This window comes from Gilliamella sp. B14384G12 (genome assembly GCF_016101825.1).
Classification (GTDB): domain Bacteria; phylum Pseudomonadota; class Gammaproteobacteria; order Enterobacterales; family Orbaceae; genus Gilliamella; species Gilliamella apicola_N.
In genome coordinates this window covers 1-115,343 of the sequence record NZ_JACFPU010000001.1, presented here as the reverse complement: position 1 = coordinate 115,343, position 115,343 = coordinate 1, and the positions used below count along the sequence as shown (strand labels likewise).

At 34.5% G+C, this 115,343-nt stretch carries 90 protein-coding genes, 6 tRNA genes, 1 other RNA gene and 2 pseudogenes; 40 read left to right on the top strand and 59 right to left on the bottom strand.

Features of this window, described 5'->3' with window-relative positions; all coding sequences use genetic code 11:
• Positions 1 to 61: 61 nt before the first annotated feature.
• The gene (locus tag H3S73_RS00485) at positions 62 to 742 is read right to left on the bottom strand and encodes an HD domain-containing protein (protein ID WP_198235887.1); all 681 of its coding nucleotides are present in this window, start codon (positions 740 to 742) and stop codon (positions 62 to 64) included.
• Positions 743 to 1,116: 374 nt separating this feature from the next.
• Here H3S73_RS00485 and mprF point away from each other — a divergent pair, with 374 nt between their 5' ends.
• Positions 1,117 to 3,717, top strand: coding sequence for a bifunctional lysylphosphatidylglycerol flippase/synthetase MprF (gene mprF / locus H3S73_RS00480; RefSeq protein WP_198235888.1), 2,601 nt, complete (start codon positions 1,117 to 1,119; stop codon positions 3,715 to 3,717).
• Between the two features lie 4 nt (positions 3,718 to 3,721).
• Positions 3,722 to 5,002, top strand: a complete 1,281-nt coding sequence (locus H3S73_RS00475; protein WP_198235889.1) for a virulence factor family protein — start codon at positions 3,722 to 3,724, stop codon at positions 5,000 to 5,002.
• Positions 5,003 to 5,060: 58 nt separating this feature from the next.
• Here H3S73_RS00475 and H3S73_RS00470 read toward each other — a convergent pair whose 3' ends face one another.
• Together H3S73_RS00470 and H3S73_RS00465 are read right to left on the bottom strand one after the other, a co-directional pair.
• Positions 5,061 to 5,957 (bottom strand): DMT family transporter, encoded by an 897-nt coding sequence (locus tag H3S73_RS00470; RefSeq protein WP_198235890.1) that lies wholly within the window; start codon positions 5,955 to 5,957, stop codon positions 5,061 to 5,063.
• Positions 5,958 to 6,590: 633 nt separating this feature from the next.
• Positions 6,591 to 7,583 (bottom strand): LacI family DNA-binding transcriptional regulator, encoded by a 993-nt coding sequence (locus H3S73_RS00465; protein ID WP_198226746.1) that lies wholly within the window; start codon positions 7,581 to 7,583, stop codon positions 6,591 to 6,593.
• Positions 7,584 to 7,867: 284 nt separating this feature from the next.
• On the opposite strand from H3S73_RS00465, the gene H3S73_RS00460 reads away from it, so the two are divergent.
• The 7 genes from H3S73_RS00460 (at position 7,868) to H3S73_RS00430 (ending at position 15,313) form a co-directional block, all read left to right on the top strand.
• Entirely contained in the window at positions 7,868 to 9,271 is a 1,404-nt protein-coding gene (locus H3S73_RS00460; protein ID WP_198235891.1) for a hypothetical protein, read from the top strand.
• 143 nt (positions 9,272 to 9,414) lie between these two features.
• Positions 9,415 to 10,806, top strand: coding sequence for an MFS transporter (locus H3S73_RS00455; protein WP_086351332.1), 1,392 nt, complete (start codon positions 9,415 to 9,417; stop codon positions 10,804 to 10,806).
• A 293-nt stretch (positions 10,807 to 11,099) separates the two neighbouring features.
• Positions 11,100 to 11,464, top strand: a transfer-messenger RNA (tmRNA) gene (gene ssrA, locus H3S73_RS00450).
• Between the two features lie 208 nt (positions 11,465 to 11,672).
• Positions 11,673 to 12,047: an integrase arm-type DNA-binding domain-containing protein gene (locus H3S73_RS00445; protein ID WP_198248887.1), complete on the top strand. Its 375-nt coding sequence runs from the start codon at positions 11,673 to 11,675 to the stop codon at positions 12,045 to 12,047.
• 424 nt (positions 12,048 to 12,471) lie between these two features.
• A complete protein-coding gene (locus tag H3S73_RS00440; RefSeq protein ID WP_198235893.1) occupies positions 12,472 to 13,110 on the top strand; it encodes a GNAT family N-acetyltransferase in 639 nt (212 codons plus the stop codon).
• Between the two features lie 716 nt (positions 13,111 to 13,826).
• Complete coding sequence (locus tag H3S73_RS00435; protein WP_198235894.1) at positions 13,827 to 14,087, top strand: hypothetical protein; 261 nt, start codon at positions 13,827 to 13,829, stop codon at positions 14,085 to 14,087.
• A 1,022-nt stretch (positions 14,088 to 15,109) separates the two neighbouring features.
• Complete coding sequence (locus H3S73_RS00430; protein WP_198235895.1) at positions 15,110 to 15,313, top strand: hypothetical protein; 204 nt, start codon at positions 15,110 to 15,112, stop codon at positions 15,311 to 15,313.
• A gap of 481 nt (positions 15,314 to 15,794) precedes the next feature.
• Here H3S73_RS00430 and H3S73_RS00425 read toward each other — a convergent pair whose 3' ends face one another.
• From H3S73_RS00425 to H3S73_RS00415, 3 genes are all read right to left on the bottom strand, one after another.
• A complete protein-coding gene (locus H3S73_RS00425; RefSeq protein ID WP_198235896.1) occupies positions 15,795 to 18,506 on the bottom strand; it encodes an AAA domain-containing protein in 2,712 nt (903 codons plus the stop codon).
• Positions 18,507 to 18,562: 56 nt separating this feature from the next.
• Positions 18,563 to 19,381: a haloacid dehalogenase-like hydrolase gene (locus H3S73_RS00420; RefSeq protein ID WP_370528782.1), complete on the bottom strand. Its 819-nt coding sequence runs from the start codon at positions 19,379 to 19,381 to the stop codon at positions 18,563 to 18,565.
• 96 nt (positions 19,382 to 19,477) lie between these two features.
• On the bottom strand, positions 19,478 to 19,777 hold the full coding sequence (locus H3S73_RS00415) for a hypothetical protein (RefSeq protein WP_198235898.1): 300 nt from the start codon (positions 19,775 to 19,777) through the stop codon (positions 19,478 to 19,480).
• A gap of 735 nt (positions 19,778 to 20,512) precedes the next feature.
• Here H3S73_RS00415 and H3S73_RS00410 point away from each other — a divergent pair.
• Positions 20,513 to 20,944 (top strand): pyridoxamine 5'-phosphate oxidase family protein, encoded by a 432-nt coding sequence (locus H3S73_RS00410; RefSeq protein WP_198229110.1) that lies wholly within the window; start codon positions 20,513 to 20,515, stop codon positions 20,942 to 20,944.
• Between the two features lie 383 nt (positions 20,945 to 21,327).
• Here the strand turns inward: H3S73_RS00410 and H3S73_RS00405 are convergent, their stop codons facing one another.
• The 5 genes from H3S73_RS00405 to H3S73_RS00385 all read right to left on the bottom strand — a co-directional run bounded on the left by H3S73_RS00405 (position 21,328) and on the right by H3S73_RS00385 (position 29,569).
• A complete protein-coding gene (locus tag H3S73_RS00405) occupies positions 21,328 to 25,368 on the bottom strand; it encodes an NACHT domain-containing NTPase (RefSeq protein ID WP_198229111.1) in 4,041 nt (1,346 codons plus the stop codon).
• A gap of 58 nt (positions 25,369 to 25,426) precedes the next feature.
• Complete coding sequence (locus H3S73_RS00400; protein ID WP_198235899.1) at positions 25,427 to 26,335, bottom strand: DUF5655 domain-containing protein; 909 nt, start codon at positions 26,333 to 26,335, stop codon at positions 25,427 to 25,429.
• Between the two features lie 1,021 nt (positions 26,336 to 27,356).
• Entirely contained in the window at positions 27,357 to 28,091 is a 735-nt protein-coding gene (locus H3S73_RS00395) for a carbonic anhydrase (RefSeq protein WP_198228652.1), read from the bottom strand.
• 395 nt (positions 28,092 to 28,486) lie between these two features.
• On the bottom strand, positions 28,487 to 29,215 hold the full coding sequence (locus H3S73_RS00390; RefSeq protein WP_198228653.1) for an outer membrane protein: 729 nt from the start codon (positions 29,213 to 29,215) through the stop codon (positions 28,487 to 28,489).
• Between the two features lie 278 nt (positions 29,216 to 29,493).
• Positions 29,494 to 29,569: transfer RNA gene (locus tag H3S73_RS00385), tRNA-Asn, on the bottom strand.
• A gap of 146 nt (positions 29,570 to 29,715) precedes the next feature.
• Between H3S73_RS00385 and H3S73_RS00380 the strand changes: the two genes are divergently transcribed.
• Positions 29,716 to 30,291: a TIGR00730 family Rossman fold protein gene (locus H3S73_RS00380; RefSeq protein ID WP_198235900.1), complete on the top strand. Its 576-nt coding sequence runs from the start codon at positions 29,716 to 29,718 to the stop codon at positions 30,289 to 30,291.
• A gap of 55 nt (positions 30,292 to 30,346) precedes the next feature.
• Here the strand turns inward: H3S73_RS00380 and fruA are convergent, their stop codons facing one another.
• The 11 genes from fruA to glnA all read right to left on the bottom strand — a co-directional run bounded on the left by fruA (position 30,347) and on the right by glnA (position 43,380).
• Positions 30,347 to 32,044 carry a PTS fructose transporter subunit IIBC gene (gene fruA / locus H3S73_RS00375; RefSeq protein ID WP_198235901.1) on the bottom strand — a complete coding sequence of 566 codons (1,698 nt, stop codon included), beginning with the start codon at positions 32,042 to 32,044 and terminating at the stop codon, positions 30,347 to 30,349.
• Between the two features lie 8 nt (positions 32,045 to 32,052).
• On the bottom strand, positions 32,053 to 32,988 hold the full coding sequence (gene fruK / locus H3S73_RS00370) for a 1-phosphofructokinase (RefSeq protein ID WP_086327083.1): 936 nt from the start codon (positions 32,986 to 32,988) through the stop codon (positions 32,053 to 32,055).
• Positions 32,988 to 34,187 carry a fused PTS fructose transporter subunit IIA/HPr protein gene (gene fruB, locus H3S73_RS00365; protein WP_198235902.1) on the bottom strand — a complete coding sequence of 400 codons (1,200 nt, stop codon included), beginning with the start codon at positions 34,185 to 34,187 and terminating at the stop codon, positions 32,988 to 32,990. The genes fruK and fruB overlap by 1 nt, the downstream gene beginning before the upstream one ends.
• Before the next feature lie 209 nt (positions 34,188 to 34,396).
• On the bottom strand, positions 34,397 to 35,428 hold the full coding sequence (gene cra / locus H3S73_RS00360) for a catabolite repressor/activator (protein ID WP_198235903.1): 1,032 nt from the start codon (positions 35,426 to 35,428) through the stop codon (positions 34,397 to 34,399).
• A 122-nt stretch (positions 35,429 to 35,550) separates the two neighbouring features.
• Positions 35,551 to 36,306: an ABC transporter ATP-binding protein gene (locus tag H3S73_RS00355; RefSeq protein WP_065602458.1), complete on the bottom strand. Its 756-nt coding sequence runs from the start codon at positions 36,304 to 36,306 to the stop codon at positions 35,551 to 35,553.
• A complete protein-coding gene (locus H3S73_RS00350; RefSeq protein ID WP_198228659.1) occupies positions 36,303 to 37,274 on the bottom strand; it encodes an iron chelate uptake ABC transporter family permease subunit in 972 nt (323 codons plus the stop codon). The genes H3S73_RS00355 and H3S73_RS00350 overlap by 4 nt, the downstream gene beginning before the upstream one ends.
• Positions 37,264 to 38,223, bottom strand: coding sequence for an ABC transporter permease (locus H3S73_RS00345; protein ID WP_198228660.1), 960 nt, complete (start codon positions 38,221 to 38,223; stop codon positions 37,264 to 37,266). Before H3S73_RS00345 ends, H3S73_RS00350 begins: the two co-directional genes overlap by 11 nt.
• 7 nt (positions 38,224 to 38,230) lie before the next feature.
• Positions 38,231 to 39,187 carry a siderophore ABC transporter substrate-binding protein gene (locus H3S73_RS00340; protein WP_198235904.1) on the bottom strand — a complete coding sequence of 319 codons (957 nt, stop codon included), beginning with the start codon at positions 39,185 to 39,187 and terminating at the stop codon, positions 38,231 to 38,233.
• Positions 39,188 to 39,399: 212 nt separating this feature from the next.
• The gene (gene glnG / locus H3S73_RS00335; RefSeq protein WP_198235905.1) at positions 39,400 to 40,839 is read right to left on the bottom strand and encodes a nitrogen regulation protein NR(I); all 1,440 of its coding nucleotides are present in this window, start codon (positions 40,837 to 40,839) and stop codon (positions 39,400 to 39,402) included.
• An 11-nt stretch (positions 40,840 to 40,850) separates the two neighbouring features.
• Complete coding sequence (glnL, locus tag H3S73_RS00330) at positions 40,851 to 41,900, bottom strand: nitrogen regulation protein NR(II) (RefSeq protein WP_039126637.1); 1,050 nt, start codon at positions 41,898 to 41,900, stop codon at positions 40,851 to 40,853.
• A gap of 70 nt (positions 41,901 to 41,970) precedes the next feature.
• Positions 41,971 to 43,380 (bottom strand): glutamate--ammonia ligase, encoded by a 1,410-nt coding sequence (gene glnA / locus H3S73_RS00325; protein ID WP_065738486.1) that lies wholly within the window; start codon positions 43,378 to 43,380, stop codon positions 41,971 to 41,973.
• A gap of 582 nt (positions 43,381 to 43,962) precedes the next feature.
• Here glnA and H3S73_RS00320 point away from each other — a divergent pair.
• From H3S73_RS00320 to gpsA, 3 genes are read left to right on the top strand one after another with little or no spacing between them, the layout of a single operon-like run.
• On the top strand, positions 43,963 to 44,403 hold the full coding sequence (locus tag H3S73_RS00320) for a rhodanese-like domain-containing protein (protein ID WP_039126642.1): 441 nt from the start codon (positions 43,963 to 43,965) through the stop codon (positions 44,401 to 44,403).
• A gap of 25 nt (positions 44,404 to 44,428) precedes the next feature.
• A complete protein-coding gene (secB, locus tag H3S73_RS00315; protein ID WP_039126645.1) occupies positions 44,429 to 44,902 on the top strand; it encodes a protein-export chaperone SecB in 474 nt (157 codons plus the stop codon).
• A gap of 37 nt (positions 44,903 to 44,939) precedes the next feature.
• Entirely contained in the window at positions 44,940 to 45,953 is a 1,014-nt protein-coding gene (gene gpsA, locus H3S73_RS00310; RefSeq protein ID WP_232352897.1) for an NAD(P)H-dependent glycerol-3-phosphate dehydrogenase, read from the top strand.
• 61 nt (positions 45,954 to 46,014) lie between these two features.
• On the opposite strand, the gene H3S73_RS00305 is transcribed toward gpsA, so the two are convergent.
• Complete coding sequence (locus H3S73_RS00305) at positions 46,015 to 46,989, bottom strand: hypothetical protein (protein ID WP_198235906.1); 975 nt, start codon at positions 46,987 to 46,989, stop codon at positions 46,015 to 46,017.
• Between the two features lie 197 nt (positions 46,990 to 47,186).
• Between H3S73_RS00305 and aas the strand changes: the two genes are divergently transcribed.
• From aas to H3S73_RS00240, 14 genes and pseudogenes are all read left to right on the top strand, one after another.
• Complete coding sequence (aas, locus tag H3S73_RS00300; protein WP_198235907.1) at positions 47,187 to 49,328, top strand: bifunctional acyl-ACP--phospholipid O-acyltransferase/long-chain-fatty-acid--ACP ligase; 2,142 nt, start codon at positions 47,187 to 47,189, stop codon at positions 49,326 to 49,328.
• A gap of 14 nt (positions 49,329 to 49,342) precedes the next feature.
• Entirely contained in the window at positions 49,343 to 50,530 is a 1,188-nt protein-coding gene (gene lplT, locus H3S73_RS00295; RefSeq protein WP_198235908.1) for a lysophospholipid transporter LplT, read from the top strand.
• A complete protein-coding gene (gene murQ / locus H3S73_RS00290) occupies positions 50,517 to 51,428 on the top strand; it encodes an N-acetylmuramic acid 6-phosphate etherase (protein WP_232352896.1) in 912 nt (303 codons plus the stop codon). The genes lplT and murQ overlap by 14 nt, the downstream gene beginning before the upstream one ends.
• A gap of 195 nt (positions 51,429 to 51,623) precedes the next feature.
• Complete coding sequence (locus H3S73_RS00285; RefSeq protein ID WP_198235909.1) at positions 51,624 to 53,375, top strand: carboxylesterase family protein; 1,752 nt, start codon at positions 51,624 to 51,626, stop codon at positions 53,373 to 53,375.
• Between the two features lie 523 nt (positions 53,376 to 53,898).
• Positions 53,899 to 54,279: pseudogene (locus tag H3S73_RS13945) on the top strand (PTS sugar transporter subunit IIA); the annotation flags it as partial.
• Positions 54,280 to 54,330: 51 nt separating this feature from the next.
• Positions 54,331 to 54,873, top strand: a pseudogene (locus tag H3S73_RS13940) (PTS system mannose/fructose/N-acetylgalactosamine-transporter subunit IIB); the annotation flags it as partial.
• Between the two features lie 23 nt (positions 54,874 to 54,896).
• Complete coding sequence (locus H3S73_RS00275) at positions 54,897 to 55,697, top strand: PTS mannose/fructose/sorbose transporter subunit IIC (protein WP_039126669.1); 801 nt, start codon at positions 54,897 to 54,899, stop codon at positions 55,695 to 55,697.
• Between the two features lie 16 nt (positions 55,698 to 55,713).
• Positions 55,714 to 56,625 carry a PTS system mannose/fructose/sorbose family transporter subunit IID gene (locus H3S73_RS00270; protein WP_198228669.1) on the top strand — a complete coding sequence of 304 codons (912 nt, stop codon included), beginning with the start codon at positions 55,714 to 55,716 and terminating at the stop codon, positions 56,623 to 56,625.
• Between the two features lie 166 nt (positions 56,626 to 56,791).
• On the top strand, positions 56,792 to 57,169 hold the full coding sequence (locus tag H3S73_RS00265; RefSeq protein ID WP_039126675.1) for a DUF956 family protein: 378 nt from the start codon (positions 56,792 to 56,794) through the stop codon (positions 57,167 to 57,169).
• A 189-nt stretch (positions 57,170 to 57,358) separates the two neighbouring features.
• Positions 57,359 to 57,607, top strand: coding sequence for a 30S ribosomal protein S16 (rpsP, locus tag H3S73_RS00260; protein ID WP_039126678.1), 249 nt, complete (start codon positions 57,359 to 57,361; stop codon positions 57,605 to 57,607).
• A 23-nt stretch (positions 57,608 to 57,630) separates the two neighbouring features.
• On the top strand, positions 57,631 to 58,161 hold the full coding sequence (gene rimM / locus H3S73_RS00255) for a ribosome maturation factor RimM (RefSeq protein WP_039126681.1): 531 nt from the start codon (positions 57,631 to 57,633) through the stop codon (positions 58,159 to 58,161).
• Between the two features lie 16 nt (positions 58,162 to 58,177).
• A complete protein-coding gene (gene trmD, locus H3S73_RS00250; RefSeq protein WP_039126684.1) occupies positions 58,178 to 58,930 on the top strand; it encodes a tRNA (guanosine(37)-N1)-methyltransferase TrmD in 753 nt (250 codons plus the stop codon).
• A gap of 31 nt (positions 58,931 to 58,961) precedes the next feature.
• Complete coding sequence (gene rplS / locus H3S73_RS00245) at positions 58,962 to 59,312, top strand: 50S ribosomal protein L19 (protein ID WP_025314641.1); 351 nt, start codon at positions 58,962 to 58,964, stop codon at positions 59,310 to 59,312.
• Between the two features lie 156 nt (positions 59,313 to 59,468).
• Positions 59,469 to 60,071 carry a MarC family protein gene (locus H3S73_RS00240; protein ID WP_198235911.1) on the top strand — a complete coding sequence of 201 codons (603 nt, stop codon included), beginning with the start codon at positions 59,469 to 59,471 and terminating at the stop codon, positions 60,069 to 60,071.
• Between the two features lie 119 nt (positions 60,072 to 60,190).
• On the opposite strand, the gene H3S73_RS00235 is transcribed toward H3S73_RS00240, so the two are convergent.
• Genes H3S73_RS00235 through lysA form a run of 4 tightly spaced genes read right to left on the bottom strand, consistent with a single transcriptional unit; the run spans position 60,191 to position 65,631 of the window.
• Entirely contained in the window at positions 60,191 to 61,585 is a 1,395-nt protein-coding gene (locus H3S73_RS00235) for an amino acid permease (protein WP_198235912.1), read from the bottom strand.
• A gap of 56 nt (positions 61,586 to 61,641) precedes the next feature.
• Positions 61,642 to 62,748: an alanine/ornithine racemase family PLP-dependent enzyme gene (locus H3S73_RS00230; protein WP_039126693.1), complete on the bottom strand. Its 1,107-nt coding sequence runs from the start codon at positions 62,746 to 62,748 to the stop codon at positions 61,642 to 61,644.
• A 19-nt stretch (positions 62,749 to 62,767) separates the two neighbouring features.
• The gene (locus tag H3S73_RS00225) at positions 62,768 to 64,180 is read right to left on the bottom strand and encodes an APC family permease (RefSeq protein WP_039126697.1); all 1,413 of its coding nucleotides are present in this window, start codon (positions 64,178 to 64,180) and stop codon (positions 62,768 to 62,770) included.
• A 53-nt stretch (positions 64,181 to 64,233) separates the two neighbouring features.
• A complete protein-coding gene (gene lysA, locus H3S73_RS00220) occupies positions 64,234 to 65,631 on the bottom strand; it encodes a diaminopimelate decarboxylase (RefSeq protein ID WP_086326357.1) in 1,398 nt (465 codons plus the stop codon).
• Positions 65,632 to 65,893: 262 nt separating this feature from the next.
• On the opposite strand from lysA, the gene H3S73_RS00215 reads away from it, so the two are divergent.
• On the top strand, positions 65,894 to 67,333 hold the full coding sequence (locus H3S73_RS00215) for a sigma 54-interacting transcriptional regulator (RefSeq protein ID WP_086326356.1): 1,440 nt from the start codon (positions 65,894 to 65,896) through the stop codon (positions 67,331 to 67,333).
• Between the two features lie 6 nt (positions 67,334 to 67,339).
• On the opposite strand, the gene H3S73_RS00210 is transcribed toward H3S73_RS00215, so the two are convergent.
• Complete coding sequence (locus H3S73_RS00210; protein WP_198235913.1) at positions 67,340 to 68,521, bottom strand: NAD(P)/FAD-dependent oxidoreductase; 1,182 nt, start codon at positions 68,519 to 68,521, stop codon at positions 67,340 to 67,342.
• A gap of 400 nt (positions 68,522 to 68,921) precedes the next feature.
• On the opposite strand from H3S73_RS00210, the gene gltB reads away from it, so the two are divergent.
• Entirely contained in the window at positions 68,922 to 73,379 is a 4,458-nt protein-coding gene (gltB, locus tag H3S73_RS00205) for a glutamate synthase large subunit (RefSeq protein ID WP_198235914.1), read from the top strand.
• A 12-nt stretch (positions 73,380 to 73,391) separates the two neighbouring features.
• On the top strand, positions 73,392 to 74,804 hold the full coding sequence (locus tag H3S73_RS00200; protein ID WP_198235915.1) for an FAD-dependent oxidoreductase: 1,413 nt from the start codon (positions 73,392 to 73,394) through the stop codon (positions 74,802 to 74,804).
• 108 nt (positions 74,805 to 74,912) lie between these two features.
• Here H3S73_RS00200 and H3S73_RS00195 read toward each other — a convergent pair whose 3' ends face one another.
• From H3S73_RS00195 to mazG, 4 genes are all read right to left on the bottom strand, one after another.
• On the bottom strand, positions 74,913 to 75,443 hold the full coding sequence (locus H3S73_RS00195) for a hypothetical protein (protein ID WP_198235916.1): 531 nt from the start codon (positions 75,441 to 75,443) through the stop codon (positions 74,913 to 74,915).
• A gap of 11 nt (positions 75,444 to 75,454) precedes the next feature.
• Positions 75,455 to 76,147: a glutathione S-transferase gene (locus H3S73_RS00190; RefSeq protein ID WP_086326257.1), complete on the bottom strand. Its 693-nt coding sequence runs from the start codon at positions 76,145 to 76,147 to the stop codon at positions 75,455 to 75,457.
• Between the two features lie 94 nt (positions 76,148 to 76,241).
• Positions 76,242 to 76,682 (bottom strand): hypothetical protein, encoded by a 441-nt coding sequence (locus H3S73_RS00185; RefSeq protein ID WP_086308743.1) that lies wholly within the window; start codon positions 76,680 to 76,682, stop codon positions 76,242 to 76,244.
• Between the two features lie 6 nt (positions 76,683 to 76,688).
• Entirely contained in the window at positions 76,689 to 77,477 is a 789-nt protein-coding gene (gene mazG / locus H3S73_RS00180; protein WP_086326258.1) for a nucleoside triphosphate pyrophosphohydrolase, read from the bottom strand.
• A gap of 231 nt (positions 77,478 to 77,708) precedes the next feature.
• On the opposite strand from mazG, the gene H3S73_RS00175 reads away from it, so the two are divergent.
• Positions 77,709 to 79,712 carry an OPT family oligopeptide transporter gene (locus H3S73_RS00175; RefSeq protein ID WP_144091262.1) on the top strand — a complete coding sequence of 668 codons (2,004 nt, stop codon included), beginning with the start codon at positions 77,709 to 77,711 and terminating at the stop codon, positions 79,710 to 79,712.
• A 47-nt stretch (positions 79,713 to 79,759) separates the two neighbouring features.
• Here the strand turns inward: H3S73_RS00175 and H3S73_RS00170 are convergent, their stop codons facing one another.
• The 6 genes from H3S73_RS00170 to H3S73_RS00145 all read right to left on the bottom strand — a co-directional run bounded on the left by H3S73_RS00170 (position 79,760) and on the right by H3S73_RS00145 (position 86,788).
• Positions 79,760 to 80,908: a glycerate kinase gene (locus H3S73_RS00170; protein WP_198235917.1), complete on the bottom strand. Its 1,149-nt coding sequence runs from the start codon at positions 80,906 to 80,908 to the stop codon at positions 79,760 to 79,762.
• Between the two features lie 62 nt (positions 80,909 to 80,970).
• Positions 80,971 to 81,873: a 2-hydroxy-3-oxopropionate reductase gene (garR, locus tag H3S73_RS00165; RefSeq protein WP_256925578.1), complete on the bottom strand. Its 903-nt coding sequence runs from the start codon at positions 81,871 to 81,873 to the stop codon at positions 80,971 to 80,973.
• 14 nt (positions 81,874 to 81,887) lie between these two features.
• Positions 81,888 to 82,658: a 2-dehydro-3-deoxyglucarate aldolase gene (gene garL, locus H3S73_RS00160; RefSeq protein ID WP_086326262.1), complete on the bottom strand. Its 771-nt coding sequence runs from the start codon at positions 82,656 to 82,658 to the stop codon at positions 81,888 to 81,890.
• 48 nt (positions 82,659 to 82,706) lie between these two features.
• A complete protein-coding gene (gudD, locus tag H3S73_RS00155; RefSeq protein WP_198235918.1) occupies positions 82,707 to 84,041 on the bottom strand; it encodes a glucarate dehydratase in 1,335 nt (444 codons plus the stop codon).
• A gap of 39 nt (positions 84,042 to 84,080) precedes the next feature.
• Entirely contained in the window at positions 84,081 to 85,418 is a 1,338-nt protein-coding gene (locus H3S73_RS00150; protein WP_198235919.1) for an enolase C-terminal domain-like protein, read from the bottom strand.
• Positions 85,419 to 85,456: 38 nt separating this feature from the next.
• Positions 85,457 to 86,788 carry an MFS transporter gene (locus H3S73_RS00145; protein ID WP_198228680.1) on the bottom strand — a complete coding sequence of 444 codons (1,332 nt, stop codon included), beginning with the start codon at positions 86,786 to 86,788 and terminating at the stop codon, positions 85,457 to 85,459.
• Between the two features lie 452 nt (positions 86,789 to 87,240).
• Between H3S73_RS00145 and garD the strand changes: the two genes are divergently transcribed.
• Positions 87,241 to 88,779 carry a galactarate dehydratase gene (gene garD, locus H3S73_RS00140; RefSeq protein WP_370528783.1) on the top strand — a complete coding sequence of 513 codons (1,539 nt, stop codon included), beginning with the start codon at positions 87,241 to 87,243 and terminating at the stop codon, positions 88,777 to 88,779.
• Between the two features lie 88 nt (positions 88,780 to 88,867).
• Here garD and H3S73_RS00135 read toward each other — a convergent pair whose 3' ends face one another.
• Entirely contained in the window at positions 88,868 to 90,028 is a 1,161-nt protein-coding gene (locus tag H3S73_RS00135) for a sugar diacid recognition domain-containing protein (protein WP_198228693.1), read from the bottom strand.
• 90 nt (positions 90,029 to 90,118) lie between these two features.
• Here H3S73_RS00135 and H3S73_RS00130 point away from each other — a divergent pair, with 90 nt between their 5' ends.
• Positions 90,119 to 92,062 (top strand): ABC transporter ATP-binding protein, encoded by a 1,944-nt coding sequence (locus H3S73_RS00130; RefSeq protein WP_198235921.1) that lies wholly within the window; start codon positions 90,119 to 90,121, stop codon positions 92,060 to 92,062.
• 120 nt (positions 92,063 to 92,182) lie between these two features.
• Here the strand turns inward: H3S73_RS00130 and nusG are convergent, their stop codons facing one another.
• From nusG to H3S73_RS13825, 11 genes are all read right to left on the bottom strand, one after another.
• On the bottom strand, positions 92,183 to 92,728 hold the full coding sequence (gene nusG, locus H3S73_RS00125; protein WP_065602493.1) for a transcription termination/antitermination protein NusG: 546 nt from the start codon (positions 92,726 to 92,728) through the stop codon (positions 92,183 to 92,185).
• Between the two features lies 1 nt (position 92,729).
• The gene (gene secE / locus H3S73_RS00120) at positions 92,730 to 93,131 is read right to left on the bottom strand and encodes a preprotein translocase subunit SecE (RefSeq protein ID WP_065738454.1); all 402 of its coding nucleotides are present in this window, start codon (positions 93,129 to 93,131) and stop codon (positions 92,730 to 92,732) included.
• 134 nt (positions 93,132 to 93,265) lie between these two features.
• Entirely contained in the window at positions 93,266 to 94,450 is a 1,185-nt protein-coding gene (gene tuf / locus H3S73_RS00115; protein ID WP_065737967.1) for an elongation factor Tu, read from the bottom strand.
• Between the two features lie 184 nt (positions 94,451 to 94,634).
• Positions 94,635 to 94,710, bottom strand: a tRNA-Thr gene (locus tag H3S73_RS00110).
• Between the two features lie 3 nt (positions 94,711 to 94,713).
• Positions 94,714 to 94,788 (bottom strand) — tRNA-Gly (locus H3S73_RS00105).
• A 56-nt stretch (positions 94,789 to 94,844) separates the two neighbouring features.
• A tRNA-Tyr gene (locus H3S73_RS00100) sits at positions 94,845 to 94,929 on the bottom strand.
• A 33-nt stretch (positions 94,930 to 94,962) separates the two neighbouring features.
• Positions 94,963 to 95,038: transfer RNA gene (locus tag H3S73_RS00095), tRNA-Thr, on the bottom strand.
• 153 nt (positions 95,039 to 95,191) lie between these two features.
• The gene (adhE, locus tag H3S73_RS00090; protein ID WP_198228683.1) at positions 95,192 to 97,888 is read right to left on the bottom strand and encodes a bifunctional acetaldehyde-CoA/alcohol dehydrogenase; all 2,697 of its coding nucleotides are present in this window, start codon (positions 97,886 to 97,888) and stop codon (positions 95,192 to 95,194) included.
• 313 nt (positions 97,889 to 98,201) lie between these two features.
• Positions 98,202 to 99,005, bottom strand: a complete 804-nt coding sequence (tcdA, locus tag H3S73_RS00085) for a tRNA cyclic N6-threonylcarbamoyladenosine(37) synthase TcdA (RefSeq protein WP_198228684.1) — start codon at positions 99,003 to 99,005, stop codon at positions 98,202 to 98,204.
• Between the two features lie 278 nt (positions 99,006 to 99,283).
• Positions 99,284 to 99,847 (bottom strand): hypothetical protein, encoded by a 564-nt coding sequence (locus H3S73_RS00080; RefSeq protein WP_198228685.1) that lies wholly within the window; start codon positions 99,845 to 99,847, stop codon positions 99,284 to 99,286.
• Between the two features lie 552 nt (positions 99,848 to 100,399).
• Positions 100,400 to 100,531: a hypothetical protein gene (locus H3S73_RS13825; RefSeq protein ID WP_255519601.1), complete on the bottom strand. Its 132-nt coding sequence runs from the start codon at positions 100,529 to 100,531 to the stop codon at positions 100,400 to 100,402.
• Positions 100,532 to 100,607: 76 nt separating this feature from the next.
• On the opposite strand from H3S73_RS13825, the gene H3S73_RS00075 reads away from it, so the two are divergent.
• Together H3S73_RS00075 and dhaL are read left to right on the top strand one after the other, a co-directional pair.
• A complete protein-coding gene (locus H3S73_RS00075) occupies positions 100,608 to 101,612 on the top strand; it encodes a dihydroxyacetone kinase subunit DhaK (RefSeq protein ID WP_198235922.1) in 1,005 nt (334 codons plus the stop codon).
• A gap of 1 nt (position 101,613) precedes the next feature.
• Entirely contained in the window at positions 101,614 to 102,243 is a 630-nt protein-coding gene (gene dhaL / locus H3S73_RS00070) for a dihydroxyacetone kinase subunit DhaL (RefSeq protein ID WP_198235923.1), read from the top strand.
• A 204-nt stretch (positions 102,244 to 102,447) separates the two neighbouring features.
• Here dhaL and H3S73_RS00065 read toward each other — a convergent pair whose 3' ends face one another.
• From H3S73_RS00065 to H3S73_RS00035, 7 genes are all read right to left on the bottom strand, one after another.
• Positions 102,448 to 103,110: a class II aldolase/adducin family protein gene (locus H3S73_RS00065; protein ID WP_025314608.1), complete on the bottom strand. Its 663-nt coding sequence runs from the start codon at positions 103,108 to 103,110 to the stop codon at positions 102,448 to 102,450.
• Positions 103,111 to 103,138: 28 nt separating this feature from the next.
• On the bottom strand, positions 103,139 to 105,202 hold the full coding sequence (locus H3S73_RS00060; protein ID WP_198235924.1) for a BglG family transcription antiterminator: 2,064 nt from the start codon (positions 105,200 to 105,202) through the stop codon (positions 103,139 to 103,141).
• Positions 105,203 to 105,295: 93 nt separating this feature from the next.
• Positions 105,296 to 106,678, bottom strand: a complete 1,383-nt coding sequence (locus H3S73_RS00055; protein ID WP_144093422.1) for a PTS galactitol transporter subunit IIC — start codon at positions 106,676 to 106,678, stop codon at positions 105,296 to 105,298.
• 9 nt (positions 106,679 to 106,687) lie between these two features.
• Complete coding sequence (locus H3S73_RS00050) at positions 106,688 to 106,966, bottom strand: PTS sugar transporter subunit IIB (RefSeq protein ID WP_039129500.1); 279 nt, start codon at positions 106,964 to 106,966, stop codon at positions 106,688 to 106,690.
• A 9-nt stretch (positions 106,967 to 106,975) separates the two neighbouring features.
• Positions 106,976 to 107,452, bottom strand: coding sequence for a PTS sugar transporter subunit IIA (locus H3S73_RS00045; protein ID WP_198228689.1), 477 nt, complete (start codon positions 107,450 to 107,452; stop codon positions 106,976 to 106,978).
• Positions 107,453 to 107,762: 310 nt separating this feature from the next.
• Positions 107,763 to 109,118 carry a PFL family protein gene (locus H3S73_RS00040; RefSeq protein WP_144093426.1) on the bottom strand — a complete coding sequence of 452 codons (1,356 nt, stop codon included), beginning with the start codon at positions 109,116 to 109,118 and terminating at the stop codon, positions 107,763 to 107,765.
• Positions 109,119 to 109,155: 37 nt separating this feature from the next.
• Positions 109,156 to 109,425 (bottom strand): ACT domain-containing protein, encoded by a 270-nt coding sequence (locus H3S73_RS00035; protein WP_065738442.1) that lies wholly within the window; start codon positions 109,423 to 109,425, stop codon positions 109,156 to 109,158.
• A gap of 145 nt (positions 109,426 to 109,570) precedes the next feature.
• Here H3S73_RS00035 and H3S73_RS00030 point away from each other — a divergent pair, with 145 nt between their 5' ends.
• Positions 109,571 to 110,785: a pyridoxal phosphate-dependent aminotransferase gene (locus H3S73_RS00030; protein ID WP_198228690.1), complete on the top strand. Its 1,215-nt coding sequence runs from the start codon at positions 109,571 to 109,573 to the stop codon at positions 110,783 to 110,785.
• Positions 110,786 to 111,160: 375 nt separating this feature from the next.
• Here H3S73_RS00030 and H3S73_RS00025 read toward each other — a convergent pair whose 3' ends face one another.
• The gene (locus H3S73_RS00025) at positions 111,161 to 111,916 is read right to left on the bottom strand and encodes a M48 family metalloprotease (protein WP_198229126.1); all 756 of its coding nucleotides are present in this window, start codon (positions 111,914 to 111,916) and stop codon (positions 111,161 to 111,163) included.
• Between the two features lie 186 nt (positions 111,917 to 112,102).
• Here H3S73_RS00025 and queA point away from each other — a divergent pair, with 186 nt between their 5' ends.
• A complete protein-coding gene (gene queA, locus H3S73_RS00020; protein ID WP_198235925.1) occupies positions 112,103 to 113,146 on the top strand; it encodes a tRNA preQ1(34) S-adenosylmethionine ribosyltransferase-isomerase QueA in 1,044 nt (347 codons plus the stop codon).
• Positions 113,147 to 113,235: 89 nt separating this feature from the next.
• On the opposite strand, the gene H3S73_RS00015 is transcribed toward queA, so the two are convergent.
• The gene (locus H3S73_RS00015) at positions 113,236 to 113,919 is read right to left on the bottom strand and encodes a M48 family metalloprotease (protein ID WP_198235926.1); all 684 of its coding nucleotides are present in this window, start codon (positions 113,917 to 113,919) and stop codon (positions 113,236 to 113,238) included.
• Positions 113,920 to 114,053: 134 nt separating this feature from the next.
• Here H3S73_RS00015 and tgt point away from each other — a divergent pair, with 134 nt between their 5' ends.
• Positions 114,054 to 115,202 carry a tRNA guanosine(34) transglycosylase Tgt gene (gene tgt, locus H3S73_RS00010; protein WP_198235927.1) on the top strand — a complete coding sequence of 383 codons (1,149 nt, stop codon included), beginning with the start codon at positions 114,054 to 114,056 and terminating at the stop codon, positions 115,200 to 115,202.
• Between the two features lie 60 nt (positions 115,203 to 115,262).
• Positions 115,263 to 115,339, top strand: a tRNA-Pro gene (locus H3S73_RS00005).
• Positions 115,340 to 115,343: the final 4 nt, after the last annotated feature.

Below are 115,343 nucleotides of genomic sequence, written 5' to 3'. Positions count from 1 at the left end.
AAAAAGGGTAATCAATTATAACGTTAAAGCCATTGCTACCAATCAATTGACCATAGTAAGATTAATCTTTACCTTGCCACTCGTTTTCAAATTGTTTAACAAATTCAACTAACAAATTATGTCTCGATATAGCCAGTTTTTTGGCCTTTTCTGTGTTCATCATATCTTTAAGTAGAAACAGTTTTTCATAGAAATGATTAATTACAGTATTGGGTAGTTTATAATTTTCTTCATTGATAACCGTTCTTGGTAAAATAGTTGGATCGTGCATAATATTATGTTTATTACCTCCATAATAAAACGTTCGTCCAATCCCTATTGCTCCAATAGCATCTAAGCGATCAGCATCTTGTACAATTTGCCCTTCTAACGATAATGTTTTTTTACCAGTTAGATTTTTTCGGTAAGACATATTTTCAATAATATCGAATATCATTTTTATATCATCACTTAAAATGTTAAGTGAATTGAGATAATGATATAATTCATTTGTCGCTTCATTGACATCATTAATAACTTTTTCATCAATGACATCATGCAAATAAGCACTTAAAATTACGATAAAGGCATTAGCTTTTGGTTCGCAAGGTAAAATTTTTTTTGCTAATCCAACTACGCGCTCAATATGTGCCATGTCATGACCTGAAAAATCATTAGCAAGCTTTTGCTTAACATAAATTCTTATTTTTTCAATAATCTGATATTGTTCTTGTGTTAATTCAATTGGTTGGTCTGTGCTCATTTAATTTATAATTATCCATTTAATTAATGTGAAAATAGCAATTTAAAAATTTTGGTAAAGATTTTGCTAAACCTAAATTAAATAGATTACCACAATTAGATGGCTATTAATTTAATTAAGCTTGAAAATATTAAGTTACTAGATAATTCATTATTCTTTGATTTGTGTTTAACAATAATCATTAATTCGATTCCATTAATCTGAGTCTTTAGCCTATTCATTATTCAATAAATAGACAATCTTTGTAAAAAAAATTCTAATGATTAATATTTTTTTTAAATTTCCTTTAGTTTCTCACGATTGTTTTCATTAGTTTGCAACGGTAGAATGCGCCAATCTGAAATCCTATTGAAGCACGTATTGGAGTTGCTCACGTGAAAATATTAGCGCGTAAAGTTCTACCTTGGCAATTGATAGAATACTTCACTCGCTATCGTCAATTTATAACGTTACTGTTTGGCTTATCCATCTTCTTTATTGCACTTATTTTATGCTGGCATCTACTTAAAGATATTAATCTATGCGATTTAAAAAATGCGGCTGACACACTTTCAATTAAAGCTATTTTATTTGCTTGTTTATCTGCTATAGGCAGTTATTTGATGCTTATTGGTTACGAATGGTCTGCAACACGATACGCAGGTGTAAAATTAAAGCCATCGGTTATAACGCTTGGTGGTATTTGTGCTTCAGCCATTGGCAATGCGATCGGTTTATCAGCATTATCTGGTGGTGCAATTCGCTGCCGATTATATTTCAAACAAGGATTAACAACTATTGACGTAGCCAGAATGTCGATATTTGTTACGTTATCATTAGGGTTTACCCTACCCATGCTGGCCACGCTAGCGGCCTTAATGAATACTAAAAATACTATGCTGGCATTGCATTTATCAAAAAACTGGATATGGTTAATTTCGAGTGGCATAATTTGCCTTTATGTCGCCATGCTAATCTTTTTATATTGCAATCGATTAGATACAAAACCGAATAAAGACACTCAATTATTCCAACTATTTCACTGGTCGATACGTTTACCTAATTTACGCCTTGCATCTTACCAATTTGTAATTACTTTAATTGATACTGTTTTAGCAGGAGCCATTCTCTACTTTTTATTACCAGTACAACCCCATTTTACTACCTTTATTATGATCTATATTTTGGCTTTAGTTGCTGGAGTGCTAAGCCATATTCCTGGCGGTGTAGGGGTATTTGAAGCAGTAATGTTGGCTGCATTTTCATCTAAAATTGGAGTTGCGTCGTTAACTGTTGCGTTAATTATTTATCGTATTATTTATATTTTAATACCACTTTTTATAGCGAGCTTTCTACTTTTAATAAATGAAAGCAAGCACCTTTTTACTATGCCTGAAGTTAAAGAAACAGAAACCGGTATTGCAGCTATTATTATGGCTGCTGCTGTATTTTTTGCGGGTGTAGTAATGATGTTTTCAAGTGTTCTTCCCGGTTTTAATCACTACTTAGTCAATACATTTATTCCCAATAAAATAATTAATACTGCTCATCTAGTCGCGAGTTTAATCGGCGTTTTATGTTTACTCTTGGCAGTGGGTCTACGCCGAAGACTTTATTCGGCTTGGGGTGCTTCGGTCATTTTATTGTTTTTAGGTAGCATCTGCTCACTTTTACGGGGCTTACATTGGATAGAAGCGGGTACTTTATTAACGATTGCGATGTTATTAATCTATTTTAGACACGCTTTTTATCGTAAAAGTCGATTAAATGTATTACCTTTTCCGATAAAATCCTTTGCCGTCTGTTTTTGCTTAATTGCGGTTCTTGTATGGTTAATATTATTTATTTATCAAGATGTACCTTACAACCATTCATTATGGTGGCAATTTGAATTAGATACCCGAGTACCGCGTGCATTAAGAGCAACCTTGGGTAGTTTTATTTTATTAATTTTTATTATGCTCTATTGGCTATTTCATCCTGCTTTGCCAATTTTAAATAGTCCAAAACGCGAAGAGTTAATCAAAGCTCATCAAATTATTTTAGATTCAGATCAGCCAGAAGGCGGACTCGCCATGACTGGCGATAAATCACTGTTATTCAATGAATCACACACTGCTTTCATTATGTATACTAAACGTGGCAGAAGCATGGTAGCACTGTATGATCCAATTGGCGATAATACTAAACGCGCTGATTTAATTTGGACTTTTCGAGATTTATGTGATGCCCATCATCTTCGCCCAGTTTTTTATCAAATTAAAGCCGCCAATTTACCTTTTTATATGGATATTGGTTTACGAACCATAAAATTAGGCGAAGAGGCTTTAGTTGATTTAGAAGAGTTTAATCTTTCATCTAAAGGGTATAAAGATCTTCGTTATACATGGAACAGATGCCAACGCGACGGACTTAGTCTTGAATTTTATGCGCCAGGTTCTGCGCCACTAGATGAATTAAAAGTCATATCCGATACGTGGCTAAAAAACAAACACTCCAAAGAAAAACAATTTTCATTGGGATCTTTTTCAAAGCCATATTTAGATAATTTCACTATTGCTACTATCAAATTTGAAGGTCGCATTATTGCTTTTGTCAATTTACTTGAAACAAATCAACATTACTCAGCTAGCATCGATCTAATGAGGTTTGCTCAAAATATTCCTAAACTAACCATGGAATTTTTAATGATTGGTTTAATACTGCATTATAAAGAAAAAGGATTTAAATACTTTAGTTTAGGTATGGTACCTCTATCAGGCATGCAAAGAAGACGTGGAGCCCCATTAATTCAAAGGCTAGGTGCGTTAGTATTTAGGCTCGGTGGTCGGTTTTATAATTTTCAAGGATTACGTCGTTTTAAAGACAAATTTGCAACTCATTGGGAACCGCGTTATATGGCTGTTCCTGCAGGACTTGATCCATTTGTTGCTTTAATTGATACCACTATGCTGATCTCGGGTGGATTAACTGGCTTAAAAAAGAAAAAGAACTGATCTTATGAAAAATTTCATACGCTATTTTTTGTTATTAATTTTCATATTACTGATTATCTTGTTTGTGTTTATTGGCGGGTATTATATAAAAAATAGTGGCAGTGCAACTGTAAAAACCGTCACCATAAATAATGATTTTTCAGTAATATTAGCTAACCCCAAAAATTCAGCAGAAGCAGCTGCGATTATTGTTGCTACGCAAAAAGATTTTTTTACTGAACAACAATTATTAGATTTATCTGAAAAGATGGGTGCTAAATTGGTTCAATTTGAATTAAAACCTCAGGCAAATTGTGATGAACAACAAAATCGTTTTAATCAAGCAACGGAAATATTAAATGAGCATAAATTTGTAGTTGCAGGTATGGAAGAAGGCGCAGCTTTTGCTTACCGTTGGCTCTCTAAACAACAAGATGATAACGCTAAAGCATTATCAATTGAGTTCACTTTAGATCATAAAGATTGTGAGGCACCTTTACCAGATCAAGCTACACATGGAACATGGCGAGTTATTTGGAACAATCCCCCTGATGAACAAGTTGCGATTTTTCCTCGCCAACAAAAACAAATTAAAGTAACGACTGAAATTGGTGAATATCAAGCATCACCAACCGAGCTTTTAAGTTCACATTTATCATCCGTTTTATTTGATGAGCATAAACAATTACCAGTCATTGAGTTACCCGCGAAAAACAAACAACAACATCCTAAAAGCGTAACTTTTTATTATTCGGGTGATGGTGGATGGCGAGATTTAGATAAAGTTTCAGCTGAATATATGGCTTCACATGGTTACTCAGTGGTTGGTGTCGATGCATTAAAACTGTTTTGGCAACATCGCTCGGTTGAACGTAGTGCTAAAGATTTAACTTATTTAATGCAACAGTATCGTGAAAAGTGGGGAACAACTAAGTTTATATTAGCTGGCTATTCGTTCGGTGGTGATATTTTACCTGCACTATACAATCGTTTATCTAAAGAAGATCAAAATAGTATCCAAGCTTTAATCATGATAGCTTTTTCCAAAGACGCTAATTTTGAAATAGAAGTTAGCGGGTGGCTTGGGCAATCTGGTGATGAAATGAAAACCGCACCTGAGGTTGCGCAGATCCCAGAAAAGAAATTATTTTGTATCTATGGAGAAGAAGAAAAAGAGGATACTGGCTGCCTACAGTCAGAGATGAAAGGTGAGGCTTTTAAATTACCAGGTGGCCATCATTTTGATGAAAATTATGAGCACTTAGGACAAATTATTATGCAAGCAATTGATAAACGTATGCAATAAATGTAGCGCTTTTGGTAATATTTTTTAAATCAAAGCATTAATAAAACATGCTAGCATATTAATGTTTTTTAAGTTTAATTTTACCTTCGGACAATAGCACACCACCAAGTGTAAATAATGTACCAATTGCCGCAATCCACGTAAAAGGTTCATCTAAAATTAAAACCGCATTAATGATTGTCAAAATTGGTACCAAATAAAGATAGATACTAATTTTTACCGCACCGACTAATTTCACCGCATAGTTCCAAGAGGCAAAACAGATAGCTGATGCACCAACACCTAAGAATAAGGTATTGATTAAGTTTATTGGTTGCTCAAATCGATAAAAATTCCATTCAAAATCAAATAAATATAGCGCTGGCAACATAAGCATTAGGCCGTAAAAAAAGAATCTTCGCGTCAGCAAAATAATATTGTAACCATAATTACTACTTCGTTTGGTTAAAATTGAATAGCATGCCCAAAATAGACAAGCAAATACCGCCAGTAAATCGCCTAGTGGATTAACGGATAATACAAATTTTCCATTTAAGGTAATTAACACAATACCAATCATCGAAAATAGACAACCGATATAAAAGCTTTTATCTGGTTTTTCAGTTTTCAGAAAGAAGAACGCCAATATTGCGGTAACTACCGGTGATAATGTGGTAATCACCCCAACATTTGAAGCTGTGGTATACGTTAGAGCAATATTTTCACAGAGAAAATAACATGTTACTCCACAAAATCCAGCACCAAGGAACATTAACTCTTGTTTAATCCCCTGCCAAGCAAAAAAACGAGGAGCTAAGATCCATAATGTTATATAACCAAGGCTAAATCGAAAAAATAGTATTTCGATAGGTTTATAGTCTATTAATAATATTTTGGTAGAAATAAATGTAGTACTCCACAAAAACACGGTCATTAATGCAATTAAATGTCCTTGTGTCCTTTTTGACAATGACATAAAAAATCTCTCTACTCACTTATTAGTATTTAAACAACATGCATTATTTTATTATTTTGTTACCAGACTAAACACGCTAAATAAATTGTGAATAGGCAAAAAGGTTTGATAATAATAAAAATGACACTATTTTATTAGAAAGTTAAAAATCACTGGATATTAACTTACTGCTGATCATTGTTCAATAAGTTTTGATATATCAATTATTTTCATGAATGATATGACGATATAAAACGATGCGAATGTAGAAAGATGAGTTAGAACTGACTAAAGTCTTAGATAAAAAAAATCCACTCGAATATTCGAGTGGAGGGCAAAAAATGAAAAAACGTAATCTGCTAATATAGACAAACTAAATCATAAAAAGTTCAATTTAAATTGAAATATTTTTGATATTTTTATAAAAAAATATTTAATGTATTGATTAATAATAATTTAATATTTTAACTTTTTTTGAATTTAAGCATTTATTATTCTATTTAGCATTTTTAAATTATTTTTAACTCATTACCAAATACTAAGAAACTCATACTATTACACAGTATTCTCAAAATCACTTTTCTGAACTTGATTATGACTAATTTAATTTTGAGTCTTTAATGACAAAATAGCATTTTTCTTTTAATAAAACTTTTATAACAGGTTATTTTCATTCTGGCCTTGATACAAAGTTATTGGTAAGTTAGTTATACTGTGATATGGTTCGCCGTTAATCATGGCGAGCAATACAGAAACCGCATTTTGTGCAATTTGCGCAATCGGTTGACGAATCGTAGTCAAAAATGGCATATGCTGCAAAGTTAATTCAGCACCATCAAATCCAACAACTTTTAATTGATTAGATAAAGACAATTTGCAGTCTCTGGCAGCATTAATAGTGGCAATTGCTGATGAATCGTCGGCTAAAACTCCATCAATATGTTGGGACTGTAAACGGTCCTTAATCAATTGATACTTTTCCCGATAACTAATTGAAAAATCCATATCAAGAGTAATTGGTTTAATTCCTGCGAGTTTAATACTATCTTTATAAGCTTGATACCGTTTATTGGCATCCATATCGACTTGTTTGTCATTTGTAATAGAACCAATATAAAGAATATCTTTACAACCTTGATTGATTAGATGTTGACTGGCCAGATAACCACCAGCATAGTTATCACATGAAATAACCGGTATTGTTTCATTAATTTTGCGATCAATGGAAACGATATTCAGATCAGGTATTAGGTAATCAGCTAAATTTTCATTCATAGAGTTTACAATTACCCCTTCAACCTGATGACGTCTTAACATAGTTAAAAAATTCTTTTCCTCCTCTTGGTTATGATGGCTATTGCAAATTAATATTTTGTAACCTTTTCGAGATAATATTCTTTCTAAGTAGCTGATTAATTCCATTTGAAAGGGGTTAGTTAAACTTGGAAAAATTAAACCAATCAAATTACTTTTATTATTCGATAATGAACGTGCTAATTCATTAGGGTAGTAACCCAACGTTTCCATCGCATCTTGAACTCGCTGTCGAGTTGTTGCACTAATGTACCCACGATTGTTTAATACTCTTGATACAGTGGTTGCGGAAACCCCTGCCAACTTAGCAACATCATCTCTGCTTAATTTCATAATCATCCTTTAATTAAAATTTATATTATATCCACATAATTATAATGCTTTTTGCTATGGCGTAAATCATTGTAATTGAATTGATTTACATCTTGGTCTTCATCTTTTTTAGTGATATTCATCACAAAACTACCCTCTAATAAGTGATGTCTCTCACAAAATTATCATTTTAACTATGGTCTCGGTTGACATATGAACGCGGTTGACATGAAATGAACTAAAAATTATTAAAGTCAATGACAACGTAATGTCATTTATCCATGTTAAAAAAGAAGGAGTAAAAAATGCAAAAATTACATTATCAACCAAAGGGGTACTGGGTTGGCGATATAATGCCATTTGGTAAGGATGGTACTTTTTATCTTTATGATCAACGTGATAATCGAAATCCATGCCCATTTGGAGAACCATTCGGTTGGTCACTTGCGACTACAACTGATTTTGTTAATTACCAAAATCTTGGTGATTCAATAAAAAAAGGTGGTGAACAAGATGTCGATCAGTTTATTTATGCCGGTTGTGTGTTTGAGGCAGAAGGTAAAGGACATGCTTTTTATACTGGTTACAACCGTAATTGGGAAAAAGAAGGAAAAACATCACAAGTCTTATTACATGCTTGGAGTGATGATTTTAAAACATGGCATAAATCCTCTGAACTCATAACCTTAACACCTCAAGCTGGTTATGATATTAGTGATTGGCGCGATCCTTGGGTAATTTGGAACGATGAAAAACAAGAGTACCTATTAATTTTAGGTGCAAGATTGCAAGGTCCTAAAACTGAACAATCAGGCCGAGTTGTTGCTTTCACTTCGAAAGATTTAAAAAATTGGCAATTCCAAGGTGATTTTTGGGTGGCAGGTAAATATACCATGATTGAAATGCCTGACTTATTTAAAATCGGTAATTGGTGGTATTTGGTTTATACCGAATACAGTGATCAAAGTAAAACACGCTACGTGATGAGCCAATCTTTAGAAGGTCCATGGATTACACCTGCTGACGATGCGTTTGATGGTAGAGCTTACTATGCAGCAAGAACTGCGTTTGATGGTAAACGTCGTATTCTTTTTGGCTGGGTACCAACAAAAGAAGATAACGATGATTTGAAAAATTTCCAATGGGCAGGTACTTTTGTTCCTCATGAAGTTTATCAAAAACCCGATCATACTTTAGGAGTGAAAGTCGTTGATAGTTTATGGAACTGTTTTACTCATCCTAAAAAAATTGATAATTTTTCGATTAATTCACCTTTCGCACGTCAAGAACAATTATTAATTGAAAATACAGGCAAAACATTCCGTTTTTCAACGACAGTGAAATTCAGTAAAGGTACTCGTGATTTTTCAATACGTTTAATGAAAGATAAACAAACTGGGGAATCCTATGACTTTATTTTTTCACTTGTCGATAACCGATTAACTTTTGATAAAACCCCTTGTTATCCTTGGTATCGTGTAATGAATAAAGGTTTAGAGCGCCCTATTCATCTTGAAGCTGATCGCGAATATGACATACAGATCATTGCTGATGATACGCTATTTACTTTGTACATTGATGGCACTGCACTTAATGTCCGAGGTTATGATCAATTAGGGAGTGGATTAGCAATTGCTGTCAGTGATGGAACATTAAGTTGTAAAAACAATACTTTTTCAAATGAAGGATGTTTTCCAGAAAAATGGTAATAGTGCTTATCAGACCGTTTAACTAGCAAGTTAGATGATCATCATTATCAAGGCTTTCGTCATTGAATAGGCTAAAAGCCTTGGTTTAGATAGGCGACTATCACCAGTAATCTGAACTTGGAAACTTCTCTGGAGATATCATAATGAACACAACAGTAACGGATAATAATGGTCAAATGCCTGACCATGACATCTCATTTAAAGAAAAACTTGCCTATGGATTAGGAGATTTTGCAACAGGGTTCTCGGGTGTTACCGTTGGAACTTTCGCACTTTACTACTATACCGATATTGTGGGAGTTTCAGCAACTTTATTAGGTGCAGTGCTACTATTTTCACGTGTTTTTGATGCTGTAATTAATGTGGTTATGGGCTATATTGTTGATAGAACTAAAAGTAAACATGGTAAAGCTCGGGCATGGATTTTATGGTCAACCATTCCATTTGGTCTATCATTGATAATGGTATTTAGTGCACCAGAAAATTGGAGTGAATTTGCATTATTAATTTTTGCCGGCATTACGCTCAACATACATTGGATTATTTATACCTCAAGTAATATACCTTATGGTACGCTTGCTGCATTAATGACTCAAAATTCTTACCAACGTAGTCGCTTGAATACATATCGTATGCTTTGCTATTTTGCTAGCATGCTAATTATTCCTTATATTACCTTACCTTTGGTCAATTTTTTTGGTGGAGGTGAACGTGGTTGGCAGTTCACTATGATAATTTACGCCGCAATTTTAATCATTACGTTCTTCTATACTTTTTTTAATACTAAAGAACGTATTAAACCAATTAACCAATTTAATTACAATGCACCATCAATTGGTGTTTCATTAAAAACCCTTCTTGCTAATAAATATTGGGTAACTATGTTTTTTACCATGCTAGTAAGTTTTAGTATCCTAGGACTTATCAATGGCGTTGGAGTTTACTATGCAAAATACCTATTAGCCGATAGTCAACTTATTGGTTTAATCAATATGGCTTTTGCTTTACCGTTAGTTGTTGTATTGATGTGTTCAGCTTATATTCTAAAAATCATGAGCCGATTAACATTTATCATTGTCGGTATGGCCACAATTATCTTAGGAAGCACCATCATGGCCGTTGCCCCTCAAGATACGAATGTTGCAATAATAGGAACAATATTACGTGGTGCTGGTTTTGCGCCAATTATGGGAAATGCGTATTCCATGTTAGCCAACACAATAGATTATGGTGAATGGAAATTTGGTATTAGAAATGATGGATTAGTCTATAGTGGCGGAAGTTTCAGTGCCATATTAGGAAGTGGTATCGCTTCCGGAGGCATTGGTTGGGTATTAGGTATGGCGGGCTACATTGCTACCGATGATGTTGCAAATCAACCAGAAAGCGTACTAACGACCCTACAAATATTATTTATTTATTCGCCTTTAATCTTAAGTGCTATCACCATTATATTATTGCGCTTTTATACTTTAGAAAAAATTTATCCTGACATTATCAAAGAACTAGCGCAAAGAACGCACAACGTCTATTAATCTACCGAAACGAGGGATGGATATCTTCATGATTATTCCCTCGCTACCATCAAATAACAACTTATATGAATAACTGCTTCAACACAAACTAAAGTTTTAATATCACTATATGTCAGAGTATTAGGAGTTAAATACTGATATAAAATCGCAAGAAAGATACAATTGATAATATTACTACTTTGAAAGACGAAAAAACAATAAGAACAGGATTAATCACAAGGCAAGTTAACTTGTATTACATCTTGAATTCACATATAATGCCCTGATATTGTATTAAGTTACATATCACAATTGGGGCTGATTCTGGATTCGACGGGATTTGCGAAACCCAAGGTGCATGCCGAGGTGCGGTAGGCCTCGTAAATAAACCGCAAAAAAATAGTCGCAAACGACGAAAACTACGCACTAGCAGCTTAATAACCTGCATAGAGCCTTCTCTCCCTAGCCTCCGCTCGTAGGACGGGGATCAAGAGGAGTCAAACCCAAACGAGATCGTGTGGAAGCCTTGCTTGGGGCGGAAGCATTAAATTTAATCAAGCTAGTTTATCAGTGGCGTGTTTGTCCGCAGCGGGTAAGCAAAACTCAAAGACAAACTACGCATGTAGTACCAAGGATGTAGAGATTTCGGACGCGGGTTCAACTCCCGCCAGCTCCACCAATTCACTATTCAGTAACATTCTTTTAAATCCTTTAAAACATATCAAAATCAATAAACACAAGGCTTAAAGCCTATTTTATTATTCATTAAGCATCAGTAAGATACATTTACAACCAGAATTTTTAGGACTATATTAAGGACTACATAAACATAATAAAATAATTTCATAGTCCCATAAGAGTAAAGTATGCCTAAAAAAGTAATTCCAATGACTGATACACAAATAAAGAATGCCAAGCCACAAAGTAAAGATTATCCTATTTATGATGGAAATGGTTTGCTTTTACTTATTAAGTCAACAGGTACAAAAATATGGCAATTTAGATATTACCGACCTATAACTAATAATAGAACTACTGTAAGCTTTGGAAGTTATCCAGAAGTTTCGCTACAACAAGCGCGAAAACAACGGGACGAAGCACGCGAATTAATTAAACAAGGTATAGATCCTCAAGAACATAAGGCGGAACTAGGACAGCGCAAGCAAGACGAAATAACCAGTACATTTAAAAAAGTAGCTACTGACTGGTTTAAAGTTAAGAGTAGTAAAGGATTAACTGAAATTACATTAAAAGGTATTTAGAACTTATTAGAGTTACATATTTTTCCTTACATCGGTAATAGTTCCATCTTCAAATTAAAGGCAAAGGACTTCATCAAAATTATGGAGCCATTAAGAGCAAATGGCAAATTATAAACGATTAAAAGGCTTTGCCAACGCATTAATGAAATTATGTTTTATGCTTCGAATACAGGCTTAATTGAGGCTAACCCAGCCGTCAAGATTAAAGATGCATTTGAAAGCCCAACAAAAGGACAATTGCCAAAAAACTAAAAAAATCGGGTTAGCGCTGGAATGAACGTGTACGGGTGATTTTTAGGATGCTTCGCTATGAACTTTTGCCCTCTCCTTACAGATATAAAGGTTTTCTTTGTAGTGGTTTAATAATTCCAGACACCAAATAAGGTAGTAAAATAACATTATCAAAATGAGGAGAACCATGATAATGAACCGTCGAAGTTACACAACAGAATTTAAACGAGATGCAGCAGCTCTGGTCGTTGAGCAGGGATACAGTACAACGGAAGCCAGCCTTGTCAATGTTGGCGATAATGAAGTGCAAAGTCTTGCTAGAGCAAATCATAATGAAAATAGGAAACAATTTGAGTATTCTGCATCTAAAATCGAAGTAAAGCCATATTCTTCACTCTATGCCTCTGAAATATGCGATTTGTTTCATTCGACTATTCATGCTATTGATACCGATATTTATAGCAAAGCAGAGCAAGAAGCATGGTGCCCAACACCACCAGATTATCAGATGTGGTTAAAACGTTTAGATAACACTCAGCCTTGGATGGCTATCTTTGGCTCACGCCTTGCGGGGTTTATTGAACTTAAAGATGATGGTTACATAGACTGTTTTTACGTGCATCCTGACTTTCAAAAGCGTGGTATAGCTAGAAAACTCTATGACCATGTGCTTGACTTGGCGCACCAGAAAAAGCTTTCACAATTGAGTGTAGATGCTTCAAAAGTGGCCATGCCAATTTTCAAAAAATGGGGGTTTAAAATAAAGCGGACTAACAAAATATACAGAAAAAATCAGATACTGATAAATTACCATATGTATAAATTACTTTGATGTTTATTGAGACCTTTGTACTGTAAAGCTTCACTCAACTAAATTCCTAACCGTGCTTTTTTGAGGCATTTGGGCTTATATTTAGACCTAACTAATTATAAAAAAGTTACTGTTTATCGCCACTTCCTTGTTTTAGGCACAACTTTCCTGCTGTATATTAGCACTTGAATGTTGTATTTGATTGTTGAATGCAATGCATAAATTACGATAATTTTCCAATGTTGGCATTGAGTGAATAGGAAATTGTTTTTTGTTTATGCTTCAGTAGGTTTGTATGGCGATAATAATTTGCAGTCAGAAAAAGTATAATCAAGTTCACCATCCCACCTAACCCCTGATTAATGTTCAAATTTACGATTTGCTTCGGTATGATGTAAGCAAAGCTTCGCTATTTTGAGAGCAATCTTGTAAACACAATTTTATTGATTAAAAATTACGATCAGTCTCGCAAGAATAATCCCAGCCCAATAGGATAACATATTGAATATTCATCAACAAAAATCGTTGCGCATTGTCTGTTAGCGCTTTAACTAAAATGGAATTAGTGCTATATTTTTCCATCGATTGACAAGGTTTAGGTCAACAAACTGGTTGAAAACGGAATCAAAAAAGACTTTTTGTTGTTGAACCTAATTAACCAATTATTGTTAAAAAAGGACTTTTTATTGAAACCTAAATCGTCAATATTCACTAAAATAAGCTATCGTGACACTAAAATGAATAATATTAAATCTATCAATGCAAATCATTTTAAAGAATATATACTTCAAACAGATATCACCAAATTAATCAATTTATTAGATACAACGGTATTACAAGATGGCGAAAGCTCAGTGCATTACTGTTTTATCAATAAATCAGAGGTAAAATCATCATTCGAAGCATTTTATATTTTAGGTACTCGTTTAATAATTACTGGGCATGGGTGGGATGATTTATATCAAAATCATGAACCTCCGGTATACATAGATAAGTAATATCTTAATGAATTAATTCATGAATATTTTTATATTGAAGATAATGTTATCCAATTTAATGCCTTATCGACTAATATAACAGCAAAACAGCTTGCTAAATATTTGTATTATCACATGAATCTTGACGAAGATTCAAATTTCATTAATGATATAATGGATAAATTTCCTTTGATATCTTTATTTGAGCTTGTCGATAATCCTGACAATTATATGAAAGACTTGGGATATTTTATGGAGACAGAGTTTCACTATATCTATGTTAACAGTTTTACTTCAGGCTAATATTGTAATTAAATCAAATCATTATTACAGTTACTCTTATTAAATAAAAATAGCATCGATTTGCTTTGGTTTGCGTAAGCTAGCAAAAAGTGAATATTCATTAATATTGTACTCACGCTGAACAAGCTTTGCGTACGACAAACCAACAGCAACGTGTTAAGCCATAAGTTTTCCTCGTTACCCAAACTCTTCATTTATTGTCACTTTACCGTTGCAGTGACTGCGCTAGCAATCTCACACATTATTCTATTCTTTACTCTTATTGCTAACGTGAAAAAAAGAGCATGCGAGGTAACATTTTTATTTAAGGATTTTTACCAAGAAAGATATAACTGATCTCATCGGTAAAAAAATTATTTTAATTATGAATCATAAACTAGATATAACTAACTATCATGAAACCATGCTTCATTTCCAAGAGCTGATTGGATTAAATGTTTTTATTCAATTTCCTGTCATTACGGAACAATTACCCACATCTTATGAAATCAATCTGGAAAACATTGCCGTTATCCCGCTTATCAAGATGTTTTACGAAACAATCCAAATAATTTTATTAAAGATTATGAAGATCCCGTTATTTTATTAAAGAAATCAAAATTAGTAATATTAAATGTGCTCAAATTCTGATGGTCAATAAAGTAAAAAAGAAAGACTATTTTCATTCTTGGGATATTCAATTTTATAGGGGTGATTCTGAGATAATTTGCTACGGTAAGAGTTTGGATTATCCAGATACAATGACATTTAAAAGCGTTATTTACACAGGAAGCGTTGAACTATTATTTGATGAGTCCGATATGCTATTACATACTATTGGAACTGAAATTCTTTTTAGTCAAAAAGAGATTGAGGCTATTAATACAAAGCAGGCTGAAAAGATTATCACCTACGGTAATAATATTGAAGATTTAAATATTAATAATCGGTATTCTCGTTTATGAGAGCCTGATTATAATAACCAATTTTTTAAAAGAACTGATGACTACTCATCTCTTAGCGTCGCCATCAAGGATTACGACGGTTCTGATAACAAATAATATGGATATACGCTATTTTAAATAACCAATTTCACCAAAATTGAATTAAATATTTTAATTTAGAGGGGGAGTGTTAAAGCCGCAGAACATTCTGAATGGATTAACGAGAGAAGAAGATCATTCCCCTAAAAAATGTTTATACTAATTAGTTAAAAGCATATCTAGATATCAGTATCACCGATAAACTCATTGTAGGTACTACACTGAGTTTATCATCGTATATGAGAGTTATTCGTTTTGTCATTAATGATTTCCCCATGCTACATTATGTAAACTTTCGCAACTTTATAGATAAGACCGAGTAAGAGTAATAATTATATTTAAAATTAAAATCTTCATAATAAGGAATAGTAGCAGGTTTATAAATTTATTTAAAATTCTTTGGTTATTCTGTTTCATTACTCCTTAAATCGCTATCCTTGGCTATAATACTTTGACTCAAAAACTGCTTTATTTTCTCTTCTATTTGGCTTTCAATTGTTTTAAGTCGTAATAATGGAAGCCCTACTTTATCTAGAATGACACTCTTTAGGAGATCTCTTTCAGTCTGATCTGGCTTATTATGATCATCCCCATCCACTTCAATCACTGCTATAGGGTATTTACCAGTTTTAAAATAAAGAACAAAGTCACAACTGGCTTTATTATGCATATATTCAAGTTCGCGTTCTGTGAAGCTGTTGTTAGCTTTTGAAACAAGCTGCTCTAAAAGAACCTGTTGATGGTATTTAATGGTTTGATAAGTGCTTTCTTTCAATATGTCACGTAATAATTGGGCAACAATCCGTTCTGATTTATATTTTGAGTCATTTTTTCTTAACCGTGAGTTAAGTGCCTCTAACGACTTATCGTAATCGTTATAAAGTAAATCAAAAGCCGAGATAACTGGACTTTGGTAAATATGATCATTATCCGCATAGTACTTGATATACCGAATTAAGGCAGCAATACTTTGATTATTTTTAGTGAAGACATCATTACCTGTGACAAGCATAAACTTATTTTTAGCTCGCGAAACAGCTACGTTAATTAAATGTGGATTATCAACAAAATCTAGTTTTTCTTGACTACTCGGTTTTTTATCCAATACAGTAGAAAAGATAATATTATCACACTCTCTACCCTGAAATTTATGCGTTGTAGCTTTAACAATATCTAATGGTAAATGTTCTTGAGATAAATCAATTTGGTTATTGTAGGGCGCAATAAAACCGGTGTTTTCTTCTGTAAAATCTTGCCAACCTATCTTATTGATAGAGTCAAGCTCCCGCAAATTATTTAAATTTCTTGTGTGATTACCGGGTGCGGTAACAACTAACGTTAGTGCTTGTTCTCCATTATCTTTCGTCATTGGAATAAGCTGCTCATTGTAAAATTGTTTGTTACAAAACTGAATGATTTTAGGATGACAACGATAGTGCTCTTTCAGTAACGTGATGGGAATTTTGTTCTGAAATAAGCCAATAAAAGAGTCAAGTAGGCTGTATTTTTCACAATCATAATATTCATACGGTGGTTTAATATCAAGTTTGGTAGGTACATGAGGTAGCTGTTTACGATCGCCTACAATAATCACATTCTTGGCGCAGCCCAAACCAAGAATGCCGGGAATAATATCTTGCTGTGAGGCTTCATCAATAATTAAATAGTCTATTAAGGCACCTTGCCCCAAAGAGTTGATAATGGAATGAGTACTGCTTCCTATAATCGGAAAACGTTTAGTAAATTCAACAAAACGTTGTTGGTAGTCTTTTCCAGTAAAGGTCGCTTCAAGGTCGATAGTTTGTGAAAGATGGACTTTCAAATATTTCATTGAGCAATCGGTTAAATTATCCAATAAGGAGTTAAATTGATTTTGCTCAAGCCGTTGTTGATACTTTTTAAGTAAACTTTTTTTTTCATTTAATTGCTGTTCGTAATAAGCCAGCTGTAATAGATTAAAAATTGCTTGGCGCTTTTTCCAATTACCAATAAATTTTGTACGGATTATCTTAAAATTAAGCAGAAGTTGTATTCGGTCTTTGAGTGTAATCCGACGTTGATCAAGGAAATGTAAATAAGCCAATAAATCAGTAATTTTCTCCTTGGAAAACTGATACTTACTGAGTAGCTGAGCGTCAGATGATAAGTTTTCACTTTGGCTCTGTTGTAAATATCCCTTTTCAATAGTCAGTTCGTCAATCTGCGCTTGTAAGGAAGCAACTTGGTTCTGTGCTTGGAGATGTTCTACTAAAATATTTGAAAGCTCACTTATTCTTTGTAAAGTTATAATATGCTCTTGTTTTTCAAGACTCAGTTCTAGTTCACCACCAAAGAAGTTTTTTCGTTTATCACTACTTCCTAATTTGGCAACCAGATAATCAAGTTGATATTTAGCCAATTTTTCATAAACATTTTCTACTGCAGAATTGTTATTGGATAAAATCGCAACCGTGCGATTATTTATCAAAATATTCGCCACAATATTTAAAATAGTTTGGGTTTTGCCAGTACCTGGTGGGCCTTCAATAATGCTGATTTGTGAAGCAAAAGCTTGTTTTACTGCGGTTAGCTGACTTTCATTAATACCAAAAGGATAAATAAAATGTTGAGGAGGCTGTCGTTTTTGGTTTGTTACACTGCAATAAGCATGAAGCACCGTATCAGGATGGGGAGTAATTTTATCAAGTTGTCGTAACACATTTTCGGCAATACCTTTATTGTGCTCATAGGCATGCTCAATACGAGCTTGTGCTACTTGTGTAAAGTAGTGAAAAATATCTTCATTTTTGAGATTGGTCTCAGATACGATCTGAATATTTTCACTAAGCATAACGTAGGGTCGGGAATTGTTTGGATAGTAGACAACAGTATACTTTCGCCCATAACTTTCGGCTTTTTCAATCCAATTTATTTTCGGTTTATTCTTAACAATAAGAAGATTTCCCTTTATTTGCTCAAATGGATTCACTTGGCACTGTGTTAGCGGCTGAGTATATTTTTTGCCAGAAGGAAAATGGCTAGTGAGTTTGAGTTCTTGATCTTGATTATCGTAGTAGAGAGACCAGTCGCTAATTTGCTTGGTTTTATTTTCGCCATTCATATAGATAGAAATCATTGCTTTCAGTCCTTTTAATAGAGAATATATTCCATTAAGAAGAAAATCGTTTAACCTTATTGTTTACGTTTGAACAATTTCAGTAAACCTCTTACTGTAACTTCAAGCTGGCTACCTTGCTGATAATTAGCGGGAACAACATAATTAGCTCGTTCCTCAGCAATGAGTTTTTCAACTTTCTCTTGTGTACGTTGTTCTTTCCATTTGTGCTCATCAAACACCGCTAAGGAAAATCCACCTTGGTATCTAATCATTTTCATTGATGGGATATCGGTATCACCATCACCAAAATAGATCATTCGTTGAAAAGGAATATCTCTTTCTTCTAACTCAACAAATTTATTAACTTCATCATTGTTCCAAGAATTTTTAATTCCTTTGTTTATTCGAAATAAAAATTGGGTTTTGGTTGTATAGTTTATCGCTTGAGCTGGCCAAATAACTCGTTTTCCATTCGGGGAATAATGATATTTACAGGCGAAAATTTGACTAAATTGATTACCAATTTCTGTACCACGGATCATAGCATCTAAACCACTTGAAATGATGTAATGTTGTAGTTCTATCTCATTAGCCGTTGCATATTCATTAATACGCTCGAACCAAGTATTAACACCGGGAAAGAGAGGGATCGATTTTCCATGCTTTTTTAAATTATCTTCACTTAATTCATCAGAACCAAGTTGATTGGCTTTTTCTGCTAAGAGCCCAAGATAAGATAGTATTTCATCACCATCATCATGTTTGGCTCGTTGTTTCACTTCACGCCAAAAACCATTTATGTCTGTAATACCTAACGCTGGCATAAGACCATGCTGGGCACAATCACCCTCTGCTAGCGTTCCATCAAAATCATAAATTAATGCACATTTAATCAATTATTTATTCCTTTACAATGTCTTAAGTTCAATAAGAATGCTATATTGTTCCTATAATGTGACTCTTTATTACCCTCTTCCTACTCCAAAAGCCTATTCTACAAATTGTGGTTTAGTATCAATTTTATCATTTATTAATTGCTTTAACGGTTCACCTTTAAGACGCCAGAAAGGCATATTGGGATATTGTGTTTTATTCTGCAGAGCAAATTTACTTAACTGTTCTAATAATTTTTTTTTGATTTCGGTTCGATAATCAAACAGCTGTTTATAAACTTGTTTATACTGAGTTAAAACATAACGCAGGTTCAGAGGTTTTTGTAGTTCACGTTGGTAACTTTTCTTCCAGATGGTGATATCTGTAATAATATTTTTTAATTGTTTGATATTCATATTATTAAGACATTTTTATACGAAACAATATAATTAATATACATTAATTTTGCGGTACTGGTCACAAAAATTCATCTGCTTATCCAAAAGCTAGAGATATTTATTTATATCTGTGATCTGTATCACATATTAAGATATTTTTGCAATTCAATTTAATGGAGAAAAAGATATAGAATTTCGGTATTACAATATGAAAATAAACAACTTTTTTAATTGTCAAAAGTAAACTAAAAAATAATATTTTGTGTAAAGCATAGTATGTCAACCTCACAAAATAAATTCAGTTTTCACATTAGCTCGTAAATTGAACTACAAAAAATTAAAATAATTTAACTTTCATCTTCCCCATTAATTTACTATTCACTAATACTCTTTTAAATCCGTTAAAACACGATAAATCAAGAGATAAAAATATTTTTTATTTATCAAAGTAAGTTATAAATCTTTTATTTTAAAAATAAATTTAGATATAAATTGATTTAGGCTATCTTTAGCCGAGGAAGCCTGTTAGTGAATTAGATTAAACCAATAAAAATAATATTTAACACCTAACATAAGTTTTAATACTGTTTCATATTTTGTAGAAATTTAAGTTTATATTTAATATAAGTCGTCATCTTAATTGCAAAAGTATTAATGACTAAGTTCTATTATTATTTTAATCTAAGTTATCTAGGACATGAAAAAGGGAAATTTATGAGACGCAAAGATAAGTAAATAACGAATCTCGACGAAATGATCGATATTTTAGATCATACTGATGTTATTTGTTTAGCCATGAATAATGGCGATTTTCCGTATATTATCCCAGTCAATTTTGGTTTTGAATTAACATCTAACAATCAGCTTATTTTTTATATTCATGATGCTAAAGTCGGTACTAAAGTTGAACTGCTCAAACAAAATCGATTATTTAGCTTTGAGCTAGATACAGGGTACCAATTAATTACTAATGAAAAAGCCTACAAATATTCTTTCAATTATGCCAGTGTTATCGGCAATGAGTATGCAACCTTTATTGAAGAACCATCGGCAAAAATAGAGGCGTTACAAATAATGATGAATAAAGTTGCACCAAATAAAAATTTCTCATTTACCGAAGGCAATGTTAGACCAATTATCGTCATAAAAATTGAAGTACAAGCTTATAACGCTAAAAAACATTAAATTATGATGACGATATCAATACAGGTAAAAATAAAAAAGCTAAAATAAGTGAGTATTAAAAATACTTAATTTTAGGGATCACTTTTTATTTTTGAGGTATAAATGGCGGAAAGACAACAAATATAAAAAAATGAAATTATTTACAGAAAAGGATTCAAAAGACCTTTTTCAACCTCCGCCCCTAAAAAACAACTTAAAATAAAATATTTATAAAAAACACTGTTTTTATACACATAAAAACCGACTACACACCGACTATGTCAGTCCTCAGAAATGTACGTGCATTTATTTCATTGGAATTAAAACGCAAAATTTCATGCCAATAATTCAATATTAGTTGGCCTAAGTCATTTGGTGAATTAATATTGAAGTTCTGAAAATTATTATTTAGATACATCCAAAACAAAAATATCTATCTTTCCATCAAGTTCTTTTGGCATTTTTTCTTGTATGCTTACTTTTAATTCTTGAGCATTATTTATCGAATGATTTTTTTTGTTCGCTACTTTCTCTTGTTGACCAAACCAAAGAACAAGATATATACCTTGTTCCTCTGCATTGGGATGTATGGAATAACGTTCATATAATTGTTCTGACGCTGCAGTATAGAGATTAGGATGCCATTGACCTTTTACTTCAATAACTAATAAATGTTCCTGTCCATTTAAAGATAATGTCGCGGTAAAATCACACCGATTATTCTGACTCATATAAGCCTCAATATTGAGTATAATATCTAAAGGAGCCAAATAAGGTCTAAGCCAGTCAACAATCCTATCACGCGCAGTATTTTCATCAACTCTTTGATCTAAATGATAGAAAACATTGACAGGATTAGTTTCAAGGCCTATTAATTCTTTCTGATAACATTTCAATTTTTCAACTAAATAGGCTCGCAAACTTTCTACACTAACAATTTTATTATTATCGAGAAAACCGGTTATTTCTTGTATTTTAGGAGGTAAATAATTATTCAAAATTAGGTTTTTCTTAGCTTCATAGCAATGATGAAGAATATATTTATGTAGTTTTTCAAAGCGGGGATCAATTAATAGTTTATTAAAAATATCAAAACAATCTTTGTAATCCTTATCTATATATTTTATTAAAGCTACTAATGTACTATATTCTTTTTCTTCTCTGGTATTATCTCTAGACCAAGCTTGAGTTTCTTCAGTTGGCACACAAATATCTATAAAATAATCTAGTATTTTATAAATTTTCTTTGCCGTTAATGTAGGCCAATTTTCTTTATAATCAATCCAACGAGATACCAAATTATAAAATAAAATTATTGTTTCTGGCTCTTGCTTTAAATAACACCAAACTTCATCAATATCATCATCTAAAAAGAAGAAAGCAGCTTCAAACCAAAATTTCTTTTCAGTTAAGCTATTTTGTGTAGGTGGTCCAATAATATTATCATTCGTAATTAGGAAGTTTTTAATTTTTTCATCAATAATGGCAATAAGTTTATTTTCTTCATGATTCTTACATAAAAAAGTAAATATCACTTTTAAATTATCTATATTCATTCTAGGATACAATTGAATCCACTCGATACAATATCTAATGTTTATAGCTTCCCAACCTTCCATATTTAACAACCAGCTTAACGAAAGTATGCTTTCATGGTAATAAATAAATTGAGGAACCATATATCTTTGAATAAATAGTTCTTTATCTGCATTAGATTGAAATAATGTCTTTTTTATTTCATTAATAAATAAATTTTTCTCTTTTTCAACTATTTCAGGAAAACTAACATTATGTCTTGGAAATAATAAAATCAAATACTCTTTTGATATTTGATTTAAATTTCCATTTTTTTTTAAAATAACATAACTAGTTGCAAAAAGGATTATTATTGAATCATAAAAATTATTAGATACTGTATTTTTTAATGATAATCTTTCTAAAGAGGGTAATTTAGACTTGAGAAGTTGTAAGCCATTAATAAGTGCTTCTTCAATAAATTTTACATCTTTATATTTAATAATCTTTTGTCTATCAACTAAATAACCCTTAGCAAAAAATGTTAACCAACCCCAATCTTTTCCGTTATAAATTATAGATTCATGCTTATTTAGATATTTTTTAGTATATTCATAACGAGCTAAATTTCTTTTTTTAATTTTTTTTGACTTTCTAGCTATTTTTCTTCCTAATGTATCATTTTTATCTTTTTTCTTAATCTTTCTGTTAGCAACATCTTTAGCCCATATCTTCATAAAAGCTTCATTTTGTAATGCTTGGTGACGTAAATTTCTCCTATAAATTATTTGTTGTTCTTTATTATTTTGATACCAATAATGATTATGAGAAAAAAATAAAAGACCCCATATTTCCACATTATTTGAATTGAAAGCATAATCTAGAAGTTTAATGCGGTCTTCAAAATCTAGAATTATTCCTGAATGAACAATTTGATAGTTAGCTATATGATAAAAATAACTAAAACATTCTAATTCGATCAAATTGATATAAATGTTATATTTTAAAATTGGATTAGATAAAAGTGTTGTTACGCTTAAGCTGTTACATACCTTGGTTGTTTCTGTATATCTTAGGTCTTTTAACCACAATGCCAATTTATGTGCATTATAATTATCATCTACCAATTCAAAATAACGATCCAATAAATGCCCAATGATTTTACTAATCCCTACTTTACATTGGCATTTATACTCTTCTTTCGAAGAGCATATACATTTAATAGTTGGCGTTAAAGCATCAAGCAAATTTGTTATATGCTCTAAACTAAATGATTGTATTAATTTATAAATAAAATATCGTTCACCTATAACTATATTTCTGCTTTCTTTTTTGGGATAAAGGTCAGCTAATTTTTTAAAAAGATGGATTACATTTTCTTCGCCAATAGTATGAGAACCAAATTTTTCTGTAATTGTAGAAGCATATTCTAAATCATATTCTCCGCAACGTTTAATTAAACGTTGGAAAACAGTTATAAAAGGCCAATTATTATTTGAATCTCTGATTAATGCTTCCAAAGCAGTTCTTCTAATATAAGCAGATTCATCTAAATTCATTAATAATATAATGAGTTCGTCCTGAAATAAAGAGACTGATTCGGATACTTTTATTAATGAGACAAATAAAGATTTTAAATCAAAATCTATTTTATTACTTAAAATAACCTCTTTCATCTTTGAGGTCATACTTTGAGAAAGAAAACCTTTAAAATTGAAACTACGATACCCATCACTTGCTCTAAATAAAGGATTTTCTTTTCCTAATTTAATCAGCTCATTGATTAATATATCTTTACTAGATAGTGATAGTAATGATGGATCTCCATTTGCAATACACGCATAAGGATCGAGCTTAATTATTTCCTGTTGAATGGTTTCGTTACCTAGTGATGCCATCCAACCCAATAACCCTCGTAATTCGGTTCTTACAATATTATTAGGAGCAATAATGGAAAGACAGCTATTCAATGTTATCACATCACTTGGATTTTTTATTCTTTTAACTAAATAATTAGCAGCACAATATTCAGCGACTATTCTATGTATAGGTTCATAAAGATATGAAGAATCTACTTGTTTAAACAACCCTGTATCTAAAATTTGTTTTATCTTTTTGGGTTCAACTTTACTTAAACCAAATAAGTAATGAAAATTATTGATTTCAATTTTTTCTGAAAGGCTAACACCTGACTCTCCTGATAATAATATTTTAGTAAAAATTTCTTCTGCAAAAATTATTAAATCATCTGTTTTACATCTATCAAATGAAGGGGTATTAGTATTATGTTCTTGTGCAAGGTATTTTATTGCATTATTAAAAACATCTGATTTTGCCCCAAAACTTGACTCTTTTTTATAAGCTACAATAAAAAGATATAGTAATTGAGGATTACTAATTAATGTTTCCAAATCTAATATGGATAATTGCTTATAGAAATCAGAAAAATTGCTTTCCTTACAATGATAATAAAAAAAACATCTTTGTTCATCAATATCTAATGGTGATAAATAGTATGTTTTAATTTCTTTTCGATTAAGTTCTAAATAATCACAGATTAATTGTGTATTACGTATATCATCCCATTCACTAGATCTACTTGATAAAACAGTCATATCGGGATTAATACTTTCTATTTTTGTCAAAATAGATTCAATGGCGGATTTCTCATTTAATTTAGCAACTTCATCAAATCCATCAATTATCAGTACTTTTTGTTTATCGATGGATAATTTGGTATTAATAACATTTGCTCTATAAAACTTAGTTTCATACTGTTTTGCAAGATTTGACAAAAGCGCTGTTTTTCCGGCACCAGGTTCAGCTAATAAAATTATAAATTTATATTTAATTTGAGGTGAAAAAGCTTCATTTTGTTGAATTAAATTACCATTTTCTCTTAATTTTCTTGATATGTAAAAATTAGACATCAATAATTTCTCTTTATTAGTATTTATATATCATCAAATTAATTTGTTATTTTATTTTTTACAAAATCTGCTTCACCAAGCTCATAATATACTCTAAATTATTAGTATCAGACACAGTTAACTCATAATCACCAGTCGACCAATGACCAACATTTGAGACGTCTTTTGTTAATTTTTTAGGATCATCTAGATTACCTTTTTTAGCATTAAGCCAAAGTTTTAGTGATCTATTTTGTAAATGTATTGAAACAATATTATTTTTACCTTTTTTGAAAGCAATATATAGTTTTTTAGGATAAATCTCGATATCGGCAGATAATGCTAAAATAGCATTTTTAAAACTATCATAAAGCTCAGATACTTCATCGTTTTTATCTTTCAGATGAGTATCTTCATCATAAACAATTAACTCTTTTGTTACTTTATCTAAAGGTGAATTTTGGGTATGTTGAATTTGTTTAATACTTGGCGCTGATTTAGAACGTTTGATTGGATTGATAGTGATCATATCATTTTCAAAACGTTTTATTTCCCAAAGCTCAATGGCTAAATCCTTGAAATTTGTTGATTGCTTTTGATAATCAGTAAAAGCTGGAGAAACAAAAATAATTTTGCTTTGTGACCAATCAATTTCATTGCGTTTCAAATTAGCTTGACAGGATTCGTTATACTCAACAATAAAATCAGCTTGATAATCGAGCATAAGGTTCAAATAGGTAACACCCTGATCTATAACACTTAAATTACGATCACGTTTATATTCAATTATTACAAAAGATTTTGACTCTTCGTCATAAACCAAGGTATCAATTCGATAATCTTTTATCCTAAATTCGGATTTTACAAAAGTTAAGTTACCAATCATCTCTAAATTATTTTCGAATAATGTTTGGATTTCTTTTTCTAATTTAAATGGTTTCTCTTTTAAAAGAATAAGAGATTGTTTTTTATTTGAGAAGATTTGCATTGTTTTTATCCATTACAGAGATATTGCTATTTACTAATTATTCGTATAATTTTATTTAATTGATATATTAACGTTACAAATATTATTAGTACAACTAACTATTTTTAGATAATAGCTCCTTATTTTAATTAATAAAAATCAATAGGAAAAGATTATTTATACAAATATATATTATAACTACTAATATTATTTTGATAGTAAATATCTTTTTCTTTATTAACTCCAGCTAAAATATTATTAACGGTCTTCAGTGGTTTCTAATTATTGCTATTATTTAATACATAGAAAATGCAATAATTATTAATATTTTTCTCTACTATGTCGTAACAAGGTTCTATTTATTTAAATTCTCGATATTGAGAATTTGAAACAACAATGCCTTTTTCGATTACATCAAAATCTATAATATTTGGTTTTCGATCATGATATTTGTCACAATATGTCGAATGTTCATAAAAAAGCATACATATTATTTTTATAATTTTTAATTTCATCGACAATCCATTCAATTACATCAAAATATTTAGCTAACCAACTTTCACCATTTGGCTTTTAGTTAAAATGAATAAATCGGGATTTAAGATTTTTAAATATAAATTAATTTTTTGAAACCAAAATAGTTTTGTCTAGAAGCGGAATAAATGTGGGCTGATCACAGTACTTACCCAGATGGATTAATCTTAAATTTATTAGTGATTCTTTTGGAAAAATGATGCAATAATACATTCAAGCGTTGTTATTATTTCATCTTTATTGATAGATTCAATTTGGGTTGAAGCTGAAGCCGAGTCATTAGAATAAAATTAAATAATTTGTTAATTCTATTATATTCCCTGACATCAGGAACTGAGCTCATTATCTAAACTTCTTGTTCATTGACAAAAAACAAGATCCATTTATGAGGAAAGTCCTTTTAGATACAAGTTGTTTTCAATTGATTGCCATGTGATAGATCTATCATTCGAAAATAGCAACAATTGGCTCTATTATCAATATAAATAAAGCCAATTAAAATCATTCATTAATCAACAATAACTCTACCATTCAATGGCTGAACAGGTCGGTTGTTGTCATGATGCATGGTTGAATGGAATTTTTGAATTTGTTCATCTGAAGCAGTTACTGCTTGTTCTAATACAATCCATCTAACACCTTCAGTACACGGTGGAGTTGTAAGTGAACCACTAAAGCGGTAATAATCTAATTTTTTAGGAAATAATGTGTTGATATCAACAGTTTTGTCTAAAATTATTTTATTATTCACTTCTGCTGGCATTTGTTGCCAAGCCTTCGCAATTTCAGGATTTGCTTCGCCGTTATTAAACATTAAGGCAACAACAGTAAGTTCTCCATCTTTATTTTTGTAAACAAAGTGGGCCTCCATTGGATAATGTTTACCTTTAATAGTATTTTCACTTGGTGTATGAAAATGAAATTGTTGTAACGTAAAAATCTGCTCATCTAATATTAACTGATTATTACCAGTAACATTAACCTGAATAGTATGTCCGTTGTTAACAATTTCTTGTTTACCTTTTTCAAAAGAAAACGTTAAATTCTCATGCTGAGTTTTTAAAACATTGTCAATGTTAATAGGTGACTGATTCTTACCGTTTTCGCATGTAGAAAATTCAGGTGATAATTTGCCCCAATTTTCTGGTTTTTCTTGACCTTCATAACCCCAATGCGAAGTATGATCTGCTGCACAAGATAGACTCGTTAACATGAGTGCTGCAATTACTATATTTCGTTTCATTTTAAATTTACATTAAAATATTAAATAAAAGAGAGTTAAATTATACGCCACAAAAAATAACCTTACCACAAACAATTAACATAATTTTTTCTTTTTTTTATTAATTATTTTATTGTTGAGCAAAGTAATTTCAAATCAATAAATCATCCAATCTAACTATTTTGTTTACAGCTATAGTTTATAATATTAATTATAAATCAATAACTTGACTTTTATAATGATGAAAAAGAGGATTATAATTCAAGGAGGAAAATTCATCTGGTATTATAAAAAATAATGATCGGTTACTAAAGATATAAATAATGAGTTTGTAGTATAATTTGCATTAAGTTTGGAAAAAACTGACAGAAAAAATAAAAAAGGGCAAAAAAGCCCTTTGTTGTTTAAATAAAATACTAGAAAGCGTAACGAATACCTGCTAATAAATCAATTGAACTTAGTTTAGCACTACCTTTTACATTAAAACCTTGAATATTTGTTTTTATAGAAGTTTTACCAGCATTAACATAACGAGCAGTAAAATCCACATCTAAATTTTCATCAATATTATAAGTCACACCAGCGGCTAAATTCCATGCAAATTTTGTTTTTGTATCTGACATGCCAACTGAACCAGATCCATCATAATAAACGCTTTCATATTGTGCTGAATATGTCTGATCCAATTTAGTGAAAGCAACACCTAATCCTGCACCAACAAAAGGAGTAACTGAACGATTAGTTTCAATATCATAGTATGCATTTACCATTAAAGTATGCATGCGAACTTTGTGACTGTCACTTGTTTTAAGATGATCGTCAGGCAAGACAACATCGCTATAGCCGTGACCATATTTCTTACTTGAATTACCGCGCATCGTATAAGATAACTCAGCACGTAGAGGAAGGTCATAATCATATTTGAAGTTATAACCAATATTTAATGCTCCTGCGATTTTGCCTTTCTTAAAAGATCCTATTTTAAAATCTTCAGAGTAATTATAATAAGATACCGTATCTTTAATACTGTTTGCTTTTAAAATACTCGCACCTAATTGACCGCCTAAATAAAGTCCTGTGGTATCAGTTTGAGCAAAAGCTGGAAAACAGGCAATAGTTGCCAAAGCAACAAGTGTTTTTTTCATATTTTATTTCCTTTCCTTTCCTTTTAAATTACTTTTATGTCATTCAATAGACTTAGCAAGTGTAAACCAGCAAATATCAGAAATCAATAAAAAAACCACTTATATCTTTTTATTAACTTATTGATATTAAGCAGATAATTATATAATAACTATTTTTAAATGAATTTTTACTCGATATCGAAAACGAAATATTTACAAAAGTCAAAGATAGCAGTTGATATTATTATATAAAGATATTCTAAAGTTAAATGATAAAAGGAAGGAATTTAGTAGAAAATTGGCTCCTCCAACAGGACTTGAACCTGTGACATACGGATTAACAGTCCGCCGTTCTACCGACTGAACTATGGAGGAACACTTGGGTTAAGATAGTAACGATCTATAACGATTATGTCAACGTGAAAAACATTAATTAAACTTAATTGCTCAGCTTGTAATCAAATTCAATCATAACATGTTAGAATAGATAAAATTATATAGTTAAGGTAAATAAAATAGTTATGAAAAAAAATATTTGTGTTTTTTGTGGAGCCAGTGAAGGTAATCGCCCAGAATATCACCTAGCTGCAGAACAATTAGGCATGTTAATTGCGAACCAAAATAGACGATTAATTTATGGTGGTGGAAATAAAGGTTTAATGGGTATTATCGCTAATTCTGTTTTAGATCATGGTGGTGAAGTTATTGGAATTATTCCTGAGCGGCTAGTCAAAGCCGAAACAGCACACCATAACATTACTCGTTTAGAAGTTGTTGAAAATATGCATCAACGTAAAGCGCGACTTTCTGAATTAGCAGATGGCTTTATTGCTATGCCAGGAGGAACAGGCACTTTAGAAGAAATCTTTGAAGTTTGGACTAGTATGCAAATTGGTTATCATGAAAAACCGGTTGCATTGTATAATCCAGCCAAATTTTGGCAACCTATGCTGGATTTTTTACAACATACTGTTGATGAAGGATTTGTTAGAGACAGTTTTTATAAAACTTTAATTGTGTCTGATCAGCCACAATCGATTCTACAAAAAATGGATGATTTTATTCCTAAAGATTTGCAACGTTGGGTAAAAAAATAATTCAAAAATAAAAAATGCCATCAATTGATGGCATTTTGCATTTAAATAAGTGATTTTAATTAGAAGCCATTTCTGCAGTTGATTCTGGCTGTTTTAGAACTGCATAACCAACACCAGCCACAAAAGAACCAATTAAAATGGATAATAAATAACCACCAACAGGTTTAACAACGCCTGGGATAGCTAAAGCGAATAATCCACCATGTGGAGTCATAAGTTGTGAACCAAATGCTAACGCTAAACCACCTGTAATTGCCCCACCAATAATACAACAAGGGATAACACGTAATGGATCTCGAGCAGCGAAAGGAATAGCCCCTTCAGAGATAAAGCATAAACCTAATACTAATGAAGCCTTACCACTTTCTTGTTCAGCTTTAGCAAATTTTTTACGAGCAATTAATGTAGCAATACCCATAGCCAAAGGAGGAACCATTCCGCCAGCCATAACCGCTGCCATCGGTGCGTATACTTGGGCCGAAATTAAGCCTGTACCAAATGCATAAGCAACTTTATTGATTGGTCCCCCCATATCAGTGCACATCATACCACCTAAAACTGCACCTAACAGAACTGCATTGGCTGTTCCCATTGATTTCAACCACTCAGTTAAAGCGCCCATTAGCCATGCGATCGGCGTACCAACAATAAACTGCATAACTAAGCCAGTAGCTAATGTCGCAAGTAATGGCACAATAAGAATTGGTTTTAATGCTTCAAGTGTTTTCGGTAATGGTAAATACTTAGCAATTAACATTGCTAAATAACCAGCAAAATAACCAATGACAATACCACCTAAGAAGCCCGCACCAGTAGAAACAGCAAGTAAACCACCTACAAGCCCTGGGGCTAAACCGGGTCTATCAGCAATAGAATAAGCAATATAACCAGCAAGTAAAGGTACCATCAGTGAGAATGCAAGCCCACCAATTTCTGCTAAATGAGATTCACCTACCAGTTTTTGTACGCCATCAACCATTTCAAATGAACCAAAAGCAAATGATAAAGCGATAATTAATCCACCTGCAACAACCATTGGTAACATGTAAGAGACACCAGTTAATAGATGCTGATAGAAACCTTTCTTCTCATTACTTGATTTTGCTGTTGAAGCAGAACTTGTTGGTTGATAGATTGTAGCTTCTTCAAAAGCTCTATCTAATTCTTGTGCAGTCTTTTTAAGAGCTGGACCGGTTTTAGTTCGGTACATCTTTTTACCTGCAAACTTACTTAAATTGACATCTATATCACATGCTACAATCACTACATCAGCAGAAGCCACCTCTTCTGGTGTTAATTCATTACCAACACCAACCGAACCACGCGTTTCAACTTTACACCACCACCCACGTTTTTTCGCTTCTTCTTCAATCGCTTCGGCTGCCATAAATGTATGAGCAACACCCGTTGGACAAGCGGTAACCGCAACAATACGTTTTACATCATTGCCTGATACAGAGCTTGTATTACTTTGTGTCGATTGTTCGAAAATAGAAGCTTTACTTTGTGCATCAATGAGTACTTGTTTAGGATCAGCAAAAATATCATTAAGATCACTAATAACATAAACCTTTTTACCGATAACTGTTTTATCACTGACATCACCTGAGCCAATAGCAACAGTTACGTCTGCAGATGCCACACTATCGACTATGTTTAAATTTAATGAATTAGCAGCTAAAACCAATTCGGCTTTAGCCAAACGTCCATTAACAGGGCCTGCATTACTACCCTCAATTATGTAAATATTCATGAATACTCCTATCCAGCAATGATTTCAATTTTATCCAACATATTGGTTACAGCCTGACGATCAGCAATACCAACTCCGGCTTGTCCAACAGATAACGCAGCAACACTTGAGGCGAAAACTAAAGTGTCTTTAATTGATTGATTGGTCATAAGTCCATACATTAATCCACCAACCATTGAATCACCTGCACCAACAGTACTTACTACCTGACATTTTGGTGGTTTTGCTAACCATGCTTCATGTTTAGTTACCCACAAAGCGCCTTTGCTACCGAGTGAAATGACAACGTTTTCTATACCTTCATTAATAAGTTCCATAGCCGCCGCTTTTATTTCAGCTAACGTTGATAATTTGCGTCCTACAAACATTTCAAGCTCTTTATCATTAGGTTTTATTAACCATGGCTTAGCTTTCAATCCTGCAACTAATGCATCGCGACTACTATCAAAGACAACTTTTGGACAAATTGTTTTAACTTGCTCCATCCACTTGGTGAATTTGTCGAGTGACACTCCTGCTGGTAAACTACCACTAATGGCGATCATATCAAAATCTTTTAACCATTCGAGAGAATCTGTAACAAAACGTTGCCAATCTTGTTCAGTAATAGTAAAACCAGAAAAATTTAGATCCGTTACTTCGCTATTTTCCTCAGTTAATTTAACATTAATGCGAGTACGACCCTCTACAGTTTGAAATTTATCTTCAACATTAAGTGAATTAAATAATAAATTAAAACCATCACGGTTTTCTTTACCTAAAAATCCTCCTAGGGTTAATTTAACATCTAAATCTGATAATACTTTGGCGACATTAATTCCTTTGCCAGCAGGTAGTAAAGCATTAGTTTGAACTAAGTTAACATCACCAAGCTCTACTTTGGGACAAAATCCTAAAAGGTCATAAGCAGGATTCAAAGTAATGGTTGCAACGCGATAATTCATTATTCAGTTCCCTCACCTAAGCCACTTTCAATCGCTTTTCCAATTGCATCTAGTGCTTGAGCAGCATCATCACCGACTGCTGTAAACTGTAATCGACTGCCTTTTTTAGCACCAAGGGCAACAATTTTCATTAAGCTTGTCGCACTAACTGGCTCTGCTTTACCATCAAGATTTGCAACAGTGACTTTACTTTTAAATTCTTTCACTAATTTAACTAATACCGATGATGGGCGAGTATGTAAACCATTTGCATTCGGAACAATAAATTCACGAGTTAATACTTGATTATTCGTATCTGAAGTTTGATTTGTAGAGGACAATTCAGTTTCAGGCTGATTTGAATCTGTAGATGGATGGTTAGAAACCAATAAATCAATAATTTTATCGATATTGGCTGACAATAAAAGATCTAATTTTTTATTAAATGCTAAAGAGGCCAAATTATTTACAACGTCGGCAATAGCATCATTAATCATCGACATGGTGATAAGCAATTTAACTGGTTTACCATCTTCATTTAAATCACTTATTGTACGACTGATCGCTATCGCGTTTTTTAAATTACCTTCTTTACTATCATTAAACCAAACTCCACAACCCAAATAGTTTGGTTTATTCTCCAGCACACAAGTAATAAAATTAGTATTTACTGCATTTTGTTGTTTTAAACGTGAAGCATTTAACGCTTGTAATGTTCCTAAACTATCAGCTGGAATATCCAATAATAATGAAGATTCATTTACACTAAATTGGCTATCTTCTACGCTTGGTTTACCAGTTAAAATAGCAATTGCTTCATCTGCTGATTTAATGTTTTTAATGCGTTCTTCAACACCATCAGCGCTAAGCACATGTGTTAATTGACGAAGTAACTCCAAATGCTCATCAGAGCTAGCTGCAATACCGATGGCTAGATAAGCCTTTTCGCCATCATCACCCCATTCAACTCCGTTAGGAAAGCAAAAAACTTGCACACCTGTTTTTTTAACTAAATGACGAGTTTTAGTTGTACCATGAGGGATAGCAAGACCAATACCCAGATAAGTTGCTGCTTGATCTTCGCGTTCGAGCATTCCATCTACATATCCTTCCTCAACAAATCCTGCACTGGTTAAAGCAGCAGCTACTTTTTTTATCGCCTCAGTTTTGTTAGGGGCTTGTTCATTTAAATGGATATCTTCTTTAACTAAATGAAACATATAATAAATACCTCTGGGTTGCTATATTAAATCATCTAACATAATTCATATTATTTGCTTAAATAACGTTATTGAATCGTTTCAGCAATAATGACGAGAATTATATTAATTATCAAATAAATTATCTCTATTAATAGAAAATATGTGATCTGGATCTTCTTTTTGTATAAAAATTAACTAAATATTTTGTTAAAAAAACAATATGTTTTTTATAAAGTTCGATTCCGACTTAAACTACCACGGTAAATGAGTCGTCTTGGAATAACTGTGATTCCTGGTTGATAACTTTCATTTTGCAAACAATTTAATAACATTTTTATTGTCATTTTAGCAACTTCTTTATGATCTTGACAAAGAGATATAACTTTACAAGGTAAAAAATCCAATAATTCATTATCACCAAACGTAGCAATAGTTAATGTTTCAGGTAAATTACCGAACTTTCTTAAGATTGCGTCAATAGCCCCTTGAAGCAAAGAAAAGGATGTAGTAAAAATGCCGTCTGGTAATTCATGATTTTCTAACCATTGACTAAAAGCGATATCAGCGTCATGACGACTATAATTAGTTGCATATAAAAAATCAACTTTATTACTATTATCATGGTGATAATTATCAAGTCTAATATCGTTAAATCCATCTAGACGAAGTTGACTAACTGATAAATTAGGTGAGGCACCAAGATAAACCATCGCCCCCTGAACAACATCATTAAAAGCTTGAGCCAAGGTTTTAGAATCTTGTTTATCCGCCCCTACTATATTCCTAAATTTAGAAATGGGTAAGATTCTATCAAGAGCGAATAATGGAATTTTGGAATTTTGCCAATCATCATAAAAAGCATAGTCCTCGACAGAAACAAATGACGAGGAAATCACTAATGCATCAACTCGCCGTTGTTGAAGATGCTTAACGCACTCTTTTTCGATTTGGGGATCATCTTCTGAACATGAAAGTAGCACTTGATAACCTTCTTTTCTTATCAATTGCTCTAAATAATTGGCAATCCGAGTATAACTAATATTTTCTAAATCAGGAATAATAATGCCAATAGTATGGGTTTTACCCGCTCTTAATCCTGCAGCAACCGCATTGGGCTGATAATCATGCTCTTTAACAACTGACATTACTTTTTCAATTGTTTGATCACTAACGCGATATTTTTTTGCTTTTCCATTTATAACATAACTAGCCGTTGTTTTTGAAACGCCAGCTATCAGTGCGATTTCCTCTAATTTCATTATTATTATCTCGGCAAAAGTATTGTCATTTATTTAACATGAATCAGAGAAAATAGTAAACAATCGTTTCTCTATTTGATTGAACATATTTAATATTTTTATTACTCACAGTTAAATATCTATTAATAATAGATTGCAATATTTTGATCATGAACTTTTTCTATCTGAACAGGAGTATCGAAAATATCTTCTAAAATAGTAGAGTCCATTATCTGATCTGGATTTCCTTGATAAATTAATTCTCCATTTTTCATTGCTAGAATATAGTTGGAATAGACCGAAGCAAAATTAATATCGTGAATGACAATAACAATCGTTTTACCCAATTCATCAGCAGCTCGACGTAACTGTTTCATCATTGCAACAGCATGCTTCATATCAAGGTTATTTAATGGTTCATCAAGTAATACATATTCTGTGTCTTGACAAAGTACCATTGCAACATAAGCACGTTGACGTTGCCCACCAGAAAGCTCATCTAAAAATCGATCTTTATATTCAGTCAAATTCAAAAATTCAAGAGCCCGATTAATATGTACTAAATCATCTTTATTTAATCGCCCTTTGCTATAAGGATAACGGCCAAATCCAACTAACTCAAAAACAGTAAGTCTGCTGGTAAAACGATTTTCTTGCCTTAATACTGAAAGATAGGTTGCAAGTTTATCGCTTGGCGTATTAACAACATCCATATTTTGAATTTTTACTAGCCCCTCATCAGCAAGCAATAAACGACTAATAATTGATAATAGTGTTGATTTACCTGCACCATTTGGACCAATAATCGCTGTAATACCACCTTGTGATATTGTTGCACTCACATTTTTTAATACCTGTATAGTTTGATATTTTTTACTAATATTATCAATTTCTATCACATTGGAACCTTTTTCAATAATAAGAAGATAAACAATGAACCACCAATAAATTCAATTACAATAGATAATGCACCTACCATGTTTAAGACATGTTCTAAAAACATCTGTCCACCAACAAGAAAAATTACACCTAATAAAAAAGCTGTTGGTAATAAAAAACGATGCTGGCTTGAACCACTAATGCTATAAGCTAAATTGGCAATAAGCAGGCCAAGAAAAGTAAAAGGACCAACTAGTGCCGTTGATATTGCAACTAATACCGAAACAAGTAATAAAATAATGGTGACACTTTTTTGATAATCGACGCCCAAATTGATGGCATTATCACGCCCTAACGCTAATACATCGAACCTAAACCGCATCCGCCATAAAAAAAGCCCTATAACTGTGGCAATAATTAATGAAAAGATAATTAACATAGGTTCAGCTCGAGTAAATGTTGCAAAAATTCGGCTTTGCAATACAGCAAATTCAGTTGGTGTCATTAACCTCTGTAACAAATTAGAAAAACTACGAAATAGCGTGCCTAAAATGATCCCAATTAATAAAACTAAATGAAGATTCTGTTTGAGCTTGGTAAATAATCCTCGATACAAAAATAGAGAAAATAAAATTAATAACAATGATTCAAAAATAAATTTACCAATAATTCCAATATAAGGAATACCTTGAGCATCAATAAAAAAGACGACCACCGTTTGAATCAATACAAACAAAGATTCAAATCCCATTATAGAGGGTGTCAAAATTCGATTATTAGTAACAGTTTGGAAAAGCAGAGTCGAAGTTGCTGCAGAAAAAGCCACTAAAATCATGGTTAAGACAATCCAAGCCCGATGACTTAAAATATAACTAATATTACCTTTTAAATTAAATGTCATAAAAAAAACAATACAAAAAACGGCAATACCTAGTAATAATAATATTGTTTTTCGACTTGAAATAAGGCGTTTTTGATTAACTAGCATGACGTTTTTTACTCAACAACACTAAAAAAATAATAGCCCCTACCACACCAAGAATAACACTAACGGGAATTTCAAACGGATAGCGAATAACTCGCCCGATAATATCGCAAAATAAAACCAATCCACTTCCGAATAAACATATCCAAGGTATGGTTTTACGAACGTTATCACCAAATATCAAACTGACAATGTTAGGTACAATTAATCCTAAAAATGGCAATACTCCAACAACGACAACGACGATGCCACCAATAAGAGCTATAACAATAAGTCCAGTTAGCATGACTTGGTTATAATTAAGCCCGACATTGACAGAAAAATCACGCCCTAATCCCGCAACGGTAAAACGATCTGCGCTCCAACATGCAAGTAAGGTAATGCCCCCAACTAGCCACAATAGCTCGTAACGACCTTGTAAAATACCTGAAAAATCACCTGATTCCCAGCCTCCAAGTGATTGCAGTAAATCAAAATACATAGCAAAAAAAGTACAAATTGCACTAATCACTGCACCAAGCATTATCCCAACAAGAGGTACCATAAGTGCAGATTTAAAAATAATTTTGCGAGAAATAAACATGAATAATACAGTGCCGGCCATAGCAAATAAACTTGCTACCACCATTTTCATCATAACACTTGCGCCCGGAGCAAGTACCATCATCACTAATAACCCTAAACTAGCTGATTGAGTAGTACCTACTAGAGACGGTTCGACAAATCGATTTTGGGTAAGTAGTTGCATAATTAAACCGGCAACACTCATCGCGCTACCAGCTAAGAGTAAAGCCACCGTTCTAGGAACGCGGCTAACAAAAAATATTTGTCGCATATTACCGTCAGACCAAAGATCGACTAACGTTACATGCCCTGCACCAATAAACAAACTTAATGCAGTCATTGCTAATAAAAAAACAATGCCTGCAATAAAATAAACTGTTTTAGTCATGGTTTATTTAGTTTGCTGATGTTTTTTCTAAAACATCACTTATTTGGTCCATTAAACGACTATAAGTTTGGATACCGCCAGAAATATACATTGATGTAGAATCTAAATAAACAATATGGTTTTGTTGCCATGCATCCGTTTTCTGAATTAATTCATTATCTAAAACTTGCTGGGCTGATTGAGCTTCTTTATTACCAATTGCATTGTCTCTATCTAGAACAAATAACCATTGAGGATTAACGCTTAATACAAACTCAGAAGTTACTGCATTACCATGACGTCCCGCTTCTTGGAATATTGTTGCAGGTTTAAAACCTAGTACATCGAAAATAAAACCAAAACGCGATTTTGGTCCATAAGCAGACATTTTGCCACCATTAATCATAATAACTAAAGCGGTTCCTGCTGTGCTTGCTTTTGGATTTAACTGTTCAATTTTTTGGTTAAAATCGGCAAGTAATTTTTTTGCTTCTTCTTGTTTACCAAAAATGTTACCTAACTGTTCAGTACGCTCTGTTAAGCTAGCTAAGAAATTATTAGGATCTAGATCAAGTGAGATTGTTGGTGCAATATCACTTAATTTTTTATAGACATCATTTGCACGTCCACCAGCGATAATCACATCGGGTTGAAGTGTACTTAGCACTTCATAATTTGGCTCAAATAAAGTACCAACATTAGTATACGTTTTATCTGCATATTTTGATAAGAAATCTGGGAAATGTACATCTGATTGAGGAACTGCCGTGACAGGAATATTTAATGCATCGATAATATCTAATGTTGCGGTATTAAATACTACCACTTTTTTTGGATTTTCAGGTACCTCAGTTTTACCTTGGGAATGTTCAACAACGATTGATGTTTTATTAGCGGCTGGCGCATCTTTTTTATCGTCACAACCAACCAATGCAAATAAAGCGGCTAGTAATACTAAAAATTTAACTTTGATAGATGAATACATTGTAACTCCTAATTATTAGCTTAGTTCAAAAGCGCATAAATGATAAATAAAATAATAATAATTATCATTTGCACCAAATTGTAACTAAAAATAAATAAGTGTTCAATGAACTTTAAACAAACAGCAAAATAATACCAAAAAAATTGATAAAAACAGTAATTTTTAAAGTTGAAACAATGAGTTTTTATAAAAACCGCATATATTATTAATAATTACTTATCATCAGATAACTCTTTAAGCTTTCTCGTCAACGTATTACGTCCCCAACCTAATAAATGTGCAGCATCTTGTTTATGTCCACGAGTAAAATTCAAAGCACAATTTAATAAAATACGCTCAACATCAGTAACTGCCTCTGTTAAAATGCCAACCTTGCCAGCAAGTAAGGCTTCTTTAGCCCAATGTTCGAGCTGATATTGCCAATCAATATTTTTTTGTACTTGATTACTCTGTTGAATGCTAACTTCCTGACTTGTGACGTTTTTAGGTACAGTTAATTGCAATAACTCTGGCGGTAAATCTTGTACAAGTATTTCTTTACTTGAAGACATAACTGTAACCCAACGGCAAGTGTTCTCAAGTTGGCGAACATTACCTGGCCAATTAAACTGACATAATACATCTAAGGCTTCAACACTAAATACTTTACTTTCTACCCCTAATTCTTTTGCTGTAGTATTTAAAAAATGTGCTGCCAGTTTTGGAATATCTTGAGCCCTATCGCGTAGTGGGGGTAATAAAATACGAATTACATTTAGACGATGAAACAGATCCTCTCTAAATTTTCCTTCTCTGACTCTTGCTTCTAAATCTTGGTGAGTTGCAGCGATAATACGTACATCGACTTTGACGGGTGAATATCCCCCAATACGATAAAACTGCCCATCAGCTAATACTCTTAATAATCTGGTTTGCACATCAAGAGGCATATCACCAATTTCATCTAAAAATAACGTTCCACCATTAGCTTGTTCAAATCGTCCATGACGAATTTGTGCTGCCCCAGTAAAGGCCCCTTTTTCATGCCCAAATAGTTCTGATTCAATGAGGTCTTTAGGAATAGCGGCCATATTAAGTGCAATAAATGGCGATTGTGATCGAGGACTGTGGGTATGCAGAGCTTTAGCGACCAGTTCTTTACCCGTTCCAGACTCTCCATTAATCAAAACACTTATTGATGATTTAGATAAACGACCAATAATGCGAAACACTTCTTGCATAGAAGGTGCTTCACCAATAATACCAGTGGACGCTTTAGCGGTGGTATTACTACTGTTTTTTTTACTTTGAGTTTGTAGTATAGCTCGCTCTACGAGTTGAATAACTTCATCAACATCAAAGGGTTTAGGAATATAATCATAAGCTCCTCTTTGATATGCATTCACTGCTGCATCAAGATCTGAATGAGCTGTCATAATAATAACAGGTAAGTCAGGATATTGTTCTTTAACATGGTGAAGTAATGTAAAGCCATCCAGCCCTGGCATTTTTATATCTGAGATTAAAACTGCCGGTTTTTGAGGATTAGTAACTAAAGCATCTATCGCTTCTTGGCCACTTGAAAAAGTAATACAGTTAAAATGAGCATTGGTTAATGCTTTCTCTAATACCCAACGAATAGAACTATCATCATCAACTATCCAAACATTCATTTTAATTTACCTCACTGCTTAATTGGCAGATAGACAGAAAATTCTGTATGCCCTGGCCAACTATTGAATTCAATTTTACCGTGATGTTGATCGACAATATTATGTGCAATCGAAAGTCCAATTCCAGTACCACCTTCATAACCACTTACCATTGGATAAAACAGTGTATCTTGTATATGAACAGGAACACCTGGTCCATTGTCTTCAATATCTATACGCGCGCATAGACGATAACGCTGCCCATGTAAAGTAACTTGAAACGCTGTTCTTGTTCTAATTGTTATCGTTCCGCTTTTAGTACCAATAGCTTGTAAAGCATTACGAGCAATATTTAAAATCACTTGCTCAATCTGCTCTGAATCATGAATGAATTCGGGCAAACTGGGATCATAATCACGTAAAATTACAACATTGATTGGCTTTTCCAGACAAAGCAGTGCATATATTCGTTCAATTGCTTTATGAATATTCTGTTCTTTTTGCTGCAATCGCTGTTGGGGGCCAAGTAACCTATCAACAAGATTCCTTAATCTATCTGCTTGTTCAATAATTACTTGCGTATAATCTTGCAATTCATTTTTAGGTAGTTCGCGTGATAATAACTGAGCGGCACCTCTAAGACCTCCAAGTGGATTTTTAATTTCATGAGCAAGCCCCCTAACTAATTCACGAGCTGCACTTTGTTGGGCTTGTTGTAATTGCTCTTGACTTAACCGCTTATGATTATTTAACGGCGCCATTTCGATCAATACATGACCGTTTGTTAGTAATTGTGCCGTTAACGATAAGATATGTAATTCATTGTTAACAACTAAATTAACTTCGTTATCCGTAAAACCTTGATTTTTTTCTAATGCACGCAGCATTAATTCAATATCTAAAGAAAAATAGCTCAATAAATCTGGGAAACAACTTTCTAATAATTTTTTGGAACTTTGCGCCAATAATTGTTGCGCAGCAGTATTAGCATAAAGAATATTGAGTTTTTTATCTAATAACAAAATACTTGTGATCATCGAATCGAGAACAAGATTAGCATCAGATTCATTATCAAATGTCATCGTTGGATTTCCGTCCCCTTTGGAAACCACCACTAACTAAATAGTGGTGATTAAGGCATAAAATGTTTACTTATAGACTATAGTACAATTCAAATTCAACTGGATGTGGCGTCATGCGAACACGATCAACATCTTGACGTTTTAAATCGATATAGGCATCAATAGTATCATTAGTAAATACGTTGCCACGAGTTAAGAATTCACGATCTGAATTTAATGCTTCTAATGCCTCTTCAAGTGAGCCTGCTACTTGTGGAATTAATTTAGATTCTTCTGGCGGTAAATCATATAAGTTCTTATCCATTGCATCACCTGGGTGAATTTTATTGATAATACCATCTAAACCAGCCATTAGCTGCGCTGCAAATGCTAAGTATGGATTCGCTGCCGGATCTGGGAAACGAACTTCAATACGACGAGCTTTAGGGCTTGTAACAACAGGAATACGAATTGATGCAGAACGGTTACGTGCTGAATAAGCAAGCATAACAGGCGCTTCATAACCTGGTACTAAACGTTTATAAGAGTTAGTGGCTGGGTTAGTAAATGCATTGATCGCTTTAGCATGTTTAATAATTCCACCAATATAAAACAGTGCCATTTCAGATAGACCCGCATATTTATCACCCGCAAAAAGATTTACGCCGTCTTTAGCAAGTGATTGGTGACAGTGCATACCTGAACCATTATCACCAAATATTGGTTTTGGCATAAACGTTGCTGTTTTACCATAGGCATGAGCAACATTTTGAACTACATATTTATAAATTTGAACTTCATCAGCTTTTTTAGTTAATGTGTTAAAACGGCAAGCAATTTCGTTCTGACCAGCTGTAGCTACTTCATGGTGATGAGCTTCAACAACTAAACCAAGTTGTTCCATAATTAAGCACATTTCAGAGCGAATATCTTGTGATGAATCAACTGGTGGAAGTGGAAAATAACCACCTTTTACACCAGGACGATGCCCTTTGTTACCTTCTTCATATTTAGTACCCGAATTCCAAGCTGCTTCAATATCATCGATATGAACAAAACTGCCTGACATCGGCGAACCAAAACGTACATCATCAAATAAAAAGAACTCTGGTTCTGGTCCAAAAATAACGGTGTCAGCAATACCAGATGATTTTAAGAAGTCTTCTGCACGTTTAGCTATTGAACGAGGATCACGATCATAGCCTTGCAATGTAGCTGGTTCTAAGACATCACAACGTATATTTAATGTCGTGTCTTCAAAAAATGGGTCAATAACAGCGCTTGATGCATCTGGCATTAATACCATATCTGATTCATTAATACCTTTCCAACCTGCAATTGATGAGCCATCAAACATCTTACCATCTTCAAAAAAATCAGTATCAATTTGACTAACAGGAATAGTAACGTGTTGTTCTTTACCTTTAGTATCAGTAAAACGTAAATCAACAAATTTCACATCATTATCTTTAATTAGCGTTAAAACTCTTTGTATAGACATGTATCTTCTCCATTGAGGACAAATAATTGTTCAGTTTAAAAGGCATTCTTGCCGAGTTGTATTCTATTATGCAAATATGATGCCATTTTTTGACCATACTATTTTAGTGGATTTATCTTCAATAATAGTAACATAAATATACAAATTGCACTAAATTAAAGCAACAAGCACCAAATCAACGCACCAAAATTAATCATCGACCTAAAATGATCGTTTTCAATGCCCTAAAATAGAAAAATTTTACTATATTAATCATTATTCAAAATTTATTTCTGATTTTTAAATTGACGTTTTTCTTAGTTTATTTATTTAGTTTATAGCCATCTAATCACCAAACAAAAAACATCATGAATTATAAAAATAATACGGAAATTAGATTTTGGATCAAATTACACAAATAAAATGGCCTCATAAAAAACATAAAATTAAAATAACCTATTTAAATTATGTATCACTCTAATCGAAAAATTAAATTAACATGGTTGCATGTAAATTAAGTTTTCTCTTTTAAGCACTGTATTTCAATGCATAATACCGTTATAATCTTGTCTTATTATTAAAAAATTAGGTAATTATATAAGTATGGACTTTATAACACTCGAAATTCTACCTTTTGTAAAAAATCATCTTTTGCTTTCATTAGGTTGGATTGCGCTATTTATCACAATTATCGTATTAACGATTAAAGGTAAATTATCAAAGGTTAAAATTATTGATAATGCTCAAGCGATCCATATGATTAACAGAGAAAATGCAGTTATTATTGATATTAGAACTGCAGATAGTTTTAAAAAGGGGCATATCACTGACGCTCATAATATTTTGCCTATCGATATTAAAAATTCCAGTTCAAAATTAATTGAAAAATTTAAAGAAAACACCATAATTTTGGTTGACGAAAATGGTTTATCATCTGCTAGCATTGGTGAAACACTTATCAAACAAGGCTTTTTAAATGTGTCTGTGTTAAAAGATGGCATTGCTGGCTGGAATGGCGAAAATTTACCACTTGTAAAAAAATAATATTATTCAAAAATAAGGTTTTATCATGACAGAACAAAATAATACCCAACAACCTGAAACACAATTCGCAATTCAACGTATTTACACTAAAGATGTTTCATTTGAAACTAATAATGTACCTGAAATTTTTACTAAACAGTGGCAACCAGATATGAATTTAGAATTAAATTCATCTTCGCAAACCTTAAATGAAGGCGTTTATGAAGTTGCACTACGTGTTACTGTAACGGTAAAACAGCAAGAAGAAATTGTATATATTTGTGAAGTGACTCAAGCAGGTATTTTTTCACTTATCGGATTTGATGAAAGCCAAGTTCAACATTGTGTTGGCTCTTATTGTCCAAATATTTTGTTCCCTTACGCACGTGAAGTAATTTCAAGTTTAGTAAATAAAGGTTCATTCCCACAAGTGAATTTAGAACCCGTAAATTTTGAAGCGTTGTATATGAATTATATTCAGCAACAAGCTGAAGCTGAATCTACTGAAACATTGCAATAGTTATATTATTTGAATTAATAAAAAGTTTTGGATTATTATGAAAAAAAATGCTGCTGTGACAGTTATTGGAGCGGGTTCTTATGGAACGTCTTTAGCTATCTTATTAGCACGAAATGGTCACCCTACGTTATTGTGGGGACATAACTCAGATAAAATGACTGTTTTGCAGCATGACAGGCAAAATAAGCAGTTTTTGCCAGATATACCTTTTCCTGATCTGTTACAAATCGAAAGTAATTTACAAACCGCCGTATTAGCTGCACCTATTTTACTAATTGTCGTACCAAGTCATGCTTTTGCCAGCATCCTAAAACAAATTAAACCTTTCTTACGTAAAGATAGCAAAATTGTTTGGGCAACAAAAGGGCTTGAAGTTGATACAGGCAGATTGTTACAAGATGTAGCTAAAGAAATTCTAGGTGATAAAATTCCATTAGCGGTTATTTCTGGACCAACATTTGCCAAAGAGGTAGCTTCTGGTTCACCAACAGCAGTAACTGTCGCATCAACTAATGAACAATTTTTAACTGAATTACAAAATCTATTTCACTGTAGTAAAAGTTTTCGTGTTTACAGCAGTAAAGACTTTATTGGAGTACAACTTGGCGGGGCAATAAAAAATGTTATTGCTATTGGTGCAGGTCTGTCAGACGGTTTAGGCTTTGGTGCTAATGCCAGAACAGCGTTAATCACCCGGGGTCTTGCCGAAATGATGCGTTTAGGTGCAGTCTTAGGCGCTGATCCTGCAACTTTTATGGGAATGGCAGGACTTGGTGATCTCGTTTTAACTTGTACAGACAATCAATCCCGTAACCGTCGCTTTGGAATATTACTTGGTCAGAATAAATCTATTCAAGAGGCTCAAGATATTATTGCCCAAGTTGTCGAAGGTTGTAAAAATACCAAAGAAGTTTGGTCACTTGCACAAAAATACCATGTTGATATGCCTATCACTGAACAGATTTATAAAATTTTATATGAACATAAAGATCCTAAACAAGCAGCGATGGCATTGCTTGGACGTTCTCAAAAAGAAGAATTAAAAAGTTAGTTTTTTACTTAAACGTATAGTTAACCTGAAACTTTTTTACAAATTTCAGGTTGTTACTTTATTAGATATTTACGCCAATACCTTTTTCTTTTGCTTTAAGGTAAATATCATAACCAACATAGACATCAAGTACTGCTGTTCCAACTGTTTTAAATAAAGTAATTTGCTGCTCATTTTGGCGGCAAAGCTGTGGATTTAAAACTAAATCACCTAATTCTAAAAAATCATCTTTTGATACGAGTTTTTGTTCAATAGGATCAATGATATCACCCGCTTCGGCAAATACACCGTCTTTCGTATCAAGCACTCGAATATCGGCTTTTTCTACAATATTACTTGGAATCTCGTGCATATCTGGCATGTATGCACCTACTCCATTGATATGAGTTCCAGGCTTAACTAGATCACCATTAAAAGTCACTTCTTTTGATGTGGTGACAGAGGTAATGATATCCGCTTGATGAATATCTTCATCGAAATTTTCAGAAAAATACAGATTAGCAGAAAAATGTTCAAACCGTTTCTTCATTAACTCGGTAAATTGCTTACCTTTATTAGTATCCAGCCCAAAGATTGCCACATCGGTTAATGGACGAACGGTTAACATAGCCTCTAATTGTGAAGCAGCTTGTCCACCTGTGCCTATCAACACGGCTCGCTTAGAATCTTTACGAGCTAAAAGATCGGTTGCAGCACCTTGCACTGCGCCTGTTCTAAGTTGGGTTACAAAAGTACCATCCAACATGGCGCAAACTTCACCTGTTTGTGGGTCTATCATCATGACTTGAGCAGGTACAGATGGTTTACCTAATTTAGGATTATCTGGAAATACCGAAACTATTTTAATTCCTACAATATCGTTACCTTTTATATGAGCAGGCATGAACAAGCATTGTCCTTTTTGCATATCGAAATTGATACGTAATGGCACATCACTATTTCCTTGAGTATAAATTTTTAAGGCCTGTTTATCTGCAGCTATTGCCTCTGCCATGGTGTAGAATTTTTCAATATCTTTAGCTGTTAAAATTAGCATATTGATTCCTTATTGATCTTTTCTATTTATTTACCTTTTTAGTATCTATAATCTATTTTTAAAATCAAGCGACATTATCTTAACATATAACAATTTGTTTTATTTAATTTATTTTTTGTATTTTACATTTCTTGTATATTTTAATTATTTTCACTATTATTACATGGTGTAATTTTACACGATACTTGAGAAATGAGATGTTATTTAAAATATTAAAATTTTTTTTAAAGATGTTATTCCATGTAAAAGTTCATGGGAATCTTAACAATTTAAAACAAGACAGATTGCTTATCACACCGAATCACGTTTCTTTCCTTGATGGTATTCTAATCGGCGTTTTTTTACCAGTAAGACCTGTTTTTGCTATCTACGCAGGTTATATCAATCATTGGTTAGTACGTCTAGCCAAACATTATGTGGATTTTGTGCCAATGGATCCAATTAGTCCTATGGCCATTAAACGTTTAGTTCGCGAAATTGAAAAAGGTCGTCCAATTGTTATTTTTCCTGAAGGAAGAATTACAGTAACAGGTTCCTTAATGAAAGTTTATGATGGCGCTGCTTTTGTCGCAGCTCGATCACAAGCAACCATTGTACCTGTCTGGATTGAAGGTGCAGAGTTTACCATAACCAGTCGCTTGAAAGGATTATTTAAACGTCACTTATTCCCTAAAATAACGATTCATGTGCTTGAACCAACATCCATTCCTATGCCGGATGCACCCAAAGCTAGTGAAAGACGCTATATTGCCGGTGAAAAACTTCATCAAATAATGATGAATGCTCGTATGGGAAGTCGTCCTAAATTAACTCTTTTTGAAGCACTGCTTGAAGCTCAAGTACGCTACGGCGTAAAATCACGGATGGTACAAGATCCCACAACTAATGAAGCAACTTATCGCAATTTAATTAAACAAATTATTGGTATTAGCTGTATTCTTTCTAAATTTACTCAGAAAAAAGAACGCGTTGGAGTTCTATTACCTAATGCAACGATTACCGTTGCTACCATTTTTGGTTTATCGGTTAAAAACCGCATTCCAGCAATGCTCAACTATACCGCAGGAACAAAAGGTTTAACCTGCGCAATAACAGCTGCTGAAATCAAAACCATTATCACTTCACGTAAATTTATCCAAAAAGGAAAACTCGACTATTTACTTGAAGAAATCAAAGATGTTAAATGGTGTTTCTTAGAAGATTTACGCAGTAGTTTAACATTTACCGACAAACTTTACATTGCCGTTCACCAGTTTATACCACGTTTAGTTAAACAAGCTCAAACCAGTGATGACGAAGCGTTGGTATTATTTACATCCGGTTCTGAAGGTAATCCTAAAGGTGTTGTGCATAGCCATGCTAGCTTACTTGCTAATGTCGAGCAAATTCGAACCGTTATTGACCCAACACCCGCTGACCGCTTTATGTCTGCATTACCGCTATTCCACGCTTTTGGTATCACCGCTGGGCTATTTTTACCAATATTTTCCGGTAGCCGTACTTTCTTATATCCAAATCCTTTACATTATCGTATGGTGCCTGAAATAATTTATGACCAAAACTGTACCGTTTTATTTGGTACACCTACTTTTTTAGCCAATTATGCTCGTTATGCACACCCTTATGATTTTATGCGCCTACGTTATGTGGTCGCTGGTGCGGAAAAACTATCTGACGCAGTACGTGAGCAATGGAAAGATAAATATGGTATTCGTATTCTAGAGGGCTATGGTGTTACTGAATGCGGACCGGTTGTGTCACTGAATGTTCCAATGGCATTTAAAGCTGGCACAGTAGGCCGATTATTACCGGGTATGACCTCAAAATTAATCCCAATTCCAGGTATTTCTGATGGTGGAGAATTACTCGTTAAGGGACCTAATGTAATGAAAGGTTACTTACGAGTAGAAAACCCAGGTAAATTGGAAGAACCAACCGCAACCGATGAACAAGGTCAACCGGAAAAAGGTTGGTATGATACCGGCGACATTGTTTCTATTGATAAGCAAGGTTTTTTAACAATCAAAGGACGGTTAAAACGATTTGCTAAAATTGCTGGTGAAATGGTTTCATTAGAAAGTGTTGAAGCGCTTGCTAAAAAAGTCGATTCTGAAGCTATGCACGGTGCAACAGTAAAAAGTGATGCAGCAAAAGGGGAAGCAATTGTATTATTTACTACATCGCCTGAGTTAAATCGCGAACAACTTAATCAAGCAGCTCAAGAACTGGGTATTCCAGCATTAGCTATACCGCGTGATATTCGTGTTGTAAAAGAGTTACCACTTCTTGGTACAGGTAAAATTGATTTTATTACCTTGAGAAAAATGGCTGACCAATAACTTAAGGATATCATATGAAACAACTGTCACTATTAAGCAAAGGCATGGTTGCGACCATGCTAGCGCAGTTTTTTTCAGCCTTTGCTGATAATGCAATCTTCTTTGCCATATTGGCATTCATTAAAAATTTACATTATCCAGAATGGAGCCAGTCAGCATTACAGATTGGTTTTGTTGTGCCTTTTATTATACTTTCCCCTTTTGTCGGTCAATTTGCTGATAGTATGTCCAAAGGAAAAGTTATGATGATTTCAAACGGTATAAAATTATTAGGTGCCGGTTGTATCTGTTTAAACTTAAGTCCATTTGTAGGCTATTTTTTAGTTGGTATTGGTGCTGCAGCATATTCTCCAGCAAAATATGGAATTTTGGGAGAACTTACCAGTGGTGATAATTTAGTAAAAGCTAATGGATTAATTGAAGCATCAACGATTGCTGCTATTCTGCTTGGGTCATTAGCAGGCGGACATATTGCCGATCTTAATGTAACTGCGGCGTTATTTGCGTGTGTATTTATGTATGGACTTGCTGTAATTGCTAACATTTTTATTCCTAAATTACCTGCTGCAAGACAAAATATTCAATGGCAATTTTTAAGTATGGTCAAAGATTTTGCCAATACGGTTAAAATAATATTTACCAACAGGCAAGTACTGTTTACATTATTAGGCACAAGTTTATTTTGGGGCGCAGGTATTACTTTACGTTTTCTGTTGATCAGTTGGGTTCCTGTCGTTTTAGATATTCACGATAATGCCACACCAACCAACCTTAATGCTATTGTTGCTATTGGTATTGTAATTGGTGCTGGACTGGCTAGTACATTTATCTCAATAAATAACACATTACGTTGTATTCCAGCAGGAATTATGATGGGAATTATGGTAATTGCTTTTACATTACAAGGTAATATTATTTCATCTTATATTTTGTTAGTTGTCATTGGGGCTTTAGGTGGCTTCTTTTTAGTACCTTTAAATGCTTTTATTCAAAAAATAGGTAAAGAGTTAGTTGGCGCGGGCAGTGTGATTTCGGTACAAAACTTAAGTGAATACACGGCTATGATGGTTATGTTAGGGCTTTACACTTTAGCTGTTGCTATGGATTTACCTATTATAGCAATCGGTGTTGGTTTTGGCGGTTTATTTGCTGTTGTAATTTTATTGTTATGGCTAGGATTAAAAAAACATGCAAAAAATTAATCTTTCAGAGATGATAACCGAAAGTCGCAATCCTAATAGCGAACATATTGATAACTGTTCAACATTAGAGATACTTAAAATTATCAATAATGAAGATAAACAAGTGGCGTTAGCTGTTGAAAAGGAGCTTTATAATATAGCTCAAGCTGTTGATGCTATCAGCCAAGCTTTTTTAAAACAAGGTCGATTAATTTATCTTGGTGCCGGTACCTCTGGTCGATTGGGTATTTTAGATGCCAGTGAGTGCCCACCTACTTATGGCTCACCACCGCAGCAGGTCATAGGCTTAATAGCGGGCGGAACACCAGCTATTTTTAAAGCCGTTGAAAACGCTGAAGATAATCCTAATCAAGCTATCAATGATTTAGCCAATATTGATTTTGGCACTAACGATATTTTAGTCGGTATTGCAGCTAGTGGGCGCACACCTTATGTAATAGGTGGTATGCAATATGCTAAATCACTGGGAGCAACAGTTATTAGTTTATGTTGTAATCCTAAGGCACCAATGATTAAATTAGCAGACATCGCTATTACTCCAATTGTTGGAGCTGAAGTGATCACGGGTTCATCAAGAATGAAAGCTGGCACTGCACAAAAGTTAGTACTCAATATGCTAACTACCGCAAGCATGATCAAAATTGGCAAAGTTTACGGCAATTTAATGGTTGATGTTGAAGCAACGAATGCCAAGCTCATTGAACGACAAATATCAATCGTTATGCAAGCTACCGATTGCAATCGTGAAACAGCAATAGCTGCATTGAATAAATGCAATAAACATTGTAAAACAGCAATATTAATGATTCTTGCGGATATTGATGAGTTACAAGCAAAAAAAATATTGTTACAAAATAATGATTCTATTCGCAAAGCAATAAATAACCACCCTGCATAAATTGCTAAATAACACAAATTGGTATACCCAATTTGTGACTCAAGTCTAATTTTTCATTCACAGCATTTGAAATAACCATTTATAAAAACAATAATTTTGCTCTAATTTCAAATGTAACTATATTCATTAATTGATGGATTTTTTGAAAAACTAATTCAAATTTTATTTAAGTTTTATTTTATAAAAGGAAAATCTATGAAAAAATCATTACTAAAACTTAATATTGCCACGGTCTTAATTAGTCTATTAACTCTATCCCTCCCAACATTTGCGAGTAATCAAAATAATTTACATAACGTTGATAATCATCAAGCCAATATCAACCAAATTGCTGATGCCACTTTGGTTCAAACCCAATATGGTATGGTAAAAGGTCAATTTGATAAAATAAATAACGTTATTGTTTGGACGGGTATACCTTATGCCAAATCACCAACTGGTCAACTAAGGTGGAAAAAACCCATTGATCCTGAACCGTGGGAAGGCGTATTAGATGCAACCCAAGCCAGCAAAGTCGCATTTCAAATTAAAGAAAATAAAGTTATTGGCTCAGATGACAGTCTAAATCTCAATATATATCGACCTAATAATAAATCGAATAATTTACCAGTACTGGTTTATATTCACGGCGGAAATAATCAAAATGGTAGAGCGGAGGAAATGACAGGAAATACCATGGTAAATGACATTGACGGTATTTTTGTCTCAATTAATTATCGTTTAGGACCATTGGGATTCAATCCACTTCCAGCCTTACAAACTGGAGATAAACTTGAAGATTCTGGAAATTATGCTCTACTTGATATTGCAAAATCCTTAGATTGGATAAAAGATAATATAACTAATTTTGGTGGAGACGCTAATAACATAACCGTATCTGGTTTTTCTGCTGGTGGGCGAGATGTAATGGCAATGTTAATCTCACCTATTTTCAAAGACAAATTCCAAAAGGCAATATCTTTTAGTGGTGGCATGACTATTGCGGATAAACAAGATAGCATAAAAGTATTTGCTAAGGCTATCGCTCCTCTTGTTGTTGAAGATAAAATAAAACCAACCCAAGAAGAAGCTTATAATTGGCTATTAACCAATCACTCTGATGTAAGAAATTATCTTTATAGTTTATCTTCACAACGACTAGTATCACTTATGGGGAATGCTGGAATAAGAATGAGCGTATTTCCACATTTATACAATGATGGATATGTCATTCCTAAAGACGGTTTTAATACTCATGAATATAATTCTGTGCCATTGATTATGTTAACTGGCACCGGCGAATTTTCATTATTCGCCCAAACATCCCCTTATTTTAGTGATGCTTTCAACAATGGTTTACCAACAGGCAAGAAACTTAAAGAATTTAATTTTACCAATAAATATGGGGGGCGTTTATATGACCTATTTAATGTAGCAGATTCTGCGCAGAAAATGGCTCCCTTTTATAAAGCCAAAATTTATGGGGTAGAAATAGAATTTGGTCAAGACACCAATAGTGTTGGTTCCCAAATGGCATTATTTGGTGCTTTTCATGGAGTTTTCTTACCATTATTGGATGCTAATTCACAAAATTATGATGGTTTCATTGGTAATGCGTACAAAACTCAAGGCGCCAAACAATTAAGTATGACATTCAAAAAATACCTTAATAATTTTATTCATTCAGGTGATCCTAATGGAACTAATTTAGTTTATTGGAATAATTGGACCGCTGACCATAGTAAGGCAAATAATGCCTATTTATACATGAACGCAGATAAAGTAAAAGCCATTGCGTATATGGGAGGCAAAAAGTTTACCTACAGTGATGTACTTAATGAAATGGATGTTGATCAATCAATTAATCAAGAAACGAAAAATATCATCATTTCTGAAGTTTTAAACGGTCGCTGGTTTAGTGCTGAACTTGATCAAAGGTATAAAAATAAATCATTATGGATTAAATAAGTTAAGTAATCTTATGCACAATATATTCTGTATTATCATTTGATAACCATATATTGTGCCTAATAAAGATCATAAAAAAGTTTACAAATCGATAAAATAAAATTGAGTAACCAATAATCTAAATATTTTTTCAAAAAAATTATAGCAATTATCCAAACATCAAGAAATTCTTAATTTTAGGGAAAAAATAAATTATTTATTTTTGACTATTGTGATTTTTTTCGATTATAACGAGATGTTTTTTAATAACATAATCTATTATCTATGTCACAACTTTTAACAAATGCAATGATTTAATAATAAAATTTATAATATAATAAATATATTCTTTGATGGAATAAATATATTCTTTAATGGAATAAATATGCAGTCAGATTTACACTAAAAAAAACTTTGCTTTTTTTGTGTGGTAAAAGAGTGACATTTTTTATTGTAGCAAATAACTGAATTAGTAATAATTTTTTAGAGTAATTTTATAACACATTTATATTATTCAATAATATAAAAATCCGGAGGAAATCATATGGTAGGAATTATCCTAGCTACTCATGGGGAGTTTGCTGAAGGTATTCTACAATCAGGATCGATGATCTTTGGAGAGCAAGAAGATGTTAAAGCCATTACCTTGCATCCTAGTGACAGTCCAGAAAGTTTAAAAGAACGAATGCAGGAAGCAATCGCAACATTTGACAATCAAGATGAAGTATTATTTTTAGTAGATTTATGGGGCGGCACACCTTTTAATCAGGCTAATAATTTGTGTGGCGAACACAGTAATTGGGCGATCGTTGCAGGTTTAAATCTTCCAATGCTTATTGAAGCTTACTCTTCACGTTTTTCAATGGAGACCGCCAAAGAAATTGCTGCCGCAATTATTGAGCCAGCAAGAGAAGGGGTCAAAGCAACTGTTGATGCACCAAATCAAAATGCACCAGCAACCCAAGTATCTAACACAATACCAGAAGGAACGGTACTTGGTGATGGCAAAATGAAAATTGTCTTAGCGCGAGTTGATTCACGATTATTACATGGACAAGTTGCAACTGCTTGGACTAAATCAACCAATCCTAATCGTATAATTGTGGTTTCTGATTCCGTCGCCAAAGATGAATTAAGAAAAAAACTTATTCAAGAAGCTGCACCTCCTGGAGTTAAAGCAAACGTTGTACCAATTAAAAAAATAATTGAAGTATCGCATGACCCTCGATTTGGCAATACTAAAGCCTTGCTCTTATTTGAAAACCCTCAAGATGTTTTACGTGCGATAGAAGGTGGTGTCGATATTGATGTTCTTAATATTGGCTCAATGGCACATTCTGTTGGTAAAGTCATGGTTAACAAAGTACTTTCAATGAATGCTGATGATGTTGATGCATTTGAAAAATTGAAAGCCAAAAACGTTAAATTTGATGTTCGCAAAGTACCAAATGATTCCAATAGTAATATGGATGATTTATTGAAAAAAGCGAAAGAAGAATTAGATGAACAAAAAAATTAGTTTTATTTAAGGGGTTATATATTATGACATTATCAATTGTTGCTATCATATTAGTGATAGCTATTGCCTTTCTAGCCGGTATGGAAGGTATTTTAGATCAATTTCAATTTCACCAGCCACTTGTTGCATGTTCATTAATTGGACTTGTGACTGGCAATTTAGAAGCGGGTGTAGTATTAGGTGGATCGTTACAAATGATTGCTTTAGGTTGGGCAAATATTGGGGCAGCCGTAGCACCAGATGCCGCACTCGCCGCCGTTGCATCATCGATTATTTTAGTTTTAGGTGGTCAAGGCGTTGCAGGCGTATCAACAGCTATTGCAGTAGCTATTCCACTTGCGGTTGCTGGATTATTTTTAACCATGATTGTGCGAACTATCGCTGTTCCATTAGTTCATATGATGGATGCCGCAGCAGAAGAAGGTAATATTCGTAAAATCGAATGGTTGCAAATTTTAGGTATCTGCTTGCAAGGTCTACGTATTGCCATTCCAGCAGCTGCGTTACTTTTCATTCCTGCAGAAACAGTTAGAGAAGCCTTAAATGCAATGCCTGAATGGTTAACAACCGGTATGGCTATTGGTGGTGGTATGGTTGTTGCAGTTGGTTATGCAATGGTAATAAACATGATGGCAAACCGTGAAGTATGGCCATTTTTCATTATTGGCTTTGTGGTTGCCGCTATATCACAATTAACATTAATTGCCCTTGGTGCGTTAGGAATTGCATTAGCACTGATATATCTCAATCTTTCTGAACGCGGCAATTCATCAAATGGCGGTAGTAAAGGTGATCCGCTTGATGATATTTTGAATGATTACTAAGAACTTGGAGAAGAAAATGACAGATAGAATTCAATTAAGCAAAAAAGATCGTTTAGCTGTTGCTTGGCGTTCAACTTTCCTTCAAGGTTCTTGGAACTATGAACGTATGCAAAATGGTGGTTGGGTTTATTCTATGATCCCTGCTATCAAAAAATTATATACCACGAAAGAAGACCGCTCAGCAGCGCTAAAACGTCATTTAGAGTTTTTTAATACCCATCCATATTTAGCATCACCTGTTTTAGGTGTAACGCTTGCTTTAGAAGAAGAGCGCGCCAACGGTGCCGCTGTTGATGATGTTGCCATTCAAGGGGTAAAAGTTGGGATGATGGGTCCTCTAGCTGGGGTTGGTGATCCAGTGTTTTGGTTTACGGTACGACCAATGCTTGGTGCTCTTGGTGCTTCATTAGCGCTTAGTGGTAATATTATGGGTCCTATTTTATTCTTTGTATTATGGAATATTATTCGTTGGGGCTTTATGTGGTACACCCAAGAATTTGGTTATCGTACTGGATCGAAAATTACAGATAACCTATCAGGCGGTTTACTACAAAAAATTACTAAAGGTGCATCTATACTAGGGATGTTTGTACTTGCTGCTTTGGTACAAAGGTGGGTATCAATAAAATTCCAGCCCATTGTATCAACAGTCAAACTAGACAATGGTGCATTTATTGACTGGAATTCACTACCTGCGGGGGCTCAAGGTATCCAACAAGCATTACAACAAATGCAAAGTGGATTATCTCTTACTCAAGAAAAAGTCACCACATTACAAAATAACTTAGATCAATTGATACCAGGCCTTGTTCCGTTACTTTTAACATTCTTCTGTATGTGGTTATTACGTAAAAAAGTATCACCAATCATTATCATTGTTGGATTATTTTTAGTAGGTATCGCCGGTCATTTGATTGGTCTTTTATAAACTACTATTTTTGTAAAAATGTTTCAGGAAAGCACAACGTTTCAGTATAAAATTATGCTTTCTGTTAAACAGTCATTATCCTTTTCATCACACAATGTGACGAAAACGCGGTGTGTATGAAAAGGATAGTGTTATCAATTCAACCTTAGTTATGGATAGGTAATAGATGGTTCAATCATTGAACACAAAAATTGATTTGACCGTGAAAGCAACCGCTTTTACTGGTTTATCTGAATATGGCAATATAATGATTGGTGATAAAGCATTTGAATTTTATCATCGGCGCGACCCTCGTAAATATATCCAAATTCCTTGGGATGAAGTAGATTATGTTATTGCATCCGTATTATTTGGTGGTAGATGGATTCCTCGTTATTCAATTCAAACAAAAAAAGACGGTACTTTCACCTTTGCCTCTGAAGATCCCAAAAAAACATTAAAAGCAATTCGTGTTTATATTGAGGGACAAAAAATGGTAAGGTCATTAGGTTTTTTTGATGTTTTAAAACGGGCTTTTATTCGTAAAAAAAAGAAAACACAATAGACCAGAAAATAAAACATCGTCAGTATTATTTTTATCCATTTATGACTAAATAAATTCAAAGCAAGCAATATCACGCCTAGCTTCAACAAACAGACATTGCACTTTTTTCTAGAAAGAGTATAATTTCGGGGCTTTGATTTTGTCCATGTTGGGCAAAAGAAAGATTATTTTTTAATTTAAGAGGATGTTATGGTAACTATTCGTTTAGCTCGTGGTGGCTCTAAAAAGCGCCCTTTTTATCAAGTAGTTGTCACTGATAGCCGTAACCCACGTGATGGTCGTTTTATTGAGCGCGTTGGCTTTTTTAATCCAATTGCACAAGGTAAAGCAGAAGAATTACGTTTAGATCTTGATCGCGTAAATCATTGGGTAGGTTTAGGTGCAACAGTTTCTGATCGTGTGAATGCATTGATCAAACAAGCACGAAAAGCTGCTTAATTGAGTAATAAATAGTAACTGTAATGATGAATACTGAGAATCTAATCGTTGTAGGTAAACTTGGTTCTAGCTATGGCATTCGTGGTTGGCTCAGGATTTTTTCGTTTACAGAATTTTCAGATAGCATTTTCGATTACACACCTTGGTATATCCAGCGCGCTGGCAAATGGCAAGAGGTAATCGTAGAAAGCTTCAAACCCCATAATCAGGATATGATTGTAAAACTCAAAGGCGTTGATGATCGTGATCAGGCCAATGCATTAACTAATTTTGAAGTGTATGTTGATGCTGAAAAATTTCCAGAACTTAACAATGGAGATTTTTATTGGAAAGATTTGATTGGCTGTCGAGTAAAAACAGTTAACGGTTATGATTTGGGTCAGGTTACTGACTTAATGGAAACTGGCTCGAATGATGTATTGGTGGTAAAAGCAAATCTAAAAGATGCATTTGGAGCAACAGAACGTTTAATTCCGTTTGTTGATGATCAATTTATAAAACAAGTTGATTTAACAGCAAAAACAATTGTGGTCGATTGGGATCCCGCTTTTTAATTGGTAAGGTAAGAATATGTGGATTGGCGTTATTAGCCTTTTTCCCGAAATGTTCCAAGCAATTACCTGTTATGGTGTGACTGGTCGAGCCGTAAAAAACGGACTGTTAACAGTAGAATATTGGAACCCGCGCGATTTTGCGCATGATAAACATAAGACTGTCGATGATAGGCCTTATGGCGGTGGTCCCGGCATGTTAATGATGGTACAACCACTACGCGATGCAATTCATGCAGCAAAAACAGTAGCAGGTAACGATACAAAAGTAATCTATCTTTCCCCACAAGGGCGCAAATTAAACCAACAAGGTGTTTGTGAGTTATCACAATATCAAAAATTGATTTTGATTTGTGGTCGATACGAAGGTATAGATGAACGCGTTATCCAAACTGAAATTGATGAAGAATGGTCAATTGGGGATTACGTGTTGAGTGGCGGTGAATTACCGGCGATGACGATGATTGATGCATTAGCAAGGTTTATTCCTGGCGTATTAAATCATGAATCATCAGCAGAAGAAGACTCTTTTGCTAACGGGTTACTTGATTGTCCACACTATACTCGACCTGAGGTGTTAGATGGAATGGCGGTGCCTGACGTATTAATGTCTGGTCACCATGAAGCGATTCGTCGCTGGCGATTAAAACAATCCCTAGGACGAACTTGGTTGAGAAGAGAAGATCTTCTTGAAAATCTAGCTCTGACTGATGAAGAGCAATGTTTACTCACTGAATTCCAACGTGAATATCGTGATGAACAGAGCCATTAATATTTCAGTATAACTAGTAAGAGACAAAATTATGAAAAATGCAATTATTCAGCAATTAGAACAAGAACAAATGAAAAAAGACATCCCGTCTTTTCGTCCGGGTGATACGGTTGAAGTAAAAGTATGGGTTGTTGAAGGTAACAAAAAACGTCTTCAAGCTTATGAAGGTGTAGTTGTAGCAATTCGTAATCGTGGTTTACATTCTGCATTTACAGTACGTAAAATTTCGAATGGCGAAGGTGTTGAACGAGTATTCCAAACTCACTCACCAATTGTTGATTCAATTACTGTGAAACGTCGTGGTCAAGTACGTCAAGCTAAACTTTACTACTTACGCGAACTTCGTGGTAAAGCAGCGCGTATCAAAGAACGCCTTAACTAATTCAAATTGGTTAATATTTAATAAACTGATTAAATATATCCAATTAAATATGGTCACCTTTATGGTGACCGTTTTTATGTATGTAGTAAAAGTTCATTCCCGCCAACAATCGTTGACAAAATTCAAGCAATATCTAGATCAAATAAAGGTAACATTATGGATAACTATCTTGTTGCGATTCTTGCCACCACAACCAAGTTATTCGCATTAATGACGCCACCAGCAGTGCTAAGTGCATTCTTAAGTGGTACTAAACAATATGATGAACCACAGCGCCGAAAAATTGCACTTAAAACATCGTGTGCGGTGTTTATTATTGGTATTGTATTGTTCTTTTTTGGTAATACTATGTTTAGCGTTTTCGGTTTTACACTTGATGCCTTCCGTATCGGTTCTGGCGCGTTACTGTTTATCACTGCAGTAGCACTGATGAATGACTCTCCAGATAAAAATAAAATTAGCAGTGATGAAGATATTAGTGTTGTACCGCTCGCGATTCCTCTTTGCATGGGCCCTGCTTCTATCGGTACAATTATTGTTATGGGAACAAGTTCAGTAGGTTTTGCTGCCAATATGGTTGGTGCAGTTTCACTGTTTATTGCTTCTTCGGGCATTTATGCCATGCTTTTATGTGCAAAAAGTATTGCAAAAGTATTAAAAAATACCGGTATTGCTATTTTATCAAAATTAACTGGACTACTAATATCGGCAATTGCTGCACAAGTAGTATTTACTGGCATATCGGCTTTTCTAAAATAGCTAACCTTTATTGACAAATTTTTGTTACGTTATTATGTAAAATAGCGTAACAAATTAATTTGATACCTTATTGAAGATTAATTTATGAGTATTTATCTATTAATTGAATATAATTAATCTTAGTTATTAATGATTAAATTGCGTTTTTTATTGTAGTAATAAGAAGCTAGAATAATGATAATTAAGACTACTTCTGACAATAAAATAAAATGACCCGACTCACCAAACCATACACCAACAATAATCACAATATTAACAATAATTGAAATCGCTGCTAACCATGGAAATAATGGTGATTTAAATTTAATCATCTCTTTAGGATACTTACCATTATTAACGCCTTTACGAAATTGATACTGACACCAAGCGATAATAATCCACGCAAAACAACCTACTTGTCCAGTACCTGCAACTAAGTAGAGATAAAGCTTTTCAGCAGCAATATATTTAGAAAATAATGAAACTAAAGCAATAATTGCAATAAATAAGATGCCTTTAGTGGGGACTCCTCGTTTATTGACATCTGAAAAGTATTTAGGTGCTAAATTATCCTGCGCCATTGACCATAACATACGTGAACTGGCATAAATAGCAGAGTTGGCCGCCGATATCGCAGCACAAAAAATAACAAACAACATCATGTAAGAAGCAAAAGTAATACCCGCTTTATTAAATACCCACACAAAGGGACTAATTTCATCATGCACGGTTCCATATGGGTAAACTAATGCTAAAACCGCAATGGCTAATACATAAAACAGAATAATTCTGAATGCGACACCTGTAATAATTTTAGGTAATACTGTTTGAGGTGACTCAGCTTCACCTGCTGCACTACCAATTAATTCAACGCCTTGAAACGAATACGTCACAATGGTCATACATACAAAAATCGATAAAAAACCGTTAGGAAACCAGCCATGTTCTGTCTTAAAAGTAGGTAATATATGAGTTTGAGTATATTGCTGATACAGAAGATAAATGCCAATACCAATAAAGGCTATAATTGCCAGCACTTTAATGGTTGAAAACCAATACTCACTTTCACCAAAAGCACGCACAGAAGTTAGATGAACTGAGGTTATAACAACTAAAATCAATAAGCTAAAAAGATAAATAGGAATAGCAGGAAAAAATTGGTGGGCAATCATAGAAGCGGCTGTTAAATCTGCTGCCATAGACAGAACCCAACTAAGCCAATATAACCAACCAATGGTATAACTCCAAATCGGATTTGGAATAAACATTAATGCATAATGTTGAAAAGAGCCAGCATGTGGAAATGCACAAGAAAGCTCACCTAAACATAACATTGTTGCTAACATTATGCTACCAGCCATTAAATAAGCGATGATAGTCCCCAATGGCCCTACCGTTGTTAATGGTGCAGCGATACCAATAAATAAACCGGTACCAATCGATCCCCCTAACGAAATCATTAGCAGATGACGATTTTTAAGATTCTTTTTTAAATTACTGGGATTTTGGCTTTGTTGTGATGCTGATGTTGCCATGTATAAACCGCCTAATTATTGATAAAAACTGCTGGTTACCCAGCAGTTAACACAAATTAATAGATAAACCGTTTTTCTACACCACTAGTTTGACAAGCCATTAGCAAGGCAGTGTAATCAAGCTCAAATCCAATCATATCACCGACTTTAAGAGTTTGAGTCACATCTTCAATATCGACTAATGTATGATCACTGGTTTGACCAAGTACAGTAATGTTATCATCAATCGGCACACAGCTTTCAGCCGGTACATCTTGACGTCCAAAAGCAAGCAGCGCTCGTTTACGTACGCCATGATCGACAAACGTTTTACTATTTAGAAAAGCATCTACCCCTAACTCACCAACTGGAACGGTTGGTTTACTATTAAGCTCAATAATTTGTGCATATAATTTATACATATCACTACAAGCTTTTTCTACAGGTTTATTTGAGTGATGAAATTCATCAAGATATTTCATATCTACATACTCAATACCAAACTCATGTAAACCTCCAATCCGGATGTGATTTAGTCCTTCAGGCCAGATACCCTTATCTAATAAATGATAACTAGTACAATTACCGGCTGATAAATATTGTATTTTAATATTGCAAGCTTTTTCTACTTTACGCGCAATTTCTAAAAAGTCTACTCCATTTTTAACTGTCGGTAGCACAGTACCGTAACAGTTAAAATTGGTGCCAAGCCCATAAAGCTCAACACCCGGTAAAGATAAAATGAGTTTGACCGTATCAATAATTTCATCAATATGTTCAAACCAAATACCTTCGCGTAAATCACCCATATCAACCATTAATAAAACTTGGTGAACCTTTTGTTGCTTGACGGCTTCGTCTGAAAGTGCTTGAATCACCGTTTTTTCACTGTTTAAGCTAATATCTGCATATTTAACTACTTCACTAATTTCGCTTAAACAAGGACTACGTAACAGGCAGGTTTTACACCCTAAAGCATCTTTTAATTTTTTCAAATTATAGGTTCTTGATTCAGCAATAACATCAATACCGCCATCTAGAACTGCTTTTGCAGTTTCAACACAACCATCAAACACTTTATTAACTGCCATTACTTCAATGCCGTGTTTAGCAAGTAACTCTTTTTCAACACGAGCATTGTCCTTTAATTTTCCTAAATCAATTTCCAATACAGGTTTGTACATAAATTTACTCCTCTATATCTTATTGTTGTTGCAAGCGATTACGTTTTTGTGCGCGATGATATATCCATTCAGCTAACACAATTGCAAGCACTGCACCACCAACAATTTTTGCGATATACTCAACATAACCACCCATATCGATTTGTGCTGGTGGAATAAACACTAAGATCACCGCAAATAGCGTAGATAAGAAGCCTAAACCAGGTAAAACAATTGGTAATACTTTACCAGGGATCTTAAAGCTACGTGGTACATCTGGTTGAGTAATACGTAAGCGATAGTACGCAATAAACATCACTAAATAAGGAATAAAGTAACAAATGGTTGTTAATGCGGTTAACATCCAATAGGCAGCAGCAATACTTGGTGATACGAACGTTGAGAAACAAAGTACGGTCACAATGATTGCTTGGATAACTAAAGCAAATGCTGGTGTTTGATACACAGGATGTAAACGACCAATGCGTTCACCAAGCAAATTATCTTCTTTAGATGCTTCTTGTAACATATAGATAGGACCAACTAACCATGAGTTAATTTGACCTAATGCACCAAAGAATAAACAGATTGCCATTACTGGTAATAACCAAGGCATATGTAGCTCTTTAGCAGCAGCCTCCATTGCTTGCATTACACCGGCAACAATATCAGTATCGGCAGCAGGTAATAAGGTATTAATTGCCCAAGTACCAATCATATAGATACCAACGATAACAATTGCAGATACAGCCATCGCTTTAGGGAAGTCACGTTGTGGATCACGAGTACGACCAGCAATCATTGGTGCAACTTCAAGTCCAGCAAAAGCAAACATCATGCTTGATAAAAAGACAATTGTATCCCAGCTACTTAAATCTGGAATCCAATCACTAACATGACTATAGTCAGTTGCCATTGGGTGACCTGTCATCAACCAGACAATTGCTAATAATACAATGATAGCAGCAGGAATAAATACCCCTAACCATGCACTAACACTGTTTATGATTTTAGTCCATTTCATACCTTTGATATTCATTAATGTTAAAATCCAAAATACCACCATGGAACCAACACCAATAAACACCTGATTTTGGGCTAACTCGGCACTAAACATGTAACCAATTGCAGTAAAACCAAATTGTAACATTAATGGGAAGAATAGAACGCATGAGAATAAGAAACAAACAACCACTATCCAGCCAACTCGTTTACCAAACGCTTCTTTTACCCAAACAAAAATCCCCCCATCTTTTGGCCAACCAGTAGAAAGTTCACCACAAACCATCGCTAAAGGGAAAAACAAACAAAATGCAGCAAGAAGCCAAAGCACCATTGCTGACGCTCCGTAAGGAGCAACATTAGGAATTTGACGTAAACTTAGTATGGCTATGACATTCATAAATACAATGTCTTTAATACCAAGTAAACTTGAATCTTTAGAATCACTCATAATAACCTCACATTATAATATCTGGGGCGAGAAGTGCCCCAGATAACTCATGATTAATACACGTCGTATCCAACCATATCCTCGTAAGTGTCCTCACGGCGAATCAATCGATCTTTACCTTTTTTATCAATCATAACAACGGCAGTACGCGGTCGATTGTTATATACTGTTTGACTTTCGATGGTATAAGCTCCTGCATCAAGGAATGCAATGATATCTCCAACTTGAGTGTCTTTTGGTAATAAGAACTCTTCACCTTTTACACCTACATGGAAATAATCACCACCATCACATAAAGGTCCAGCAAGTTTAATGTATTGATCATGCTCTTCGGTAATTCTTGACGCATCATACACATAGAAGAACCAATCAAAATGCTGACTATCAGATAACACGCTATAACCTGCGTCAACAAATTTCCATTCAACATGTTCTTCAATGTTACCGTCTAAATCGTAATTTGTTTTACGTTTCTCACAAGCAACTTCGGTTAATAATACAGCAGCAGATCCTGTTACTTTACGACCTGGTTCAATACAAATTTCAACATCGGTACGCCATTTATGTACTTCTCTAATCACTGCATCAGCAAAATCTTGTGCAGTAATACCAGCATACATATTATCCTGTAATGGATTACCATTTTCTTCGTCATATTTATATGGAACTGGAATACCGCCACCAACGTTAATTAAATCCAATTTAATACCAAGGACTTCTTCTAAACGGCGTGACTCATCGACTAATACTTTCGTTGCTTTAGCAAATGGTTCTGATTCTGGTACTTGATCCCCTACGTGCATATGTAAACCACGTAAATGAACATAAGGCATTTCAAGAATACGACGACAGGTTTCTTCCGCTTGTTCTAAGTCAATACCTGATTTAGCATGATATGCCGTAACAAGTTCCGCATGAGTTGCTGATGGTACATTTGGTTCAACTCGCACACAAACATTCGCTACTTTCTTCAATCGACGTGAAATTTCATCAATGATATCGAGTTCATATAAGCTATCAACATTGATAATATAAAGATCATTTTGAATAGCAAATTCTAAATCAACCGGTTTTTTAACCACGCCATTGAAAACGATTTGACTACCTGGAAAACCGATCTCTAGACATTTACGCACTTCAAACATTGAATTTGCTTCAGCATAAATACCTGCATCTTTAATTGCTTTTAGCACACCCATTACGGAACACGTTTTTGACGCATAGAAAATCTTAGTATTTGGATGAGCTTTAAACGAATCTTTGATTTCTTGAATATTACGGTCAATTTCTTTTTCAGAAAATACGTAAAAAGGTGTTGGATATTTCTTTGCTAATTCTTCTAAATTTACGCCATCAAAACATAATTTACCGTTTTGAGCACTGAAACGACGATCTTTGGTTATAAGATCTGAGCGTAATTTGTTATAATTTGACATAATTTTGTCGGACATAAGACCTCCAGTTAATTAGTACATAAAAAGTACATAAGAAAACAAGCAAAATGGCTTTTCACTTGCAATGCAATCAGCATGCCAACTTATAAATTATTAAAAATCAATTTATTATAAAAATTATTACAAAAACAATATTGGTCATATTGTTTAAAACATGTTTTTATGACAAAAATTTGTCACAATTTTATTAATGGTTGAAAGGTATTTAAATTAACGTAAGCTAAACTTAGCTAATAAGCTAAATTAAAAAGGTACTAATATCATGACAATCGATCCTGAATTATTACAATCATTAGAAATATTCAAACATTTTTTTGATTTAATCCATCAGCCAATGGCTATTATCGATAAAGAAGGTAAATACATTTATTATAATCGGGAAAGTGCAGAACTTGATGGTTATCCTATGGAACAAGCCATTGGTAAACCAATGCTTAAAGTTTATCCTAATTTAAGAAAAGAAGATAGTACCATGTTACAAGCTTTACAACAAGGTAAGGAATATCAGGATAATTATCAAAGCTACTATAATCATGTAGGTAAACTTGTTGATTATATGCATACCACCGTACCGCTTTATAATAAACATAAAGATATTATTGGTGCGATCGAAATAGGACGAAATTTATCAACTGTTAGACAATTACAAGATCAAGTATTCAAACTTAATAGTAAGTTATACCAAAACAAAGACCAACCATTACCTGAAATTGTTTTTGTATCGCAGAAAATGCAAAAGGTTATTGATCAAACAAATATTTTAGGGGCGAATGATGTTCCAGTTTTAATTGTTGGTGAAACTGGAACGGGTAAAGAGCTTTTTGCTCATTTAATACATCAAACGAGTCACCGCCGTAATCACGCGTTTATTTCGTTAAATTGTAGTGCTTTACCAACCACATTGATTGAAAGTACCTTATTTGGGACAGTCAAAGGTGCATTTACTGGTGCTGAAAATCATCCTGGCTATTTAGAACTGGCTAATGGGGGCACACTATTTCTTGACGAACTTAATGCTATGCCACTTGATATGCAAAGCAAATTACTTAGATTTTTACAAGAAAAGACTTACTGGCCATTAGGTGGCAATAAAGAGCAACATGCCGATGTAAGAATTGTTGCCGCCATGAATGAATCGCCAGCAGAGTTATTAAAAACGGGGAAAATGCGAAGTGACCTATTTTATCGATTAAATGTAGGATTAATTAAACTCCCAGCACTTCGGGAAAGGAAAGAAGATATTCCTGTATTAGCTCGATACTTTATTGATAAACATAAAACAGATGTAAATGTTGTGATAACAGGTATTAGTGAACACGCATTACAACAACTCATGTCTGCTCCTTGGCCGGGAAATGTAAGAATGCTTGAAAATGCAATCGTACGTAGTATAGTCTTACAAAATGAACCGGGGGAATTGCAACAAATTATCCTTGACGACGAACTATTTGACATTCACAGCCCTTACCCAGAAAATCAATCTGAAACTAAATTTGAAAAACCAAGTACAAGCATAGTTGCAAGCAATAACAACTTAACCGAACAAGTTGAAAATTATGAAAAACAACTTATTATTGATGCATTAAATCAAGCAAACGGTAAAATTATTGCTGCTGCAAAATTATTAAATATTTCACGGACTACATTACAATATAAGGTAAAAAAATACCATATTCAAATGGGAGTAATAGATAACTAGTCTCTGTTAATCAAAGGCTTGTGCGCAGGCAAATGCACTGCTCCAGGCCCATTGAAAATTATAACCGCCTAACCAACCAGCTACATCAACAACTTCACCAATAAAATAGAGATTCGGATGTGATTTAACCGCCATCGTTTTTGAAGATAACGCATCGGTACTGACTCCTCCTAATGTCACTTCAGCTGTTCGATATCCTTCCGTACCATTTGGCGTTATATACCATTGAGTCAATGTATTATAAAGGTCTTGTTGCTGCTTCGGGTTAAGTTGCTTAACCGTTATGTCAGTTATCAATTTCAATTGTATTAATGCCTCAATCAGCCTTTTAGGTAAAATCTGTGATAAACAATTTTTTAGGGTTTGATTGCGATTTTGTTCAAGTAATGGTTTAAATGTTGATTCAAATGGCCTATCTGGCAATAAGTTAATAATGATTGGATCCCCTGCTTGCCAATAACTTGAAATTTGTAAAATTGCGGGTCCTGATAATCCACGATGGGTGAATAATAAGTTTTCTTTAAAACGGATTCGTTCATTAGATACTTCAACCGGAACAGCAATTCCTGATAACGTGGATAATACTTCTAACAACGGTTTATGTAACGTAAATGGTACCAGTCCCGCTTTTACTGGTACAACAGGGATAGCAAATTTTTCAGCTATTTTGTATCCGATAGAGGTCATGCCAAGTGCTGGCATCGACTGTCCGCCTGTTGCCACAATTAATTGTTCAGTTTCAATACAACCTTGTGAAGTATATAACTTAAATCCTTTATCTACAGACTCAACTTCTTCTAATTGTGTTTGTAGCATAAATTTAACTTGTCCTTTTTGACACTCTTGTGCAAGCATATCGACAATATCTTGAGCTGAATTATCACAAAATAACTGACCATGATCTTTTTCATGATAAGCAATCTTATATTCATTAACTAATTGAATAAAATCCCATTGGGAGAATCGTTTTAAAGCAGATTTACAAAAATGCGGATTTTGAGAAATATAATTACTTGCTTCAACAGTGAGATTAGTAAAATTACATTTACCACCACCAGACATTAATATTTTACGGCCAATTTTTTTACCATTATCAATTATAGTGACATCATAGCCTCTTTGTCCTAATAATCCCGCACAAAACAGCCCTGCTGCTCCAGCACCTACAATTGTAATTTTCGTTTGCATATTTAATATACATTACTCAAAGAAAAAGATGACGTATTATAGCAGTATAAATCTTGCGATTCTAACTACCTCAATCTTGAAAAAATTGTGAAAACATTGTCTATTTTGATGCTCATAATTTCCTTTTTACAAACTTTTTTTGATCAAATATTAATTCTGATTATGAAAAAAACGATCGTTTACCAAGATTTTATCCTAATAAAAATTTAATTTTAATAAAAACAGATAATTAAAATCAGATATTAGCTTCATTAATAACTTTGATATAAGTTATTAGAAGATTGACTTATAAGTAATATTTATTTGACCAAAATACTATTTTTCTTTAATTTCTTAGTCATTATGGGATTAAAGCCTATTTTTTCTTAAATTATAAAAGCGATGAATTAGAGGCAATGATATGTTATATAACCAGCATCATGAAAAAGATAACTGCGGATTTGGTTTAATAGCTCATATTGAAGGGCAACCAAGTCATAAAGTGGTGCGTACTGCAATACACGGGCTTGCCCGAATGCAACACCGAGGAGCCATACTATCAGACGGTAAAACTGGTGATGGCTGTGGCCTTTTATTACAAAAACCTGATCGTTTTTTTAGACTAGTTGCACAAGAAGCTGGCTGGCGTTTAGCTACCAATTATGCTGTTGGTATGCTATTTTTAAGTCAAGACGAAAAAGAAGCACAAGCTAGCCGTGATATTGTCGAAGAAGAACTTGCTAATGAAACTTTATCTATTTTAGGTTGGCGTGAAGTACCTATCGATAAAAGTGTTTTAGGCGAAATCGCCTTATCATCACTACCACAAATTGAACAAGTTTTTGTCAATGCCCCTGCTGGATGGACTAAAATTGATTTAGAGCGTCGTTTATATATGGTGCGTCGCCGTATTGAAAAACGAGTACAAGATGATACTTTTTATGTATGCAGTTTTTCAAATCAGGTTAATATCTATAAAGGCCTTTGCATGCCTAAAGATTTACCACGATTTTATTTAGATTTAGCGGATCTGCGTATGGAAACAGCAATCTGTTTATTCCATCAACGCTTTTCAACCAATACGGTTCCTCGTTGGCCACTTGCCCAACCTTTTAGACATCTAGCCCATAATGGTGAAATTAATACCATTGAAGGTAATAGACAATGGGCAAAAGCACGTTCTTATAAATTTAAAACACCATTGATACCCGATCTACAAGATGCCGCACCTTTCGTAAATGTTACAGGTTCGGATTCAAGTTCATTAGATAATATGCTTGAACTATTTTTAGTGGGCGGTATGGATATAGTGCGTGCTATGCGCCTACTTGTGCCACCTGCATGGCAAAATAATCCTGACATGAACGAAGATCTACGTGCCTTTTTTGATTTTAATTCAATGCATATGGAACCATGGGATGGCCCAGCAGGTATTGTTATGTCTGACGGACGTTATGCAGCCTGTAATTTAGACCGTAATGGTTTGCGCCCTGCTCGTTATGTCATTACCACCGATAAACTCATTACCTGCGCGTCAGAAATTGGTATTTGGGATTATCAACCTGACGAAGTTGTCGCTAAAGGACGCGTTGGCCCAGGCGAACTGATGGTAATTGATACTGAAGAAGGCCGTATTTTACAATCATCAGAAACTGATAACGATCTACAAAAACGTCATCCATATAAAGAATGGATGGCTAAAAACGTGAAGCGACTTATTCCTCTTGAAGATTTACCCGATGAAAATATTGGTTCACGCACCTATGATGATGTATTACTTGCTACCTATCAAAAACAATTTGGTTATAGTAGTGAAGAACTTGAACAATGTATCCGAGTTTTAGGTGAAAACGGTCAAGAAGCCACTGGCTCGATGGGAGATGATACGCCATTTGCGGTACTATCAAGCAGACCACGCCTGATTTATGATTACTTCAGACAAAAATTTGCCCAAGTCACCAATCCTCCAATCGATCCATTGCGTGAAGCGCACGTAATGTCACTTTCTACCAGCATTGGACGTGAAATGAATGTTTTTGCTGAAGCAGAAGGACAAGCGCATCGTGTGGCATTTAAATATCCGGTTTTAGTTCATTCAGATCTTGAGCAGTTAATCGCCTTAGAGTCTCGCTACTATAAATCTGAAAAACTTGATATGACTTATGATATTGACGGCAGTTTGCGCGATGCAATTGAACAGTTATGTGGTGATGCTGAAGCAAAAGTACGTAATGGTACAGTATTACTAATTCTATCAGATAAAAATATCGCAGCTGATCGCTTACCTATTCCTGCACCTATGGCGTTAGGTGCAGTACAGCAACGCTTAGTTGAAAAGAATTTACGTTGTGATGCAAATATTATTGTAGAAACAGGTAGTTGTCGTGACCCACATCAATTTGCCGTACTTATCGGTTTTGGTGCTACAGCCATTTATCCTTATTTAGCGTACGAAACTTTAGCAAAAATGGTCGATAATGGCACCATTAATAAATCCTACCGCGAAGCTATTTTGAATTATCGTAATGGGATTAATAAAGGTTTATATAAAATCATGTCTAAAATGGGCATCTCAACCGTTGCCTCTTATCGATGTTCAAAACTTTTTGAAGCAGTCGGATTACATAAAGATGTGGTTGATCTCTGCTTCCAAGGGGTCACTAGTCGTATCAGTGGCGCTAATTTTGATGATTTTGCTCAAGACCAATTTAACTTATCCAAAAGTGCTTGGTTACGTCGTAAACCATTAGATCAAGGTGGATTACTTAAATTTGTTTATGGTGGCGAATATCATGCTTATAATCCCGATGTTGTACAATCATTACAACTGGCTGTCAATAATGGCAACTATGAAGATTATAAACGTTATGCAGATATCGTTAATAATCGACCTGTTGCTACATTGCGTGATTTATTAAAACTTAATCCACCTGAAAATGGGGCTATTGCACTTGATGAAGTTGAACCTGAAGAATCATTGTTTAAACGTTTCGACTCGGCAGCAATGTCAATTGGCGCACTTAGCCCAGAAGCGCATGAATCACTTGCAACAGCAATGAATACTTTAGGGGGTTATTCAAATTCTGGCGAGGGAGGTGAAGATCCTGCGCGCTATAACACCATCAAAGTTTCTCGTATTAAACAAGTGGCATCAGGTCGTTTTGGGGTAACACCGGGTTATTTAATGAGTGCAGATGTCATTCAAATTAAAGTGGCACAAGGTGCTAAACCAGGTGAAGGCGGTCAACTACCGGGCGATAAAGTCACATCTTATATTGCTAAATTACGTTTTTCAGTCCCTGGCGTAACCCTAATTTCGCCACCGCCTCATCACGATATTTACTCTATTGAGGATTTAGCTCAGCTAATTTTCGATTTAAAACAGATTAACCCAAATGCAATGATTTCAGTTAAATTGGTTTCAGAGCCAGGCGTAGGAACCATTGCGACAGGTGTGGCTAAAGCTTATGCCGATTTAATCACTATTTCAGGTTATGACGGCGGAACAGGAGCGAGTCCATTAACATCCGTTAAATATGCGGGTTCACCATGGGAGCTGGGACTTGTTGAAACCCAACAATCTTTAGTTGCAAACGGATTACGTCACAAAATACGTTTACAAGTTGATGGTGGATTAAAAACGGGTACAGATATTGTAAAAGCCGCCATTTTAGGTGCTGAAAGCTTTGGTTTTGGTACAGGACCAATGGTTGCCTTAGGTTGTAAATACTTGCGTATTTGTCATCTTAATAATTGTGCGACAGGTGTTGCTACCCAAGATGAAAAATTACGCAGTGAGCATTATCATGGTTTACCGGAAAAAGCCATGAATTATTTCCGCTTTATTGCACGTAATACCCGAGAAGTTATGGCTGAGCTCGGCGTAAGTCGTATTGTTGATTTAATCGGACGGACGGATCTTCTTTTAGAACTGGACGGTATTACCGCTAAACAACAAAAACTGGATTTATCAAGTCTGCTCGAAACAGCGACACCACATGAAGGTAAACCTGTTTACTGCATTGAAGATAATAAACCATTTGATAAAGGTGTACTTAATAAAGAGATCATCACACAAACCCAACAGTATGTTGATGCGCGCCAAAGTAAAAGTTTCTACTTTGATATTCAAAACACAGACCGTTCTGTGGGCACTAGTCTATCGGGCTATATTGCCAAAAAATATGGTGATCAAGGTTTAGTATCAGAACCAATCTCATTAAACTTCAATGGCACAGCCGGTCAAAGTTTTGGTGTATGGAATGCTGGTGGCGTAGATTTAACCCTAACAGGTGATGCCAACGACTATGTTGGGAAAGGGATGGCAGGCGGTCGCATTGTGATTCGTCCACCGCAAGGCTCAGCGTTTTTAAGCCATGAAGCAACTATTGCTGGAAATACCTGTCTCTATGGCGCAACAGGAGGTAAATTATACGCAGCAGGTCGTGCTGGCGAACGTTTTGCTGTACGTAATTCTGGTGCCATCAGTGTGGTTGAGGGCATTGGTGATAACGGTTGTGAATATATGACTGGCGGTATTGTTTGTGTTTTAGGTAAAACCGGTGTTAACTTTGGTGCGGGAATGACGGGTGGCTTTGCTTATATCTTAGATATTGATGGTGATTTTGATAAACGCATAAATAAAGAATTAGTTGAAATGTTAAATGTTGCTGATTACCCAATTCATGAAGAACATCTTCGTGGCTTAATCATGGAACATTCTCAACTGACCAACTCATCTCGTGCGGAAGAAATCTTAGCTAATTGGCAAGCATTTGCTAAACAATTTGTACTAGTTAAACCGAAATCCAGCGATGTAAAAGCATTACTTGGGCATCGTAGTCGTTCATCAGCAGAACTACGCGTTCAGGCACAATAAGGAGAACACGAAATGAGTCAAAATGTTTATCAGTTTATCGATTTACAACGTGTTGATCCGCCTAAAAAATCGCTAAACATCCGTAAAATAGAATTTGTCGAAATCTATGAAGGCTTTTCAGCTTCGCAGTCTCAAGCGCAAGCTGATCGTTGCTTAGCATGTGGTAATCCATATTGTGAGTGGCGATGCCCTGTACATAACTATATTCCTAATTGGCTAAAATTAGTTAATGAAGGCAAAATTTTAGAAGCGGTTGAACTATCTCACCAAACGAATAGTTTACCTGAAGTTTGTGGACGCGTTTGCCCGCAAGACAGGCTTTGTGAAGGTTCTTGTACTCTTAATGCAGAATTTGGTGCAGTTACCATTGGTAATATTGAACGTTATATCACTGATGAAGCATTCAAAATGGGATGGAAACCGAATCTATCAAATGTCGAAAAAACTGGATTAAAAGTGGCGATTATTGGTGCTGGTCCAGCAGGTCTTGCTTGCGCTGATGTCTTAGTACGTAATGGGGTTACACCAGTGGTTTTCGATCGTCATCCTGAAATTGGTGGGTTGTTAACGTTTGGTATTCCTGCTTTTAAATTAGATAAAGAAGTATTAATTAACCGCCGTCGTATTTTTACCGAAATGGGTGTTGAATTCAGATTGAACACCGAAGTTGGCAAAACGATACAACTGGCTGATTTACTCAATGAATTTGCAGCGGTCTTTATTGGCACAGGTACATATCAATCTATGCGTGCAGGGCTTGAAAATGAAGATGCAAATGGTGTCTATGATGCATTACCATTTTTGATTGCTAATACTAAGCATATTATGAAACATGAGCAAACACAAGATACACCATATGTTGACATGAAAAATAAACGTGTTGTCGTATTAGGTGGTGGTGATACCGCCATGGATTGTGTGCGAACCTCTATCCGTCAAGGTGCAACCGAAGTAACATGCGCTTATCGTCGTGATGAAGCCAATATGCCAGGCTCTAAACGTGAAGTTAAAAATGCCAAAGAAGAAGGCGTACAATTCCAATTTAATGTGCAACCGCTTAGCATTGAAATCAATAAAACAGGACAAGTGACAGGTGTAAAAATGGTAAGAACTGAGCTTGGTGAGCCCGATGCCAAAGGTCGTCGATCACCGGTAGTTATCGAAGGTTCTGAATTTGTTCTTCCTGCCGATGCTGTCGTTATGGCATTTGGATTTAAACCACATGCAATGCCGTGGCTAGCCGAGCATGGTGTTGATTTTGACGATAAAGGACGAATAATCGCACCTGAAATAAAAGGTTATCAAACAACCAATTCCAAAATCTTTGCGGGTGGCGATGCGGTTCTTGGCTCTGATTTAGTTGTAACGGCAATTAGCGAAGGCCGTAAGGCTGCAGCAGGTATCTTGGATTATTTAGAAGTATAATTGCTAGTTTTTTATCAAAAAATAAAACCCGCTTTATATAAGCGGGTTTTTAATTATAGATAAATTCATTTCAGCAATAGTCTATCCAATAATGAATAATGTAAAAAATTAAGCCAATTCTGCATCTACTATTGGTTGTTCATTTCCATATTCATCAATTAAAAAAATTGATACCCAATCAACACCATCGCAGAGTAGCTGTTGCCACGTGATTTTACGCTCATCAATTAAGTTCACATGACCATTTTCATCTAAGTCATAAAGTTCTTTTTCAGAATCATAGTCAATACTGTAGCCAAATGTTAATTTTATTTTTGACGCAGGCACATTAAGTTTTTCAAGTGATCTATTGTTCTTTTCTTCATTAGAGTGACTATCACAAAACATTGCGTTATATCCATGCACCGTTTCATCAAATAGCAATATTTCTTCTTTACTATTAATGGATTTTGCCACAATTTTAATATTGGAAAAAGTTGGCTCTAAACCAGTAATATAGCCATTTTCTAATTCACCATAATAGTAAATTTCAAACCATTGTTCTTTATTGGATGATTGGATAAAAAAAGATGTTTCTCCGTCAAACTCATCTTCAATAATGTTTATAGCATATTGTGTTAAATGGGATGGTATTTTCATGTTAATTCTTCTTATCTATGTAAACGATATGGTTCGTCCATCGCAACAAAAGATTGTTCTTGTAATGCATCATTTATCCAATCTTTAATGCCTTTGGTATTACAAATAGTATCAATATAGTTGTTAAGAATTGGGCTGGTTGCTATATGATAATTTTTTAATCTTAGGCATAAAGGGGCATAAAAGCCATCGGCTATACTAAAATCGCCAAACAAATAGTTACAATTTGTTTTTTTCGAGGTTAATAACGAAGATAGCAAATCATCTAAAAACATGATTTCTTTTTTTACCTCTAAATGGTCTCGTAATATTATTTGCCCTATTTGAGGAAACTCAGCTTCAATATTCATCGGCAAATAAGTTCGAATAGCTTGAAATCCAGAATGCATTTTAGCGACTAAACTTCGAGCAATTGCTCTTTTTTTGGGGTCAGCCGGCCATAAAGCTAGGTCGTGATGCTTTTCAGCCAAATATTCACAAATAGCTAAAGAGTCACTTATCACTAAATCTTCATCAATTAGGATAGGTACAGTGCCGTATTTTGAAACAGAGCACATTGTCCTTTTAAACAAAGAATCATCATTAAAACTATCAAATTTAACAAGCTTTTCGTTAAAAGGAATATCAAAATATTTCATCACAACCCAAGGACGCATAGACCATGTTGAGTAGTTTTTATTGCCAATATAAAGTGTATAATTCATATTCAATATCCCTTTTAACAAAATTAATTAAAATCGAAAAAATTGTTCGCTAACCAACTTTTCTTTTTTAAATAATATTTATTCCAAATGTTATTTATAAATAAACTAAATTGGTACCTTTTTCTGGTTGGAAAACAGCTTTTCCAAATTCATCCAGAAAATAAGCAATGTGATCCGATTTATCGCCTAATAAACGACCTTTAACTTTATTCCACGTTAATAATGCTATCGTTGAATCAGGTTCACAGCAAATTAACATAGGTTGTTGAAGTTCATCATTCCAATAGAACTGACCACCATATAATTTATGCGCAGTTAATAACAGATAACAGCCATATTCTTGCGATATCATATTCAGTTGTTCTTCTGGCAGACCGAAACTTTTATCAGCCATTTCGCCAATGATCATCTCAACGACGGTAATGCTTTTTTCGGAGTAATCGAGTTGATTAATACTCCAAGTTGGACTGTGTAAAATAGCATTTTGTGCCCATGCTTCGATTTCTTGATACAATTCATTTTTTTGTTCAGTCATTTTGATTCACTTTAAACGTTTATTATCTTGTTCTAACTGCTTAACACTTTGCCATGCATCTTCCATTTCTTCAAGTGTTGCATCGGGTAAAGCACGATCTTTTTGTTTGAGTATTGATTCTACTTGCTTAAAACGCCGTTCGAATTTTTTATTAGCTTGTTGTAAACAGAGTTCTGACTTTACCTTTAAATGTCTGGCTAAGTTAACAGTAGCAAAAAACAGATCACCAAGCTCTTCTTCAATTTTTTGATGATCGCGTTCAGTTCGATTGAGCTCTTGCTCTACTTCGCCAATTTCTTCTTTTACTTTATCTAATACAGGTTGTAATTCATTCCAATCAAATCCAACTGATGCACAACGTTTTTGGATTTTTTCGGCTTTCATTAAAGCTGGGATAGAATTGGGTATATCATCTAATATTGAATATTGTGCTCGTTTATCACGTTCTTGTTGTTTTAATTGTTCCCAATTAGGTTTTTTTTCCGTTTTATCGGTAAAGATATGGGGGTGACGACTGACTAACTTATCGGCAACCGCATTACAAATATCATCAAAATTGAACTCCCCTTGATCATTAGCTAAATCAGCGTAAAAAATGATTTGAAATAATAAGTCGCCCAATTCATTTTTTAGTTCTTGCATATTTTGATGATCAATGGCATCTAAGACTTCATAGGTTTCTTCTAAAGTATAACTTTTTAAAGATGCGAAAGTTTGTACTCTATCCCATTCACAACCATCAATAGGATCACGAAGTTGCTTAGTAATAGCTTGTAGGCGTTTTAGTCCATTCACGATACCGACACCTCTAGGATTTTAACAATGATCGCATATTGTAAAGCTTTTAAGTCAAAAGCGGTTATTATTTTACACTCGAATTAACACAAATTTTTAATATAACGAGTAAAAATTTTATCGAAAATTATAATAAAAAGTATAAATATTCTGTTATTGATAGAACTTCTAGTCGATAAAAGCGAATTAAGTATATAATAGCTTCTTATCAAATTAACCTAATGACATAATATGAATAATTTACGAGAACTTACATTAAGAGGCACTATTTTAGGTGCTTTTATAACTGTCATTTTTACTGCATCGAATGTCTATCTTGGCTTAAAAGTCGGATTAACATTCTCATCGGCTATACCTGCCGCAGTAATTTCAATGGCAATATTGAGGCTATTTTCAGGATCGACAATCTTAGAAAATAATATGGTGCAAACCCAAGCTTCTGCTGCGGGCACATTATCTTCAATTATATTTGTTTTACCTGGCTTATTAATGATTGGGTATTGGCAAAGCTTTCCATTTTGGTTAACACTTGCAATTTGTGCCGCCGGTGGAATGCTAGGAGTACTATTTTCAATCCCGTTGCGTCACGTTATGGTGGTCAAAAGTAATTTACCCTATCCAGAAGGTGTTGCTGCTGCCGAAATATTAAAAGCTGGCTCAAAGACTGAAGGAAATGACGCTAATGATGGACTAAAGGATATTTTATTTGGTGGTGTGGTAGCCTCCATTGTGAGTTTATTTACTAATGGTTTTAGAATTTTGTCAGACAGCACCGCTTATTGGTTTACTGCTGGTAAATCCATTTTTCAACTACCGATGGGCTTTTCGTTAGCGCTTTTGAGTGCTGGTTACTTGATAGGTATTATGTCAGGTATAGCGGTTTTAATTGGAACAATTATTGCTTGGCTATTTGGCATTCCAATTTTAAGTCTAATTAGTGATTATGATTCAAGTCAACCTTTATCACAAATTGCTATGGGATTTTGGGCTAAAGATATTCGCTTTATTGGTGCGGGTACTATTGCTATCGCAGCTATTTGGACACTACTTACTTTAATCAAACCAGTAATCGAAGGATTAAAAATTTCATTCAAAACCATGCGCTCTGATGTTTCAGCGAGCGATATTGCCCCAACAGATCAAGACTTATCACCTAAAACGATATTCTTAATCATGGCAGGCATGTTGATGATTCTACTTATTACCTTTTATGCGTTTATTGCTGATAGTGGATTATCATTAGGCGTAGCATGGTCATTAGTCATATGTGCAGTACTATTTGCATTTATTATGGGCTTTTTAGTAGCAGCTGCTTGTGGTTATATGGCAGGATTAGTTGGATCATCCGCGAGTCCAATCTCAGGTATTGCGATTGTGGCTGCTATTGTTATTTCACTTATCTTACTTGGTTTAGGCGAAATCAATGGTATGTTGGACTCTATCGAAGGTACCAACTTTGCAACAGCTCTTGCACTATTTACCACCAGTGCTGTTTTAGCCGTAGCATGTATTTCTAATGATAACCTGCAAGATCTAAAAACGGGTTATTTAGTCCAAGCCACACCATGGAAACAGCAAGTCGCATTATTAATCGGTTGTATTGTTGGCGCTATTGTTATTGCCCCTATCTTAGAAATTTTATACAACGCTTATGGCTTCACTGGTGCGGTTCCTCGTCCAGATATGGATCAATCACAAGTATTAGCAGCACCACAAGCAACTCTTATGACGACCATTGCTAAAGGTATTTTTTCACATAATCTTGATTGGACCATGATCTTAATCGGCTTAGTGGTTGGTGCGGTTATTATTATTATTGACTTAGTTTTAGCTGCTAATAACTCTAAATTTAGATTGCCTGCTCTTGCTGTTGGTTTAGGTATTTATTTACCGCCAAGCATTACTATGCCTATCTTCGTGGGAACAGTATTATCGTGGATTATAAAACGTAATGCTTATGCAAAAGCAACAACGCTTAAATTGAATCCAGAAGAAGAGTATAAAAAAGTCGATCGAAAAGCTGCATTAATTGCTTCAGGTCTGATTGTTGGTGAGAGCTTAGTCGGGGTAATTTTAGCTGTTGTAATTGTAATTAGCATTGCTAGTGGTGGTAGTGATGCTCCACTTGCCATACCAACTGATTTAGGGGTATTACCTCAATATTTAGGACTTTTGGTTTTCGTGACCATTTGTGTATTATTTATTCGTCGAGCATTATCAGTGCTTAAACGATAATTTTATTATGATGCCCTTTATCAGAATGAGATAAAGGGTATTATAAGCTATTTCAGGGTATTTCCTAATTTAAGCGTTAAGGCAATATTCATTGATGTCTGAAAAAGATTCGCTCTTGCTGCCGTAGGCTCTAGAACCTCGGATAAGGTAGCAACTTTACTTAAAATGCTAAACATCGCATTAATCCCATAAGGATAAATAGTTTCTGCTTTATCACCTAAACTACCAACAATTGCTATAACTGGTTTTTGATATTTTTGAGCAATACGGGCAACACCTACAGGGACCTTACCATTGATACTTTGATAATCTAATCGTCCTTCACCCGTAATAACTAAATCGGCATCCGAAATCAGTGTATCTAAATTTAAAGTTTCAGTAATAATTTCAATTCCAGGTCTTAATTTAGCATTCATAAACGCTAATAAAGCGGCTCCCATTCCCCCTGCAGCGCCTGTTCCTGGAGTAGATTCAATATCGATATTAAAACTATTTTTTATTATTTGGGCAAAATGTTTAAGATTTTTATCAAGCAAATGAACATCAGCGAGTGACGCTCCTTTTTGTGGTCCAAATATGAATGAAGCACCATTTTCACCCGTTAACGGATTAGTAACATCACAAGCGACTTCAAAATCACAATCTTTAATTCGTCGATCAATTTCACTAATGTCAATTTTATCAAGTTCACTTAATGAAATACCGCCATAACCGATTTGATTACCATATTTATCTAAAAGTTTAACACCTAATGCTTGCAACATTCCAGCTCCGCCGTCATTTGTTGCACTACCACCGATACCAATGATAAATTTTTTACAACCTTTATCAAGAGCATCTTTGATTAATTCTCCAGTACCATATGAGGTAGTAATTTTAGCATCTCGTTTACTTACAGGTACACGCTCAAGGCCACTTGCTGAAGCCATTTCTATCACAGCTGTTTGTCCATCTCCTGAAATACCATAAAAAGCAAAACCTTTTTCGCCTAATGGATCAGTAATAGATACCGTGATTTTATTACCATTTAATGCATCAACCATTGCATCAACAGTCCCCTCTCCTCCATCAGCAACTGGAATTAAAAAATATTCAGCCTGTGGGTAAACGTTTAAAAATCCCTTTTTAATTATATTAGCAACTTCAATAGCACTTAGGCTTTCTTTAAAAGAATCAGGAGCGATGACAATTTTCATATCTATCCTTATGGAATTAGTCAAAGTTATTGAGTATGTCACCATACTCAATTTTAACCTTATTATTTAATTTCTATTTTCGCTAAGCTCTCATAGTAACGTGCCAACGCACTATGATCGCATTCTCCCATACCATCAGTTTTAAGGGCTTGCATCATTTCCATTACAGCTGCAGTTAATGGTAATGACGTACCAACACCGTGAGAAGTATCTAAAGCATTTTGTAAATCTTTAATATGTAAATCAATTCTAAAACCGGGTTTAAAGTTACGATTTAAAACCATTGGCGCTTTAGCATCTAATACCGTACTTCCAGCTAATCCTCCACGAATGGCTTGATAAACTAATTCAGGGTTTACACCAGCTTTAGTTGCTAATACTAATGCCTCAGACATAGCTGCAATATTCAAAGCAACAATTACTTGATTTGCTAATTTAGTGACATTTCCAGCACCAATTTCACCTGTGTAAACAACTGAACCTGCCATAGCTTTCATTATGTCATAATGTTTATCAAAAATAGTTTTATCGCCCCCCACCATAACAGATAATGTGCCATCAATTGCTTTTGGTTCTCCACCACTAACTGGTGCGTCTAACATTGCCAAACCTTTTTTAACAACTTCATCATGAATTTCACGACTTGCTAAAGGTGCAATTGAACTCATATCTATGATAGTAGTACCCGGTTTAGCACCATCAATTATACCATTTTCGCCTAAAACAACTTCTTTTACATGTGGTGAATTAGGTAACATAGTAATTATAACGTCACAGAGTTGAGCAACTTCTTTAGCATTTACAGCACTTTGTGCTCCAGCAGCTACAACTTCATCAACCGATGATTGATTTTTATCACACACTACTAATGAATAACCCGCTTTTAACAGGTTTTTGCTCATCGGTTTACCCATAATACCTAAACCAATAAAACCAATTTTCATTTTACTCTCCTTTTTTACAATTAAACTAGTACTAGTTACTTTAAAAACTTATCTGCTAATGTTTGAGTTGAGTTTCTTAACAAACTAAGATCACTACCAACTGCTACGAATGTTGCTCCCATTGCAATATAATGATGAGCATCAGCTTCAATCGGAGCTAAAATGCCACATGCTTTACCTTGTGTTTTAGCTACCTCAAAAACATGTTTTATTGTGGCTTGTACGTCAGGATGCTTAGGATTTCCAAAATGTCCTAATGAAGCAGATAAATCACTTGGTCCAACAAAAATACCATCAACACCCTCAACTGCAGTGATTGCTTCAACATTATCAACTGCCTGTTGAGTCTCAATTTGTACCATTACACAAATATTTTGATTAATTTTAGTGAAATAATCTGGAATTGTTCCAAAAGCATTACTACGATGAGCGACTGAAACGCCTCTTAGACCTTCCGGTGGATAACGAGTATAAGATACAGCTTGTTTAGCTTGCTCTACCGTTTCTATATAAGGGATTAAAAAATTATAAAATCCGATATCAAGTAATCGTTTAATTAATACTTGATCATTCGAAGCTGGACGAACGACCGGTGCACTAATGCTATCTTTTAATGCCATTAATTGTGGCACAAATGTCATAACATCATTAATGGCATGTTCACCATCGAGTAACAGCCAATCAAAACCAGCTAAACCAAGTATTTCAGTTGAAATTGGATTTCCTAAAGCAGCCCAACAACCAATAAGTTTTTTACGTTCTAACATATCTTGTTTAAATTGATTGTGGCAGGTTATTTTTTTCATAATTTACCTTTTTGATTATCGCGTTATTTTTTGATAATAATAGTTTGATTATCTAACCAAACATGGTTTTTTACTATCAAACTGCCAGCCTGAAATTAAATATTGCATAGCCATTGCATCATTACGGTTACCAAGACCCATCGTTTTAAATAGCTCATGCGCTTTCATCACCTGATCCATATCAATTTCAATTCCTAAACCAGGTTTTTCTGGAACTTTAATTTTACCGTTGGTGATTTGTAATGGTTCTTTAGTCAAACGTTGGTTACCTTCTTGCCAAATCCAATGGGTATCAAGTGCTGTTGGATTACCGGGTGCAGCTGCGCCAACGTGTGTGAACATCGCCAACGAGATATCAAAATGGTTATTAGAGTGTGAACCCCAAGTTAAACCAAATTCATGACACATTTGTGCAACACGGACAGAACCATTCATAGTCCAAAAGTGAGGATCTGCTAATGGAATATCAACGGATTGTAATAATAATGTGTGTCCCATTTGACGCCAATCAGTTGCAATCATATTAGTCGCTGTCGGTAAACCAGTGGCACGACGAAATTCAGCCATGACTTCTCGCCCTGAATAACCTTGTTCAGCACCACAAGGATCTTCTGCATAAGCCAACGTATCTTTTAAATACTTACCAATACGAATTGCTTCATCTAATCGCCATCCACCATTAGGATCAAGTGTTACTCGAGCTTCTGGGAATCTCTTTTTTATTGCAATTACAGCTTCTGCTTCATCTTCTGCAGATAAAACGCCACCTTTCAATTTGAAATCACGAAAACCATATTTTTCATAGGTTGCTTGAGCTAACTGCGCAATTTTTTCAGGCGTTAATGCTTCTTCATGTCGTAGGCGATACCAATCACATTTTTCATCATCTTGACTTTGATAAGGTAAATCCGTCTTCTTACGATCGCCTATATAAAATAAGTATCCCAACATTTCGACTTCATCACGTTGTTGCCCATCACCCAGTAATGATGCAACCGTGACACCTAAATGTTTACCTAATAAATCTAACATTGCTGCTTCAATAGCAGTAACAACATGAATTGTTGAACGCTGATCAAATGTCTGATTGCCTCGCCCACCAACATCACGATCAGCAAATTGAAAACGCACACGATTCATAATATTTTTATAGTGCCCAATAGATTGACCAACGACTAATGATTTAGCATCTTCTAATGTTTTAGTAACAGTTCCTACACATGGAACTTCGCCGACACCGATGTTACCTGAGTTATCTTTTAGGATAACGATATTTCGAGTAAAATACGGCGCATGAGCTCCACTTAAATTAAGTAACATACTGTCATATCCAGCAACAGGATAAACATGCATTTCCGTTATAATTGGTGTTGATAAACTCATAAAATTAACCTCTTAAATTTTTATTTCTCTAATTCTGTGTTAACGAACCATACAAGGTCGTTTGCGATCAAACTGCCATCCAGGAATTAAATATTGCATAGCAATAGCATCATTACGTGCACCATTCGCTAATTTTTTATGTAATTTGTGGGCTTTCATGATTTGTTGCATATCTAATTCAATGCCTAGTCCAGGTTTATCATGCAATTTAATTTTGCCATTGGTGATTTGTAATGGGTTTTTAGTCAATCGTGACTGACCTTCTTGCCATATCCAATGGGTATCAAGTGCAGTTGGATTACCGGGGGCTGATGCACCAACATGACTAAACATCGCTAAAGAGATATCAAAATGATTATTGGAATGACACCCCCAAGTTAATCCCCATTCATGACATAGCTGAGCAACACGACTTGCACCTGTTAAAGTCCAAAAGTGCGGATCAGCTAAGGGTATATCAACGGCTTGTAACATAATTGAGTGACACATTTCTCGCCAGTTTGTTGCAACCATATTCGTTGCTGTTGATAGACCTGTAGCACGACGAAACTCTGCCATTACTTCCCGTCCTGAATAACCATTTTCAGCACCACAAGGATCTTCAGCATAAGTCAATACATGGTTAAGTCCTTTGCATAATTGTATTGCGTCTTCCAGTAACCAACCGCCATTAGGATCTATGGTGATTCGTGCATCTGAAAAATGTTTTTTTAGCTCAATAACAGTTTCAATTTCTGTTTCACCCGTTAATACACCACCTTTCATTTTGAAATCTTTAAAACCATAACGATCTTTTGCTATTTCGGCTAATTCTAATACCGATTGTACTGTCATCGCTTGACGACGACGAACGTTGTACCATTCATGGCCTGTTTTGATGGGCTGGTCATAAGGCAGATCAGTTTTCTTATCATCGCCAATATAAAATAAATAGCCCAAAACAGTTACTTCATCTCTCTGTTTTCCACCACCGAGTAATTCAGCCACAGGTACATTCAAAAATTGCCCCATTAAATCCAATAGTGCAGACTCTAAAGCCGCAACGGCATTAACTCGTAGTTCAAATGTCCATGCACCTTTACCAAAAGTATCATAATCAGAATCTAAGTAGCCTTGATGCATATCATTTACAATACGATTCAGAATCGAAATAGGTCTACCCTCAACATGAGCACAAGCATCTTTCAATGCATTTTCAATCGTTGAACCTCCTGGAGCTTCACCAACACCGACATGACCTGCACTATCAGTCAATATCACAATATTGCGAGTAAAGTATGGACCATGTGCCCCACCAATGTTCATTAACATGCTATCGTAACCAGCAACAGGAATAACTTGCATTGAAGTAATAATAGGAACGGATTGGGTATTCATATTACGATTCTCCATTTCATAAATTCATTTAGTTATATTTAATCTTCTTTTTTTAATTCCATTCGTTTAATTGGACCAACAAGAAATAAATAACTAAAAGCAGCAACAAATGCGTGACCGGCAACAAAAACTAGTGCCCATTCAAAGCGACCTGTCCATGCCACAATATAACCAATAATAATTGGAGAAATGATACTTGATGCATTACCAAACATATTAAATAACCCACCCGCTAGACCGCTCATTTCTTTTGGTGCAGTATCAGCCATTACAGCCCAACCAAGTGCACCGACACCTTTGCCAAAAAAGGCCATTGACATAAATAAAATAACGAGTCCAATTGAATCAACGTAATTACAAATGATTATGGTCATTGAAAATAACATACCTAAAATGATTGGTGTTTTACGTGCTTTTGATAAAGAATTTGTTTTGCGCATAATGAAATCAGAAATAACACCACCACTAATTCCACCAATAAAACCACAAATAGCAGGAACAGCGGCAGCAAACCCAACTTCTTTAATATTCATTCCACGTTGTGTTGCCAAATAAATAGGGAACCAAGTAATAAAGAAAAATGTTAAACAGTTGATACAATACTGACCTAAATAAACACCAAGCAACATTCTATTGGTCAATAATTGCCATAAATAACTTAATTTTGGACCATCTTGCATACCATTTTCTTTTTTCTGATCCATATCAACTAAAGCACCACCTTCAGCGATATAATCAACTTCGGCTTGATTGGCTAAAGGATGGTTTTTAGGGTTGCGAATAACAAATAAAGTAATAATACTGACAAAAATACCCAATCCACCCATAAAGAAAAATACTGATTGCCAACCATATTCATACGTCAGCCACCCCATAATTGGAGCAAAAATAACCGTTGCAAAATATTGAGCTGAGTTAAAAATGGAAACTGCTGTTGCCCTTTCTTTAGCGGGAAACCAAGCTGCAGTAATACGACTATTGCCTGGGAATGATGGAGCTTCAGCAAGGCCCATTAAAAATCGGAAAGTAAAAAGCATAACTAGTGCCCAAGCACCTATAAAAAAATGTACGGTACCTTGTAACAAGGTAAAAATTGACCAAAATAAAATACTAAAAAAATAAACCCTTTTTGAGCCAAATTTATCCAATAACCAACCTCCTGGTAATTGCCCGATTACGTATGCAATACCAAATGATGACATAACCCATCCCATTGCAGCGGCATCAAAACCTAATTCCCCCGACATTGATTTACCAGCTATACCTAATGTTGCTCTATCTCCGTAGTTAATCGCTGTGACTATAAATAAAAAAACGACCGTCATCCATCTGGCATTGGTCCTTTTTTGTTTGGTTTTGTTTATTTCCATGTTTAGCTCCTAACTGATAACTCTCAGTTAATAATTAAATATTAAAGATTTAGCTGAAGTAGAAAATAAATAGACTTTTTACATTTCTAAGTAATCCACTAATGGTAGATAAGTATGGAGGGTTCACCATGAAATTTCATTGGGCAAAATTACAAAATATTGATGACAATTACATTTATTTATATGCAAATACACAAATCAATGTTACGTTCTTCACAAAATTTTGATAAAACAGCCTAATTTTGTGATATAAACCTACTTTTATAGTGATTTTTATGATATTTAGCCAATTTATATGCTAATAATTGTGGATATGCACAATGCTATTTATTTTATAAGGATTTAAGATATAACAAATAGATTATTAAATATGTTATAAAACTTAAGTTGCTATTAATAAATATTGATAAAAAGTTAATTAGCATAATGGGAGTTAAGTAATGGAGAAGCAAATTAACAAACCTCTCTTTATCAAAATTAAAGAAATTGATAATGTTGCGATTGTTGTCAATAACAATGGATTACCTAAAGGGACGATTTTCGACAATGGATTACAGTTAATTGAAGATATACCACAAGGTCATAAGGTTGCATTAAATGATATAGACCAAGGTCAAGCCATAATACGCTATGGTGAAATCATTGGTTATGCCAAAACAGATATTAAACAAGGTTGCTGGATAAATGAAGCAGTGACACAAATGCCAACAGCTCCTGAATTACATGAATTAGAAATAGCAACTAAAAAAGTGACCCCATTACCACCTTTAGAGGGTTATACGTTTGAAGGTTATCGCAATAAAGATGGTTCCGTCGGTACTCGTAATATACTTGGTATTACCATGAGTGTTAATTGTGTTTCTGGAGTTGTTGAATATGTTGCCAAAATCATTGAGCGTGATTTGTTACCCAAATATCCCAACGTAGATGCTGTAGTTCCACTGACCCATTTATATGGTTGCGGTGTTGCCATTGATGCTCCGGCGGCTATTGTGCCAATTCGTTCTATTCATAATTTAGCTAAGAATCCTAATTTTGGCGGAGAAATTATGGTTATTAGTTTGGGATGTGAAAAGTTACAGCCAGAAAGATTGCTCAAAGGTACACATGATACTATTCCGATTAAATTAGAAAATGATGACCTTGTTACTTTGCAAGATGAGCATGGTTTTAAAGCAATGGTTGATCATATTTTGCGTGTTGCTGAAAAGCATTTACAACGTTTAAATCAACGTAAACGAGAAACGGTGCCTGCATCAGAATTAATCGTTGGGATGCAGTGTGGCGGTAGTGATGCATTCTCAGGCGTTACGTCAAATCCGTCTGTCGGCTTTGCTTCTGATTTATTAGTGAGATGTGGTGCAACGGTTATGTTTTCTGAAGTAACCGAAGTCCGAGATGGAATTCATTTACTTACGCCAAGAGCTATCGATGAAGAAGTTGGTAAAGCACTAATTCGAGAAATGCAATGGTACGATGAATATCTTGCTGCCGGAAAAGTTGATCGTAGTGCCAACACTACGCCAGGAAATAAGAAAGGTGGTTTAAATAACATAGTTGAAAAGGCAATGGGATCTATTGCAAAATCAGGAACAAGTCCAATCGTTGAAGTATTGTCTCCCGGTCAAAGACCAACCAAAAAAGGATTAATCTTTGCTGCAACGCCTGCTAGTGATTTTGTGTGTGGTGCACAACAAGTCGCATCAGGTATTACATTACAAGTATTCACCACTGGCCGTGGAACCCCGTATGGATTAGCAATGGTACCTGTCATAAAAATGTCTAGCCGTAATATTGTAGCTGAACAATGGTTCGATCTCATTGATATTAGCGCAGGCGATATTGCTTTAGGTAAGGCAACCATTGAGGATATAGGTTGGCGACTTTTCCATTTGATTTTGGATGTAGCAAGTGGTCGAAAACAACCATGGTCAGATCATTGGAAATTATACAATCCACTGGCTATTTTCAATCCCGCACCAGTAACGTAAAAAAACTAAAAAATACATATTAAGATATTATTTAAGATAATTCTAAATACACCTTAATCATAAAATGATAAAGAAGTGTATTTAGAATTTATTCGTTTCTATTGAGTTGTAAACCAATATACAATAATAGGCGATCATCGAATTTGGCTAAATTTAAACCAGTTAATTTAGCAATTTTATTTAATCGATATTCTAAAGTATTGCGATGAATAAATAGCTCATTGGCCGTATCGCCATTTTGTACATTATTTTTAAACCACGTTTGCAATGTTTTTTGTAATACTCCGTTGTTGTCTCCCATCCTTAATTTTTTCAAAGGTAATAATAACTCTTCGGCTTGCCAATCATAACTTAAGCCATGTAATAAAACAGGAAGAATCAGTTCTTGATAATAATAATTACGTATGTTCGGCATTCTTTGTTTGCCAATTAACATTGTTGTTTTAGCGGTTTGATAAGATTTAACTAACGGATAAGGGTGCTGTTCAAAATAGTTACCCAATGAAATTCGAATATCTAAGTGAGTAGATTCTTTTATGGTGATGACTAATTGCTCTAATTTCTTTTTATGTTCCGATAGATCCCATCGACCATAACGATTTAAGGCCGGAATTAAAATAACTAATTCAGTAATAGATTTAATCGCAACTAAATTATGCTTGCTCACATGCTGTACTTGATTTTGTAGATGTTGTAATTCACTCATTGCAGTATCAATACCCAATTGACCGCTATCGACTTCAATCATGCACACTACGCGTGGTAACTGTAAATTAATATCTAATCGCTTAACCCATTGCACCATACTTTCAGGCAAAACCTCTTTCTCAATTAGAGTTAGAATTAATTCTTCTTTTAAACGATTATCATAAGATAATTCCTGTAATAATTGTGTTTGTTCCATCATCATTTCTGCTGACATACAGACCAATTCACCAAATTGTCTAATATCCGATGGCTCACCTGTTAAACCAATAACGCCAACTATGCGATCATTAAGCTTTAATGGTAAATTGATGCCTGGTTTAACGCCTTTCAAACGTTTAACCATTGTTCCGTCTATTGAAACAACTCTTTTTTGCGATATTGCGAGTATTGCGCCTTCATGTAATTCCCCAATACGTTCTAAATCACCACTGCCAATAATACAACCGTCAGCATTCATTACATTGATATTACAATCAATAATTTTCATGGTTCTGTCGACAATCTGTTGAGCAATTTTAGGGGTCAGGCAATAAGAATTCATTACCATATTAAATTTCCTATTATAATTTTGCATAAGCATCATTTTTTGTTAGCATAACACATTTTATATTGAATCATAGGTGACTTAGTCATGATAGTATTTGATTCCATTCAAGTTCGCCGCGGTGTTAATGTACTTTTAGATAAAGCTTCTGCCACAATTAACCCTAAACAAAAGGTCGGATTAGTTGGAAAAAATGGTAGCGGAAAATCTACTTTATTTTCACTTATTAAAGGTGAAATCGAAGCGGATGCAGGTACATTGACTTTTCCTAGCCAATGGCAACTGGCTTGGGTAAATCAAGAAACCCCTGCATTGGATATACCCGCTATTGAATATGTTATTGATGGTGATCGGGAATATCGCCAATTAGAAAAACAGTTAGAACTAGCCAATCAACAAGATGATGGTCATCAAATTGCGCTGGTTCATGAAAAATTTGACAATATTGATGCATGGACAATTCGTCCAAGAGCTGCAACACTATTACATGGTTTGGGATTTTCTAATGAGCAATTATTACTACCAGTAAAATCCTATTCTGGTGGTTGGCGTATGCGCTTAAACTTGGCACAAGCTTTAATGTGTCGTTCTGATTTATTGTTACTCGATGAACCTACCAACCATCTTGATTTAGATGCTGTAATATGGCTTGAAAAGTGGTTAAGCAATTATCAAGGAACCTTAATTTTAATTTCTCATGACCGAGACTTTTTAGATCCGCTGGTCAACAAAATTATACATATTGAACAACAAAGTTTATTTGAATATACCGGTAATTATTCTTCGTTTGAAACCCAACGCTCAGCTAAACTCGCACAACAACAAGCACTTTATGAAAATCAACAAGCTAAAGTTGCACATTTACAAAGTTACATTGATAGGTTTAGAGCTAAAGCAACCAAAGCTAAACAAGCTCAAAGCCGTATTAAAATGTTAGAAAGAATGGAACTCATTGCTCCTGCTCATGTTGATAATCCTTTCCATTTTAGCTTTAAAAAATCGGAATTTTTACCAAGTCCACTATTAATGATGGAAAAAGTTGTTGCTGGTTATGACGAAAAAATTGTGTTGGAGCAGATTAAACTAAACTTAGTACCTGGTTCACGCATAGGTCTATTAGGTCGTAATGGTGCGGGGAAATCAACCTTAATTAAATTACTGGCTGGTGAGCTTGCACCTAAAGAGGGACATATAAACCTTGCTCAAGGTGTTCAACTCGGTTACTTTGCCCAACATCAATTGGAATATTTACGTCCTGATGAATCAGCACTGTGGCATCTGTCTCGGATTGCTGATCCTAAAAATACAGAACAATTGTTACGTAATTATTTAGGTGGCTTCGATTTTCATGGCGATAAAGTTAAAGAACCAGTAAAAACTTTCTCAGGTGGCGAAAAAGCTCGGCTTGTTTTGGCCTTAATTGTATGGCAAAAACCTAATTTGCTTTTATTAGATGAACCAACTAACCATTTAGATTTAGATATGCGCCAAGCACTCACCGAAGCACTTATCGGATTTGAAGGAGCATTAGTGGTCGTGTCGCATGATCGTCATTTATTAAGGTCGACAACTGATGAATTCTACTTAGTGCATGATCATAAAGTTGAACCTTTTGACGGTGATCTTGATGATTATCAAAAATGGCTTTCTAACGAACAAAAATTAGAGAATCAACCAATAGATCAAGAAGATAAAATCGAAAAAGAGGTTATCAAGAAAGAAGTTATTCAAAATGTTTCAGCTTTAGATCGTAAAGAACAAAAGCGTAAAGAAGCAGAACGTCGTGCACAAATGCAGCCGTTGAAAAAACAGCTTGAGAAAGAAGAACAAATTCTTGCACGATTAACGAGTCAACTACAAACACTTGAACAACAATTGGCCGATCCAATTGTATATGAAGCCGATAAGAAATCAGAGTTAACTGAGTTACTCCTTAAACAGAGTCAATTGAAAAACGAGTTAGAAGAAACTGAATTAAAATGGCTAGATGTTCAGCAGCAACTTGAAGAGTTTGAAGTAAAAGATAATTAGCGTCAATACGATAAAATATGATGCTTATATTATTGCTCGGTTGATAAACAAAAAAATCACAGAATTAATTCTGTGATTTTTTTTTACTTGTAAAAGAATAAATAAATTCTGATAAAAATTTTAGCTTTTTTCTACTTGGCTAAAATCAAGTTCAACAGGTGTTGAACGACCAAAAATTGAAACCGATACTTTTAAACGGCTTTTTTCATAATCAACTTCTTCAACTACACCATTAAAGTCAGCAAATGGTCCTTCATTAACACGAACAAGTTCACCTGGTTCAAATAATGTTTTAGGACGAGGTTTGTCACCCACTTGTTGTAAACGATTCATTATCGCATCAACTTCGCGCTGACTGATAGGTGCTGGTCTATCGGATGTACCACCAATGAAACCCATAGTTCTTGGTACACTTTTAACCAAATGCCAAGTCGCATCATTCATCATCATTTCTACTAAAACATAACCCGGAAAGAATTTACGTTCACTTTTACGACGTTGACCACTTTTCATCTCAACGACTTCTTCAGTCGGTACAAGTACTTCACCGAATGAATCTTCCATATTATGTAATTTGATATATTCACGTAATGATTGTGCAACACGCGCTTCGTAACCAGAATAAGCTTGAATAACATACCATCGTTTTTGTTGTGTTTCACTCATATTAACGTCCTATTGATGTTAAATAAAAGACTACTGAACGGAATAAAGAATCCATTCCCCAAAGCGCTAAACCAACAACCACTGTGATGGCGGCAACTAATAAGGTTGTCTGTACTGTTTCTTTACGAGATGGCCATACAACCTTTCTTAATTCTTTTCTTGATTCTTCTAAAAATAATATAAAGGATTTGCCTTTAACAGTTGTGAATGCAATAAATAAAGTTAATGCAGAAATCACAACAACGGCAATTATCCGAACGATCGTATTAGGTTGATATATATCATTAGGTCCAGCAAAATAAAAGTTGCCCCAAACAATAAACGCAATCAATACTAAAACTAAACCCCATTTGAATTTGTCTAGAATAGTATTTGTATCTTGACTCTCGTTACTTACTAGCATATAAAACCTACGATTATGTTATTTATAATATTATCTATTTTCCAAAATGCTCTTTTCCTAAAAACATTTTGCTAAACAGACCAGATAAGAAAGGGCATCAAATGATACCCTTTCTATGGTAGCTAATAATTTAACTATTTAATAACCTTAGCAACAACACCAGCACCAACAGTACGACCACCTTCACGGATAGCGAAACGTAAACCGTCTGCCATCGCGATTGGGTGAATTAATGATACAGTCATTTTGATGTTATCACCTGGCATTACCATCTCTACGCCTTCTGGTAATTCGATAGTACCTGTTACGTCAGTTGTACGGAAGTAGAACTGTGGACGGTAACCTTTGAAGAATGGAGTATGACGACCACCTTCATCTTTGCTTAGGATATACACTTCTGATTCAAAATCTGTATGTGGAGTGATTGAACCTGGTTTTGCTAATACTTGACCACGTTCGATTTCTTCACGTTTTGTACCACGTAATAATACACCAACGTTTTCACCTGCACGGCCTTCGTCTAGTAATTTACGGAACATTTCTACACCAGTACACGTTGTTTTCGCTGTCGGTTTGATACCTACGATTTCAACTTCTTCACCAACTTTGATTACACCGCGCTCTACACGTCCTGTTACTACTGTACCACGACCTGAGATTGAAAATACGTCTTCGATTGGTAATAAGAATGGTTTATCAATGTCACGCTCTGGTTCTGGAATATAGCTGTCTAATGCTTCTGCTAATTCAACAATTTTTTCTTCCCATTCTGCATCGCCTTCTAACGCTTTTAGCGCTGAACCACGAATTACTGGTGTGTCATCACCTGGGAAATCGTATTGAGATAGAAGTTCACGTACTTCCATTTCAACTAATTCTAATAATTCTTCATCATCAACCATATCGCATTTGTTTAAGAATACGATGATGTAAGGAACACCTACTTGACGACCTAAAAGAATGTGCTCACGAGTTTGTGGCATAGGACCATCTGTTGCTGCTACTACTAAGATAGCGCCGTCCATTTGTGCCGCACCAGTGATCATGTTTTTAACATAGTCAGCATGGCCCGGGCAGTCTACGTGTGCGTAGTGACGAGTTGGTGTATCGTATTCAACGTGTGAAGTGTTGATGGTGATACCACGAGCTTTTTCTTCTGGTGCGTTATCGATTTGATCGAATGCACGAGCTTGACCGCCGTATTTTTTAGAAAGTACAGAAGTAATAGCTGCAGTTAAAGTTGTTTTACCATGGTCAACGTGGCCGATTGTACCAACGTTAACGTGGGGTTTTGTACGTTCAAATTTTTCTTTAGACATCGATTGTCCCTCAAATGTAATACAAATCGGTGGTTATTCACCACATTAACCAAGTATCATATTTAATTATCAACATAATACTAACTTAAAATTAGCTCTGAATAATAACAGATAAAGCCGTATAGTGACAAGCTTTAAAGCAGGCAAATTCGATATTTTTAGAAGTTTAGGAGAATAACAAGAATGGTGCTGATAGGCAGATTTGAACTGCCGACCTCACCCTTACCAAGGGTGCGCTCTACCAACTGAGCTATATCAGCAATTGGAGCGGGCAGCGGGAATCGAACCCGCATCATCAGCTTGGAAGGCTGAGGTAATAGCCATTATACGATGCCCGCATGTTCAAACTCGGCTACCTAAATGCTTCGATTAGCTATTGCTAATATTAGATTAATGGTGGTGGGGGAAGGATTCGAACCTTCGAAGTGTGACACGGCAGATTTACAGTCTGCTCCCTTTGGCCGCTCGGGAACCCCACCCCGAATCTTTATTAATTTGTCTACTTAGGAAAATGGTGCCGGCTGCCGGAATCGAACTGGCGACCTACTGATTACAAGTCAGTTGCTCTACCTACTGAGCTAAGCCGGCCTAAGTGCTGCGCATTATGTACTAGAACATTTAACCTTGCAAGCAAAAAAAACAAATTTTATTTTGTTTGCTTAAAAAAAACTCAAAAAACATAAAAAAGCCTGAAATATAGGCTATTTCAGGCTTTTTTTGAATCAAAAATAATGTGTTAGATTATTTCTTTTTTGGTGCTTTTTTCTTAGTAGCTGCTACGCCTTTGGCTGCTGTATGTACAGCAACATCTTCGCTAATATCCCCTTTATCTTGATATGCACGACCATAGTATGTATCAAGTAGGATTTGTTTTAATTCAGCAATGAGCGGATAACGCGGGTTAGCGCCAGTACATTGGTCATCAAAGGCATCAACAGCAAGTTGGTCCACTTGTGCCAAGAAAGCTTTCTCATCCACGCCAAACTCTTTAATTGAGAATGGAATATCAAGTTCTTTTCTTAATTGATCTAACCAACCAATTAATTTCTCAACTTTCTTCTCATCTTTGTCAGCTGCAGCAGTTAAACCTAAATGATCGGCTACCTCTGCATAACGGCTAACAGCTTGAGGATAACCATATTGGCTAAAGGTACCTTGTTTAGTCGGTTTATTAGTTGCATTAAAACGCACTACATTACTAATTAGCATTGCATTTGCCACCCCATGAGGAATATGGAATGCAGCACCAATCTTATGCGCCATTGAGTGACAAACACCTAGAAATGCTTGTGCAAAAGCGACACCTGCTAATGTTGCAGCACTATGCACTTTTTCACGTGCTTGTGGGTTTTTAGCGCCTTCTTTATAGCTTGCCGGTAAATAAGCTTTAAGCATGCTTAACGCTTGTAACGCTTGTCCATCAGAAAACTCAGTTGCCATAATTGAAACATAAGCTTCTAAAGCATGAGTTACCGCATCATAACCACCAGCAGCACAAAGTGATTTTGGCATATTCATTACTAAGTTAGCATCAACAATAGCCATGTTTGGCGTAATTGCATAATCAGCTAAAGGATATTTTTGACCAGTTGCATCATCAGTAACCACAGCAAATGGTGTCACTTCAGAACCTGTACCAGAAGTGGTTGTAACGCAAATTAGTTTCGCCTTTTTACCCATATTAGGGAAATGACAGGTACGTTTACGGATATCCATAAAGCGCAATGCTAGCTCATCGAATTTTGTTTCAGGGTGTTCATAAAGAACCCACATGATTTTAGCCGCATCCATTGGAGAACCACCACCTAAAGCAATAACAGTATCAGGTTGGAATGATGTCATTGATTCAGTACCTTTTCGAACCACACTCAAGGTTGGATCGGCTTCAACATCATAAAATGTTTCGCAGATAACGCCTTGTGATTCTAATTGGTCAGTAATTTGTTTTGAGTAACCATTGTTAAATAAAAATTTATCAGTTACTAAAAAGACTCGTTTTGCGCCTTGTTCAACAACTTCATTTAAAGCAACTGGAAGTGAGCCTCGTTTAAAATAGATAGAACTTGGTAATTTGTGCCATAACATGTTTTCTGCTCTCTTAGCGATGGTTTTTTTGTTTAGTAAGTGTTTCGGTCCAACATTTTCAGATACCGAGTTTCCACCCCAAGAACCACAACCTAATGTTAAAGATGGCGCTAAATCGAAGTTATACAAATCACCAATACCACCATGGGCTGCAGGTTGATTGATTAAAATACGGCAAGTTTTCATTTTACTACCGAAATAATCAATACGGTCACGGTTGCTATCTTGATCTGTATAAAGTACAGAGGTATGACCCATACCACCCATTTCTACTAATTTTTCAGCTTTTTCCACCGCTTCAGCAAAATCTTTTGCTCTAAACATTGCTAAAGTAGGAGAAAGTTTTTCATGAGCAAATGGTTCAGATAAATCAACTTTAGTTACTTCACCAACAAGTACTTTTGAACCTGCTGGGGCTTTAAATCCAGCTAACTCTGCAATTTTAACTGCTGGTTGACCAACGATATTAGCATTTAAAGCACCTTTATCGTTTAAGATGATACCTTGTACCGCTTTGGTTTCTTTAGCATTTAAAACATATGCACCATATTCAGATAATAAACTACGCACTTCATCATAAACAGAGTCAACTACAACGATTGCTTGTTCTGACGCACAAATCATACCGTTATCAAAAGTTTTAGACATCAGTACTGAAGCAACAGCACGTTTTAAATCAGCAGTTTCATCAATAATTACTGGTGTATTACCTGCCCCAACACCTAGTGCTGGTTTACCAGAACTGTATGCGGCTTTTACCATACCTGGTCCACCTGTCGCTAAAATAGCTGCGACATCATCATGATGCATTAATGCATTAGATAATTCGATAGATGGCTCATCAATCCAACCAATAATATCTTTTGGTGCACCCGCTTTAATTGCAGCATTTAATACAATTCTAGCGGCTTCAATAGTGGATTTTTTAGCTCTTGGGTGAGGTGAAAAAACAATCGCATTACGAGTTTTTAAACTGATTAACGATTTAAAAATCGCCGTAGAAGTTGGGTTAGTGGTTGGCACGATGCCACAAATAATCCCTAAAGGTTCGGCTAAAGTAATTGTACCATATGGTTCATTTTCAGCCACTACGCCACAAGTTTTATCGTGACGATATTTATTTAAGATATACTCTGCAGCAAAAAGATTTTTTATAACTTTATCTTCAACAATTCCCATTCCTGACTCTGCAACCGCTTGTTGTGCGAGAGGAATTCGTGCTGCTGCTGCGGCTGTTGCTGCCGCTACAAAGATTTTGTCGACTTGCTCTTGAGTATAATTTGAATAAGTTTCTTGTGCATTCTTCACACGAGCCATTAACTCATTTAACTCATTCATATTAGTTACTGCCATAGATTTCTCCTTGAAATATAAAAAATAAATAGGGATCGTTTGGCCTCTTCCTTGAAACTTTTTAATGCCTGGACATAATACAAAACGAAATTGGCATTATCGTAAATCAGATTTGTGCTTTATACAATAAGATATGCGCAAAAAAAGATTATTTTTTTTAATCAATAGATATATTTAGGTATTTTAAAATGTAAATTAAGAAGAATATTTGCAATAGGAACCCAAAAGACAATTACTTTAGTCAAATCTTAATTGTCTTTTGGCGGTATTTATTTTAGAAAAATAGAAATTCTTTTAATTTAAAGTGAGATAATCATCCGTTACACAATTTGTTCAATACATAACTAACAGCAACAAAACCAAACGTTGCGGTTACTGTTGTTATCGCTCCGAATCCCGATTCACAATCCATTTTTTTATTACTGTCTGCTTGATTTTTAGCAAAACAAATCTGACCGTTTTTAGTTGGATAAGTCAGCTGTTCAGTAGAAAATACACACGGAATGGAATATTTACCTTTACTGTCTTTACTTAGCTTATAATCATTTTTTAACTTTTCACGTAATTTAGCGGCTAAAGGATCTTGAATGGTTTTTGCTAAGTCCGCAATTTTTATTTGCGTAGGATCTTTTTGACCACCAGCTCCCCCTATTGTAATAATTTTTAATTTTTGACGCTTACAATAAGCAAGAACAGCCGCTTTATCACGAACGCTATCGATCGCATCGACAATATAATTATAACGAGGATTTTGTTTAGTTCCCAAATATTGGCTAACATTATTAATATTAATAAAATCATCGATTTCATTAACAATACATTCGGGATTAATTTGCAAAATTCGTTCGGCCATGACGGATGTTTTAGGTTTGCCAATATTAGATTTTAAGGCATGAATCTGACGATTAGTATTGGTTACACATACATCATCCATATCAATTAAGGTAATTTGCCCTATACCACTACGCGCGAGTGATTCAGCAACCCAAGAACCTACTCCACCAATACCAATTACACAAACATGTGCCTGAGAAAAAGAAGTTAATGCAGACTCACCATATAACCGTGCAATTCCGCTAAAACGTTGAAAATAAGAATCTGAAAATGTGTTTTGCATAAGTACCATTCATCTATCAAATTATACCAGCATACTAACAGCGCACAAATACAAGTGCAATATGTTAACCAATCTCCATAAATGGTTATTATTTAAATAAGCAAAAATCATAAATAAATTTTTAATTCTAATAATTTTTGGTATTTGTTATAACTCACCAAATGTCTTTTAAAGTTATCAATGATTTTTATTAAAAAACGACATCATTCATAAATATAAGAACATTTAACCAATATTGTGGTTAATTCTCGTCAAAATACTAATGCCAACATTAATTGTTATTTAGCAAAATTTATTAATTCACCAACCAGTTGCTGTGGTTCAATAAGATTTACATTTTTACAAAAATCACTATTGTTAGCATTTAATAGATAAACTAATGATTTTATTGTTACTAAACTGTTAGCCTTATCAAATTGTTGAATCAGGATATAACGCCTGTTTAATTTGGAATCAATGCCCTCAATATATTTCACATTATTATAAAGCTTGATTTCTGGTTTTTGATTACCTCGTGTTTTAGCTTGTCCAAGAAATATTTGCATGGCCTCTTGTTCATTGGCAACAACTTCATTAATAATTAAAATTCGTGCGCCATTCAAGTCATTACTATAAAGTGCGACATAATTATCAGTGAAATTTTGGATATGATTAGAAGTAAACGATTCGGTTTTCTTAAAATCGACAGAAAGAAATCGACTTTGCTCTGGTAACTGAAATTGTGGCGAGGCTTCATCAGATGATTGAATTGAAATTTTATCCGTTTTAGGTGCAGATAACACTTGATTAATTGGCATGTTTATTAAAATGCATGCAGTAAAGATCGCTCCAAGTTTTTTCATACTCTCTACTCTATTTATTCATTAAATCATCATGCGTTAAAGTCGATTATAACCTTATTATGTAAGTTAGCAATTTATATCAGAATCTCTTAACAAAAATTTTTCTAATACAAACTAAAGGGGTTTAATAGCCTTTACCTTATTGAATTCATAATATGATTTTTACTGAAACATACCCATAATCTGAAACTTTTTTACAAGCTAATATTATATTTGCTAAACAAGTGGTTGAAAGCGATTGCTCCCTGTGATGAGCAATCAAAGGGTTATTCTTGTCATTATCAGAATCTTTTAACAAAAATTTCCTAATACCAAACCAAAGGGTTTAAATAGCCTTTACCTTATTCAATTCATAATATGATTTTTACTGAAACATACCCATAACCTGAAACTTTTTTACAAACTAATTTATATTTTGCTAAATGAGTGGCGGAAAGCGATTGCTCCCTATGATGAGCAATCAAAGAGTTATTTTTGTCATTATCAGAATCTTTTAACAAAAATTTTTCTAATACAAACTAAAGGGTTTAAATAGCCCTTACCTTATTGAATTCATAATATGATTTTTACTGAAACATACCCATAACCTGAAACTTTTTTACAAGCTAATTTATATTTTGCTAAATAAGTGGTTGAAAGCGATTGCTCCCTATGATGAGCAATCAAAGGGATATTATTTGTCATTAAATGTATTCGTTTGGCTTTTTAGTTTTACCTACAATAAATATCGTTAAATATGATTAATAAAGAGGAAAAATCAATGCGTAAACCCAAAAAATTACTTAACGATCCAAATAACGTAAGACAAGAAGTCATGCAAGGATTGGTATATGCCTATAATGGTAAATTAACAGCTATTCCTGATTATTGTGCTGTTTATGGTAACCATATATCAAACGATCAAGTCGTAGTTATTTCGGGTGGTGGTAGTGGTCATGAACCAACTTTTGCTGGTTTTATCGGTGAAGGAGGCATTGATGGTTGTGCGTTAGGAGAAGTTTTCACTTCACCATCACCAGACCAAATAATTGAACTTACCAAAGCGACTGAAAAGGGTAATGGTGTGCTTTTTTTATATGGTAACTATTCAGGTGATGGAATGAATTTTGATATTTCAGCCGAAATATTAGCGGAAGAAAACATCGTCACTAAAACTATTCGAGCAACCGATGATATTGCCTCAGCCCCTTTATCCAAACTGTCCGACCGCCGTGGTGTAGCTGGTATTATGTTTTTATATAAAATTGCAGGCGCAGCTTCTCAATTTGAAAAATACAATCTTGAAAATCTTTATCAAGTTGTTGCAAAAGCTAACGGTAATGTTCGCACTATAGGTGTCGCGCTTGATGGATGTGCCTTACCTCAGTCAAATAATTTTAATTTTGAATTGGATGAAAATGAGATCGAAATTGGGATAGGTATTCATGGTGAGGCTGGATTACGTCGACAAGCAATGACATCAAGTGATGAAGTTGTCAAAGAGATGATAGATCGCCTATGTGATGATTTACCTTTCCAAACAGGTGACCGTGTGTGCGTACTGATTAACAATTTAGGCGCTCTTAGTAATACAGAACTATTAGTGATAACACGCAAAGTCGGTATTGAACTTAATAACCGAGGTATTATCAGTCACGATATTGCTGTCGGACATTTTTGTACATCACTTGAAATGTCAGGTTTTTCAATCACACTAATGAAGTTAGATGATGAATTGCAACGTCTTTATGATCTACCTTGTCAAACGCTTGGATGGAGAAAATAAAATGAATTTATTACAAGTACGTAAAATGATGTTATTTACCGCTCAAAAAATGGTCGAAAGCGAACCCGAATTAACAGCGTTAGATCAGATTGTTGGTGATGGTGATCATGGGATTGGGATGAAACGAGGATTTTCATCTATTATTGAGTTGCTACAAGATGAAAAATTTCAACCTACTGATATAGGTGATTTTTTTATTAAGATTGGCACAAAATTAATGACCAGTATGGGTGGTGCTTCGGGCGCTATATTTGGAACATTATTTAGAACTGGCGGAAAAAGTATTGTTGGCACAATGGAATTGAATTCTGAAGTCTTCGCAAAATTTCTTAACGACGGTTGGCAAGGGGTATATCAACGCGGTAATGCGGAGCCAGGCGATAAAACGATGGTCGATGCATTAGCTGCAGGGACAAAATCAGCCAATGAATTAACCACGCTTCCACTCAATGAAGCATTGCCAATAATTGCTAAATCAGCGATGGAAGGTGCAGAAAAAACCAAACAAATGGTTGCAGTATTTGGGCGTGCCAAAAATTTAGGCGATCGTACTATTGGACATATGGATCCTGGAGCGGTTTCAATGGCATTTATTTTAAAATACATGAATGACTATATTCATATGCAATAAAATTCAAATGTAATAAAGAATAAAATCCGCTGACTATCGGCGGATTTTTGCAAGCGTATGGAGATCCAAAAACAGTCTATCAATCCCCCTATTAAATAACACAAAAAAATTCCTTAAATTAATATTATTAAAATAAATTAAAACATCTGCATTTTATAACGTAATGTTAAGTTATTACGTTATAAAATTAGAGAACATGAAACATTAGTGTTTAAATTTAATTTGTGAAGGATACGCCCAACTTTGCAACTCTTCGGGTGGAAAACCGCCAGGATCTTTACCATCATTAATAAGTAATGCGTGATAATAAATTTCAGCCATTTCTTCAATATAGGCTGCTTTTAATACGGCCTCATAAGGATCTTTATCAACAGCTATAGCGCCGTGTTTTTCCATTAAAATCGCATCAGCACGCTTAATTGGTTCAATCACACTATGTGAAAGTTCTGTTGTTCCTGGTCTGCCATAAGGCGCAACAGGAATAACACCATCTTTCAAATTAAGGATGGCACATTCATAAACTACGGCAGGTATAGGCCTTGCGAGTACGGCAAATGAAGTGGCAAAAATAGAGTGCGTATGTGAAATAGCAAAAACATCCTCACGCGCCTTATAAATTTCAAGATGCATTAAACATTCACTGGTAGGTCTTAATCCCGAATCAGCTTCAATAACATTAGCGTCAAGATCCATAACCACTATGTCGCGAACTGTTAATAATTTTTTATCAATTGTAGTTGGTGTTACAAGCACATACCCTGTTTGTTTATCTCTAACACTTGAGTTACCCGCTTTATGTTTACATAATCCCCATTCGCTGGATTTTTGTGCCATATCGACAACATACTGCTTTTGAATCTCTAACATTTTATGACTCCTATTTTTGGCAAAATATTCATTGATAGTTTGCAAACAATTTCCAAATTTCGTGGTTATTGTTTGCTTTTCGTATATTTGCAGCTCCTTCATGAAGCTCTAATAATTCATTTAATTGAGCTAAAGCTTTAAGATGTTTTTGTGGATTATTGGTAGCAAGAACAACGATTAAATCGGCATGCATGTAACCACAAATATCAATTTTTTGAGGAAGTTTAAGTAAAGACATCGCAACTTTATTAACACCATCATCAATACCAGCATGAGCAATGATTAAACCATCAACTAACATAATATAAGGTTGTTCAAATTGAATTTTGTTAACCATTCTTTCAAGATAATAACGCTCTATGGATTGATTACTTAAAAGTGGTTTTGCAGCTAATTCAAGTGCGTCCTGCCATGAAATATCGGCTGATTGCGCAATATTGATATGTTCTGGTTGCATTAAATCGGCAAGTGATGGAATTTCCTGTTGGGTTATACGTAAAGGGTTGTCATTTACTTCATCGTTATACAGATAGGCGGTTAACTCTTTTTGTAAGGCTTTTCTCTCTTTTATATTACTGAACTTTTCAATAATTAACATTAGTTCTTCAACTTGAATTATGCTTGGATCAATTCCTTGTAAAGTACCGATCACCTGATTACGAAAAGAATTTTTATGAAAATTATTAACGGATGGATTAACAATAAATAAAAGTTTATCCGTCGATAAATAGGATGTTGAAAACACAATATCATAATAATGATTATATTTTTCAAACTCACGTTTAGACATCGCATCGGAAAAATGCAATTCGGGTAGTAAGACCTGCAAAGTTAAATAAAGATAAGTTGAAACCGTTGCACTATTTTCACAGACAACAATCGCAATTTTTTTTGTTTTGATTTGATTTATCAAACCTTCACGAGTTAACCAACCGCCAAATAAAACAGTTATAAAAGCGACTTCTTCATCAGGCATATTACAATGTAAAATTTTTTCAAACGGTGCAATGGCTTTTCGTACCATTTCATGTAAATGACCAAACTCTTGTAATACTATGTCATAGACGCTATTAATATTGGTAATATGATAACGAATTCGATAATACGCAGGTTTCCAATGTTGATAGATGCGTTCAATGAGTTCACTTTTATCCTTAAAAGTGATACAACTAATCTGCTCAAAATTATTAATAACTTCAACCGCACTTTCCAATAATACAGTATCTAAATGGAAATATTTGTCTGATAAAGTTTGGATATTTGAACTTTGCACAAGTATCGTTAAAAAAATTTGTTCATTAAGATCGGTAATACCAAATTTTTCAATCAACTTTTTCATCAATTGAAAATCACGACTATTGGCAACTTCAGCATAATTTTCAGGTAAGTGCTCAATTTTTTTATCGGTTTCAATGCGCTGTAACATAAAACAGATAAAGTAGGTCAGTTCTTGTAACTGCTCATCGGTAAAAATAATTTTTAATTTTTTCTCTATTTCACTAAATACTTGCCCTACTTGTTCTAATCCACCTTGGGTAATAATATCGTTTTCTTTAAATATTTTATCCGCAACGGGCATACTGATAATTCTACGAATCAATTTCAGCAATAAATACCGCTTGTCAATTTCGTTACCAATAATTCTGTAACCATTTTCACGGTCATAACTTATTTGTAGATGATATTGCACTATCATGAGTTGTACTTTTTTAATATCATTAATAACAGTATTTTGGCTAACAGTCAGCGCGGAAGATAAATGTATTAATGAAAATCTTTCGGTCCGAGTTAATAAAAAGAACAAAAGCAAATGGACTCGCTCATCTTCTGAATATATATAACGTCCGATAGCCTTTGAAACAGGTTCATCCCTAAATGTTTCAATGACATGTTTTGGTACACTAAATTTTCCTGTTTTAAAACGTTTAATTAATTCAAGATTAGAAGACTCAAGGAAATCATTAATTTTCTTAAATGTATAACTAAGTTGTTTGCGTGTTAACCCAAATTCAGCTTGAAGTTCTACGCCACTAACACTTGGATTTTGAATCAAGGCATTTAGAACAGTATGAATTCTCTTATCAACAACCATATAACAATTACCTTTTTGTTCGTTGTCTGATGGTAATTATCATTACCATCAGAGATACTAAACACTATTTTCAACGAATGTTTAAATGCTCATTTATCCATTACTTTCAGCTAAATCTTGTACTGTTTCCCTGCGCAGTTCACGGGCATAAAAGAAATATCCTACACACCAATAGACTGCAAAAATTAAGGGTACAAAATAACCTTGCAAACATTGCCAAATAAAAGAAAACGCATAGGTAAAAACCGGTGCATCAATAGAACTATTTGAAATTAATTGATTGGCTGGAATATCAATTGCTTTAGTTGATAATCCTAAATCTGTGATAATAGGCGCAAATTGGGTACCAACAAATAAGAAAAATGGCACACCTATGATTGCTAAAATCACCATTCTCAAAGTATTACCTTTAGTTAAAATATAAGCAGGAACAATAAGAGCGATGTTGATAATGCCAGCAAATGGTAAAAGTTTATTACCCGGTAAAATAACAGCCCAAATTAAAGTAAAAGGAATAGCAACAATTATAGTAAACCAAATCTCACTGGCTCCTCCCATAAATGGCCAGTCCAAACCGACAAACAATTTACGTCCAGCAAAACGCTTATTCATGTAATCACTGATTGCTTCAGAAATTGGCGAAAGTGCCTGCATAAATAATTTAGAAATCATTGGAAATAACATCAATGCAGTAGCAGCTTGCACACCTAACATTAAGATGGCAGCCACATCATAACCGGCAATAATTCCAAAGGTCACACCCAATAAAAAACCAATCACATGATTTTCAGCAAAAATACCAATTTTGGCACGTAATGTTGCTGCATCCATAGGTTTATTTAAAATAGGAATTTTGCGAAGTAATAGATCAAAAGGATAATAAATTGCACTGAAAAATAACATTCGGTGAGTACATGTAACGCCTGGTATACCGGTTAATTTTTCAATACGATGTTGATTAATATCACCAGAATTAAGTTCCAATATGATTTGTAATGTAGCAACAATAAAAGCAAGAGCCAATGCCACAATAGAGCCTAAAATTGGTGTAGCAACGGCGACAACAATAAAAGCTGTAAAAATTTTTCCCCATACATTCCATAAATCAGCGTTAAATGTATCTGTCTTTTTTAAAACGAGCATTAAAATATTGACGCCCACTTGTAAAGGAAACATAAGAAAAGCATACGGCCAAGCCCAAGATACGTTTGCCATAGTTGTCCAACCGCCATCAACAATACTAAGTTCTATGCCTGTGCGTTCCATCATAGTTTGTGCTGCTGAGCCAATGGCGCTTACCATAAAACCGATCAACATACTCATACCAACAAATGCAACACCTAATGTAATAGCGGCTGATGCACCATCTCTAAATTTCATTCGGACAATTAAACCCGCAATGAGCATAATGAAAGGTACAAAAACTGGAGCACCTAAATTTAAAATATAATTTATAATTGTTCCAAGAAAGTCCATAATGCACTCCTATTTACAGGCATCGATAATTTTTTGTAATTCAGTTTCCATATTTATTCCCGTTAAAAATGCAATGCCATTAATCACTGGGATAGGATATTGTTTTTCAATTTTGGTTATCGCTATGTATGCCACGCTACTTTTGATATGAGAATCAACCGATTTGAGATCAACAACTTCGACCTTTATGTCTTCAAGATTTCGTTCTTTTAATAAACGTGTAACCTTACTTGCAACTGTTTGAGATGTAGCAACTCCACTGCCACATGCAACAATAACTTTTTTCATAATGCCTCCTTATAAATTAATATTCGACGTGAGTAGTGTAAAAACTTCATGTTTGTTTTTTGCCTGGAAAAGCGACTCTAAAAAACATGAATTCACAAAGCAGGACATTAATTTTTGCAACAAATCAATATGTCCATTTTTTTCGTTAAACCCGAGTAAAAAAACAAAATTAGCATTTAAAACATGGTCATTATTTGCCATTTCGCACCATGGAATGGTTCCTTTAACTCGAGTAAAAAAGATAAATGGTTTAATCACATGTTCAATGTCAGTATGAGGCATAGCAACTACATAAGGTTCTGTAGGTAGAGCGGTTGGAAATGAAGATTCTCTTTTTTTAATTGCTTCTAAGAAAGAGTCATTAACATATCCTTTTTTTCTTAAAACAGAAAATGTGAACTCAAAAAATTGATTAGTATTTTGGAAGTCTTTATCTAAAAGAATTAAATCTTCAAAAAACATTTGCTCGCTAGATTCATTCCCCATTTCATCCTCCATCATTATGTGATCAGCAAATTTTTAAAATATTAGCCATTTGCTACTGCTAGAATTAAATTAGCATTGTTTAGATGTGATTGATTTTAGGAAATAAAAATAAAAGAAACTAATGGATTTGATACCAAATAGTCGCCATGGTATTGCTCATCATAGGGAGCGTTATAACAACAGTAACAACAATTTTACTGAGCAGAGTTTTATAAATACATTTTTGAGGAAAAATAAAAGATAAATAGATTGATATCCGTCTGCTTTCCACAGACGGAATATGAAAGATAACCAATTTATGACTAATTAATTAGTTTTTGAATGAATGAATTGGAGCCGGAATTCGTCCACCACGATTGATAAAATCACAAGAGGAGAATTTATTTACTGACATCACTGGCGCATGTCCAAGTAACCCACCGAATTCAATATTATCCCCTACTTTTAAACCAACAGCTGGAATAATTCGCACCGCAGTAGTTTTGTGATTAATGACGCCAATTGCAGCTTCATCAGCAATAATTGCCGAAATAGTTTCTGCTGGGGTATCGCCCGGAATGGCTATCATATCAAGCCCTACTGAGCAAACACAGGTCATTGCTTCAAGTTTTTCCAAATTTAATGCGCCATTATTTACTGCATCAATCATCCCCGCATCTTCTGATACAGGAATAAAGGCACCGCTTAAGCCACCCACATGTCCACAAGCCATTACACCACCTTTTTTAACGGCATCATTTAACATGGCAAGTGCCGCCGTTGTTCCATGGGTACCAACGGCTTCTAAACCCATTTCCTCTAAAATATGTGCAACTGAATCACCAATAGCTGGAGTTGGTGCTAAGGATAGATCAACAATACCGAATTTCACCCCTAAACGCTCTGATGCCTCTTTACCAACAAGCTGTCCCATTCGAGTAATTTTAAATGCGGTTTTTTTGATCGTTTCAGCAACAACATCAAACGATTCACCTTTCACTTTTTCAAGCGCTCGTTTTACAACGCCAGGACCGCTGACCCCCACATTAATAACACAATCGGCCTCACCGACACCGTGAAATGCCCCAGCCATAAAAGGATTGTCTTCAACTGCATTAGCAAACACCACTAATTTGGCGCATGCCATACTGCTATTATCTGCCGTTAATGCCGCGGCTTCTTTAATGATCTGCCCCATTAGTTTTACAGCATTCATGTTGATGCCTGTTTGTGTGGAGCCAACATTAACCGATGAGCAGACTCTTTCCGTTTGTGCTAATGCTTGAGGAATTGATTTAATTAAAATTTCATCGCCTTTATGGCACCCTTTTTGTACTAATGCCGAAAAACCACCAATAAAGTTAACACCCACTGCTTTAGCTGCGGCATCAAGTGTTTTAGCGAACTCAACGTAATCTTTATCGTCACTCGCACCAGCAATCAGCGAGATAGGGGTAACTGAAATACGTTTATTAATAATTGGAATACCAAATTCTGAGGTAATCTCATCCCCAACTTTAACCAGATCTTTCGCTAATCGCGTAATTTTTTCATAGATTTTTTGACGTGCTTTTTCACCATCACTGTCAATACAATCCAGAAGTGAAATACCCATGGTAATTGTGCGGATATCAAGTTTTTCTTCCTCAATCATTTTAATTGTTTCGAGGATTTGTTTAGTTTCCATAAGTATTATCCTTTAATAATAAAGTACAAAATTTAGATTATAAACGATGCATCGCATCAAAAATTTCTTCCCGTTGAATATTCACTTTTACTTTTAGTTTGTCACCAGTCTCAGTCAATGCAGTTTTAACATCATCAAATGACATATTAATTTTAGATAAATCTAATAACATAATCATGGTGAAATATTCACCCATAATGGTTTGACTCACATCTAAAATATTAATATTTAACTCATATAATTTCTGACTGATACCTGCAATAATCCCCGTTTGATCTTTTCCAATTACCGTTAAAATAGTTTTCATAACACTCTCCGCACAAATTTCACACAATCAAAAGATATTTCTTAGGCTAAGTATAATAACATCTTCAAAAATTATCTAAATAGGAGTAGATTGTTTTTTTAATTAAAAAATAAAAACTATCACAATAAATAGAAAGGGCTGAATCATGGTAAATTTCCAAAAATCCAATAAATTGGATCATGTTTGTTACGATATACGTGGACCAATTCTTGAACATGCAAAACGTCTTGAAGAAGAAGGCCAAACTATCCTCAAACTCAATATTGGAAATCCCGCCCCGTTTGGCTTTACAGCTCCAGATGAATTATTAGTGGATGTCATCCGCAATCTACCTACTTCACAAGGATATTGTGATTCAAAAGGTCTCTACTCTGCCCGTAAAGCGGTTATGCAATATTATCAATCCAGAGGAATTACTGATTTAGATGTGGAAGATATCTATATCGGAAATGGTGTTTCAGAATTAATCGTTCAATCCATGCAAGCACTACTTAATAGTGGAGATGAAGTTTTGGTTCCGATGCCTGATTATCCATTATGGACAGCCTCAATTAGTCTATCTGGAGGTAATGCGGTTCACTATCTATGTGATGAAGAGGCTAATTGGTCACCCGATCTAGAAGATATTAAGCGTAAAATCACTTCCAAAACCAAAGGAATTGTGATTATTAATCCTAACAATCCAACCGGTGCAGTTTACAGTAAAGAGGTGTTACTTGAGATTGCCGAAATTGCTCGACAGAATAATTTGATTATTTTTGCTGATGAAATTTACGATAAAATTTTATTTGATGATGCTGTTCATCATTCAATCGCAGCTCTAGCACCCGATCTTTTTGTCATAACCATGAGCGGTTTATCAAAAACGTATCGAGCAGCAGGATTCAGACAAGGATGGATGGCACTTTGTGGGCCAAAACAGCACGTTAAAGGCTATATTGAAGGTTTAAACATGCTAGCTTCAATGCGTTTATGTGCAAATGTGCCACTGCAACATGCCATTCAAGCGGCTTTAGGGGGGTACCAAAGTATTAATGAGTTTATCGTACCCGGCGGACGACTCTATGATCAATGTATGCTGGCATGGCGATTACTCAATGATATCCCTGGCGTATCATGCACTAAACCACAAGGTGCTTTATATTTATTCCCAAAACTTGATCAGAAAAAATTTAATATTCATAACGACCAAAAATTAGTTTTAGACTTTTTGTTACAACAAAAAGTATTACTGGTACAAGGAACCGGATTTAACTGGCATCAACCCGATCATGTTAGGATTGTCGCCTTACCCCATACAGGTGAACTTGAAGACGCGATTGAAAGATTCGCTAAATTCCTATCTACCTATAAACAATAAAATACATAATAACCCCAGCCCTCACTGGGGTTAATGATAGAAATATTTTAAATTCAGTTATAAACCACATCTAACTTTTAAAGTGTTTTCTTGTTTTCTACTTGTCCAATATTAAATCTTAATACTGTTAGTAGATTTTTATAAATAAAATTTATTTTGTTGTCATTGAGTAAGACTAATTATTTCCACCATATAACTTTCGCCATACTCATCTTGAATATACTGAATTTCAGAAAATAACCATATATTACTTAATAGGTTAGAAGAAAAGGGATAAGGTTACTGACGATAATTTTGTACTAATTTAGAAGTGTAATTGCATAAAAGTTATATAAAAAAACGCCATGAATGGCGCTTTTTAATATTAGGTGGTTTTTATTTTTTTATTTGTGCAAGTTTTTTGCGAATATTTGCTGCTCTTGATTTAGAAGATGGATGACTACTCAATATTGAAGAGTCTCCACCACCTAATTTATCAAATGCAGTAGCAAGTCCTTCTGGATTAATTTTTTTCTTAACTAAGAAATCAAATGAATAATTATCAGCTTCTTGTTCTTGTTTTTGTGAGAATTGAGAATTAATTACTGCTGATGCTAAAGCACCTAATTTAGATTTAGATATTGAAGCAATTGCAGCATTACCAGACGCAGCGGCTGCATCTTGAGCAATTTCAGTTGCATAAGCAATTTGCATCGCTTTTTTACTATGACCTAAAGCAACATGACCTAATTCATGACCTAAAACACCTTGAATTTCATTATCTGTCATCAAATCCATTAAACCACTATAGACACGCACGCAACCGTTCGCCATTGCCCAAGCATTAACATCTTTAGTGATATATACTCTATAATTAATTGGTGTACCATCAACGTTGTTACCTAAAGCTTTGACGATTTTGTTTAACCTTTTAGAGTAAGCGTTTTTTGCTGAAGCAACTTTTGACTGAGCATCCATTTGTGCACAAGCATCTTTACTTAATTGTTTAACATCATTGTCACTTAATGTTGCAGCTTGAAGACCTTTCATTCCTAGGTTAGCTAAATCATCTGGATTCATATTACAGCCAGTTAGGGACATAGCTGCGACTAAAGGTAATGCAACTAATAATGTTTTTTGATGTTTTTTCATAATATTTTCCTTATTTAAATAATTATTTATATCCATCTAAACTAAGTTAAGTTAGACGCAGAAATTTTAAACTAACTTTAATAATAATCAATAAATAATTACTTGTTTTATAACTTGAAAAATAATTACTTGATTACTCAGTATATGAGATTTAGACTAATCACCCATTTTTTAAGGTACAAACTTATGCAACTATCTGATTTCGATTTTACACTTCCTAAAGAACTCATTGCCAAATATCCATCAGAAACTAGAAGTGCATGCCGGCTTTTATCACTTGATGGAAAAACAGGTAACATTAACCATGGCATTTTTACTGACATTGTCGACAGTATTAATCCAGGCGATTTGCTTATTTTTAATAACACTAGAGTTATACCTGCTCGCGTTTATGGTAAAAAATTATCTGGCGGTAAAATTGAAATACTTATCGAACGATTATTAGATGGGAATCGTGTACTTGCACATGTAAAAGCGTCAAAATCACCTAAAGAAGGGACTGAATTAATATTAGGAGAAGACTCATCGGTTACTGTAACTATGGTAGCTCGTCATGATAGCCTCTTTGAATTACAATTTCCGGACGATGTACTTACTATTTTAAATAAAATCGGTCATATACCTTTACCACCTTATATTGACAGACCTGATGATGATCAAGATCGTGAAGTTTATCAAACCGTATACAATAAAGTACCTGGAGCGGTTGCAGCCCCTACAGCTGGACTTCATTTTGATGAAAGCTTATTAGAAAAATTGAAACAAAAAGGCGTTGAAATGGCTTTTGTCACTTTACATGTTGGCGCTGGGACATTTCAACCAGTAAGAGTTGAGAATATCGAAACGCATGTTATGCACGCAGAGTATGCGGAGGTTCCAGAGGAAGTTGTTAAAGCGGTATTAGCCTGCAAAGCCAGAGGTAATAAAGTCATCGCTGTGGGAACTACCTCGGTTAGGGCTCTTGAAAGCGCTGCACAAAAAACTGGGGAAATTGCTCCTTTTTTTGCTGATACACAGATATTTATTTACCCAGGCTACCACTTTAATGTTATTGATTCACTGATCACAAATTTTCATCTACCCGAATCAACATTAATTATGCTTGTATCAGCATTTGCAGGATATGAAAATACGATGAATGCTTATCAAGAAGCGGTTAAGCAACAATATCGATTTTTTAGTTATGGTGATGCAATGTTTATCACTAAACAATCGAATGAATCACTCTAAAATTTTATCAACATTTAATGGAAAGTTGCCTAATCAAGCTGATATGGCAAATTTGGTTGGTAACTTTTCCATTTAACCATTTTAATTACCTATTTATTCTTTAATTTATCTAAAATATTATTCTTGCGATGCAAATTTGACGGATGAGATGTCGGATATTCTGATGCATGAATGGGCATTTTAGATAACATATTTACCAAACCTATGGGATCAATTTTTTCTTTTAATAAAAGATTGAAAGCATATTCATCTGCCTCAACCTCATACTGTTGCGCAATTTCTTGTTTTACCATAATAATAATTTCATTGGCTTTATCGGTAATTTCGATATAAGGAGCCTGTCGAAATGATTTTATAGCATGTTTAAGTGCAATATGTCCTTGTTCATGCGCCAATACGGCTTGCAATTCATTATCTGTTAATAATTTAATCAATCCACTATTCACTCGAATACATCCATTTACAGTTGACCAAGCATTGGGTTCCGTATTCAAATAAACCTTATAATTTATTTCGTTATTATTAATATTGTTAGGCAATGTTTTAGCGATTTTATTTAAGCGTTTACTTAAAGCATGATTATTGGCTGGAATTGTCGCCCTATGATCCATTTCATTACACGCTTGTTGACTAATAGCAAGTATGTCTTGTTCGGATAAAAATTTTACTGCTTCAGACGGTATCCGTTTAGCTGTACGAATGTTTGTATGATTTTGACATGCGGTCGACAAAAATATCAATAATAATGAAAATATCAATATAACATAGTTCACAATTCTTAAAATCCTTTCAAAAGTTGTTAATTCAAGTCAAGCACGATAAACTATCCGCCGCAATGTAATAGTACACAACGCATTATATCAATAATTCGCGCCAAACTGTTTATTTGGTCGCAAGAGGTAAATAAATGAAATTTGAATTAGATAATACCGACGGCTTAGCTCGTCGTGGACGTATGAAATTCGATCGTCGTGGAGTCGAATATACGGTAGAAACTCCTGCATTTATGCCTGTCGGAACTTATGGAACGGTAAAAGGTATGACACCTGAAGAAGTTGCCGCAACAGGAGCTCAAATCTTATTAGGCAATACCTTCCATTTATGGCTAAGACCTGGTCAAGAAATCATGCGTAAACATGGTGATTTGCATGATTTCATGCAATGGCATGGTCCAATCTTAACAGATTCAGGTGGTTTTCAGGTATTTAGTTTAGGCGATATTCGAAAAATTAAAGAAGAAGGCGTCTATTTTAGGAATCCAATCAATGGAGATAAAATCTTTTTATCACCAGAAATTTCCATGGAAATCCAATATGATCTTGGTTCTGACATCGTCATGATATTTGACGAATGTGCGCCATTTCCTGCCGACTGGGATTATGTGAAAAAATCAATGGAGATGTCACTACGTTGGGCCAAACGCAGCAGAAAACGCTTTGATGAGTTAGGCAATAAAAATGCCCTATTTGGTATTGTTCAAGGTGGTATACATCAAGAATTACGTGACATATCAATTAAAGGATTAACAGAAATTGGGTTTGATGGTTATGCTGTTGGAGGCCTTGCCGTTGGCGAACCAAAAGAGGATATGCATCGTATATTGGAAGGCACATGCCCACAATTACCTGCTGATAAACCACGTTATTTGATGGGGGTTGGTAAACCAGAAGATTTAGTGGAAGGCGTACGTCGTGGCATCGATATGTTTGACTGTGTAATGCCAACTCGTAACGCACGCAATGGTCACCTATTTGTAACTGATGGTGTAATCAAAATTCGTAATGCCAAATATAAAAATGATACAACACCGCTGGATCCTCATTGTGATTGTTACACATGTAAAAATTACACAAAATCTTATCTACACCACTTAGATAAATGTGGGGAAATTTTAGGCGCACGATTAAACACCATTCATAATTTGCGTTATTACCAACGCCTAATGGCAGAGATTCGTGAAGCTGTGGCAAATAAACGTTATGAAGAATTTGTTATCGAATTTTATCAACGTATTGGTAAAAAACCTGCCCCATTCGCAAAATCTGAAAATAACTAGTATATTTTTTTAGGTAAGTATTGACACTTTTTAGTTAGCGCAGTATTATGCGCTTCCTAACGGCGAGTAGCGCAGCTTGGTAGCGCAACTGGTTTGGGACCAGTGGGTCGGAGGTTCGAATCCTCTCTCGCCGACCAATTT

Bases quoted from the DNA above. Each gene is read 5' to 3' on its own strand.
- H3S73_RS00485 (WP_198235887.1), bottom strand. From the start codon at position 742: ATGAGCACAGACCAACCAATTGAATTAACACAAGAACAATATCAGATT.
- H3S73_RS00475 (WP_198235889.1), top strand. From the start codon at position 3,722: ATGAAAAATTTCATACGCTATTTTTTGTTATTAATTTTCATATTACTG.
- H3S73_RS00470 (WP_198235890.1), bottom strand. From the start codon at position 5,957: ATGTCATTGTCAAAAAGGACACAAGGACATTTAATTGCATTAATGACC.
- H3S73_RS00465 (WP_198226746.1), bottom strand. From the start codon at position 7,583: ATGAAATTAAGCAGAGATGATGTTGCTAAGTTGGCAGGGGTTTCCGCA.
- H3S73_RS00460 (WP_198235891.1), top strand. From the start codon at position 7,868: ATGCAAAAATTACATTATCAACCAAAGGGGTACTGGGTTGGCGATATA.
- H3S73_RS00455 (WP_086351332.1), top strand. From the start codon at position 9,415: ATGAACACAACAGTAACGGATAATAATGGTCAAATGCCTGACCATGAC.
- H3S73_RS00445 (WP_198248887.1), top strand. From the start codon at position 11,673: ATGACTGATACACAAATAAAGAATGCCAAGCCACAAAGTAAAGATTAT.
- H3S73_RS00440 (WP_198235893.1), top strand. From the start codon at position 12,472: ATGAACCGTCGAAGTTACACAACAGAATTTAAACGAGATGCAGCAGCT.
- H3S73_RS00435 (WP_198235894.1), top strand. From the start codon at position 13,827: ATGAATAATATTAAATCTATCAATGCAAATCATTTTAAAGAATATATA.
- H3S73_RS00430 (WP_198235895.1), top strand. From the start codon at position 15,110: ATGACATTTAAAAGCGTTATTTACACAGGAAGCGTTGAACTATTATTT.
- H3S73_RS00425 (WP_198235896.1), bottom strand. From the start codon at position 18,506: ATGATTTCTATCTATATGAATGGCGAAAATAAAACCAAGCAAATTAGC.
- H3S73_RS00415 (WP_198235898.1), bottom strand. From the start codon at position 19,777: ATGAATATCAAACAATTAAAAAATATTATTACAGATATCACCATCTGG.
- H3S73_RS00410 (WP_198229110.1), top strand. From the start codon at position 20,513: ATGATCGATATTTTAGATCATACTGATGTTATTTGTTTAGCCATGAAT.
- H3S73_RS00405 (WP_198229111.1), bottom strand. From the start codon at position 25,368: ATGTCTAATTTTTACATATCAAGAAAATTAAGAGAAAATGGTAATTTA.
- H3S73_RS00400 (WP_198235899.1), bottom strand. From the start codon at position 26,335: ATGCAAATCTTCTCAAATAAAAAACAATCTCTTATTCTTTTAAAAGAG.
- H3S73_RS00395 (WP_198228652.1), bottom strand. From the start codon at position 28,091: ATGAAACGAAATATAGTAATTGCAGCACTCATGTTAACGAGTCTATCT.
- H3S73_RS00390 (WP_198228653.1), bottom strand. From the start codon at position 29,215: ATGAAAAAAACACTTGTTGCTTTGGCAACTATTGCCTGTTTTCCAGCT.
- H3S73_RS00380 (WP_198235900.1), top strand. From the start codon at position 29,716: ATGAAAAAAAATATTTGTGTTTTTTGTGGAGCCAGTGAAGGTAATCGC.
- fruA (WP_198235901.1), bottom strand. From the start codon at position 32,044: ATGAATATTTACATAATTGAGGGTAGTAATGCAGGCCCTGTTAATGGA.
- fruK (WP_086327083.1), bottom strand. From the start codon at position 32,988: ATGAATTATCGCGTTGCAACCATTACTTTGAATCCTGCTTATGACCTT.
- fruB (WP_198235902.1), bottom strand. From the start codon at position 34,187: ATGTTTCATTTAGTTAAAGAAGATATCCATTTAAATGAACAAGCCCCT.
- cra (WP_198235903.1), bottom strand. From the start codon at position 35,428: ATGAAATTAGAGGAAATCGCACTGATAGCTGGCGTTTCAAAAACAACG.
- H3S73_RS00350 (WP_198228659.1), bottom strand. From the start codon at position 37,274: ATGCTAGTTAATCAAAAACGCCTTATTTCAAGTCGAAAAACAATATTA.
- H3S73_RS00345 (WP_198228660.1), bottom strand. From the start codon at position 38,223: ATGACTAAAACAGTTTATTTTATTGCAGGCATTGTTTTTTTATTAGCA.
- H3S73_RS00340 (WP_198235904.1), bottom strand. From the start codon at position 39,187: ATGTATTCATCTATCAAAGTTAAATTTTTAGTATTACTAGCCGCTTTA.
- glnG (WP_198235905.1), bottom strand. From the start codon at position 40,839: ATGAATGTTTGGATAGTTGATGATGATAGTTCTATTCGTTGGGTATTA.
- glnL (WP_039126637.1), bottom strand. From the start codon at position 41,900: ATGACATTTGATAATGAATCTGATGCTAATCTTGTTCTCGATTCGATG.
- glnA (WP_065738486.1), bottom strand. From the start codon at position 43,380: ATGTCTATACAAAGAGTTTTAACGCTAATTAAAGATAATGATGTGAAA.
- H3S73_RS00320 (WP_039126642.1), top strand. From the start codon at position 43,963: ATGGACTTTATAACACTCGAAATTCTACCTTTTGTAAAAAATCATCTT.
- secB (WP_039126645.1), top strand. From the start codon at position 44,429: ATGACAGAACAAAATAATACCCAACAACCTGAAACACAATTCGCAATT.
- gpsA (WP_232352897.1), top strand. From the start codon at position 44,940: ATGAAAAAAAATGCTGCTGTGACAGTTATTGGAGCGGGTTCTTATGGA.
- H3S73_RS00305 (WP_198235906.1), bottom strand. From the start codon at position 46,989: ATGCTAATTTTAACAGCTAAAGATATTGAAAAATTCTACACCATGGCA.
- aas (WP_198235907.1), top strand. From the start codon at position 47,187: ATGTTATTTAAAATATTAAAATTTTTTTTAAAGATGTTATTCCATGTA.
- lplT (WP_198235908.1), top strand. From the start codon at position 49,343: ATGAAACAACTGTCACTATTAAGCAAAGGCATGGTTGCGACCATGCTA.
- murQ (WP_232352896.1), top strand. From the start codon at position 50,517: ATGCAAAAAATTAATCTTTCAGAGATGATAACCGAAAGTCGCAATCCT.
- H3S73_RS00285 (WP_198235909.1), top strand. From the start codon at position 51,624: ATGAAAAAATCATTACTAAAACTTAATATTGCCACGGTCTTAATTAGT.
- H3S73_RS00275 (WP_039126669.1), top strand. From the start codon at position 54,897: ATGACATTATCAATTGTTGCTATCATATTAGTGATAGCTATTGCCTTT.
- H3S73_RS00270 (WP_198228669.1), top strand. From the start codon at position 55,714: ATGACAGATAGAATTCAATTAAGCAAAAAAGATCGTTTAGCTGTTGCT.
- H3S73_RS00265 (WP_039126675.1), top strand. From the start codon at position 56,792: ATGGTTCAATCATTGAACACAAAAATTGATTTGACCGTGAAAGCAACC.
- rpsP (WP_039126678.1), top strand. From the start codon at position 57,359: ATGGTAACTATTCGTTTAGCTCGTGGTGGCTCTAAAAAGCGCCCTTTT.
- rimM (WP_039126681.1), top strand. From the start codon at position 57,631: ATGATGAATACTGAGAATCTAATCGTTGTAGGTAAACTTGGTTCTAGC.
- trmD (WP_039126684.1), top strand. From the start codon at position 58,178: ATGTGGATTGGCGTTATTAGCCTTTTTCCCGAAATGTTCCAAGCAATT.
- rplS (WP_025314641.1), top strand. From the start codon at position 58,962: ATGAAAAATGCAATTATTCAGCAATTAGAACAAGAACAAATGAAAAAA.
- H3S73_RS00240 (WP_198235911.1), top strand. From the start codon at position 59,469: ATGGATAACTATCTTGTTGCGATTCTTGCCACCACAACCAAGTTATTC.
- H3S73_RS00235 (WP_198235912.1), bottom strand. From the start codon at position 61,585: ATGGCAACATCAGCATCACAACAAAGCCAAAATCCCAGTAATTTAAAA.
- H3S73_RS00230 (WP_039126693.1), bottom strand. From the start codon at position 62,748: ATGTACAAACCTGTATTGGAAATTGATTTAGGAAAATTAAAGGACAAT.
- H3S73_RS00225 (WP_039126697.1), bottom strand. From the start codon at position 64,180: ATGAGTGATTCTAAAGATTCAAGTTTACTTGGTATTAAAGACATTGTA.
- lysA (WP_086326357.1), bottom strand. From the start codon at position 65,631: ATGTCCGACAAAATTATGTCAAATTATAACAAATTACGCTCAGATCTT.
- H3S73_RS00210 (WP_198235913.1), bottom strand. From the start codon at position 68,521: ATGCAAACGAAAATTACAATTGTAGGTGCTGGAGCAGCAGGGCTGTTT.
- gltB (WP_198235914.1), top strand. From the start codon at position 68,922: ATGTTATATAACCAGCATCATGAAAAAGATAACTGCGGATTTGGTTTA.
- H3S73_RS00200 (WP_198235915.1), top strand. From the start codon at position 73,392: ATGAGTCAAAATGTTTATCAGTTTATCGATTTACAACGTGTTGATCCG.
- H3S73_RS00195 (WP_198235916.1), bottom strand. From the start codon at position 75,443: ATGAAAATACCATCCCATTTAACACAATATGCTATAAACATTATTGAA.
- H3S73_RS00190 (WP_086326257.1), bottom strand. From the start codon at position 76,147: ATGAATTATACACTTTATATTGGCAATAAAAACTACTCAACATGGTCT.
- H3S73_RS00185 (WP_086308743.1), bottom strand. From the start codon at position 76,682: ATGACTGAACAAAAAAATGAATTGTATCAAGAAATCGAAGCATGGGCA.
- H3S73_RS00175 (WP_144091262.1), top strand. From the start codon at position 77,709: ATGAATAATTTACGAGAACTTACATTAAGAGGCACTATTTTAGGTGCT.
- H3S73_RS00170 (WP_198235917.1), bottom strand. From the start codon at position 80,908: ATGAAAATTGTCATCGCTCCTGATTCTTTTAAAGAAAGCCTAAGTGCT.
- garL (WP_086326262.1), bottom strand. From the start codon at position 82,658: ATGAAAAAAATAACCTGCCACAATCAATTTAAACAAGATATGTTAGAA.
- gudD (WP_198235918.1), bottom strand. From the start codon at position 84,041: ATGAGTTTATCAACACCAATTATAACGGAAATGCATGTTTATCCTGTT.
- H3S73_RS00150 (WP_198235919.1), bottom strand. From the start codon at position 85,418: ATGAATACCCAATCCGTTCCTATTATTACTTCAATGCAAGTTATTCCT.
- H3S73_RS00145 (WP_198228680.1), bottom strand. From the start codon at position 86,788: ATGGAAATAAACAAAACCAAACAAAAAAGGACCAATGCCAGATGGATG.
- H3S73_RS00135 (WP_198228693.1), bottom strand. From the start codon at position 90,028: ATGAATTCTTATTGCCTGACCCCTAAAATTGCTCAACAGATTGTCGAC.
- H3S73_RS00130 (WP_198235921.1), top strand. From the start codon at position 90,119: ATGATAGTATTTGATTCCATTCAAGTTCGCCGCGGTGTTAATGTACTT.
- nusG (WP_065602493.1), bottom strand. From the start codon at position 92,728: ATGAGTGAAACACAACAAAAACGATGGTATGTTATTCAAGCTTATTCT.
- secE (WP_065738454.1), bottom strand. From the start codon at position 93,131: ATGCTAGTAAGTAACGAGAGTCAAGATACAAATACTATTCTAGACAAA.
- tuf (WP_065737967.1), bottom strand. From the start codon at position 94,450: ATGTCTAAAGAAAAATTTGAACGTACAAAACCCCACGTTAACGTTGGT.
- adhE (WP_198228683.1), bottom strand. From the start codon at position 97,888: ATGGCAGTAACTAATATGAATGAGTTAAATGAGTTAATGGCTCGTGTG.
- tcdA (WP_198228684.1), bottom strand. From the start codon at position 99,005: ATGCAAAACACATTTTCAGATTCTTATTTTCAACGTTTTAGCGGAATT.
- H3S73_RS00080 (WP_198228685.1), bottom strand. From the start codon at position 99,847: ATGAAAAAACTTGGAGCGATCTTTACTGCATGCATTTTAATAAACATG.
- H3S73_RS13825 (WP_255519601.1), bottom strand. From the start codon at position 100,531: ATGACAAATAATATCCCTTTGATTGCTCATCATAGGGAGCAATCGCTT.
- H3S73_RS00075 (WP_198235922.1), top strand. From the start codon at position 100,608: ATGCGTAAACCCAAAAAATTACTTAACGATCCAAATAACGTAAGACAA.
- dhaL (WP_198235923.1), top strand. From the start codon at position 101,614: ATGAATTTATTACAAGTACGTAAAATGATGTTATTTACCGCTCAAAAA.
- H3S73_RS00065 (WP_025314608.1), bottom strand. From the start codon at position 103,110: ATGTTAGAGATTCAAAAGCAGTATGTTGTCGATATGGCACAAAAATCC.
- H3S73_RS00060 (WP_198235924.1), bottom strand. From the start codon at position 105,202: ATGGTTGTTGATAAGAGAATTCATACTGTTCTAAATGCCTTGATTCAA.
- H3S73_RS00055 (WP_144093422.1), bottom strand. From the start codon at position 106,678: ATGGACTTTCTTGGAACAATTATAAATTATATTTTAAATTTAGGTGCT.
- H3S73_RS00050 (WP_039129500.1), bottom strand. From the start codon at position 106,966: ATGAAAAAAGTTATTGTTGCATGTGGCAGTGGAGTTGCTACATCTCAA.
- H3S73_RS00045 (WP_198228689.1), bottom strand. From the start codon at position 107,452: ATGGGGAATGAATCTAGCGAGCAAATGTTTTTTGAAGATTTAATTCTT.
- H3S73_RS00040 (WP_144093426.1), bottom strand. From the start codon at position 109,118: ATGGAAACTAAACAAATCCTCGAAACAATTAAAATGATTGAGGAAGAA.
- H3S73_RS00035 (WP_065738442.1), bottom strand. From the start codon at position 109,425: ATGAAAACTATTTTAACGGTAATTGGAAAAGATCAAACGGGGATTATT.
- H3S73_RS00030 (WP_198228690.1), top strand. From the start codon at position 109,571: ATGGTAAATTTCCAAAAATCCAATAAATTGGATCATGTTTGTTACGAT.
- H3S73_RS00025 (WP_198229126.1), bottom strand. From the start codon at position 111,916: ATGAAAAAACATCAAAAAACATTATTAGTTGCATTACCTTTAGTCGCA.
- queA (WP_198235925.1), top strand. From the start codon at position 112,103: ATGCAACTATCTGATTTCGATTTTACACTTCCTAAAGAACTCATTGCC.
- tgt (WP_198235927.1), top strand. From the start codon at position 114,054: ATGAAATTTGAATTAGATAATACCGACGGCTTAGCTCGTCGTGGACGT.